This window comes from Geodermatophilus sp. SYSU D01176 (genome assembly GCF_054050015.1).
Genome location: NZ_JBJGYN010000002.1, coordinates 1 through 115,343, shown reverse-complemented (window position 1 = coordinate 115,343; position 115,343 = coordinate 1). Strand labels below are relative to the sequence as shown.

General features: G+C 75.3%; 97 protein-coding genes, 1 pseudogene and 2 riboswitches (1 of these 100 running past the window's edge). Of the genes and pseudogenes, 42 read left to right on the top strand and 56 right to left on the bottom strand.

Going from position 1 to position 115,343, the window contains the following annotated elements; genetic code table 11:
• Positions 1-1,488: the 3' end of an isoleucine--tRNA ligase gene (gene ileS, locus ACI78Z_RS02085; protein WP_457034860.1), read on the top strand. The gene continues 1,656 nt to the left of window position 1, outside the view; 1,488 of the gene's 3,144 nt are visible here — the last part of the coding sequence; its start codon lies beyond the left edge, outside the window; the stop codon is at positions 1,486-1,488.
• A gap of 247 nt (positions 1,489-1,735) precedes the next feature.
• On the opposite strand, the gene ACI78Z_RS02080 is transcribed toward ileS, so the two are convergent.
• The 19 genes from ACI78Z_RS02080 to mraZ form a co-directional block, all read right to left on the bottom strand.
• A complete protein-coding gene (locus tag ACI78Z_RS02080) occupies positions 1,736-2,530 on the bottom strand; it encodes a hypothetical protein (protein WP_457034859.1) in 795 nt (264 codons plus the stop codon).
• A gap of 149 nt (positions 2,531-2,679) precedes the next feature.
• Complete coding sequence (wag31, locus tag ACI78Z_RS02075; RefSeq protein ID WP_457034858.1) at positions 2,680-3,408, bottom strand: DivIVA-like cell division protein Wag31; 729 nt, start codon at positions 3,406-3,408, stop codon at positions 2,680-2,682.
• A 103-nt stretch (positions 3,409-3,511) separates the two neighbouring features.
• On the bottom strand, positions 3,512-3,811 hold the full coding sequence (locus ACI78Z_RS02070; protein ID WP_457034857.1) for a YggT family protein: 300 nt from the start codon (positions 3,809-3,811) through the stop codon (positions 3,512-3,514).
• Between the two features lie 58 nt (positions 3,812-3,869).
• A complete protein-coding gene (locus tag ACI78Z_RS02065) occupies positions 3,870-4,661 on the bottom strand; it encodes a cell division protein SepF (RefSeq protein ID WP_457034856.1) in 792 nt (263 codons plus the stop codon).
• A 29-nt stretch (positions 4,662-4,690) separates the two neighbouring features.
• The gene (locus ACI78Z_RS02060; protein WP_457034855.1) at positions 4,691-5,431 is read right to left on the bottom strand and encodes a YggS family pyridoxal phosphate-dependent enzyme; all 741 of its coding nucleotides are present in this window, start codon (positions 5,429-5,431) and stop codon (positions 4,691-4,693) included.
• 87 nt (positions 5,432-5,518) lie between these two features.
• Positions 5,519-6,220: a peptidoglycan editing factor PgeF gene (gene pgeF, locus ACI78Z_RS02055; RefSeq protein WP_457034854.1), complete on the bottom strand. Its 702-nt coding sequence runs from the start codon at positions 6,218-6,220 to the stop codon at positions 5,519-5,521.
• Positions 6,221-6,313: 93 nt separating this feature from the next.
• Positions 6,314-7,603, bottom strand: coding sequence for a cell division protein FtsZ (ftsZ, locus tag ACI78Z_RS02050; protein WP_457034853.1), 1,290 nt, complete (start codon positions 7,601-7,603; stop codon positions 6,314-6,316).
• Between the two features lie 359 nt (positions 7,604-7,962).
• Positions 7,963-8,547 carry a peroxidase-related enzyme gene (locus ACI78Z_RS02045; RefSeq protein ID WP_457034852.1) on the bottom strand — a complete coding sequence of 195 codons (585 nt, stop codon included), beginning with the start codon at positions 8,545-8,547 and terminating at the stop codon, positions 7,963-7,965.
• 43 nt (positions 8,548-8,590) lie between these two features.
• Complete coding sequence (locus tag ACI78Z_RS02040; RefSeq protein ID WP_457034851.1) at positions 8,591-9,400, bottom strand: cell division protein FtsQ/DivIB; 810 nt, start codon at positions 9,398-9,400, stop codon at positions 8,591-8,593.
• Positions 9,397-10,857: a UDP-N-acetylmuramate--L-alanine ligase gene (gene murC, locus ACI78Z_RS02035; protein ID WP_457034850.1), complete on the bottom strand. Its 1,461-nt coding sequence runs from the start codon at positions 10,855-10,857 to the stop codon at positions 9,397-9,399. The genes ACI78Z_RS02040 and murC overlap by 4 nt, the downstream gene beginning before the upstream one ends.
• 76 nt (positions 10,858-10,933) lie before the next feature.
• Positions 10,934-12,040, bottom strand: coding sequence for an undecaprenyldiphospho-muramoylpentapeptide beta-N-acetylglucosaminyltransferase (gene murG / locus ACI78Z_RS02030; RefSeq protein WP_457034849.1), 1,107 nt, complete (start codon positions 12,038-12,040; stop codon positions 10,934-10,936).
• Positions 12,041-12,176: 136 nt separating this feature from the next.
• Positions 12,177-13,709, bottom strand: coding sequence for a putative lipid II flippase FtsW (ftsW, locus tag ACI78Z_RS02025; protein ID WP_457034848.1), 1,533 nt, complete (start codon positions 13,707-13,709; stop codon positions 12,177-12,179).
• A 71-nt stretch (positions 13,710-13,780) separates the two neighbouring features.
• Positions 13,781-14,860, bottom strand: coding sequence for a phospho-N-acetylmuramoyl-pentapeptide-transferase (gene mraY, locus ACI78Z_RS02020; protein ID WP_457034847.1), 1,080 nt, complete (start codon positions 14,858-14,860; stop codon positions 13,781-13,783).
• Positions 14,857-16,248: a UDP-N-acetylmuramoyl-tripeptide--D-alanyl-D-alanine ligase gene (locus tag ACI78Z_RS02015; protein WP_457034846.1), complete on the bottom strand. Its 1,392-nt coding sequence runs from the start codon at positions 16,246-16,248 to the stop codon at positions 14,857-14,859. Before ACI78Z_RS02015 ends, mraY begins: the two co-directional genes overlap by 4 nt.
• Positions 16,249-16,321: 73 nt before the next feature.
• The gene (locus tag ACI78Z_RS02010; RefSeq protein ID WP_457034845.1) at positions 16,322-17,893 is read right to left on the bottom strand and encodes a UDP-N-acetylmuramoyl-L-alanyl-D-glutamate--2,6-diaminopimelate ligase; all 1,572 of its coding nucleotides are present in this window, start codon (positions 17,891-17,893) and stop codon (positions 16,322-16,324) included.
• A 172-nt stretch (positions 17,894-18,065) separates the two neighbouring features.
• Positions 18,066-19,898: a peptidoglycan D,D-transpeptidase FtsI family protein gene (locus tag ACI78Z_RS02005; protein ID WP_457034844.1), complete on the bottom strand. Its 1,833-nt coding sequence runs from the start codon at positions 19,896-19,898 to the stop codon at positions 18,066-18,068.
• Positions 19,899-19,901: 3 nt separating this feature from the next.
• Positions 19,902-20,588 (bottom strand): hypothetical protein, encoded by a 687-nt coding sequence (locus tag ACI78Z_RS02000; protein WP_457034843.1) that lies wholly within the window; start codon positions 20,586-20,588, stop codon positions 19,902-19,904.
• 79 nt (positions 20,589-20,667) lie between these two features.
• Positions 20,668-21,660 (bottom strand): 16S rRNA (cytosine(1402)-N(4))-methyltransferase RsmH, encoded by a 993-nt coding sequence (rsmH, locus tag ACI78Z_RS01995; protein WP_457034842.1) that lies wholly within the window; start codon positions 21,658-21,660, stop codon positions 20,668-20,670.
• A gap of 481 nt (positions 21,661-22,141) precedes the next feature.
• Entirely contained in the window at positions 22,142-22,576 is a 435-nt protein-coding gene (gene mraZ, locus ACI78Z_RS01990) for a division/cell wall cluster transcriptional repressor MraZ (RefSeq protein ID WP_457034841.1), read from the bottom strand.
• Between the two features lie 435 nt (positions 22,577-23,011).
• Here mraZ and ACI78Z_RS01985 point away from each other — a divergent pair, with 435 nt between their 5' ends.
• Genes ACI78Z_RS01985 through ACI78Z_RS01975 form a run of 3 tightly spaced genes read left to right on the top strand, consistent with a single transcriptional unit; the run spans position 23,012 to position 27,727 of the window.
• Positions 23,012-23,998: an AAA family ATPase gene (locus ACI78Z_RS01985; protein ID WP_457034840.1), complete on the top strand. Its 987-nt coding sequence runs from the start codon at positions 23,012-23,014 to the stop codon at positions 23,996-23,998.
• A gap of 1 nt (position 23,999) precedes the next feature.
• Complete coding sequence (locus tag ACI78Z_RS01980) at positions 24,000-25,361, top strand: DUF58 domain-containing protein (protein ID WP_457034839.1); 1,362 nt, start codon at positions 24,000-24,002, stop codon at positions 25,359-25,361.
• Positions 25,358-27,727 (top strand): transglutaminaseTgpA domain-containing protein, encoded by a 2,370-nt coding sequence (locus tag ACI78Z_RS01975; protein ID WP_457034838.1) that lies wholly within the window; start codon positions 25,358-25,360, stop codon positions 27,725-27,727. Before ACI78Z_RS01980 ends, ACI78Z_RS01975 begins: the two co-directional genes overlap by 4 nt.
• Before the next feature lie 20 nt (positions 27,728-27,747).
• Here ACI78Z_RS01975 and ACI78Z_RS01970 read toward each other — a convergent pair whose 3' ends face one another.
• The 3 genes from ACI78Z_RS01970 to dinB all read right to left on the bottom strand — a co-directional run bounded on the left by ACI78Z_RS01970 (position 27,748) and on the right by dinB (position 30,033).
• Entirely contained in the window at positions 27,748-28,101 is a 354-nt protein-coding gene (locus tag ACI78Z_RS01970; RefSeq protein ID WP_457034837.1) for a hypothetical protein, read from the bottom strand.
• A gap of 92 nt (positions 28,102-28,193) precedes the next feature.
• Positions 28,194-28,601, bottom strand: a complete 408-nt coding sequence (locus ACI78Z_RS01965) for a DUF3040 domain-containing protein (RefSeq protein ID WP_457034836.1) — start codon at positions 28,599-28,601, stop codon at positions 28,194-28,196.
• A 232-nt stretch (positions 28,602-28,833) separates the two neighbouring features.
• Positions 28,834-30,033 carry a DNA polymerase IV gene (dinB, locus tag ACI78Z_RS01960; RefSeq protein ID WP_457034835.1) on the bottom strand — a complete coding sequence of 400 codons (1,200 nt, stop codon included), beginning with the start codon at positions 30,031-30,033 and terminating at the stop codon, positions 28,834-28,836.
• A gap of 212 nt (positions 30,034-30,245) precedes the next feature.
• Between dinB and ACI78Z_RS01955 the strand changes: the two genes are divergently transcribed.
• The 3 genes from ACI78Z_RS01955 (at position 30,246) to ACI78Z_RS01945 (ending at position 32,822) form a co-directional block, all read left to right on the top strand.
• Entirely contained in the window at positions 30,246-30,533 is a 288-nt protein-coding gene (locus tag ACI78Z_RS01955) for a BatC protein (protein WP_457034834.1), read from the top strand.
• A 305-nt stretch (positions 30,534-30,838) separates the two neighbouring features.
• Positions 30,839-31,837 (top strand): cupin domain-containing protein, encoded by a 999-nt coding sequence (locus ACI78Z_RS01950; protein ID WP_457034833.1) that lies wholly within the window; start codon positions 30,839-30,841, stop codon positions 31,835-31,837.
• Between the two features lie 43 nt (positions 31,838-31,880).
• Entirely contained in the window at positions 31,881-32,822 is a 942-nt protein-coding gene (locus ACI78Z_RS01945; protein ID WP_457034832.1) for a sucrase ferredoxin, read from the top strand.
• 34 nt (positions 32,823-32,856) lie between these two features.
• Here the strand turns inward: ACI78Z_RS01945 and ACI78Z_RS01940 are convergent, their stop codons facing one another.
• The 7 genes from ACI78Z_RS01940 to ACI78Z_RS01910 form a co-directional block, all read right to left on the bottom strand.
• Positions 32,857-34,095, bottom strand: coding sequence for a serine hydrolase domain-containing protein (locus tag ACI78Z_RS01940; RefSeq protein ID WP_457034831.1), 1,239 nt, complete (start codon positions 34,093-34,095; stop codon positions 32,857-32,859).
• Positions 34,096-34,184: 89 nt separating this feature from the next.
• A complete protein-coding gene (locus tag ACI78Z_RS01935) occupies positions 34,185-35,354 on the bottom strand; it encodes an alkaline phosphatase family protein (RefSeq protein ID WP_457034830.1) in 1,170 nt (389 codons plus the stop codon).
• Positions 35,351-36,103 (bottom strand): methyltransferase domain-containing protein, encoded by a 753-nt coding sequence (locus ACI78Z_RS01930; protein WP_457034829.1) that lies wholly within the window; start codon positions 36,101-36,103, stop codon positions 35,351-35,353. The genes ACI78Z_RS01935 and ACI78Z_RS01930 overlap by 4 nt, the downstream gene beginning before the upstream one ends.
• A gap of 176 nt (positions 36,104-36,279) precedes the next feature.
• Entirely contained in the window at positions 36,280-36,759 is a 480-nt protein-coding gene (locus ACI78Z_RS01925; protein ID WP_457034828.1) for a VOC family protein, read from the bottom strand.
• Positions 36,760-37,081: 322 nt separating this feature from the next.
• Complete coding sequence (locus ACI78Z_RS01920; protein WP_457034827.1) at positions 37,082-40,873, bottom strand: DNA polymerase III subunit alpha; 3,792 nt, start codon at positions 40,871-40,873, stop codon at positions 37,082-37,084.
• The gene (locus tag ACI78Z_RS01915; protein WP_457034826.1) at positions 40,870-41,355 is read right to left on the bottom strand and encodes an SAV_6107 family HEPN domain-containing protein; all 486 of its coding nucleotides are present in this window, start codon (positions 41,353-41,355) and stop codon (positions 40,870-40,872) included. The genes ACI78Z_RS01920 and ACI78Z_RS01915 overlap by 4 nt, the downstream gene beginning before the upstream one ends.
• Positions 41,355-41,681, bottom strand: a complete 327-nt coding sequence (locus tag ACI78Z_RS01910) for a DUF6504 family protein (RefSeq protein WP_457034825.1) — start codon at positions 41,679-41,681, stop codon at positions 41,355-41,357. Before ACI78Z_RS01910 ends, ACI78Z_RS01915 begins: the two co-directional genes overlap by 1 nt.
• A gap of 221 nt (positions 41,682-41,902) precedes the next feature.
• Here ACI78Z_RS01910 and ACI78Z_RS01905 point away from each other — a divergent pair, with 221 nt between their 5' ends.
• Genes ACI78Z_RS01905 through ACI78Z_RS01880 form a run of 6 tightly spaced genes read left to right on the top strand, consistent with a single transcriptional unit; the run spans position 41,903 to position 47,225 of the window.
• Positions 41,903-42,433: a YbaK/EbsC family protein gene (locus ACI78Z_RS01905; RefSeq protein ID WP_457034824.1), complete on the top strand. Its 531-nt coding sequence runs from the start codon at positions 41,903-41,905 to the stop codon at positions 42,431-42,433.
• Positions 42,430-43,017: a GNAT family N-acetyltransferase gene (locus ACI78Z_RS01900; RefSeq protein ID WP_457034823.1), complete on the top strand. Its 588-nt coding sequence runs from the start codon at positions 42,430-42,432 to the stop codon at positions 43,015-43,017. Before ACI78Z_RS01905 ends, ACI78Z_RS01900 begins: the two co-directional genes overlap by 4 nt.
• Positions 43,014-44,651, top strand: a complete 1,638-nt coding sequence (locus ACI78Z_RS01895) for a phytoene desaturase family protein (protein ID WP_457034822.1) — start codon at positions 43,014-43,016, stop codon at positions 44,649-44,651. The genes ACI78Z_RS01900 and ACI78Z_RS01895 overlap by 4 nt, the downstream gene beginning before the upstream one ends.
• Positions 44,648-45,442, top strand: coding sequence for a carotenoid biosynthesis protein (locus tag ACI78Z_RS01890; RefSeq protein WP_457034821.1), 795 nt, complete (start codon positions 44,648-44,650; stop codon positions 45,440-45,442). The genes ACI78Z_RS01895 and ACI78Z_RS01890 overlap by 4 nt, the downstream gene beginning before the upstream one ends.
• Complete coding sequence (locus ACI78Z_RS01885) at positions 45,439-46,578, top strand: glycosyltransferase (RefSeq protein ID WP_457034820.1); 1,140 nt, start codon at positions 45,439-45,441, stop codon at positions 46,576-46,578. Before ACI78Z_RS01890 ends, ACI78Z_RS01885 begins: the two co-directional genes overlap by 4 nt.
• Positions 46,575-47,225, top strand: a complete 651-nt coding sequence (locus tag ACI78Z_RS01880) for a flavin reductase family protein (protein ID WP_457034819.1) — start codon at positions 46,575-46,577, stop codon at positions 47,223-47,225. The genes ACI78Z_RS01885 and ACI78Z_RS01880 overlap by 4 nt, the downstream gene beginning before the upstream one ends.
• A gap of 144 nt (positions 47,226-47,369) precedes the next feature.
• Here ACI78Z_RS01880 and ACI78Z_RS01875 read toward each other — a convergent pair whose 3' ends face one another.
• Positions 47,370-48,344, bottom strand: coding sequence for a carbohydrate kinase family protein (locus tag ACI78Z_RS01875; protein WP_457034818.1), 975 nt, complete (start codon positions 48,342-48,344; stop codon positions 47,370-47,372).
• A 157-nt stretch (positions 48,345-48,501) separates the two neighbouring features.
• The gene (locus tag ACI78Z_RS01870; protein WP_457034817.1) at positions 48,502-49,158 is read right to left on the bottom strand and encodes a CDP-alcohol phosphatidyltransferase family protein; all 657 of its coding nucleotides are present in this window, start codon (positions 49,156-49,158) and stop codon (positions 48,502-48,504) included.
• Positions 49,159-49,215: 57 nt separating this feature from the next.
• Between ACI78Z_RS01870 and ACI78Z_RS01865 the strand changes: the two genes are divergently transcribed.
• Genes ACI78Z_RS01865 through ACI78Z_RS01855 form a run of 3 tightly spaced genes read left to right on the top strand, consistent with a single transcriptional unit; the run spans position 49,216 to position 51,507 of the window.
• Positions 49,216-50,025 carry a lipase family alpha/beta hydrolase gene (locus ACI78Z_RS01865; protein ID WP_457034816.1) on the top strand — a complete coding sequence of 270 codons (810 nt, stop codon included), beginning with the start codon at positions 49,216-49,218 and terminating at the stop codon, positions 50,023-50,025.
• Between the two features lie 37 nt (positions 50,026-50,062).
• On the top strand, positions 50,063-50,920 hold the full coding sequence (locus tag ACI78Z_RS01860) for an ArsR/SmtB family transcription factor (protein ID WP_457034815.1): 858 nt from the start codon (positions 50,063-50,065) through the stop codon (positions 50,918-50,920).
• Entirely contained in the window at positions 50,917-51,507 is a 591-nt protein-coding gene (locus ACI78Z_RS01855) for a TIGR03086 family metal-binding protein (protein ID WP_457034814.1), read from the top strand. The genes ACI78Z_RS01860 and ACI78Z_RS01855 overlap by 4 nt, the downstream gene beginning before the upstream one ends.
• Before the next feature lie 41 nt (positions 51,508-51,548).
• Here ACI78Z_RS01855 and ACI78Z_RS01850 read toward each other — a convergent pair whose 3' ends face one another.
• From ACI78Z_RS01850 to ACI78Z_RS01835, 4 genes are all read right to left on the bottom strand, one after another.
• On the bottom strand, positions 51,549-52,367 hold the full coding sequence (locus tag ACI78Z_RS01850; protein ID WP_457034813.1) for an ABC transporter permease subunit: 819 nt from the start codon (positions 52,365-52,367) through the stop codon (positions 51,549-51,551).
• Positions 52,364-53,281 carry an ATP-binding cassette domain-containing protein gene (locus ACI78Z_RS01845; protein WP_457034812.1) on the bottom strand — a complete coding sequence of 306 codons (918 nt, stop codon included), beginning with the start codon at positions 53,279-53,281 and terminating at the stop codon, positions 52,364-52,366. Before ACI78Z_RS01845 ends, ACI78Z_RS01850 begins: the two co-directional genes overlap by 4 nt.
• Complete coding sequence (locus ACI78Z_RS01840; protein WP_457034811.1) at positions 53,278-54,384, bottom strand: sigma-E factor regulatory protein RseB domain-containing protein; 1,107 nt, start codon at positions 54,382-54,384, stop codon at positions 53,278-53,280. Before ACI78Z_RS01840 ends, ACI78Z_RS01845 begins: the two co-directional genes overlap by 4 nt.
• Before the next feature lie 88 nt (positions 54,385-54,472).
• Positions 54,473-55,417 (bottom strand): DUF808 domain-containing protein, encoded by a 945-nt coding sequence (locus tag ACI78Z_RS01835; protein ID WP_457034810.1) that lies wholly within the window; start codon positions 55,415-55,417, stop codon positions 54,473-54,475.
• 213 nt (positions 55,418-55,630) lie between these two features.
• On the opposite strand from ACI78Z_RS01835, the gene ACI78Z_RS01830 reads away from it, so the two are divergent.
• Positions 55,631-56,374, top strand: coding sequence for a hypothetical protein (locus ACI78Z_RS01830; protein ID WP_457034809.1), 744 nt, complete (start codon positions 55,631-55,633; stop codon positions 56,372-56,374).
• 450 nt (positions 56,375-56,824) lie between these two features.
• On the top strand, positions 56,825-57,472 hold the full coding sequence (locus ACI78Z_RS01825) for a hypothetical protein (protein ID WP_457034808.1): 648 nt from the start codon (positions 56,825-56,827) through the stop codon (positions 57,470-57,472).
• Here the strand turns inward: ACI78Z_RS01825 and metF are convergent.
• Positions 57,466-58,368, bottom strand: a complete 903-nt coding sequence (gene metF / locus ACI78Z_RS01820; RefSeq protein WP_457034807.1) for a methylenetetrahydrofolate reductase [NAD(P)H] — start codon at positions 58,366-58,368, stop codon at positions 57,466-57,468. The two genes, ACI78Z_RS01825 and metF, sit on opposite strands and share 7 nt — an antisense overlap.
• Positions 58,369-58,546: 178 nt before the next feature.
• On the opposite strand from metF, the gene ACI78Z_RS01815 reads away from it, so the two are divergent.
• Genes ACI78Z_RS01815 through ACI78Z_RS01805 form a run of 3 tightly spaced genes read left to right on the top strand, consistent with a single transcriptional unit; the run spans position 58,547 to position 62,174 of the window.
• Complete coding sequence (locus ACI78Z_RS01815; RefSeq protein WP_457034806.1) at positions 58,547-59,686, top strand: polyprenyl synthetase family protein; 1,140 nt, start codon at positions 58,547-58,549, stop codon at positions 59,684-59,686.
• Positions 59,686-61,224: a phytoene desaturase family protein gene (crtI, locus tag ACI78Z_RS01810; RefSeq protein ID WP_457034805.1), complete on the top strand. Its 1,539-nt coding sequence runs from the start codon at positions 59,686-59,688 to the stop codon at positions 61,222-61,224. Before ACI78Z_RS01815 ends, crtI begins: the two co-directional genes overlap by 1 nt.
• On the top strand, positions 61,221-62,174 hold the full coding sequence (locus tag ACI78Z_RS01805) for a phytoene/squalene synthase family protein (RefSeq protein WP_457034804.1): 954 nt from the start codon (positions 61,221-61,223) through the stop codon (positions 62,172-62,174). Before crtI ends, ACI78Z_RS01805 begins: the two co-directional genes overlap by 4 nt.
• Here the strand turns inward: ACI78Z_RS01805 and ACI78Z_RS01800 are convergent.
• The 3 genes and pseudogenes from ACI78Z_RS01800 to ACI78Z_RS01790 all read right to left on the bottom strand — a co-directional run.
• Positions 62,171-62,335: pseudogene (locus tag ACI78Z_RS01800) on the bottom strand (lycopene cyclase domain-containing protein); the annotation flags it as partial. The gene ACI78Z_RS01805 and the pseudogene ACI78Z_RS01800 sit on opposite strands and share 4 nt — an antisense overlap.
• 148 nt (positions 62,336-62,483) lie before the next feature.
• Complete coding sequence (locus ACI78Z_RS01795; RefSeq protein WP_457034803.1) at positions 62,484-62,828, bottom strand: lycopene cyclase domain-containing protein; 345 nt, start codon at positions 62,826-62,828, stop codon at positions 62,484-62,486.
• 7 nt (positions 62,829-62,835) lie between these two features.
• Complete coding sequence (locus ACI78Z_RS01790; RefSeq protein WP_457034802.1) at positions 62,836-63,159, bottom strand: Rv2175c family DNA-binding protein; 324 nt, start codon at positions 63,157-63,159, stop codon at positions 62,836-62,838.
• 87 nt (positions 63,160-63,246) lie between these two features.
• A riboswitch (ZMP/ZTP riboswitch) is annotated at positions 63,247-63,331 on the top strand.
• 27 nt (positions 63,332-63,358) lie between these two features.
• Here ACI78Z_RS01790 and ACI78Z_RS01785 point away from each other — a divergent pair.
• The 10 genes from ACI78Z_RS01785 (at position 63,359) to ACI78Z_RS01740 (ending at position 84,389) form a co-directional block, all read left to right on the top strand.
• Positions 63,359-64,816: a glycine hydroxymethyltransferase gene (locus ACI78Z_RS01785; RefSeq protein WP_457034801.1), complete on the top strand. Its 1,458-nt coding sequence runs from the start codon at positions 63,359-63,361 to the stop codon at positions 64,814-64,816.
• A 186-nt stretch (positions 64,817-65,002) separates the two neighbouring features.
• Positions 65,003-67,000, top strand: coding sequence for a Stk1 family PASTA domain-containing Ser/Thr kinase (gene pknB / locus ACI78Z_RS01780; RefSeq protein ID WP_457034800.1), 1,998 nt, complete (start codon positions 65,003-65,005; stop codon positions 66,998-67,000).
• Between the two features lie 23 nt (positions 67,001-67,023).
• A complete protein-coding gene (locus ACI78Z_RS01775; RefSeq protein WP_457034799.1) occupies positions 67,024-67,914 on the top strand; it encodes a deoxyribonuclease IV in 891 nt (296 codons plus the stop codon).
• 147 nt (positions 67,915-68,061) lie between these two features.
• Positions 68,062-68,898, top strand: coding sequence for an ABC transporter ATP-binding protein (locus ACI78Z_RS01770; RefSeq protein WP_457034798.1), 837 nt, complete (start codon positions 68,062-68,064; stop codon positions 68,896-68,898).
• A complete protein-coding gene (locus ACI78Z_RS01765) occupies positions 68,898-71,297 on the top strand; it encodes an FtsX-like permease family protein (RefSeq protein WP_457034797.1) in 2,400 nt (799 codons plus the stop codon). Before ACI78Z_RS01770 ends, ACI78Z_RS01765 begins: the two co-directional genes overlap by 1 nt.
• A gap of 708 nt (positions 71,298-72,005) precedes the next feature.
• Positions 72,006-79,802: an SDR family NAD(P)-dependent oxidoreductase gene (locus tag ACI78Z_RS01760; RefSeq protein WP_457034796.1), complete on the top strand. Its 7,797-nt coding sequence runs from the start codon at positions 72,006-72,008 to the stop codon at positions 79,800-79,802.
• Positions 79,799-81,247 (top strand): thioester reductase domain-containing protein, encoded by a 1,449-nt coding sequence (locus ACI78Z_RS01755; RefSeq protein ID WP_457034795.1) that lies wholly within the window; start codon positions 79,799-79,801, stop codon positions 81,245-81,247. Before ACI78Z_RS01760 ends, ACI78Z_RS01755 begins: the two co-directional genes overlap by 4 nt.
• 23 nt (positions 81,248-81,270) lie before the next feature.
• Positions 81,271-82,479: a glycosyltransferase gene (locus ACI78Z_RS01750; protein ID WP_457034794.1), complete on the top strand. Its 1,209-nt coding sequence runs from the start codon at positions 81,271-81,273 to the stop codon at positions 82,477-82,479.
• Positions 82,466-83,221 (top strand): 4'-phosphopantetheinyl transferase family protein, encoded by a 756-nt coding sequence (locus ACI78Z_RS01745; RefSeq protein ID WP_457034793.1) that lies wholly within the window; start codon positions 82,466-82,468, stop codon positions 83,219-83,221. Before ACI78Z_RS01750 ends, ACI78Z_RS01745 begins: the two co-directional genes overlap by 14 nt.
• Positions 83,222-83,246: 25 nt before the next feature.
• Positions 83,247-84,389: a sulfotransferase family protein gene (locus ACI78Z_RS01740; protein WP_457034792.1), complete on the top strand. Its 1,143-nt coding sequence runs from the start codon at positions 83,247-83,249 to the stop codon at positions 84,387-84,389.
• A 473-nt stretch (positions 84,390-84,862) separates the two neighbouring features.
• Here the strand turns inward: ACI78Z_RS01740 and ACI78Z_RS01735 are convergent, their stop codons facing one another.
• The 3 genes from ACI78Z_RS01735 to ACI78Z_RS01725 all read right to left on the bottom strand — a co-directional run bounded on the left by ACI78Z_RS01735 (position 84,863) and on the right by ACI78Z_RS01725 (position 88,376).
• Positions 84,863-85,882, bottom strand: coding sequence for a threonine aldolase family protein (locus tag ACI78Z_RS01735; protein WP_457034791.1), 1,020 nt, complete (start codon positions 85,880-85,882; stop codon positions 84,863-84,865).
• Positions 85,879-87,216, bottom strand: coding sequence for a class II 3-deoxy-7-phosphoheptulonate synthase (locus ACI78Z_RS01730; RefSeq protein WP_457034790.1), 1,338 nt, complete (start codon positions 87,214-87,216; stop codon positions 85,879-85,881). The genes ACI78Z_RS01735 and ACI78Z_RS01730 overlap by 4 nt, the downstream gene beginning before the upstream one ends.
• A gap of 137 nt (positions 87,217-87,353) precedes the next feature.
• Positions 87,354-88,376 (bottom strand): ATP-dependent 6-phosphofructokinase, encoded by a 1,023-nt coding sequence (locus tag ACI78Z_RS01725; RefSeq protein WP_457034789.1) that lies wholly within the window; start codon positions 88,374-88,376, stop codon positions 87,354-87,356.
• An 80-nt stretch (positions 88,377-88,456) separates the two neighbouring features.
• Between ACI78Z_RS01725 and ACI78Z_RS01720 the strand changes: the two genes are divergently transcribed.
• Both ACI78Z_RS01720 and ACI78Z_RS01715 read left to right on the top strand, forming a co-directional pair.
• The gene (locus ACI78Z_RS01720; protein WP_457034788.1) at positions 88,457-89,344 is read left to right on the top strand and encodes an NmrA family NAD(P)-binding protein; all 888 of its coding nucleotides are present in this window, start codon (positions 88,457-88,459) and stop codon (positions 89,342-89,344) included.
• A 215-nt stretch (positions 89,345-89,559) separates the two neighbouring features.
• The gene (locus tag ACI78Z_RS01715) at positions 89,560-91,593 is read left to right on the top strand and encodes a methyl-accepting chemotaxis protein (RefSeq protein ID WP_457034787.1); all 2,034 of its coding nucleotides are present in this window, start codon (positions 89,560-89,562) and stop codon (positions 91,591-91,593) included.
• A gap of 57 nt (positions 91,594-91,650) precedes the next feature.
• Here the strand turns inward: ACI78Z_RS01715 and ACI78Z_RS01710 are convergent, their stop codons facing one another.
• Positions 91,651-92,136 (bottom strand): polyadenylate-specific 3'-exoribonuclease AS, encoded by a 486-nt coding sequence (locus ACI78Z_RS01710; protein WP_457034786.1) that lies wholly within the window; start codon positions 92,134-92,136, stop codon positions 91,651-91,653.
• A 76-nt stretch (positions 92,137-92,212) separates the two neighbouring features.
• Here ACI78Z_RS01710 and ACI78Z_RS01705 point away from each other — a divergent pair, with 76 nt between their 5' ends.
• Positions 92,213-92,515 (top strand): DUF6221 family protein, encoded by a 303-nt coding sequence (locus ACI78Z_RS01705; protein ID WP_457034785.1) that lies wholly within the window; start codon positions 92,213-92,215, stop codon positions 92,513-92,515.
• A gap of 1 nt (position 92,516) precedes the next feature.
• On the opposite strand, the gene ACI78Z_RS01700 is transcribed toward ACI78Z_RS01705, so the two are convergent.
• Positions 92,517-93,404: a short-chain dehydrogenase/reductase gene (locus ACI78Z_RS01700; protein WP_457034784.1), complete on the bottom strand. Its 888-nt coding sequence runs from the start codon at positions 93,402-93,404 to the stop codon at positions 92,517-92,519.
• A gap of 232 nt (positions 93,405-93,636) precedes the next feature.
• Positions 93,637-94,401 (bottom strand): lysophospholipid acyltransferase family protein, encoded by a 765-nt coding sequence (locus ACI78Z_RS01695; RefSeq protein ID WP_457034783.1) that lies wholly within the window; start codon positions 94,399-94,401, stop codon positions 93,637-93,639.
• A gap of 169 nt (positions 94,402-94,570) precedes the next feature.
• On the opposite strand from ACI78Z_RS01695, the gene ACI78Z_RS01690 reads away from it, so the two are divergent.
• The gene (locus tag ACI78Z_RS01690) at positions 94,571-95,251 is read left to right on the top strand and encodes a hypothetical protein (RefSeq protein WP_457034782.1); all 681 of its coding nucleotides are present in this window, start codon (positions 94,571-94,573) and stop codon (positions 95,249-95,251) included.
• A 118-nt stretch (positions 95,252-95,369) separates the two neighbouring features.
• On the opposite strand, the gene ACI78Z_RS01685 is transcribed toward ACI78Z_RS01690, so the two are convergent.
• From ACI78Z_RS01685 to ACI78Z_RS01670, 4 genes are read right to left on the bottom strand one after another with little or no spacing between them, the layout of a single operon-like run.
• The gene (locus ACI78Z_RS01685; protein WP_457034781.1) at positions 95,370-96,377 is read right to left on the bottom strand and encodes an ROK family glucokinase; all 1,008 of its coding nucleotides are present in this window, start codon (positions 96,375-96,377) and stop codon (positions 95,370-95,372) included.
• A 7-nt stretch (positions 96,378-96,384) separates the two neighbouring features.
• Positions 96,385-96,696 carry a hypothetical protein gene (locus ACI78Z_RS01680; RefSeq protein ID WP_457034780.1) on the bottom strand — a complete coding sequence of 104 codons (312 nt, stop codon included), beginning with the start codon at positions 96,694-96,696 and terminating at the stop codon, positions 96,385-96,387.
• Positions 96,693-97,850, bottom strand: coding sequence for an ArsA-related P-loop ATPase (locus ACI78Z_RS01675; RefSeq protein WP_457034779.1), 1,158 nt, complete (start codon positions 97,848-97,850; stop codon positions 96,693-96,695). The genes ACI78Z_RS01680 and ACI78Z_RS01675 overlap by 4 nt, the downstream gene beginning before the upstream one ends.
• 7 nt (positions 97,851-97,857) lie before the next feature.
• Positions 97,858-98,292: an SRPBCC family protein gene (locus tag ACI78Z_RS01670; protein ID WP_457034778.1), complete on the bottom strand. Its 435-nt coding sequence runs from the start codon at positions 98,290-98,292 to the stop codon at positions 97,858-97,860.
• Between the two features lie 157 nt (positions 98,293-98,449).
• On the opposite strand from ACI78Z_RS01670, the gene ACI78Z_RS01665 reads away from it, so the two are divergent.
• Positions 98,450-100,243 carry an AMP-dependent synthetase/ligase gene (locus tag ACI78Z_RS01665; protein WP_457034777.1) on the top strand — a complete coding sequence of 598 codons (1,794 nt, stop codon included), beginning with the start codon at positions 98,450-98,452 and terminating at the stop codon, positions 100,241-100,243.
• Positions 100,244-100,286: 43 nt separating this feature from the next.
• On the opposite strand, the gene ACI78Z_RS01660 is transcribed toward ACI78Z_RS01665, so the two are convergent.
• The 5 genes from ACI78Z_RS01660 to ACI78Z_RS01640 all read right to left on the bottom strand — a co-directional run bounded on the left by ACI78Z_RS01660 (position 100,287) and on the right by ACI78Z_RS01640 (position 106,661).
• Complete coding sequence (locus tag ACI78Z_RS01660; RefSeq protein ID WP_457034776.1) at positions 100,287-101,417, bottom strand: glycosyltransferase family 4 protein; 1,131 nt, start codon at positions 101,415-101,417, stop codon at positions 100,287-100,289.
• On the bottom strand, positions 101,414-102,700 hold the full coding sequence (locus ACI78Z_RS01655) for a M48 family metallopeptidase (RefSeq protein ID WP_457034775.1): 1,287 nt from the start codon (positions 102,698-102,700) through the stop codon (positions 101,414-101,416). Before ACI78Z_RS01655 ends, ACI78Z_RS01660 begins: the two co-directional genes overlap by 4 nt.
• Before the next feature lie 393 nt (positions 102,701-103,093).
• Positions 103,094-104,152: a C40 family peptidase gene (locus ACI78Z_RS01650; protein ID WP_457034774.1), complete on the bottom strand. Its 1,059-nt coding sequence runs from the start codon at positions 104,150-104,152 to the stop codon at positions 103,094-103,096.
• 16 nt (positions 104,153-104,168) lie between these two features.
• Positions 104,169-104,317: riboswitch (cyclic di-AMP (ydaO/yuaA leader) on the bottom strand.
• 197 nt (positions 104,318-104,514) lie between these two features.
• Positions 104,515-104,859 (bottom strand): hypothetical protein, encoded by a 345-nt coding sequence (locus ACI78Z_RS01645; RefSeq protein ID WP_457034773.1) that lies wholly within the window; start codon positions 104,857-104,859, stop codon positions 104,515-104,517.
• 98 nt (positions 104,860-104,957) lie between these two features.
• Positions 104,958-106,661 carry a D-alanyl-D-alanine carboxypeptidase family protein gene (locus ACI78Z_RS01640; RefSeq protein ID WP_457034772.1) on the bottom strand — a complete coding sequence of 568 codons (1,704 nt, stop codon included), beginning with the start codon at positions 106,659-106,661 and terminating at the stop codon, positions 104,958-104,960.
• Positions 106,662-106,868: 207 nt separating this feature from the next.
• On the opposite strand from ACI78Z_RS01640, the gene ACI78Z_RS01635 reads away from it, so the two are divergent.
• Together ACI78Z_RS01635 and ACI78Z_RS01630 are read left to right on the top strand one after the other, a co-directional pair.
• On the top strand, positions 106,869-108,722 hold the full coding sequence (locus ACI78Z_RS01635; RefSeq protein WP_457034771.1) for a DEDD exonuclease domain-containing protein: 1,854 nt from the start codon (positions 106,869-106,871) through the stop codon (positions 108,720-108,722).
• Between the two features lie 129 nt (positions 108,723-108,851).
• On the top strand, positions 108,852-109,139 hold the full coding sequence (locus ACI78Z_RS01630; protein WP_457034770.1) for an Lrp/AsnC family transcriptional regulator: 288 nt from the start codon (positions 108,852-108,854) through the stop codon (positions 109,137-109,139).
• 60 nt (positions 109,140-109,199) lie between these two features.
• Here ACI78Z_RS01630 and trpD read toward each other — a convergent pair whose 3' ends face one another.
• Together trpD and ACI78Z_RS01620 are read right to left on the bottom strand one after the other, a co-directional pair.
• Positions 109,200-110,243: an anthranilate phosphoribosyltransferase gene (gene trpD, locus ACI78Z_RS01625; protein WP_457034769.1), complete on the bottom strand. Its 1,044-nt coding sequence runs from the start codon at positions 110,241-110,243 to the stop codon at positions 109,200-109,202.
• Complete coding sequence (locus tag ACI78Z_RS01620) at positions 110,240-110,656, bottom strand: hypothetical protein (protein WP_457034768.1); 417 nt, start codon at positions 110,654-110,656, stop codon at positions 110,240-110,242. The genes trpD and ACI78Z_RS01620 overlap by 4 nt, the downstream gene beginning before the upstream one ends.
• Positions 110,657-110,787: 131 nt before the next feature.
• Here ACI78Z_RS01620 and ctaE point away from each other — a divergent pair, with 131 nt between their 5' ends.
• The 4 genes from ctaE to qcrB all read left to right on the top strand — a co-directional run bounded on the left by ctaE (position 110,788) and on the right by qcrB (position 115,138).
• Positions 110,788-111,399, top strand: coding sequence for an aa3-type cytochrome oxidase subunit III (ctaE, locus tag ACI78Z_RS01615; RefSeq protein WP_457034767.1), 612 nt, complete (start codon positions 110,788-110,790; stop codon positions 111,397-111,399).
• Positions 111,400-111,406: 7 nt separating this feature from the next.
• Entirely contained in the window at positions 111,407-112,294 is an 888-nt protein-coding gene (gene qcrC / locus ACI78Z_RS01610; RefSeq protein WP_457034766.1) for a cytochrome bc1 complex diheme cytochrome c subunit, read from the top strand.
• Positions 112,295-112,361: 67 nt separating this feature from the next.
• Positions 112,362-113,474 carry a cytochrome bc1 complex Rieske iron-sulfur subunit gene (gene qcrA, locus ACI78Z_RS01605; RefSeq protein ID WP_457034765.1) on the top strand — a complete coding sequence of 371 codons (1,113 nt, stop codon included), beginning with the start codon at positions 112,362-112,364 and terminating at the stop codon, positions 113,472-113,474.
• Positions 113,474-115,138, top strand: coding sequence for a cytochrome bc1 complex cytochrome b subunit (gene qcrB / locus ACI78Z_RS01600; protein WP_457034764.1), 1,665 nt, complete (start codon positions 113,474-113,476; stop codon positions 115,136-115,138). Before qcrA ends, qcrB begins: the two co-directional genes overlap by 1 nt.
• Positions 115,139-115,343: the final 205 nt, after the last annotated feature.

The window sequence follows — 115,343 nt, the reverse complement described above, 5'->3', positions numbered from 1 at the left end:
TACCCGGCGCAGTTCATCTGCGAGGCGATCGACCAGACCCGCGGCTGGTTCTACTCGCTGATGGCGGTCGGCACGCTGGTGTTCGAGCGGAGCTCGTACGAGAACGTGCTGTGCCTGGGCCACATCCTGGCCGAGGACGGCCGGAAGATGAGCAAGCACCTGGGCAACATCCTCGAGCCGATCCCGCTGATGGACCGGCACGGCGCCGACGCCGTCCGCTGGTTCATGCTGGCCGGCGGCTCGCCCTGGTCGGCCCGCCGGGTCGGGCACGAGACGTTGTCCGAGGTGGTCCGCAAGGTGCTGCTCACCTACTGGAACACCGCGAGCTTCTTCACCCTCTACGCCGAGACCAACGGGTGGGACCCGGCGTCCTCGCCCGCCCCGGCGCCGGCCGAGCGGCCGCTGCTGGACCGCTGGGCGCTGGCCACCCTCGCGCAGGTCACCGAGGGCGTCACCGCGGCGATGGAGGACTTCGACACCCAGGGCGCCGGCCGGCTGATCGCGCAGTTCGTCGACGACCTGTCCAACTGGTACGTGCGCCGGTCGCGCCGGCGGTTCTGGGACGGCGACCCGGCGGCGCTGGCCACGCTGCACGAGGTGCTCGACGTGCTGACCCGGCTGATGGCGCCGTTCACCCCGTTCGTCACCGAGGAGGTGTGGGCCCGCGCCGTGTCCCCGGGGCTGGCCGACGCGGTCGACAGCGTGCACCTGGCCTCCTGGCCGGCCGTCGACGAGGACGCCCGCGACCCGCGGCTGGTCGAGCAGGTGGCGCTGGTGCGCCGGCTGGTCGAGCTGGGCCGCTCGGCGCGAACGTCGGCCAAGGTGCGCACCCGCCAGCCGCTGGCCCGCGCGGTCGTGGCGGCGCCGGGGTGGGCGGAGCTGCCGCGCGACCTGGTCGCCGAGGTGGCCGACGAGCTGAACGTGCAGGAGCTCGCCGACCTGTCCACCGTCGGCGGCGACCTGGTCGACGTCAGCGTGAAGGTCGACTTCCGCGCGGTCGGGCGCCGGCTGGGCAAGCAGGTGCAGGCGGTGGCCAGGGCGGTCGCCGCGGCCGACGCCCCGGCCCTGGTGGCCGCCTACCGCGCCGGGACGGCGTCGGTGGAGGTCGACGGCGCGACCGTGCCCCTGGAGGACGGCGACCTGGTCGTCACCGAGACGCCCCGCGAGGGCTGGACGGTGGCCAGCGGTGGCGGGCTGACCGTCGCGCTGGACCTGGAGCTGACCCCGGAGCTCGAGCGGGCCGGCCTGGTCCGCGAGGCGGTGCGGCTGCTGCAGGAGGCCCGCAAGAACAGCGGGCTGGCCGTCAGCGACCGCATCCAGCTGTGGTGGACCGCCGACGACGCGATGGCGCAGGCGCTCACCGAGCACGGCGCGCAGGTGGCCGACGAGGTGCTCGCCGTCCGGGTGCACGCCGACACCGCCGGGGACGGCGAGGGGATCGAGGGCCCGGCCGGCTCGCGGTTCTGGGTGGCCCGCGCCGAGGCCTGACAGCGGTGTGCTGATCGGTTGACGGTCGTGCCGTCGCGGCGCGGCGAGATCGGCGGTCTCGCCCGCTTCGAGGCCTGTGAGTGTGCGAGATCGCCGATCTCGCACGCTGACCCACCCCGCACCAACGCGAGAACCGCTGTGAGCCGGCTCCGTCCCGGGCGCCGCCGGCCCCCTGCAGGTCCCGCCGCGGGGGTGCGAGGGGCGTGGAGCAGGGCGTCCTCCCACGGAGGGAGGGCGGGGTCCTCCTTCAGTTGCCGCGGGCGGCCCGCCGCCGGGAGCGCTCGGTGTCGGCGAGGTGCCGCACGGGGCGGCAGGTGACGCAGGGCGTGAACCCGTCGGTGCGTGCCTCGACCATGGGCAGCGGGATCCCCTCGCGGCCGTCGAGGGAAGGGCAGCCGGCCAGGTGGTAGCGCGGGTGCTCGTCGACGACCAGCACCTCGTCGTCCAGGTCGACCACCAGCAGCAGGTCGGTGACCTCGACGTCCTCCTCGCCGGGCTCCCCCGTCGTCGCGTCCGTCGGGCTCTCGCGCGGCTCGTGGGCGCCGCGACGCGCCGGCGCCTCGGGGTGCCCGTTGGCGGCGGGCGCGCTCGGCGGGACGACGGCCGACGGCTCCTCGGTGGGCGGCGCAGGCCAAGGCTCCGGCTCCGGCATCCGGACGGCGGTCGCCCCGGCCGGCCGGGGCGCGGCCTCGGGTTCGGGGACGGCGAGCGGCTCCCGGGTGGCGGGCGGGTCCGCGGCCGGGGCCGGCTCGGCGGACACCACCGGCTGCGGTGCGGTCCCGGGTCCCGCCGGCGCCTCGGGCGGCCGCGTGCCGGTGGGCGGCGTCGCCGCCCTCGTCCCGGCGCGCGAGGGCGCCTCCGACGCGCGCCGGTCGAACCCGCGGGCCTCGCGGGCCATGCGCAGCCGCGCCACGACCAGCACGACGGCGGCGAGTCCACACGCCGCCACGCAGGCCCAGTACAGGGTCGTGGTGCCGGTGACGACGCCGCCGATGAACAGCCCCAGGCCCAGCAGGACCAGCAGACCCGCAGCCAAGATCACGCGCCGACTGTAGCCGGGACCACAGCCGCGGGCCGCGCCGTCGCCCGGGAACGCGACTGGGCCCCCGGACGGTGTCCGGGGGCCCAGTCGCGTTCCCGTCCAGAGGCCCGCCGCGCGCCGGCGGGCGGCGGGGAGGGCGGGGTCCTCTGTCAGGCGCTGGCGTGCTGGTTCTGCCGGCTGTTCGAGGCCGGCTCCGCGGAGCCGCGGCTGTCGAGGTCGCGCAGGTGCGACTCCAGGTAGGAGCGCAGCCGGGTGCGGTACTCGCGCTCGAAGGTGCGCAGCTCCTCGATCTTGCGCTCGAGGCTGCTGCGCTTCTCCTCCAGCGAGCCCATGACCTCGGCGTGCCGGCGCTCGGCGTCCTGCTCGAGCGCGGCGGCCTTGGCGCGCGACTCGCGCTCCATCGTGTCGGCGCGGGTGCGCGCGTCACCGACCATCGAGTCGGCGCGCATCTTGGCCTCGCTGACCATCTGCTCGCTCTTCGCCCGCGCCTCGCTGACCATGCGCTCGCTGTTGGTCTTGGCCGAGGCGACCATCTGGTCGGCCTGCGCCTTGGCCTCGTTGACGTACTTGTCGGCCGTCTCGGTGGCCAGGGCCAGCATCCGCGAGGCGCGGGCGCTGTCGTCCTCGCGCACGGGCGCCGGCGGGGGCGGCGGAGCGACGGCGGGCGTGGGCGCCGGGGGCTCGGGGGCCTCGACGGCGCGCGGGGTGCGGCCGGTCGCGGAGCCCGAGCGCAGCTCGTTGTTCTCCTCGATCAGCCGGGCCAGCTCGGCCTCCACCACGTCGAGGAACGCGTCGACCTCGTCCTCGTCGTAGCCCCGCTTGCCGATCGGCGGCTTCTTGAAGACGACGTTGTGCACGTCGGCAGGCGTGAGTGGCATCGACTTCACCTCGGGTCGGACAACGGGGACAGGGACGACGTCGGACGAGCGGCGGACGGCCCCGAGCGGCCGCCGGGACCGCCGCCCCGGGCTGGGGCAGCGGTCACCCGGCGGAGAACGCGAGGCTGTCCACGATGCCACGCAGGATGTACACGGCGATCAGGAGCACCATAAACGCGAGATCCAGCCGGATCGACCCCAGGTTCAGCGGCGGGATCACCTTCCGGATGGCCTTGAGCGGCGGGTCGGTCGTCGCGTAGACGACCTCCAGACCCGCCGCCACCAGGCCGGAGGGGCGCCAGCTGCGCGCCAGCACCATCACCCAGTCGACGACGAACCGTGCGAAGAGCAGCACGAGGAAGACGAGCAGGACCGACGAGAGGATGTTCCAGAAGAGAGCCACGGTCCTCGCTCGTCCAGGGGCACCTGCCCGGGGTGCCGGTCCGTCCTGCTGTCGGGCCTCAGGACTCGGCGGGGAACCCACCCTCGCGGATGCGCGCCTTGTCCTCGGCCGTCACGTCGACGTCCTGCGGGCTGAGCAGGAACACCTTGTTCGTGACGCGCTCGATGCTACCGCGAAGCCCGAACGACAGACCCGCAGCGAAGTCGACGAGCCGCTTCGCGTCGGCGTCGTCCATCTCGGTGAGGTTCATGATCACCGGCTTGCCGTCACGGAAGCTCTCGCCGATCTGGCGGGCCTCGTTGTAGGTGCGCGGGTGCAGCGTGGTGATCCGGTAGGGCTGCGGGGCCGGGGCGGGCGCCGGCGCCGGAGCCGGCTCGGGCGCGGCGGCCACCGGCTCGCGGACGGCGAGGCCGGCCGCGCCGACGGGGCCGGACACGGCGGTCGCCGGGCCGGGCACCGACCCGGCCGGCCCGCCGAGGCGGGCGGCGGCGGAGCCGCCCGGGGACGGCGCCAGACCGAGGTTGCGGTTGGCCGCGGAACGGCGGGGCAGCGTCAGCGGCTCGGGGTCCGGCGCGGGCGGCAGGTCGGCGTCGAGGTCCGCGAAGTGGTCGCCGGCCCGGTAGTCGCCGTCGCGGTAGCCCTCGCCCCGGTACTCGGGGTCGTAGCGGTCACCGACGTCGTAGCGGTCGTCGTAGCCGTCCTCGGAGGCGTACCGGGAGTACCGGCGCTCCTCGAGGCGGTCGTAGCGGTCGGCGTCCCCCTGGCGGGCCTCGTACCGGCCGTAGGCCCGGGCGTCGTCGTCCTCCACGAGCCCGAGGTAGATGCCCATCTTGCGCATGGCTCCGGCCATCAGCCCGCCCCTCTGTGTGCCGTGCGTGGTCACCCGGGCCGCTGGGACCCGTGTGACAGGTGTGACTCGTCCTCCGGGGAGGGTAGGTCCCGCTCCCCGAACAGCGCGGTTCCGACACGCACGAGCGTGCTGCCCGCTGCGATCGCCTCCTCCAGGTCGGCGGTCATCCCGGCGGAGAGGTCGCGCGCCCCGGGGTGGTCGCGCCGCACCCGCTCGGCCAGCGCCGCGAGCCGCTCGAAGGCGGGTCGGGGTCCCTCCCCCCGCGGCGCGACCGCCATGAGGCCGCGCAGGACGAGGCCCTCGGTGGCAGCGACCGTGTCGGCGAGCGCCGTGACCTCCGCCGGGTCCGCTCCGCCGCGCGCCGCCAGCTCCCCCTCGGGCCCGCCGAGGTCGACCTGGAGGAACACCTCGACCGGCCGCCCGGTCTCCACGCCGACCCGGCCGAGGACGTGGGCCAGGGGGAGCCGGTCGACGGAGTGGACGACGGCGCCGAGCCGGGCGACCGCGGCGGCCTTGTTGCGCTGCAGCTGGCCCACCATGTGCCAGCGCAGCGGCAGGTCGGCCAGCTCGGCGGCCTTGGCGCCGAGCTCCTGGGCGCGGTTCTCCCCGAAGTCGGCCTGACCGAGCGCGGCGAGCTCGCGGACGGCGTCGGCGGGCCGGGTCTTGCTCACCGCCACCAGCTGCACCTCGGCGGGCTCGCGGCCGGCGGCCCGCGCCGCGGCGGCGATGCGGTCTCGGACGGCCTGCAGGCGGTCAGCCGGGGTGGTCACGGACCGATCATCCCTGGTGAGGCGCTGGAGCGGCCTGCCTGCAGGGTCCCGCCGCGAGCTCGCGAGTGGTGGGGGCAGGCAGGCCCTTCACCCGAGCCAGACGACGCCGGCCTGGCGGCCGGTCACGCCGTCCCGGCGGTGGGAGAAGAGGAAGCGGTCCTCGACGGTGCACCGGGGGTCGTGCACCACCTGTCCGACACCGCCGCCGCGCAGGACCTCGGCCAGCCCGGCCCGCAGGTCGAGCCCCGGCGTCCCCGTGCGGGTGCGGACCGCCGCGGCCGGGGCCACGCGGGCCACCTCGGCCTGCATCGCCCGGGGCACCTCGTAGCAGGCGCCGCAGACCGCCGGGCCCAGGAGCGCTGCGACGTCGGCGGGGCGGCTGCCCAGCCGCGCCATGGCGGCCAGGGCGGCGGGGACGACGCCGGTGCGGACGCCCTCCCGACCGGCGTGCACCGCGGCCACCACGCCGGCGACGGGGTCGGCGAGCAGCACCGGCACGCAGTCGGCGACCAGCACGCACAGCACGAGGCCCGGCGTACGCGTCACGACGGCGTCGGTCCCGGCCAGCGGGCCGTCGACCGGGCCGTCGACGACGGTGACGCGCCGGCCGTGGACCTGGTCCATCCACACCAGCCGGTCGGCGCCGACGCCGAGCTCGCGGGCGAGCCGCTCGCGGTTGGCGGCCACGGCGACCGGGTCGTCACCGACGTGGACGCCGAGGTTGAACGAGTCGTAGGGGGCAACGGAGCGGCCGCCCCGCCGGTCGGTGACGACCCGTCGGGGTCGCACCGCCTGCGGGGCGGCCGGTACCGAGCTCACAGTGCGGCCCCCGTGCAGGGGCCCGCCACGAGCTCGCGAGTGGTGGGGGGCACGGGGGTCCTTCTACTGGCGCAGGAACTCCGGGATGTCGAGCTCCTCCTCGAAGTCCTCGCTGGACAACGGGCGCCGGCCCGCGGCGGCCGCGTTGGCACCGGGCACCGGCGGCAGCGGCGGCACGGTGATCCCGCCACCGGCGGCCGGACGGCCGGGCAGCTGCGAGGGGGACGGCGGGTTCGGCTGCGCCTGGGCCTGCGGGGCGTGGGGCCGCCCCGAGGCGACCAGCCGCTCCCCCGTCGGGACGCCGGCCACCGGCTGCGGGTGCAGCGGCATCCGCGGCGCGGTCGGCGGGGCCACCGGGCCGGCGGCCGGCACCGAGGCGATGCCGGCCTCCTTGCGACCCTGCGGCTTGCCGCCGTCGAAGCCGGCGGCGATCACGGTCACCCGCACCTCGTCACCGAGGGCGTCGTCGATGACGGCACCGAAGATGATGTTGGCGTCGGCGTGCGCGGCGTCGGAGACCAGCGAGGCGGCCTCGTTGATCTCGAACAGGCCGAGGTCCGAGCCCCCGGAGATCGACAGCAGCACGCCGTGGGCGCCCTCCATCGAGGCCTCCAGCAGCGGGCTGGCGATCGCCTGCTCGGCGGCCAGCAGCGCCCGGTTGTCACCGCGCGCGCTGCCGATGCCCATGAGCGCGGACCCGGCGCCGGACATGACCGACTTGACGTCAGCGAAGTCCAGGTTGATCAGGCCCGGCGTGGTGATCAGGTCGGTGATGCCCTGGACACCGGAGAGCAGCACCTGGTCGGCGGTGCGGAAGGCGTCCATGACGCTGACGTTGCGGTCGCCGAGCTGGAGCAGCCGGTCGTTGGGGATGACGATGAGCGTGTCGCACTCGTTGCGCAGCTCCTCGATGCCCGACTCGGCCTGGACGGCCCGCCGCTTGCCCTCGAAGGAGAACGGGCGGGTGACGACGCCGATGGTCAGCGCACCGAGCTTGCGGGCGATCGAGGCGACGACGGGCGCGCCGCCGGTGCCGGTACCGCCGCCCTCCCCCGCGGTCACGAAGACCATGTCGGCGCCCTTGAGCACCTCCTCGATCTCCTCGCGGTGGTCCTCGGCGGCCTGCCGCCCGACGTCGGGCTGCGCGCCGGCACCCAGGCCGCGGGTCAGCTCGCGGCCGACGTCGAGCTTGACGTCGGCGTCGCTCATCAGCAGCGCCTGCGCGTCGGTGTTGATGGCGATGAACTCGACCCCTTTGAGGCCGACCTCGATCATCCGGTTGACCGCGTTCACACCGCCGCCGCCGATGCCGACGACCTTGATGACCGCGAGGTAGTTGTGCGGAGGTGTCATGTGGGGCTCCCGACCTCGACCCTCATCCTCAAGTAAAGCCTTATAGTTATGTCAACTGGGTCGACGCGCACGAAGTTAGGTGGGGCGTCACGGGCCCTACAAGCACCCTCCGGGGACCGGCGTGTCGCGAACGCGTGTCCACACCGACCTCGCAGGACCCAGTGGTCACATCTGCACCACCGTGCGTGACGACCCGCGCACCGGATCTCTCATGTGCAGGTCGAGGGCGGTGACATGCCCGGCATCCGGAACTCGCCGAAGTGATCTGCGGCGTCGGGCGTGTCGCGGCTCCGCGCGTGTCGTCCCGGCCGGGGCCGCACACGCGGTGGGGTCGACCGGCGACCGAGCGCAGTCCCGGGCTACTGCCGGGGCACGCGCCCCATGAGGAAGAACTCCTCGTTCGGCGGGATGGCCGCCCAGTGGGCCAGCCGGTTGGACAGCGCGAACAACGACACGATCGCGCCGACGTCCCACACGTCGTCCTCGGTGAGGCCGTGGCCGCGCAGCCGGTCGAGATCGGTGGCGGTCACCGCCGCCGGGTCCACCGCGAGCCGGACGGCGACCTCAAGCACGGCGTGCAGCCGCTCGGACACCGGCGCCTTGCGCCAGTCGACGGCGACCTGGTCGGCGAGGTACGGGTCGCGGGCGCGGATCCGGGCGATCGCCCCGTGCGCGACCACGCAGTAGAGGCAGTCGTTGGCCGCGCTGGTGGCGACCACGATCAGCTCGCGGTCGGCCGTGGACAGCCCGGGGGTGTCCTTGTCCATGAGCGCGTCGTGCAGCGCGAAGAACGCCGCCGCCTCGTCGGGGCGCCAGGCCAGCGCGGCGAAGACGTTGGGCAGGAAGCCCGCGCGCTCCTCGACGTCGGCGTAGCGGTCGCGCAGCTGCTGCGGCAGCTCGTCGCGCGGGGGGACGGGGAAGCGGCTGACCGGCCCGGTGCTCACCGGGTCACCCTCCCGTGCCGGGCGGGCCGGGGCCACCCGGTGTTCAGCGGAGGACGACGGCCGCGGGGGCGCTGACGTCGATGGTCCCGGCCGGCTCGAGGGTCCCGGCCTCCAGCTGGCGCAGCAGCGCGACGAGCGCGTCGGCCTTGTCCCCGGCGTGCTCCGCGCTCCCCCACAGCACCGTGGTGCCGTCCTCGAGGGTCAGCGTGACGTCCTCGGCGCTGGTCGCGCGGGCCTCGGCCAGGTCGACGCGGACGTCCTCCGGCAGCGCGACGAGGGCGGCCAGCACCGCGCGGGTGGCGCGGTCCTCGGGGCCGGGGTCGGCGACGTCGAGCGGGACCACGCCGACCGGCGGGTAGCCGGTGACCGTGTCGAAGAGCACGCCGTCGGGGTCGACCAGCGAGCGCGTCCCTGCCTGCTCCACCACCGCGACCGGCACCCGCTCGACCACGGTGACGACGACGCTGCGCGGCCAGCCGCGGGTCACCTCGACGTCGGCCACCTGCGGCAGCCGCGCGACGCGGGCCTCGGCCCCGTCGATGTCGACCCGCAGCAGCGGCGTCCCCTCGGCGATGCCGGCGACGTCGACGACCTCGGCGGCGGTCAGCGTGCCGGCGCCGTCCACCCGCACCGCGGAGACGGCGAGCACGGGGCTCCCCCACAGCAGCCAGCCGAGCAGGCCCAGCACGGCGGCGGCCACGCCCGCCCGGGCCAGCAGCCGTCGCCGGCGGTCGGCCGGGGTGTCGCGCCGCGGGCGGACGGCCGGACGGCGGCGGGGCCGCGCCTCGGCGCCGGCCCGGGAGGACCCCCCACCGCGCGCGCGGTCGCTGGTGGTCGTCCCCGAGCGGCTCACCGCGCAGGACCCCCCGGGTCGCCGGCGTGGGGGGAACCGGAGCGGGCCCGCAGCGCCTCGAGCACCTCCGGCCCGACCATGGAGACGTTGCCGGCGCCCATGGTGATCACCAGGTCGCCGGGGCTGGCCCGCTCGGCCAGCGCGGGGGCGGTGGCCGACCAGGACGGCTCGAAGTGCACCCGCCCGGCCGGCAGCGCGACCGCGTCGGCGACCATGGCGCCGGTGACGCCGGGGACCGGGTCCTCGCGGGCGCCGTAGACGTCCATGACCACGACCTCGTCGGCCAGGCCGAGGGCCGCGCCGAACGCGCCGGCGAACTCCCGGGTGCGGCTGTACAGGTGCGGCTGGAAGGCCACGACGACGCGGCCGGGGCCGGCGACCGCCCGCGCGGCGCGCAGCTGCGCCTCGACCTCGGTCGGGTGGTGGGCGTAGTCGTCGTACACGCGCACCCCGCCGACGGTCCCCTTGAGCTCGAAGCGGCGGTGCACCCCGCCGAACCGCCCCAGCCCTGCGATCAGCCCCTCGGCGGGCAGCCCGAGCTCGAGCCCGGCCAGCAGCGCGGCGGCGCTGTTGCGGGCCATGTGCTCCCCGGGCACCCGGATCGACACCCGGCCGAGCACCACGCCGTCGAGGACCGCGGTCCAGGCGGTGGCCTCGGCTCCGACCTCGACGTCGACCAGCCGCAGGTCGGCGTCCTCCGCGGTGCCGTAGGTGCGCACCCGCGCCGGGGTGGGCACGGTGCGCAGCCGGGCCGAACCGGGGTCGTCGGCGCAGAGGACGACGAACCCGGCGGGGTCGACGGTGCCGAGGAACCGGTCGAACGCGGCCTCGACCGCGGCCAGGTCGCCGTAGTTGTCCAGGTGGTCGGCCTCGACGTTGGTGACGATCGCGCCGTGCGGGGCCAGCAGCAGGAAGGAGCGGTCGCTCTCGTCGGCCTCGGCGACGAAGACGTCCCCCTTCCCGGCGTGCGCGTTGCTGCCCGACTCGTTGAGGTCGCCGCCGATGGCGAAGGAGGGGTCCACGCCGCAGGCCTGCACCGCGACGGTGAGCATCGAGGTGGTCGACGTCTTCCCGTGCGTGCCGGCCACCGCGACGCTGCGCTTGCCCGCCATCACCGCGGCCAGCGCCACCGCCCGGGGCAGCACCCGCAGGCCCCGATCGCGGGCGGCGGCGAGCTCCGGGTTGTCGTCGCGGATGGCGGTGGAGACGACGACGGTGTCGGCGTCCCCGAGGTGGGCGGGGTCGTGGCCCAGCTCCACCCGGGCGCCGAGCGCGCGCAGCGCCAGCAGCGTCGGGGTGTCCCGGCGGTCGCTGCCGGACACCGGGACGCCCCGGGCCAGCAGGATGCGGGCGATGCCGCTCATCCCGGCCCCGCCGATGCCGACGAAGTGGACCGCGCCCAGCTCCTCCGGGCTCGGCACCGGATCCGTCCACGCCGCCACGGCTGCGGCACTCACTCGTCCTCCTCGCTGGCGCGCGTCGGCCGCGTTCGCGCCGGCACTGCTCCATCTCCGGGTGAGCTCGCCAGCTCGCTCACTTCCCCGCCACCTCCAGCACGATGTCGGCCAGCCGGTCGTCGGCGTCCCGGGCTCCGGCGGCCGCGGCGCGCGCGGCGTACCGGGCCAGCGCGGCCGGGTCGGTGACCAACGGGATCACGTGCTCCTCGATCCAGGACGGCGACAGGTCGGCGTCGTCCACCAGCAGTCCGCCCCCGGCCTCGACGACGGGCAGGGCGTTGCGCCGCTGTTCGCCGTTGCCGATGGGCAGCGGCACGAACACCGCCGGCAACCCGACCGCGGACAGCTCGGCCACGGTGACCGCGCCGGACCGGCACAGGGCCAGGTCGGCGGCGGCGTAGGCGAGGTCCATGCGCTCGAGGTAGTCGACGACGACGTACGGCGCCCGCCCCGGCGCTCGTGGCGGCACGGTCACGTCGGTGTTCTTCGGACCGCGGGCGTGCAGCACCTGCACCCCGGCCGCGGTGAGCGCGTCGGCGACGCCGACGGCGGCCCGGTTGAGGGAGGCCGCGCCCTGCGACCCGCCGACGACCAGCAGCGTGGGCCGGTCGGGGTCCAGTCCGAAGGTGGCGCGGGCCTCGGCGCGGCGGGCCGGCCGGTCCAGCGTGCTGATCGCCGTCCGCAGGGGCATGCCGACGTGCTCGGCACCGTGCAGCGGCGTGCCGGGCGCGGTGACGGCGACCCGCTCGGCCAGCCGCGCGCCGATCCGGTTGGCCAGGCCCGGCAGCGCGTTCTGCTCGTGCACGACGACCGGCACCCGCTCCCTGCGGGCGGCCAGGTACGCCGGCAGCGCGACGTACCCGCCGAAGCCGACGACGACGTCGGCGGACAGCTCGCACAAGAGCGCCCGGGTCTCCGACACCGAGCGGAGCACCCGGCCGGGCACCCGCAGCAGGTCCGGCGTGGGCCTGCGGGGCAGCGGCACCGGCGGGATCAGCCGCAGGTCGTAGCCGCGGGCGGGGACCAGCCGGGTCTCCATGCCGCGGGCGGTGCCCAGGCAGGTGATCCGCAGACCGCCCTCCACCGCGCCGCGGCGCAGCAGCGCGTCGGCCAGGGCGAGCATCGGCTCGATGTGCCCGCCGGTGCCGCCCCCGGCGAGGACGACGCTCCTGCGTGCACGCACCGTCTCGCCTCGTCCGTTCCTCGCCGCCGTCACAGGTCGCCTCCGCGGTCGCTCCGCTCCCCGCTCGCAGGGCTCGCTGCGGTGCGCACTCCCCGCCGGCTCCGTTCCCCGGTGACGGGCTTCCGCCCCTGTCCGCTCACCGCGGCCGCCGCGGCTGCTCGGGCGCGGTGGCGCGGGCCCGGGGCGGCGGCTGCCGGCGGGACTCGGGGATCCGGGCACGGCCGTCCGTCGTCCGCCGCTCGCGCGCCGGGACCCGCTCGCGCGGCGCGCGCTCCCCCGGCGGGACCGGGGCCACCCGGGCGACGGTGCGCCCCCCGGTGGCGGCGGAACGGCGCGAGGGCCGCTCGGGCGCGCGGCCCTCACCCGGCCGTTCGGGACGGCGGGCGCGACGCGGGCGCACCGGCTCCACGGGCTGCTCGGGCACCGGCAGCAGCCAGCGGGACAGCCGGGTGCGCTCCAGCCGACGCAGGTGCTCGACGGCCTCGGGCTCGGAGCGGGCGAAGCGGATGAGCAGCCCCACGATGAACAGGGTGAGCACCAGGGAGGTGCCGCCGGCGGAGACCAGCGGCAGCGTCAGGCCGGTGACCGGCAGCAGACCCACCACGTAGCCCATGTTCAGCGCCGCCTGGCCGACCAGCCACACGGTGATCGCCACGCAGGCCAGCTGCACGAAGCGGTCGGCCGAGCGGCGGGCGATCCGGAACCCGGCGTGGGCCAGGACGCCGTAGAGGGCGACCACGACCAGGCAGCCGAGGAAGCCGAGCTCCTCGCCGATGATCGCGAAGATGTAGTCCGACTCGGCCTCTGGCAGCAGGTTCCACTTCATCGCGCTGTTGCCCAGCCCCACGCCCCACAGGCCGCCGGTCGCCAGCGCGTAGAAACCCCGGATGGCCTGGAAGCCGGTGTCGGAGGGGTCGGCGAACGGGTCGAGGAACGCGGTGATCCGCTCCATGCGGTAGGGCGCGACGGCGACCATGAGCGCCACGGCCGCGACGCCGGCGGCGACGAAGGCGGCGAACCAGCGGCGCGGCAGTCCGCCGGCCCACAGCAGGCCCACCAGCACCAGCCCGAGGCTGACGACGCCGCCGAAGTCCGGCTCCAGGATCAGCAGGACCGACAGGACGGCGAACACCGGCAGCAGCGGGACGAGCAGCGTCTGCACGGTGAGGAAGCGGTCCCGCATCGCCAGGACGTGGGCGCCCCACAGGGCGAAGACCAGCTTGGCCAGCTCGGAGGGCTGGAAGTTGGTGAAGCCCAGGTCGATCCAGGCCCGCGAGCCGTTGAGCTTCATGCCGATGCCCGGCACGAGCACCGCGACGAGCAGCACCGCGGCGACGACCAGGCCGATCGGCGCCCAGCGACGCAGCAGGCCGACCGGCAGCCGGACCGCCACGAGCAGCGCGACCAGGCCGATGACGGCGAAGACCAGCTGGTCCACGCCGGGCCGCCACGCGGGCTGGTCGTTGAGAGCGGCGTCGATCGCCGAGGCGGAGAACACCATGACCAGGCCGATGGCCAGGAGCATGCCGGCCGCGCCGACGACCAGCTGGGAACTGGTCAGGGGACCGTCGAGCCAGGCGGGGGCCGCGAACCGGCGGACCGGCGTCCTGCGCCCAGTCGGCCCGGTCCTGCGCCGCCCGGGGGCGGTCGGGACGCCGGTGGACTCCATCCGGCCATGGTGGCCGTCGGAGCGGATCTCCCGGCGCACCGTCGGGGCGTGTCGCAGCAGCCTCTCCTGACTCACAGGCCGGTGACGGTCAGCCAGTCGGCGTAGAACAGGCCCAGCCCGAAGGCGACCGACATCCCGGTCACCAGCCAGAAGCGGACGATCACCGTGTTCTCGGTCCAGCCGGCCAGCTCGAAGTGGTGGTGCAGCGGGGCCATCCGGAACACCCGGCGGCGGGTGGCCCGGAAGAAGGCCACCTGGATGACCACCGACAGCGTGACCGCGACGAACAGCCCGCCGAGCACGATGAGCAGCAGCTCGGTGCGGGTGACGACGGCGAGGCCGGCCAGCAGCCCGCCCAGGGCCAGCGACCCGGTGTCGCCCATGAAGATGCGCGCCGGGCTGGTGTTCCACCACAGGAAGCCGAGGCACGCGCCGAGCCCGGCCGCGGCGACCAGGGTGACGTCGAGCGGGTCGCGCACGGTGTAGCAGCCCTCGATCAGCTCGGAGGTGCAGTCGTGGGTGAACTGCCAGAACGAGATGATCGTGTACGCGCCGCACACCATCGCCGAGCAGCCCGCGGCCAGCCCGTCCAGCCCGTCGGTCAGGTTCACCGCGTTGGAGAAGCCGGCGATGAACAGGTAGGCCAGGACGACGAAGCCGATCGTCCCGAGGAACAGCGGCTCGATGTCGCGGACGTAGGAGACGAACTCCGAGGCGGGCGTGATGCCGGCCTCGTCCGGGAAGTTCAGCGCCAGGACGGCGAAGGCGACCCCGATGACGAGCTGGCCGACCAGCTTGGCCGTCTTGTTCAGCCCGAGGCTGCGCCGGAACCGGATCTTCAGGTAGTCGTCGAGGAACCCGACGGTGCCCAGGCCCACCATGAGGAAGAGCACCAGCAGGCCGCTGGCGGTCACCCCGCGCCCGGGCTGGTTGAGCAGGAACAGGTGGGCGATGAGGTAGCCGCCGACGGTCGCCCCGACGATGACGGTGCCGCCCATGGTGGGCGTGCCCTTCTTCGACAGGTGGCTCTCCGGGCCGTCGTCCCGGATCTCCTGGCCGAAGCCCTTGCGGCGGAACAGGTGGACGGCGACCGGCGTGGCCAGGATCGAGATGATCAGCCCGAACGCGGCCGCGATCAGGATGGACCTCACGCGCCTGCCCCGGCGTCGAGCAGGTCGGCGGCGAGCACCTCGAGCCCGTAGGACCGGCTGGCCTTCACCAGCACGACGTCACCGGGCACCAGCACCTCCGTCAGCAGTTGCCGGGCAGCCGCCCGGTCGGGCACGCGCACCGCGCCCTCGTCCTCGCGAGCCCCTGCGGCGGTCGCCCCGTCGGCTATCCCTACCGCACCCGGCCCGACGGCCAGGACCAGGTCCACCCCGGCGGCCACGGCGTCCCGGCCGAGCCGCTCGTGCTCGGCGGCGGCGCCGGGGCCGAGCTCGGCCATCCCGCCGAGGACGGCGATCCGCCGCCGCGCGGGCAGCCCGGCCAGCGCGGCCAAGGCGGCCCGCATCGACTCGGGGTTGGCGTTGTAGGCGTCGTTGACCACGGTCACGCCGTCGTCCCGGCGGGTGACCTCCATCCGCCAGCGGCTGCGCGGTCCGGCGGCCGACAGCGCGGCGGCGACCTCCTCCGGGGCCATGCCCGCGGCCAGCGCGGCGCCGGCGGCGGACAGCGCGTTGGCCACCTGGTGGGCGCCGACGACCTGCAGCCGCACCGCCGTGCGGGCACCCCCGGTGACCAGCGTGAAGGCCGCGCGGCCGGACTCGTCGAGGGTGACGTCCTCGGCGCGCACGTCGGCGTCCGCCGACCGGCCGGTGGTCACGACGCGGGCCCGCGTGCGCGGCGCCATGCCGATCACCCGGGGGTCGTCGGCGTTGAGGACGGCGGTGCCCTCGGCCGGCAGCGCCTCGACCAGCTCGCCCTTGGCGACGGCGATCCCGTCGGCCGAGCCGAACTCGCCCAGGTGCGCCGAGCCGACGTTGAGCACCACGCCGACGTCGGGCCGGGCCACCCGGCAGAGCCGGGCGATGTGCCCCGGACCGCGCGACCCCATCTCCAGCACCAGGAAGCGGGTGTCCTCGTCGGCGTCCAGCACGGTCAGCGGCAGCCCGATGTCGTTGTTGTACGAGCCGGGCGGGCTCACCGTGGCGCCCGCGGTGGCCAGCACCTGGCCGAGCAGGTCCTTGGTGCTGGTCTTTCCCGAGGAGCCGGTGATGCCGATCGTCACCAGGTCGCCGACCGCCAGCCGGCCGTGCACCGCGGCGGCCAGCCGGCCGAGCGCGGCGACCGGCTCGTCGACGACCACGCAGGGCAGTGCGGGGTCGGGACGGGTGGTCAGCGCGGCCACCGCGCCGGCGCCGGCGGCCGCGGCGAGGAAGTCGTGGCCGTCGACCCGCTCGCCGGGCACCGCGACGAACAGGTCGCCGGGTGCCACGGTGCGGGAGTCGACGGTGACCTTCCCCGTCACGCGGCCGTCGCCGGCGGTCAGCTCCCCGCCCACCGCCTCGGCCACCTCGGACAGGGTCAGGGGGATCACGGGGCCTCCTCGCTGGCGCTCGTCATCCCCGTGCTCCGGGATGCTGTGTCCACGCACGGCCCCGCGAGCTCGGTCATGAGGACGGCTCCACTCCGGCCGGCGCCCGCCGCGCCAGGGCCTCGCGCAGCACGGCGCGGTCGTCGAACGGGTGCAGGGTGCCGGCCACGTCCTGGCCGGTCTCGTGGCCCTTGCCGGCCACCAGGACCGCGTCGCCGGGCCGGGCGCGGTCGACGGCGGCGGCGATCGCGGCGCGGCGGTCGCCGACCTCCAGCACGTCGTCGCGCCGGCCCGCGGGGACGCCGGCCAGCATCGCCGCGCGGATGGCGGCGGGGTCCTCCGAGCGCGGGTTGTCGTCGGTGACGACCAGCAGGTCGCTGCCGCGCGCCGCGGCCTCCCCCATCGCCGCCCGCTTCCCGGGGTCGCGGTCGCCGCCGCAGCCGAGGACGGTGATCACCCGGCCGGGGGTGGCGGCGCGCAGCGCGGCCAGCGCCGTGGCGACCGCGTCGGGGGTGTGCGCGTAGTCGACGACGGCGACGAACGGCTGGCCGGCGTCCACCGGCTCCATCCGCCCGGGCACCACCGTCTCGGCCAGGCCGGTCAGCGCCGTCTCCACCGGCACGCCGACCGCGTCGAGCAGCGCCACGGCGAGGACGGCGTTGGCGACGTTGAACCGCCCGGGCAGCCGCACCCGCGCCGGCCAGGTGCGCCCGCCGGGGCCGGTGAGGGTGAACGCCGTCCCGCCGCCGGGTGCGGAGGTTGCGTCGGTCGCCGTCCAGTCGGCGTCCGCGCCCTGGCTCGACACGGTGACCGCGCGGCGGTCGCCGAGCATGCCGGCCAGCCGCCGCCCGTACGGGTCGTCGACGTCGATCACCTCGACGGCGGCGCGGCCGTCGAACAGCCGGGCCTTGGCGAGGAAGTAGTCCTCGAGGTCGGTGTGGAAGTCCAGGTGGTCGCGGCCGAGGTTGGTGAAGCCGGCCGCGGCGAACGAGATGCCGCCCACCCGGCCCAGCACGAGGGCGTGGCTGGACACCTCCATGACCACCGTCTGCACACCGGAGTCGGCCATCCGGGCGAGCAGCGCGTGCAGGGCCGGCGCCTCGGGCGTGGTCCGGACGCTCGGCAGGGTGGTCACCGTCGGCGTCCCGTCGGCGGCGCGGCCGCGGGTGCGGGTCTCGACGGTGCCGACCAGGCCGGTGCCCCGGCCGGCGGCGGCCAGGCCGGCCTCCACCAGGTAGCTGGTCGTCGTCTTGCCGTTGGTGCCGGTGATCCCGATGACCTGCAGCCGCCGGGCCGGCTCCCCGTAGACCCGCGCGGCGACCGCGCCGAGCAGCGCCCGCGGGTCGTCGACGACGCACACCGGGAGGCCGGTGGCGGCGGCCTGCTCGCGACCGGTGGGGTCGGTGAGGACGGCGGCCGCGCCGCGGGCCGCCGCGTCGGCGGCGTACCGGGCGCCGTGCGTGCGGGCGCCGGGCAGGGCGGCGTAGAGGTCGCCGGGGCCGACCTCGGCGGAGGCCAGCGTCACGCCGGTGACCGCGGTGCCGGCGTTCCCCTGGACGGGCGCGCCGAGCAGGTCGGCGAGATCGGCGAGGGTCAGAGCGCGGGTCCCCGCCACCGGGGACGCCGTCCCCCTCCCGCTCTCGCTCACGGGACTCCAATCTACCGGCGCGCCCGGCGCGGCCCGCCGCCCACACGCGGGGAACCGGTCGCCGCCGCCCGACGCCGGCCCCGTCCCGGACCCGGCCCTCCTGTGTGGACGTGCTGGAACGGCCACCCTCCAGGGCCCCGGGCCGAGCCTGCGAGGCGGGGGCAGGGGGCCCTTACGCCTCCGGGCCGGTCAACACGAAGTCCGGCCGCGGCGTCCCGGACGGCACGATGCCGTCGGCGGTCAGCGCCTGGCGCAGGATGTCGGCGAACACGGGGGCGGCGACCTGGCCGCCCTCGGCGTCGCTGGTCGGCCGCTCGAGGTCCACCGCGACGACGTACTGCGGGTCGTCGGCCGGGGCGAACCCGACGAAGGTCGTCACGTAGCCGCCGCCGGCGTAGCAGTTGCACTCGGGGTTGGCGCGCTGCGCGGTGCCGGTCTTGCCGGCCACCCGGAAGCCCTCGACCTGCGCCAGCGGGGCGGTGCCGCCCGGCCCGACAACGGCCTCGAGCATGTACGCGACGTCCTCGGCGGTGGACGGGCTGAGCACCCGGGTGCTCTCCGGTGCGGGGGCCGGCTCGCCGCCGACGGAGGAGACGATCCGCGGCTCGATGCGCACCCCGTCGTTGGCGATCGCCTGGTAGATCGACGCCATCTGCAGCGTGGTCACCGAGACGCCCTGCCCGATCGGCACGTTGGCCGCCCGGCTCCGGGTCCACTCCGCGGACTCCTGGAGGATGCCGGCGCTCTCCCCCGGCAGCTCGATGCCGGTGGTGCGGCCCAGACCGAAGGCCCGCAGGTACTCCTCCAGCTTCGCGTCCCCGACCTCGCGGGCCAGCATGATCGTGCCGACGTTGCTGGACTTGGCGAGGATGCCGGTGACGGTCCAGTCGATCGGCGCGTGGTCGTGGGCGTCGCGCACGACGGCGTCCCCGGCCTGGATGTGCCCGTTGACGCTGAGCACGGTGTCCTTGGTGGCCCGGCCCTCCTCGAGGGCCGCGGCGAGGGTCACCGCCTTGAGCACCGAGCCGGGCTCGAAGACGCTGGAGACGATCGGGTTGCCCAGCAGCTCGGGGTCGGTCTCGGAGTAGTTGCCGGGGTCGTAGCCCGGGCAGGACCCCATCGCGACGACCCGACCGGTCGTCACGTCCAGGACGACCGCCGAGGCGCGGGTGGTGGCGCCGTCCTGGCAGGCCTCCTGGAGCCGCTGCTCGGTGACGAACTGCAGGTCGGAGTCGATCGTGAGCTCGACGGTCCGGCCGTCGACGGCCGGGGTGGACTCGTCGATGCCGGACGGGATCGGGTGCCCGCCGCTGCCCACCTCGACCCGCCGCTCCCCCGGCGTCCCGGCCAGCGGCTCCTCGAAGGTCTGCTCGATGCCGGCCAGCCCGTGGCCCTCCCGGCCGGTGAAGCCGACGACCTGCCCGGCGACCGACCCGGCGGGGTACAGCCGCACCGGGTCGTCCTCGGAGAAGACGCCGGGCAGCCCCAGCTCCTCGACCTGGTCGACCACCTCCGGCGCCACCTGCGAGGCCAGGACGACGTAGCGCCCGTCCTCCGACAGCAGGTCGGTGAGCTCGGAGGTCGGGACGTCGAGCAGCGTGGTGAGCGCGAGGGCCGTGCGGGCGGGGTCGTCGATCAGCGTCGGGTCGGCGGTGATCCGGGAGGCCGCGACGGTGTAGGCCAGCGGGTTGCCGTCGCGGTCGACGACCGAGCCGCGCAGCGGGGCGATGTCCGAGACGCGGATGCGGTCCTGCGTGGCGGCGAGGGCGTACTCCCCGCTGTCCACGCCCTGCAGCAGCCAGAGCTTGCCGGTGATCACCAGCAGCGGGACGACGACGAGGGCGAAGCCGATGCGGAAGCGGCGGTGGTCCGTCCGCAGCGCGCCGGGCACGCGGCGGCTGCCGGGTGCCCGGCGGGACGTGAAGGCGCCGCTGCCGCCGTCGCGCAGCGGAGCGCGGTCGGCCGGACGGCGGCGGGGTGCGGGGGGACGGGGTGTCGAGGGCACGGGTCAGTCCCCGCCACCGGCGACGGGCGGCGCGGGGAGCTCCGGCGCCTCGGCCGGCTCCGGCCCCTCGGCCGGGACGGCCTCGCCGCGCAGGCTGACGGTGCCGTCCTCCCCGACGACGAGGTAGGCCGCCGCGCCGGCGGGGACCAGGCCGGCCGCGCGCGCCTCGCGCGCCAGCTCGGCGGGCGTGCCGCCGGCGATGACCTGCTGCTCCAGGCGCTGCACCTCCTGGGCGCGGTCCTCGTTGGCGGCCGCCAGCTGGGTGGCCTTGAGCGAGTTGACCGCGATGGCGGTGTTGAGGAAGAGCAGCCCCAGCGTGGTCGCCACGAGCAGGGTCACGACGAGCAGGACGAGGGGTGCGCGGTGGGCGCCCACGGCGGTGCGGAGGCGCGAGGCGGGCGCGCCGGCCGCCGTCCGCGGCACCGGTCCGGTCGGCTGCGCGGACCGGGGGGCCGGGCGCCGCGGCGCAGCGGCGCGCACCGGTGCGGTGTGCGCGCGGGCCGGGCGGGCGGGCGCCGGGGTGGCCGGTCGGGCGGTGCGGGCCGTCGCATCCGCCTGCGGCCCGCTCCGGGGGCTCGCCGCGAGCGGGCGAGCGGGGAGGGGGACGGGGTCCTCCTGGAGCGGGGTCGGGGTCCGGCGGCCGGGGCGGCCCTCGGCCGGGGTCCCCGCCGCGCGTGCGGTGGCGCTCATGCGGCCTCCTTCCCGTCGCTGGTCGGCCGCGGTCGCGGCCCGTGTGTCGTCGTGCGCGGCGCCGTCGTCCCCGGGGTGCTCACGCGGCCCGCCGGATGCGCTCGGCGGCCCGGACCCGCGCCGAGGCGGCCCGCGGGTTGGCCGCGGTCTCGGCCTCCGACGGCGGCTCGCCGCCGCGGGTCAGCAACCGCAGCGTGGGGCCCAGCTCGGGCAGCGGCACCGGCAGCCCGGGCGGCGTGCGGTCCACCGCGCCGGCCGCGAGGGTCTGCTTGACGATGCGGTCCTCGAGGGAGTGGAAGGTGATGACGGCGATCCGGCCGCCGACGGCCAGCGCGTCGAGCGCCGCCGGGAGCGCCCGCTCCAGCACGCCGAGCTCGTCGTTCACCTCGATGCGCAGCGCCTGGAAGGTCCGCTTGGCCGGGTGGCCGCCGGTGCGGCGGGTGGCGGCGGGGATCGAGTCGCGCACCAGGTGCGCCAGCCGCTCGGTGCGCGTGAACGGCTCCCGCGCCCGCTCCCGGGCGATCGCCTGGGCGATGCGGGTGGCGAAGCGCTCCTCGCCGTAGACGCGCAGCACCCGGGCCAGCCGGTCGACGGGATAGCCGTTGACGACGTCGGCGGCGGTGCGCGGCGCCGACGGGTCCATCCGCATGTCCAGCGGGGCGTCCGCGGCGTAGCTGAAACCGCGGTCGGGCCGGTCGAGCTGCAGCGAGGAGACGCCGAGGTCGAACAGCACGGCCTGCACCTCGGCGAGGCCCAGCCGGTCGAGCACGTCGGGCAGCTCGTCGAAGACGGCGGGGACGACGGTGGCCCGGTCGGCGACGCCGGCGTCGGCGAGCCGGCGGGTCGCCTCGGCGCGGGCGTCGGGATCACGGTCGAGGCCGACCAGGCGGAGGCCCGGGTGCGCGCGCAGCAGCGCCAGGGAGTGCCCGGCCAGGCCCAGGGTGGCGTCGACGAGGACGGCGCCGTCGGCGGAGCACCCCGGACCGAGGAGCTCGGTGACCCGGTCGAGCAGGACGGGCACGTGCACCGTGGACGGCGCCCGCCCTCCCGGCGCCGGCTCGGTGCTGCTCATCGTCGGCGGCTCCTGAACGGGTCGGGGCGCCCTCGGGGCGCGGGGGCCCGTCCATGGTGGGGCTGGGTGGCGGTCGGCGGGCGGAGCGGGGCGGCGTTTCGCCGGAGTCCGGGAACGCCGGTGGTACGCCCGGTGCGGAGGGGCGGGACGTGGCGGGTGGGAGACGAGGCGGGGTGGTGGGGTGGTGGGGCGGGGTGGGGGACGTGGGGCGCGGTGGGGTCCTGGCCCGGCGGGGTCGCCCGGGCCGCCCCCCGCGGGGTCCGCCTGGCGCCGGGGAAGTACGTCAGGTGGAGCCCCGCGGGGACGGGCGGGCGCGGCAGCCGGTGGGGACCGGCGGCGCGCCCGGTGGGCGGTGCGTCTCCTCCGGTGCCGTGGGACCGAGCCGCGGGGAAGGTGGCTCGGGCCGATCCGGTCGAGCCGCGGGGAAGTCGGCTCGGTCGGGTGGGGGGCACGGAGGGGGTCGGAGGGGCGGACGTCGGGATCAGGAGAGGGTGGGCATCCCCTCGCTCTCCATGTCGGCGTAGGTCGCCTCCTGCTCGGCCACGTAGGCGTCCCAGGTGGCGGCGTCCCAGATCTCGAAGCGGGTGTCGACGCCGACGACGACCACGTCGCGGTCGAGGCCGGCGTACTCGCGCAGGTTCGCCGGGATGGTGATGCGGCCGGTCTTGTCCGGCTCGACCTCGACCATCGACCCGAAGCTCATGCGCGCGCGCATGCGGGCGGCGGCGGTGTCCGACGGCGCCATCGCGGCGGCCGCCGCGCTCTGCTCGGCGACCCGGGCCATGGTGAGGCCGTAGACGCAGCGCTCCTGGCCCTTCTTGATCACCATGCCGCCGGCCACCTGCTCGCGGAAGCGGACGGGGAGTGCGAGCCGGCCCTTCTCGTCGAGGCGCAACGGGTAGCTGCCGACGAACACCGGATCACCTCCCCCATGGGTCCTCCTCGCACTCCGGGGTGACCCCGGGACGGGCCTTACCTCCCCACCGGGCCACACAGTAACCCACTACGCCCCACCGGACACCACTCGACACCATGTCGTGACCGGTGCTCCCCACCCCCGCTCCCGCAGGTCAGCGGCCCGGCGGCGCGTCGTCGCCGTGGGGTGGGGCGTGGTGGGGTGCCGTCCCACCCCGCCCCACCTCGGAGGCGGGGACGGGGCGCCCGTCGGCGGGCCCGGAGGGGCGTCGGTGGGGACCCGTGCGGAGCGCCGTGGGGGTCCCCGCCCGTGATCGACGACACGCCCGGGGAGCGCCCGGGCACGTACGGTTGAGGACGTGACCGAGCTCGCGAGGTCACCCATCAGCAGAGCACCGTCGGGCACGCGGCCGACGAGCGCCGGCGAGGAGGCTGCGTGACCGAGGTGACGCCGACCAGTGCGGGAGCCGAGGCTCCGGTCGACGTCGACGTCGCGGCGGAGGGCGCCCGCATCGCGGCCAACATGGCCCGCGTCGTCCACGGCAAGCCCGACGTCGTCCACCTGGCGCTGGTCGTGCTGCTCGCCGAGGGGCACCTGCTGGTCGAGGACGTGCCCGGCGTGGGCAAGACCACGCTGGCCAAGGCGCTGGCGGCCTCGGTCGACGCGAGCGTGCGCCGCATCCAGTTCACGCCCGACCTGCTGCCCAGCGACGTCACCGGGGTGTCGGTCTACGACCAGGAGAGCCGCGAGTTCGAGTTCAAGCCGGGCGCGGTGTTCGCCAACATCGTGGTGGCCGACGAGATCAACCGGGCCTCCCCCAAGACGCAGTCGGCGCTGCTGGAGTGCATGGCCGAGCGGCAGGTCACCGTGGACGGCGTCAGCTACGAGCTGGCCCGGCCGTTCCTGGTGATGGCCACCCAGAACCCGATCGAGATGGAGGGCACCTATCCCCTCCCCGAGGCGCAGCGCGACCGGTTCACCGCGCGGGTGTCCATGGGCTACCCCGACCGCGAGGCCGAGCTGGCCATGCTCGACGACCTGGTGACCACCGACCCGCTGAGCACGCTGACGCCGGCCACCGACGCGGCCGGGGTACGGGCCCTGGTCGCCGCCGTCGGCCGGCTGCACGTCTCCGAGGCGGTGCGCCGCTACGTGGTGGCGCTGGTCGAGGCCACCCGCCGGTCGGCCGACCTGCGGCTGGGCGCCTCGCCGCGCGCTGGCCTGCAGCTGCTGCGCACCGCGCGCGCCGGCGCGGCCCTGGCCGGGCGCGACCACGTGCTGCCCGACGACGTGCAGGCCGTCGCCGTCCCGGTGCTCGCCCACCGCCTGCTGCTCACCCCGGACGCCGCGGCGTCGCGCCGCACCGCCGAGCAGGTGGTCGGCGACCTGCTGCGGACCGTCCCCGTCCCCCGCGGCCGCTGAGGTGGCCGGCCCGGTCGCCACCGCGCTGGCCAGCCTGACGCTGCGCGGGCGCTGCCTGGTCGCCGCCGGCCTCACCCTGCTGCTGCTGGGCGTGCTGCTGGGCGAGACGCCGCTGGTCCAGGTGGCGGTCTTCGTGCTCGCGCTGCCGCTGCTGTCGGCGCTCGCCGTGGCCCGGCACCGCTTCCGGGTCGCCTCCCGCCGCACCGTCACCCCCGTCCGCCTGCCGCGCGGGCGGGATGCCGAGGTGCGGCTGGAGCTGAGCAACGCCGGCCGCGGCACCGGCGGGCTGTGGCTGCTGGCCGAGACGGTGCCGCCCGACCTGGGGCCGGCTCCGGAGTTCGTCGTCGACCGGCTGCCCGGTGGCCGCTCGGCGACGCTGCACTACCGCGTGCACGGCGGACGCCGCGGCCGCTACCGCCTCGGCCCGCTGCGGCTGCGGCTGGTCGACCCCTTCGGCCTGGTGCTGCGCAGCGTCGTCGGCGCCGACACCGCGCCGCTGGTCGTGGTGCCGCGCGTGGTGCCCCTGGGCCCCGGCGGCCCGGGCGGCGGGCACGGCGACGGCGGATCGGGCGCGCACCGCTCGATCGCCGTCCACGGGGAGGACGACGTCAGCACCCGGCCGTACCGGCACGGCGACGACCTGCGCAAGGTGCACTGGCGGGCGACCGCGCGCACCGGCGAGCTGATGGTGCGGCTGGAGGAACGGCCGTGGAAGGCGCAGGTCACCCTCCTGCTCGACACCCGGTCCCGGGCGCACCTCATCGCCCGTCCCACCCCCGCGGGCCGCCGGGCCGTGACCGCCACCGGCCCGGACACGCCTCCCCCGGACAGCCTCGAGTGGCTGGTCGAGGCGGCGGCCAGCATCGGCAGCGAGCTGATCGCGCGCGGCGCCACGGTGCGGGTGGTGACCGAGGGGGCCGAGCTCACCGCCGTCGACTCCGGCGCGGGCCTGGGCGCCGAGGAGCTGCTGGACCGGCTGGCCGGGGTGGCGCCGTCCCGGCTCGCGGGCCTGGCCCCCGGCCTGACGCTGCTGTCCCGCGCGGCCGGCGAGGGACCGGTCGTCGCGCTGCTGGGGGCGGTGGGCCCCGACGAGGCGGCCGAGCTGGTGCGGGTCCGCTCCGGCCCGGCCGCCGACCTCGCCGTCCTGGCCGACATCGGCAGCTGGGCCGAGGCCGACGCCGCCCGCCGGCGGCGGCCGGTGGGCGCGGCCGCCCGCGCGGAGCTCACCCGGCAGCAGGAGGCCGCCGCGGACCTGCTGAGCGCCGGCGGCTGGCAGGTCGCGATCGCCGGCGCCGGTGACTCGGTGGCCGACGTCTGGGCCCAGCTGGTCCGGCCCGGCGGCCTGCGGGTGGGCGCCCGGTGACCGGCGACACCGCGCGCGGCCTGCTGCGCGACGCCGGGACGACGCTGGCCGCCGCGGTCGCCACGGCACTGGGCACCCTCGCCCTGGTGCCGGTCTTCACCGCGCGGGAGTGGCTGCCCCCGGTGCTCGCCGCGGTCGTCGCCGTCGCGGCCGGCGGGCTGCTGCTCCGGGTGGGCGGCGCCGCGCTCGCCGGGGACCGCCCGGCGCCCGGCTGGTGGACCGCGCTGGTCGCCGTCGTCGTCCCCCTCGGCCAGCTCGTCGTGCTGGCCTGCACGCTGACGGCCCTGTTCGCCCCGGACGGGGCCTGGGGTGGCTGGCTGCCCACGGCCGAGAGCACCGGCGACCTCGGGGCGGTGTTCGCCGACGGGACCGTGGAGCTGGTCGAGCAGTCCACGCCGGCGCTCCCCCTGACCGGGCTGGTCGCGCTGACCACGCTGCTGGCCGGCCTCGTCGCCGTCGCCGTCGACCTGGTGGCCGTCGGCGCGCGGCAACCGGCGCTGGCCGGGCTGGCCCTGCTGGTCCTCTTCTGCGTGCCGGTGAGCACCGTGACCGGCACCATCGGCGTGCTGCCGGTGGCCGCGCCGGCGGCCGGGCTCGCGCTGCTGCTCTTCGCCGACCAGCACCGGCGCCTCGGCGGGGGCCCGCGGGAGGGTCGGCGCCCGCTGCTGGGGGCGGGCACGCTCACCGCCGTCCGCACCGGTGCGGTGGCCGTGGTGCTCGGGCTGGTGGTCGGGGCCGTCGTCCCCACGCTGACCGAGGGCGCGTTCTCCGGCTTCGGCCGCGGCGGGGGCGGCTCCACCGGGACCGCCCTCGACCCGGCCGCGGCGCTGCAGGGCCAGCTGACCCTCGACGAGCCGGTCGAGCTGCTGCGGGTGAACGCCTCGGTGCCCGACCCCGGGTACCTGCGCGTCGTGGCGCTGGAGGTCTACGACGCCGCCGAGGGGTGGACGATCGGCAACCTCGACGGCGAGACCGCGGTCGCCGGCCGACCCGAGCTGGCCCCCCTCCCCGGCCGGCGCGCCGGCCGGCCGGTCGACGCGCTGGTCACCGCCCTCGGCCACGAGGACCGCTTCCTGCCGGTCCTGTACGCGCCGCAGTCGGTGGAGGTGGCCGAGCCCGAGCGGTGGCGCTTCGACCCGGGCACCGGCACGGTGTTCGGCCGGGACGTGTCCACCGCCGGGCTGACCTGGTCGGTGGCCGCGGTGGAGCCGCGCCCCACGGCCGAGGAGCTGGCCGCCGCCGGCCCGCTGCCGCCGGAGCTGTCCCTGGTGCAGCGCTACACCGCGCTCCCTGACCTCGACCCGAGCGTCGACGAGCTGGTCGCCGGCCTGACCGCGGGGGCCGAGACGCCCCACGAGCGGGTGCAGGCGGTCTACGGGCACTTCACCGACCCGGCCAACGGCTACGAGTACTCCCTGTCCACCGCCCCGGGGACCGGCAGTGACGACCTGGCCGACTTCCTGCGGCTGCGGCAGGGCTACTGCGAGCAGTACGCCGGCGCGATGGCGGCGCTGGTCCGGGCGGCCGGCGTCCCGGCGCGGGTGGTGCTCGGCTACACCCCCGGCACGGCGCAGCCCGACGGCAGCCGCCTGGTCACCAGCGACGACGCGCACGCCTGGGTCGAGGTCTACTTCGACGACCTGGGCTGGGTGCCCTACGACCCGACGCCGATCGACACCGACCGCGCGGTGGACCTGCCGTGGGCGCCCCGGCCGCAGGACCTGGAGGTCGACCCGCGCACCGACCCGACGACCGCGCCGCTCCCGGCGCCGGCCCCCCGGGTGCCGCAGCAGCAGCCGGCCCCGCAGGACGTCCCGCTGCCGCAGACCGCCCCGCAGGCGGCGGACTCGCTGCTGCCGGTGCTGCGCGCCGCGGGCGTGGTGCTCGGCGTGCTCGCCCTCGCCGCCGTCCCCGCCGGGCTGCGGGTGCTGCAGCGCCGGCGCCGGGTGGCCACCGGCAGCCCGGCGGCGCTGTGGGACGAGCTCGCCGCCACCGCGCTCGACGTCGGCCGGACGGCCGACCCGGCCCGGACGCCGCGGCAGGTGGCCGAGGAGCTCGCCGACGCCGCCACCGGCGGCGGTGCGCACCGGCAGCACCGGCGGCCGGACCCGGCGGCCGGCGTGGCCGCGGCGGTGGCCCGGCTGGCCCGGGCCGAGGAGGCCGCCAGCTACGCCCGTCCCGGCAGCGTCCCCGCCGTCGGCCCGGAGCTGCGGGCCGACCTGGCCACCGCCCGCCGCGGGTTGCTCGCCGCGGCGTCCCGCGGGGTGCGGCTGCGCGCGCTGCTGTGGCCGCCGTCGCTGCTGGCGGGGCTGCGGGGCGGTCTGCCGCGGCCGCGGTGGGGCCGCCGGACGGCGCTGCGCGGCTGAGAGAAGGACGGGGTCCTTCCTCAGGCCGGCCGGTCGACCTGGAGGCGCAGCAGCCGCTCGGTCAGCTCGGCGAGCGGCACGGTCAGCAGGAACCGCCCGCCCTCCGACTGCAGACCGGCCTCGCCGACCCCGGCGGCCATCCACTCGGGGATGGCGTCGAGCAGCGCCTCGACGTCGAGGAAGACCGGCCCCTCGCCGGGTTCGGCGTCGGGCAGCGACTCCACCTCGGCCCGGTCCGCGCCGGTCCACAGCGGGACGACGTCGTGCCCGGGACCGTCGGTCCACGGGGCCACCCCGTCCTCGTCGCCCCAGGCCCACAGCCCGCCGGAGGCGGCGAGCTCGTCCCAGACGGCGGACGGATCGGGATCGGTCACAGTGCCTCCTGCGTCGTGCGGGCCCCGGGACGACGACAGCCGCCGTCCGGGAGGGACGGCGGCTGCTGTCGTGCGGAGCCGGGGATGGCGGGCTACTGGTCGTAGCGCCGGCGGAAGCGCTCCTCGAGCCGGTTCTTCAGCGGCTGCCGGCGGGCCCCGCCGCGGCCGCGCCCACCACGGGAGGCCGTCGAGCCACCGGCGGGGGCGCCGGGACCGGCCTCGACCACACCGGTGGCCGAGCGGTAGTTCAGGACGGTGAGGGCCAGCCCGCCGAACGCCACGAGGAAGCCCAGGGCCCCCAGCGGCACCGACGGGATCACCGCGCCGCCGATGAGCGCGGCCATGCCGACGACGAACAGCAGGACGCCCACCTGCAGCTTGCGACGCGCCTTGCCGCGGCGGTCGCCGGTGCGGACCGACGAGGCGAACTTGGGATCGTCATCGACGAGGGCGCGCTCGATCTGCTCCAGCAGTCGCTGCTCGTGCTCGGAGAGCGGCACGTCGACCTCCACGTGGGCCAAAGCCAAGAACCCGACGGCGGTGCCCGCCGTCGGTGACACCGAGGATACGAGCCCTCAGCGGGGTGCGAAAGGCGAGCCGCGCCGGGCTCGCCGTGATCACCCCGGCGGGTGGCCCACGGCCTCGGCGGGGAGACGAACGGGGCCCGGCCGGAGTTCCCGCACCCGGTCGGAGGCCACCTCGCCGGGCGCGGCTCCCCCGCGGCGCCGCGGGTCACCGGGCGCGCTGCCCGTCCCGGTGCAGCAGCGTCGCCGGGCGGACCGCGCCGGCGCCGAACCGGCGGGCGGCCCGGTCGGCGGCCAGCTCGGCCTCCCGGCGACCGCGCTCCCGGGCGCCCAGCTCGAGCTGCCGCGGCGTCTCCCCGGCCCGCACCAGGCGCTCGGCGCGCACGCCGACCAGCCGGATGCGGGCGCGGTCCAGGCCGAGGGCGTCGAACAGGGCGCGGGCGGTGTCGTAGAGCTCCTGCCCGACGTCGGTGGGCACGTCGAGGGTGCGGCTGCGCGTGATCGTGGCGAAGTCGGCGAAGCGGACCTTGACCGTGACCGTGCGCGCCAGCCAGCCGCCCGAGCGCAGCCGGCCCGCCGTCCGCTCGGCGAGCCGCAGCAGCTCCCGGTGGATGACCGCCGGGTCGTCCACGTCGGTGCCGAAGGTCTCCTCGTGGCCGGTGGACTTCTCCGGCTCGTCGGGCACCACCCGGCGCGGGTCGCGGCCCCAGGACAGCTCGTGCAGGTGCGCGCCGGCCGCCGGGCCCACCGCCCGCTGCAGCGTGCGGACCGGGACGTGCGCCAGGTCGCCGACGGTCCGCAGCCCCAGCCGCAGCAGCACCTCCTCGGTCCTGGCGCCCACCCCCCACAGCGCGCCGACCGGCAGCGGGTGCAGGAACCCCATGACCTCGGCCGGCCGGACGACCAGCAGCCCGTCGGGCTTGGCGGCGGTGGAGGCGAGCTTGGCCACGAACTTGGTGCCGGCCACGCCGACCGAGCAGGTGATGCCCTGCTCGTCGAAGACGCGGGCGCGCAGGTACTCGCCGATCTCCGCCGCGTCGCCCAGCCGCCGCCCGGCACCCGAGACGTCGAGGAAGGCCTCGTCGAGGCTCAGCGGCTCGACCAGCGGCGTGATCGAGCGGAACAGCGCCATGACCGAGCGGGACACCTCGCCGTAGAGCGCCATGTCCCCCGGCAGCACCGTCGCCGTCGGGCACAGCCGCAGCGCGCGGGACGTCGGCATGGCCGCGTGCACCCCGTAGCGGCGCGCCTCGTAGGTGGCCGAGGTGACCACCCCGCGGTTGCCGGCGCCGCCGACGACGACCGGCGTCCCGGCCAGCTCGGGGCGGCGGCGCACCTCGACGCTGGCGAAGAACGCGTCCATGTCGACGTGCAGCACGGTGCAGCCCGCGGCACGGGACGACGACACCCCGACCTCCTCTCGAACGCCTGTTCGGCCTGGCGGGAGGACGCTAACGCCCGCGGCGGGACCGCGGCACCTCGACGCGGCGACGTGATCGAGCTGTTGCCGACCGGGCCGTCAGCGCTGGTCGGCGTGGGGGTGTGAGAGCAGGATGGGCGAGGTACAGCACCCCGCAGGGTCGCCGGCCGGTGACCCGGACCCGACGTGATGGGAGACCCATGGCCCTCGACGACGACGACATGACCACCACGGGAGGTCCCGCGGACGGCGGTGCCGACGGCGGCGCAGACAGCGGCGCTGATGGCGGCGCCGACAGCGGCGCGGGGCACGGCCCGGCCGACGGCGGTGCCGCCGGCGGCGGCTCGGACGGCGGTGCCGATGGTGGCGCGGACGGCGGTGCCGACGGCGGCGCGGGCCACGGCCCGGCGGACGGGGGTGCCGCCGGCGGCGGCTCGGACGGCGGCGCCGACGGTGGGGCCGACGGCGGCGCGGACGGTTCCGCCTGACCGAGGACCACACCACGCAGGACCGGCCGGACGCCTGGCCGGCCCTGCGCCGGTGCACCGCGCTCGACCCGCGGGTCTTCGCCGAGGAGTACTGGGCCCGCCGGCCGCTGCTGACCCGCGCCGAGACCGGCGGCTCCTTCGCCGACCTGCTGGACCTCGCCGCCGTCGACGAGCTGCTGTCCCGCCGCGGGCTGCGCACCCCGTTCCTGCGGATCGCCAAGGACGGCGCCGTCGTCGACCCCACGCGCTTCACCACCTCGGGCGGTGCCGGCGCGGAGGTCGCCGACCAGGTCTCCTCCGACGCGGTGCTGCGGCTGTTCGCCGACGGCAGCACCGTCGTCCTGCAGGGGCTGCACCGGCTCTGGCCGCCGCTGATCGAGTTCGCCGACCAGCTGGCCGCCGACCTCGGCCACCCGACGCAGGTCAACGCGTACATCACCCCGCCGTCCTCGCGCGGGTTCTCCCCGCACTACGACGTCCACGACGTGTTCGTGCTGCAGGTCGCCGGCGAGAAGCACTGGCGGATCCACGAGCCGGTGCTGACCGACCCGCTGCGCACCCAGCCGTGGAACGACCGGGCCGCCGCGGTGGCCGCCGCCGCCGAGCGCGAGCCGGTGGTCGACGCGGTGCTGCGCCCCGGGGACGCCCTCTACCTGCCGCGCGGCTACCTGCACTCGGCGACCGCGCTGGGCGCCATCAGCGCCCACCTGACCGTCGGCATCCACTCCGTGACCCGGTGGGCGGCCGCGGAGTCCGCCCTGGACCTGGTCCGCGTGCTCGCCGCCGAGGACCCGGAGCTGCGCCGCTCGCTGCCGCTGGGCGTCGACCTCGCCGACCCGGCCGCGGTGGCCGACGACGTCGCGGCGGTGCTGTCGGCGCTCCGGAGCTGGCTGGACCGGGTCGACCCGGCCGAGGTGGCCGACCGGCTGCGGGCCCGCACCTGGTCGCAGGTCCGCCCGGAGCCGGTGGCCCCGCTGGCCCAGGCGACCGCGGCCGCGGCCCTCTCCCCCGACACCGTGCTGCGGCTGCGCCGCCGGCTGCGCTGCCGGCTGCGCGAGGCCGCCGGGGACCGGGTGACCCTCGTCGCCGGACGGCGCTCCCTGGAGCTGCCCGCGGAGACCCGCCCGGCGCTGGCCGCGCTGCTCGCCGCGGGCGAGCTCAAGGTCGCCGACCTGCCCGGGCTCGACGCCGCGGACCAGCTCACCCTGGCCCGCCGGCTGGTGACCGACGCGATCGCCACCGTGCCCGGTGCGACCGCGGAGGACGATGGGGGGCGTGAGCGCGCGCCCGGGAACGGATCGTGAGCCGGCCGGGTCCCCGGGCGCGGGTGCGCCGGCGTCCTCCCGCGTGAGCGCTCCGGCCGACTTCTGCCGGGTCGCGGCGGCACCGGGCCTGCCCGCCGGCCGGCTCGACGAGGGCCGCTGCTCGGTGCAGGCGCTGGTCCGCGGGGACTCCGCCGTCGCCACCGCCTCGCCGGCTCAGCGCTGGCTGCTCATCGAGCAGCCGGGCCCGTGGGGCGCCGACGCGCTCACCCAGTCCCGCTTCGACCCGGCCGCGGCGCCGCGGCTGGCGCACCGGGCACGGATCGAGGAGGTGCGGGTGCTGCTGGTCCGCCGTCCCGGCGACCGGCTGGCCGACTCGCAGCGGCGCTGGGCCTACGTCGACGGCCGCCCCGGCGCCGAGGGCGTGTGGTGGTCGGTGCGCGACAGCGACGCCGAGCTGGTCGACGTCCCGTGGGACGGGTCGGTCGGGGAACGGGCCGAGCGCCCGCTCTACCTGGTGTGCGCGCACGGCGGGCACGACGCGTGCTGCGCGCTGCGCGGGCGGCCGCTGGCCCGGACGATGCCCGCCGACGACGTCTGGGAGTGCAGCCACCTGGGCGGCTGCCGGTTCGCGAGCAACGTGCTCGTGCTGCCGCACGGCTTCTACTACGGGCAGGTGCCCGGCGACGGCGCCGAGGTGGTCGCCGCGCACGCCGCCGGCCACGTCGCGCTGCCCTGGCTGCGCGGCCGCTCCGGGGTGCCCGCGCCGGTGCAGGCGGCGCAGCACACCGCCCGCGCGGAACTCGAACTGCTCGGGGTCGGCGACCTGCTGCCGCGTGGCGTGCGCCGGCTGACCCCCGCGGGGGCGGAGGTCGAGCGGTGGGTGGTCGTCCTCGCCGGGCCGCACGGCGACGTGGTGACCGAGGTCGAGAGCCGCCCGTCGGAGGGGTCGGCGCCGCTGACCTGCCGGGCGGTGCACGCCGCGCACAGCCGCACCTGGCACGTGCGGCTCCTCTCCGGCGTCTGAAGAAGGACTCCTCTGCAGGGTCCCGTGCCGGGCGTCAGGCCCCGGTGCCGGCCGCTCTCGGCTCGGCGAGGCCGTGCGCGACCAGCGTCTCGTACACCGTCGTCATCAGGGCACCGATCTGGTCCTCGTCGGGTCGGCTGTTCAGAGCGATGGCGACGACCAGCCCGGACTCCGGGGAGTACGCGTGCAGGAGGCGGAAGCCGAGGGTCTCGCCCTCGTAGAACCAGAGGGTGCCCAGGGCGTCGGTCATCTGGGCGACCCCCAGGCCGAAGCCCCTCGGGTCGTCGGGGCTGGTCGCCTCGATGGGCTCCCCCGTCGCCGTCGACACCTGGCTCATCAGCTCGGCCTGCTGCTGCGGCGGCAGCAGCCACCCCTCGTACAGGGCGCGCTCCCAGCGGGTCATGTCGGCCGTCGTGCTCAGGACGGCGCCGGCGCCGCGCGCCCAGGACAGCGAGGTCCGGCTGACGTCCTGTCCCCGCAGCGGGGACAGCTCGGGCTCGTCGGTCCGGGTGTAGTAGCCGGCCGGCATGCGGTCGGCGATCCCCGGGGGGTAGAGGTGCGAGCGGTAGTACGTGTCCCGCAGGCCCAGCGGTACGAGCAGCCGGGCGGAGAGCTGGTTCGCGTAGCCGGTCCCGGTCACCCGCTCGATGACCATCTCGGCGAGGACGTAGTTGGTGTTCGAGTAGCTGTAGCCCGAGGTGGCCGGGACCCCGGCCACGTAGCCGACCAGCTCCTCCGGGGTGAACTCCCGGAGCGGGTCGGCGGCCTGGTCGGTGAGGAAGGCCGGCTGGTCGTCGTAGGTGGGGATGCCGCTGGTCATGTCCAGCAGCTGCCGGATGGGGACGTCGCGCCACTGCGGGTACTGCGGCAGCCACCGGCCGACGGGGTCGTCGATCGAGAGACGGCCCTCCGCCTCGAGCTGCAGCAGCAGCACCGCGGTGAACGCCTTGGTGTTGCTGCCGATCTGCCAGAGGGCGTCCGGCTGCACGGGCACCGATCCGCCGGACTCCGTCGTCCCGGCGCTGACGTCGACCGTCTCCAGCTGGTCCGGGAGGCTGACGCTCACCCCGGCGGCCGAGACGTGCTCCGCCGTCCCGCGCGCCTGCAGGTACCCCTCGAGGTCGCCGCGCAGGTCGTCCGCCAGGGCCGGGTCGGCGACGACGCCCGCCACCGCCGGCGCAGGGGCCGCCGCGGCACCGGGGGCGAGCAGGACGGTGGTCAGGACCGACGCCGCGACGAGGGTGGGGAGGCGGCGTGCTCGTCTGGCGGTCATCACAGCCTCCGCCCTGGCGGGGTGGGACCGCGGGCTCCGGTCGCCGGGCGACTGTCGTCCCGCGGCCGCGGGGCGTCAACACCGCGCGGTCAGGTGAGGGCGCGCCCCCGCGCCGCGAGCAGTGGGATGGCCAGCTCCGTCGCGGTGAGTGACCCGTGGTAGCCGACCAGCCGGCTGGGACCGGGTTCCCGCTCGGTCGCGGTGAGCGCCCAGGTGCCGCGGGCGAGCGCCACGACGTCGCCGATCCGCCCGGCCAGGTCGTCGTCGACCGGGCCGAAGACGCCGCTGGCGATCGCCTCGTCGCGGCCGGCGACCCAGGCCCGCTCGCCGAGCACCTCCCGCCAGCGCGCCAGCAGGTCGGCCTCCGCACCGGGCACGGCGTGCAGGTAGCGGGCCCGCGGTTCGCCGGCCAGCAGGCGGACGTCCTCGGCGAGCTCGGGGGTCGCGTCGAGGTCGAGCCGGGTGCCGGCCGGGACGTCGAGCATCCCGTGGTCGGCGGTGACCAGCAGCGCGGCGTCGTCCGGCAGGCCGTCGACGACCTGCTCGACGAGCCGGTCCACCAGCGCCAGCTGGGCGCGCCAGCTCGCCGAGTCGACCCCGCGCACGTGGCCGGTGAGGTCGAGCTCGGCGGTGTAGCCGTAGACGAGGGTGCGCGGTGCGGCGGCCAGGGACTCCAGCAGGACGGCGGCCAGGTCGCCGGCGCCGACGGTGCCGGTGTAGCGCGCACCGCGGTAGGCGACGTTCGACAGCCCCGACCCGCGGAACGCGTAGGGCGCGACGGCGGCGACCTCGACGCCCGCCTCGGCGGCCTGCTCGAAGACGCTGCGCCGCGTCATCCACGCGGCCGGGTCGGGGTCGTCGGACCACTGGACGTGGTTGAGCGTGCGGTCCTCGCCCGGGACGGCGGTGACGAAGCCGAGCACACCGTGGCTGCCCGGCGGCAGGCCGGTGCCCAGGGTGGTGAGGCTGACCGGGGTGGTGCTGGGGCAGGGGGCGGAGAGGTCGCCGACGGGGGTGGCGAGCCCTGCCAGGGTGGGGGCGACGTCGGCGTGGGCGCGGACCAGGTCGGCGCCGAGCCCGTCGACCAGCAGGACGGCGACCCGGCGGGCGCCGCCGAGCGCGGCGGTGAGGCCGAGCGGGTCCGGCGGCAGGTCGCCGCGCCGCACCGGGACGCCGAGCGCGCTGGCGGCGCCGGGGAGGACGTCGGCGAGGGTGGCCGTGCCGTAGTCGGGCCGCGCCAGATCGGCCGGGAGCGTCACGGCCGGGTCGCGAGCAGGTGCAGCCCGGCGGCGACGTCGCGGTACGGCGAGCTGCCGGCCAGCGCCAGCTCCAGCCGGCGGACCGCCTCGGGGTCCGCGCCGGAGGTGACGTCGAGCAGGTCGGCGACGACGGAGACACCGCGCCAGGTGCCCGGCTGCAGGCCCGCCGCCTCGACCAGGGCGATCAGGTCCTCGGGGGTGAACCGGCGGCGGGCCGGGCGGCGGGCGCGCCCGGGGGCGGGATCGCGGTCCTCGAGCAGGGCCAGCGCCTCGACCGGGTGGCCGGCGACGGCCCGGGCCAGCACCGCGCCGGCCCGGTTGGCCGTGGCCAGGCTGGCGGTGCCGCCGGGCCGCAGGGCGCGGGCGAGCTCGCGCAGGGTGGCGGCGGGGTCGTCGACGACCTCGAGCACCGAGTGGCACAGGGCGAGGTCGTAGCCGCCGTCGGCGTCAGCCGGCACGACCTGGTGCAGCTGGTCACCGTCGCCCTGGATGCCGTGCACCCGTGCCCCGACGCCGGAGTTCTGGGCGCGCCGGTCGAGCGTGGCGAGGGCGTCGGCGCTGGGGTCGACCACGGTGACGTCGTGCCCCATCCGGGCCAGGCGCACGGCGGAGTTGCCGCTGCCGCCGCCGACGTCGAGGACCCGCAGCGGGCGGCCGGCCGCGACGAGGGGGTCGAGAGCGGCCCAGACGGCGGCCGCACGCGGGGGCAGCTGGTCCGCGGCGGACGGGGCGGGGGCAGACGGCGGCACCCGTCGGAGCCTAGCGGCGGTCGGCACCGGCCACCGGTCCGCGCTGGAGCTGCGTCCGACGGTGGCACCGCGGCGTCGCCTGGCCCACCCCGAACCTGCGACGGTGGGGAGGACGGTGGCCCCTCTGCAGGGTCCCGCCGCGAGCCTGCGGGTGGCGGGGGCAGAGGGGCCCTCCGTCAGGCGGTGACCCCGTCGGCCGCCCGCTTGATCTCCTCGATGTCGATGCGGCGCATCTGCAGCATCGCCTCGGTGGCGCGCCGGGCGCGGCCGGGGTCGGGGTCGTTGAGCAGGGTGGTCAGCTCGGTGGGCACGACCTGCCAGGAGACGCCGAAGCGGTCCTTGAGCCAGCCGCACATGCTCTCCTCGCCGCCCTCGGTCAGCCGGGTCCAGTAGTGGTCGGCCTCCTCCTGGTCGGCGCACATGATCTGGAAGGAGATGGCCTCGGTGAACGGGAACTGCGGTCCGCCGTTGAGGCCGACGTACTCCTGGCCGTCGAGGCTGAACGAGACGGTCATCGCGGTGCCCTCGGGCAGGGGCATGTCGGGGCCGTAGCGGGTGACCTCGCCGATCGAGGAGTTCGGGAAGATCGAGGTGTAGTGGGCGGCGGCGTCCTCGGCCTGGCCGTCGAACCACAGGCACGGGATCTGCTTGGGCATCGGGTGTCCTCTCTGGAGGGCGGGGAGGCGACTGCGGCGTCGAGGAGTAGACCGCCGTCCGGCCCGCACGTCATCGGTCGCCGCCGCGCGGGTTGGGCCGGGCCCGGAGCGGACCGCTGTACGCCCGTGGCCCGCGCCCGGGCCGGGAACGGCCACCGGGGTACAGCGCTGCCGGCCCGAGCAGGGGCCCACCCGAGCCGGCGACCGGGGAGGAGGACGGCGGCCCTCCTGCAGGGCCCCGCAGGCCCCGTCCGGAGGCTGACCCCGGGCCTGCGAGGGACGAGGTCCTCCGACGAGTGGCGGGGGGCAGGAGGGTCCTCGTTCAGTGGCCGGAGCTGCCCGGGCTGGAGTGCCACAGCTTGCGCGGCGCCGAGGACGTCCCCCGGCGGGTGGCGTCGCGCCGGGCCACCGTCATCGCGTCCTCCCCCGCGGGCTTGATGTCGGCGTAGGGCGACATCCGGAAGCCCGTGGGGTGCACCAGCACCGGCTTGACCACCACCGGCCGCGATCCGCGCGAGGCCGCCGCCCCGGCGATGGACTCCTCGGTGTACCCGCCCGGGGCGGCCATCTGCTCGGCCACCGCCTCCAGCCCGCCGGCCTCCCAGGCCTCGTGCAGCGCCGGCAGCTCCCACGCGCCGGTGGCCCGCAGCGAGACCCCGCGCGGGCCGGTGCGCCGCAGCACCCCGCGGATCACCAGCAGCCACGAGTGGAAGACCGTCGAGGCGTAGGGCCCCTGGACGTCCTCGAAGAAGGTGGAGTCGGTGCACCCGGTGCCGTCGTCGAGGGTCACGAAGACCACCCGGCGGCCGGAGCGGATCGGCGGCGTCTGGGTGGCCACCTTGACCCCGGCGACCAGCACCTCGGCCCCGCTGCGGCTGCCGAGCAGCTCGCCGGCCGGCACCGCGCCGATCGCGGCGAGGAACGGCCGGTAGAAGTCGACGACGTGCCGGCTGGCGTCCAGCCCGAGCACCTCCAGCTCGGCGCGCACCAGCTCGGCGTCGGTGAACTCCGGCAGCCCGCTGCCCGCGGCCCAGTCCAGGCCGGGCTCCTCCGCCTCGTCCTCACCCGGCAGCTCCAGACCCATGAGGTCGAGGCTGAGCTGCCCGGTCGTGGCGGCCCGGGCGCCGCTGCGGCTCCACCGGTCCAGCTCGCCGATCTGCAGCAGCAGGTCGCGGCGGGTGACCTGCCGGCGGCCGCGGGTGGGCCGGCCGACCTCCCGGTCGCGGACCCCGAAACCGTAGAGGGAGTCGAAGCCGCCGGCGAGCACCAGCCGCTCCACCACCGGCCGGGACACCGACGCCCGGTGCCAGAAGTCGGTGAGCGAGCGGTAGGGCTGCCCGGCGACGATCCGGTCCACCTCGTCGGCGGAGATGCCCTTCACGTCGGCCAGGGACAGCCGGATGCCGTACCGGGACGGGTCGGCCATCGCCGCCGGCATCCACTCGGGCCGGGTCCAGCCCCCACCCTCGACGTCAGGTCCACCCTCAGGGTCGGTGCCGAGGCGCTCGACCCGGTAGGTGCCGGCCGAGGCGTTGACGTCCAGGCCCAGCACCCGGACGCCGAAGTTGCGGGCGTCGTCGAGGATCAGCCGCTTCGGGTACATGCCCGGGTCGTGGGTGAGCACCCCGGCCAGGAAGGCCGCCGGGTGGTGGGTCTTCAGCCACGCCGACTGGTAGGTGGGCAGCGCGAACGCCGCGGCGTGCGCCTTGCAGAAGCCGAAGGAGCCGAAGGCGACCAGCACCTCCCACACCTGCTCGACCACCTCCACCGGGTAGCGCTGCAGCGCCTCGGGCACGAACCAGGCCCGCACCTCCGGGTGCAGCTCCCGGTCGCCCAGCGCGCGGCGCGCCTCGTCGGCCTGGGCCAGGTCGCAGCCGGTCATCTGGGCGACGATCTGCAGCACCTGCTCGTGGAAGACGACCACCCCGGCGGTCTGCTCCAGGTACGGCGCGAGGTCGGGGTGCGGGTAGACCGGGTCCCGCCAGCCGTTCCGGGCCAGCAGGAACGGGGTGACCATGTCGCTCTTCACCGGCCCGGGCCGGAACAGCGAGATGTCGATGACGATGTCCTCGAACGTCTCCGGCCCGAACTTGCCGACCAGCTCCCGCTGCCCGGGGGACTCGATCTGGAACATGCCGAGGGTCCGGGTGCTGCGGATCAGCTCGAACGTCGTCGGGTCGTCGCGCGGGACGGCGTCGATGTCCACGACCTCGCCGTCGACCCGGGCCACCTCGTCGAGGGCGTGCGCGATCGCCGACTGCATCCGGATGCCGAGCAGGTCGAGCTTGAGCAGCCCGAGCTCCTCGACGTCGTCCTTGTCGAACTGGCTCATCGGATAGCCCAGGTAGCTGTTCTCCACCGGGGTGCGGTCGAGCAGCGTGGCGTCGGAGATCAGCACGCCGCACGGGTGCAGCGCGATGTGCCGGGGCAGCCCGTCGAGCCGGGCCACCAGGTCGAAGAGCAGGTCGAGGTCCCCGGTGCCGCCGCCGCGCCGCGAGCCCAGCCGGCTGGCCCGCAGCTCGGGGAGGTCCTTGAGCGCGGCGTGCACCTGGTTGGCCCGGATGTGCGGGAAGGCCTTGGCGACCGCGTCGATCTCGGCCGGCGGCAGCCCGAGCGCGGCGCCGACGTCGCGGATGGCGTGCCGCACCCGGTAGGTGTCCATCATCGAGATGCAGCTGACCCGGTGGGCGCCGAAGCGGTCGAGGACCGCGTCGTACACCTCCATCCGCCGGGCGGACTCCACGTCGATGTCGACGTCGGGCAGCTGGTGGCGCAGCGGGGAGAGGAAGCGCTCCATCAGCAGCCCGTAGCGGATCGGGTCGACGTCGGAGATGCCCAGCAGGTAGGTGACCAGGCTGCCCGCGCCCGAGCCGCGCGCCGCCGCCCGGACCCTCAGGCTCTTGATGAGGTCGACCACGTCGGCGACGGTGAGGAAGTAGGACGGGTAGCCGAGGGAGTCGATGACCGCCAGCTCGTCGTCCAGCCGCCGGGCCACCTCCGCCGTGCGGGCCATCCCCCGCCGGCCCAGCCCGGCCTCGCAGCGGGCGCGCAGCACCGCCGAGGGGCCCATGCCCTGCTCGGCCGGGGTGGTGACCACGTCCAGCTCCGGGTAGCGCACGGTGCCGATGCCCAGGTCGGCCCGGACGTCGACCGCGCACTGCTCGGCCAGCCGGGCGGTGCGCTCCAGCAGCCGCAGCGCCGCGTCGCGGTCGGCGCCGACGAGGTCCGCGGCGACCTCGGCCATCTCCTTGCCCGACTTCAGGTAGCCCTCGGCGGTGCGCCGGTCGACGTGCCGGGTGTCCAGCGGGACCAGCCGTCGGGCCGCGTCCAGGACGTCGGCGGTGGGCGCGTCCAGGGCGTCGACGTAGCGGACCGCGTTGGTCAGCACCACCGGCACCCCCTCCGCCGCGGCGAAGCGCAGCAGCGCCTGGGCCCGGGAGCGGTCCCCCCGGCCGCGGTGGTGCACGACCTCGAGCACCAGCGAGCCGGGGCCGAACACCGCCCGCCAGGCCGACAGCCGGGCGGAGGCCACGTCGGCCCGGCCGGCGGCCAGCGCCCGGCCCACCGGGGAGTCCGGGCCCAGCAGGGCCACCAGCCCGGGCGCGTGCTCGGCGGCCAGCGCCAGCGAGCTCACCGGCTCCCCGCGCGTGCCGCGCAGGTGGGTGGCGCTGGTCAACCGGCACAGCGACCGCCATCCGGCGCCGTCCCGGGCGAGGAAGGTGACCCGCGGCAGCCGCGGGTCGACGCCGGCCCCGCCACGGGCCGGTGACCGGCGTCCGGTCCGGCCGGGGGCGTCGTCCGGTGCGCCCGGACGGCGCGCCCGCGCCCGGTCCGCCGAGTGCGCACCCCCGACCACCGGGGCGAGGGCCGGGGGGACGGTCGTGTCCACCGTGGGCGTCACCGCCAGGTCCACCCCGAACAGCGGGCGCACGTCGGCCGCCCGGCAGGCCAGCGCGAACTTCACCGCGCCGTAGAGCCCGTCGCGATCGGTGAGCGCCAGGGCGCGCATGCCGTGCTCGGCCGCCCGCTCGACCAGGTCGGCCGGGTGGTTGGCCCCGTACTGCATGGAGTAGCCCGAGGCGACGTGGAGGTGGACGAAGGGGTCGGCCGTCACCGCCCGTTCCGGTGCGCGGACCCGCCGACCACCCGGGGGCGTGCGCGCCGGGGCGACTCCGGCGGCGGCGTGTCGCCCAGGCTGTTCTCCACGACGGCGAGGAAGGCGCCCACGTCGCGGACCAGGTCGTCGGCCTCGCGGTCGGTGACCGCGTGGGACAGCCCGGCCTCGGCGGCGGCCCGCTTGGCCGCGCCGGCGGCGAAGAAGGTGGCCCACTCCCCCAGCTCGGGTGCGACCTGGCCGAGCAGCACCCAGGCGCTGCGCGGGCGGCGCCGCCCGGACTCCGGCCGGGTGCGGGCGGCGAGCACGGCGGCGGCGGCGCGCAGCGCGCCGAGGTGGGCGGTGGCGTAGCGCTGCCGGGCGTCGGTGCTGGCCGCCGCCTCGGCGAGCGCCCGCGTGGCCTGGTCGAGGAGCTGGCGGGCGGCCGGCGGCAGCGGCGGGGGCAGGGGCAGCTGGTCGGCCATGACGCGGACGGCTCCCATCAGTCGTGCACCCGCACGAGCGACCAGCGGTTGTCCGCCGGCTCCCAGCTGAGGTCGTAGACGCCGGCGAAGCTCATCCGCGACCGGCCGGCCCGGACCGCCTCGACCCGCCACACCTCACGGCCGGCGACCAGCTCGGCGGAGGCGCCACCGGTCGCCGCGGCACCGCGCTGCCACCACGGGGCGGTCTCCACCCAGGAGTCGAGCAGCTCGCCGACGACGTACCGCGACTGCCCGCGCCAGAACTGCGCCGGCCCGAGTGGCCCGCGCTCGACCTGCACCTCCTCGCCGACCCGCTCGCCGACCCCGCTCAGCACCCGGCTCATGACAGACTCCCCACCGCTCCGCGCCGCCCCACCGGCCCCGGCCCGCCGCACCGGGTGGGGAAGGACCCAGGTGCGGCGGGAGGCGACCTCGTTCGAACGCGTGTTCGAACGAGGTCGAGTACACCCGACGACACCGACATCGTCAAGCCGACGTACGACAGGACCGGGACACCGCCGCCCGGCCCGGAGCGGACCGCCCCGGCCGATGGCAGGATCGACGCATGAGCCGACCCGAGCACCCGCGGGTGGCCGCCATCTCCTCCCTCCTGGCCGCGGCCGGCGCGACCGGTCGGGTGCACGAGCTCCCCGGCAGCGCCCGCACCGCTGCCGAGGCCGCCGGAGAGCTCGGCGTCCCGATCGGGGCCATCGCCAACAGCCTGGTGTTCGACGTCGACGGTGCGCCCCTGCTGGTGCTCACCAGCGGCGCCCACCGGGTCGACGTGGCGAAGGTGTCCGCGCTGCTCGGCGTCCACGGGGTGCGTCCGGCGTCGGCGGACTTCGTGCGCCGGCACACCGGCCAGCCGATCGGCGGCGTGGCGCCGATCGGCCACCCCGAGCCGATCGGCACGCTGGTCGACATCGAGCTGGCCCGGTACGACCGGGTCTGGGCCGCCGCCGGGCACCCGTACGCGGTCTTCCCGACCAGCTACGAGGAGCTGCTGCGGCTCACCGGCGGCACCGCCGCCGAGGTCGGCTCCGGCCCCGACCCCACCGCCCCCGAGGCTCTGACCGGGACGGCGGCGGCCCGGTGACCGGGACGACGCCCGCCGCGCGGGTCACCGAGCTGCCCACCGGGTGGCTGCGCGACCACATGCACGAGGCCCTGGCCATCTACGGCGAGGCGATGGGCTACAGCCCCTCGGTCGTGGCCGGCCGGTACGGCTACGCCATCCAGCACACCGAGCGCCCGGGCTTCCGCGCGGTCGGCGCCTTCGTGCCGACCCGCGACGGCGAAGTGCTGGTCGGGTTCGGCTACGGCTACCTGATCGCCCCCGGCCAGTGGTGGCACGACCAGGTGCGCGCCGCGCTCGACCGGCGGACGGCGAAGCGCTGGCTGCCCGGCGCCTTCGAGGTCTGCGAGCTGCACGTGCACCCCGACCACCAGAGCCGCGGGCTGGGCCGCCAGCTCCTGCACGCCCTGCTGGCCGGCCTGCCGTACCCGGCGGCGCTGCTGTCGACCCCGGACAACGACACCAAGGCCTTCCGGCTGTACCACGCCGACGGCTTCGTCGACCTCGCCCGCAACCACCGTTTTCCCGGTGACTCGCGCCCCTTCGCCATCCTCGGCGCCCGCCTGCCGCTGACTCCCCCGGCCCCGCGGTCCGACGGTCCGTGACGACGGACGCCACCCCCGTCGACGCCGTCGTCGTCGGCGCCGGGCACAACGGGCTGGTCGCCGCCTGCTACCTGGCCCGCGCCGGGCTGCGGGTGGAGGTCCTCGAGCGCGACGAGGTGCTCGGGGGCGCGGTCTCCACCGTGGAGCGCTGGCCGGGCGTGCGGGTCGACCGCGGCTCCAGCGCGCACGTGATCGTCCGGCAGAGCGGCATCGTCGAGGAGCTCGACCTCGCCGCCCACGGCCTGCGCTACGTCGACTGCGACCCGTGGGGCTTCGCGCCCGCCCCCTCCCCCGGCGACCCCGGCCCGGACGGCCGGCCGCTCGTCCTCTCCGTCGACCTGGACGCCACCTGCGCCTCGATCGCGGCCGCCTGCGGTCCGGGGGACGCCGCCGCCTACCGCCGCTTCGTGCAGGTGTGGGCGTCGCGCAGCCGGGCGGTCGTGGACTCGTTCGGGCGGCGGCCGACCGTGGGCGGGCTGGCCCGCTCCTTCTGGCCGCTCGGCGCTCCCGCCGACGGCCGGCCGCGCACCCCCGGCGGCGACCTCGCCGTCGACTTCCTCGGCTCCGGCGACGCGCTGCTGGACCGCTGGTTCACCAGCGAGCGGCTCAAGGCGGCGCTGGCCTGGTTCGGCGCGCAGTCCGGTCCGCCGATGTCCGAGCCCGGTACCGCGGCGATGGTCGCCTGGGTGACGCTGCTGCACGACGTCCCGCCCGGCCACCCGGTCGGCGGCTCCGGCGGCCTCACGCGGGCGCTGCGCCGCCGGCTGGAGGCCGACGGCGGGCACGTCGCCCTGGGGGATGCCGCGACCCGGCTGCTGGTCGAGGACGGCCGGGTCACCGGCGTCGAGACGGCGTCGGGACGGCGGGTGGCGGCCCCGGTCGTCGTCGCCGCGTGCCACGTGCTGGCGACCCGCGACCTGGCCGGCGAGCACGCCCCGCCGGCGCTGGCCGACGCCGCCCCGCCGGTGGGCAACGGCTTCGGCCTGGTGGTGCGGGCGCTGACCGACGCGCCGCCGTCCTACCCCGGCGCCGATCCGGCGGCGGCGCTGGGCGGGCTGCAGCTGCTGTGCACCGACCGGGCGCAGCTGGCCGCCGCCCACGGCGACTGGCTGGCCGGCCGGCTGCCGCGCGAGCCGGTGCCGCTGGCGATGTGCTTCTCCGCCACCGACGCCACCCTCGCCCCGCCCGGGCAGCACGTGGTCACCGTGTGGGGCCAGTGGTACCCCTACGCGCTGGCCGACGGCGCCGACTGGGACGCGATCGCCGACGCCGAGGCGGTGCGGCTGATCGCCGCCGTCGACCGCTTCGCCCCCGGCTTCGCCGCCTCGGTGCAGCGCACCTACGTGCAGACCCCGCTGCTGCTGGAGCGGGAGCTGTCGCTGCTGCGTGGCAACGTCATGCACGTGGAGATGGGGCTGGCCAGCATGTTCGCCTTCCGGCCGACGCCGGCGCTGGCGGGCTACCGGGTGCCCGGCCTGGCCGGCCTCTACCTCGCCGGCGCCTCGACCCACCCCGGTGGCGGGGTGTCGGGCAACTCCGGGCGGACGGCGGCCCGCGTCGTCCTCGGCGACCGCGGCGTGCCGACCCGTGCCCGCGAGGCGCTGCGCCGCGGCCTCGCCCGGGTGCGCCGGTGAGCGGTCTGGTCGCCGCGCGGCCGGGCAGCCGGCCGGCCGCGGTCCCGTGGGTGCCCGCGGTGCTGCTCGTGCTCACCGCGATCGCCTATCCGCTGACCGAGGCCGGCGGTTCCGTCCGCGACGCGGTCAGCTGGACCATCGTGCTGCTGGGCTCGACGGTGTCGGTCGTGCACGCGGCGGTCAGCCGGGGTGCGCGCACCGGCGCCGGTGTCCTGCTGGTCACCGCGGCCACCGCCGTCGTCTTCGAGTCCGTCGGCCTGGCCACCGGGTTCCCCTACGGCGAGTACACCTACAGCGACGACCTCGGCCCGACGCTGCTCGGCGTCCCGTTCCTCGTGCCGCTGGCCTGGCTGATGATGGCCTGGCCGAGCTGGCTGCTGGCCCGCCGGCTGACCCAGGGCAGGCGGCGTGCGACCCGCGTGGGCGTGGCCGCCGCGGTGTTCGCCGGGTGGGACGTCGTCCTCGACCCGCAGATGGTGCAGGCCGGCTACTGGACGTGGGCGCACCCGCGGCCCTCCCTGCCGGGCATCGACACGGTGCCGCTCACCAACCTGGCCGGCTGGCTGGTCGCCGGGCTGGTGCTCATGGCGCTGCTCGACCTGCTGGTGGCCCGCACCGCGGCCGAGCCGCCGCGCACCGGCGACGGCGCCCCGCTGCTGGTGCTCGGGTGGATGACCCTCGGCGGCGCGCTCGCGCACGCCGGCTGGCTCGGGCTGCCCGGGTCGGCGGCATGGGGCGTGCTGCTCGCCGTCCCGGTGCTGGTCGCCCTGGCGCTCCAGGCCCGGCGGTGACCGGCCGGCTGCTGCGGGTGCTCTCCGGCACGGCGGTCGCCGGGGCGCTGCACGCGGCGGTCAACGTGGCGCTGCTGCGCCGTCCCCCGACCCGGCCGCCGCCGGTGCGCCGGCCGGTCACCGTCGTCCTGCCGGTGCGCGACGAGGCGGCGCAGGTCGGCGGCTGCCTCGCCGCGGTGCTGGCCCAGCGGGGGGTGCCGGACCTGCGCGTGGTCGTGGTGGACGACGGCTCGACCGACGGCACCGCCGACGTGGTGCGCTCGGTCACCGACCCGCGGGTGCGGCTGGTCGCCGCCGCCGAGCCGCCGCCGGGCTGGCTGGGCAAGCCGCACGCCTGCGCCACCGGGGCGGGCCTCGACCCGGGGGACGACGCCGGCGTGCTGGTCTTCCTCGACGCCGACGTCCGGCTCTTCCCCGACGCGGTGGCCGGCGCGGTCGCCGTCCTGGAGGAGCACGGTCTGGACCTGGTCTCGCCGTGGCCGCGGCCGGTCACCGCCACCGCGGCCGAGCGCCTCGTGCAGCCGCTGGGCCCGTGGCTGTGGATCACCACGCTGCCGGTGCGGCTGGCCGAGCGCTCCCGGCGGCCGTCGCTGACCGCGGCCAACGGCCAGTTCCTCGTCGTCCGGCGGTCGGCGTACACGCGGGCTGGAGGGCACGGCGCCGTGCGCGGGGAGGTCATCGAGGACGTCGCCCTGGCACGGTCGGTGAAGCGGAGCGGCGGCCGCGCGGTGCCGGTCGACGGGTCGCGGCTGGCCGCCTGCCGGATGTACGACGGCTGGCCGGCGCTGCGGGCGGGCTACGCCAAGTCGCTGTGGGCCTCGGTCGGCGGGTCGCCGGGGGCGAGCGTCGCGGTCGCGGCCGGGCTGACCGCCGTCTGGGTGCTGCCCGCCGTGGCGGCGCTGCGCGGGTCGCGGGCCGGGCTGGTCGGGTACGCGGCGGGCGTGGCCGGGCGGGCGGTGTCGGCCGCGGCGACCGGCAGCCGGGTGTGGCCGGACTCGCTGGCGCACCCGCTGTCGATGCTGCTGTTCGACGTCCTGCTGGCCGGGTCGGTGGCCGGGCGGCGGCGGGGCACGCTGTCCTGGCGGGGCCGCCCGGTCGGCGGGGTCCCGGTGGCGCGGGAGACGATGGCCGGGTGACCAGCCCGAACGCGCGCGTGCACTTCGATCCGGCAGCCATGGACGGCGGGGCCTTCTACCGGGTGCTCAACTCGGTGGTGGTGCCCCGCCCGATCGCCTGGGTCGCGACCCGCTCGGCGGGGGGCGTGGTGAACCTGGCGCCGCACTCCTTCTACACCGTGGCGTGCGTGTCCCCGCCGGTCGTGCAGTTCACCTCGGTCGGGCGCAAGGACACCCTGGACAACGTCGAGGCGACCGGCGAGTTCACCGTCAGCCTCACCCCGGAGTGGCTGTTCGAGCAGGTCAACGCCACGGGCACCGACTTCCCGCACGGGGTCAGCGAGGCCGAGGAGGTCGGCGTCGCGCTGGAGCCGAGCGAGCGGGTCGGCGTCCCCCGGGTCGCGGAGTCGCCGGTCGCGGTGGAGTGCACGCTGCACTCCACGGTCCGGCTCGGCGACAGCACGGTGGTGTTCGGTCGGGTGGAGCTGGTCAGCGTGTGGGAGAGCGCGGTCGAGGAGGGCCGGCCGCGCATCGAGCGGCTCAGGCCGCTGGCCCGGCTGGGCGGCAACGAGTGGACGGCGCTCGGCGAGGTGCGGCAGATCAAGCGGATCCCCTACCGCCGCTGGTCCGAGGACCCGTCGATCGGCGAGAACCTGCGCCAGCCGTAGCCGACCCCGCTGGCGGAGTGGGACGCCCCGCGCGGCGGCGTGAGGGGTGGGGGGCGGAGGCTCCCCGACGGGGTGCGCAGAACACGCTCAGCCCACCAGGGGGGACGGCACCTGGCCGCGGTGTCGGCCGGTAGGCCGACGATGTCATGGCAGGTGCGCGGCGATCTCGTCGGCGGCGTCGCTGCCGAAGGCGGCGGCGAAGCGCTCGAGGAACGGCTCGCGGCGCAGCTCGTACTCCTGCGTGCCGACGACCTCGACCGCCTCGGTGGCGACCGCGGAGCCCAGCTGGGTGGCCCGCTCCAGGCCCAGCCCCCACATCCGGCCGGCGATGAACCCGGCGCGCAGGGCGTCGCCGCCGCCGGTGGGCTCGACCGGCTTGGTCTCCGGGACGGCGATGACCTCGATCGGCTCGGCCCCGGCCTGCCGCACGAGGACGCCGTCGGCCGCCCGCGTGGTGATCCAGGTGCCGACCCGGTCGAGCACCTCCGCGTCGCTCCACCCGGTCTTCTGCCGCAGCAGGGCCGACTCGTACTCGTTGGTGAAGAGCAGGTCGGCGCCGTCGACCAGGTCGCGGATCATCTCGCCGTCGGCCCAGGCCAGCTGCTGGCTGGGGTCGGCGACGAAGGCGTAGCCGCGGTCCCGGCACTCCTGGGTGTGCCGCACCATCGCGGTCGGGTCGTTGGGGCCGACGACGACGAGGTCCAGCCCGCCCACGCGCGCGGCGACCGGGGCCAGTTCGATGGACGCCGCCTCCGACATCGCGCCCGAGTAGAACGACGCGATCTGGTTGTTCGCCACGTCGGTGGTGCAGACGAAGCGGGCGGTGTGCTTGAGCTCCGACCAGTGCACGCTGGCGGTGTCCACCCCGTGCCGGGTCAGCCAGGCGTCGTAGTCGGCGAAGTCGCTGCCCACGGCGCCCACGAGCACCGGGGACAGCCCGAGCAGCCCCAGTCCGTAGGCCATGTTGGCGCCGGCGCCGCCGCGGTGCTGCACCAGGTCGTCGACCAGGAACGACAGGGACACGTTCTCCATCTGGCCCTCGACGAACTGCTCGGTGAACGTGCCCGGGAAGGTCATCAGGTGGTCGGTGGCGATGGAGCCGGTGACGGCGACGGGCACGGGGGACGCTCCCTCGGGGTGGCGTTCGGCGGGACGCCCGGTGGACGTCGAGAGACGGCCCCAACACCCTAGGAGCCGCCGGGTCGTCCCGCCCCACGGCCGCCCTCCAGGGGCCCACGCCGAGCCTGCCAGGCGTGGGGGGAAGGGCGGTCCTTCTTCAATCGGTGAGCGCCCGCCGCAGCCCCGTCCCCAGCTGGCCGACACCGACCGCGCCCAGCAGGCAACCGACCGCCGTCCCGCCGGTGACCACCGCGGCCGACCAGCCGAGGCCGGCCACCACCCCGGCCCCGCCGAGGGTGAAGCCGGTCATGACCACCCGGGTGGGGCGCTCCCAGACCGACAGCGCCCCGGTCTCGGTGACGCCGGCCTGCCCGGCCCGGGCGCGCAGGTAGTCCGGCAGCCAGCACAGCGCGCCGAACGCCGCGGCCAGCCAGCCGGGGGCGCCGGCCACCCACAGCGCGGCGGCGAAGGCGGCCTCGCTGAGCCGGTCGACGGTCGAGTCCAGCACGAAGCCCCGGCGCGAGGCGCGGCCGGTGGCGATCGCGAGCGCCCCGTCGAGCCCGTCGAGGACGGCGGAGAGCCCGACCAGCACGCCGGCGAGCACCAGCCAGGCACCGCCCAGCGCGGCCGGGGCGACGGCGACCGCGGCCACGAGCAGACCCGCGACGGTCACCGCGACCGGCGGCAGGCTGGGGACCCGGCGGGCCAGCGCGTAGGCGCCGGACAGCCAGCCGTGCACCAGCCGGCTCCCCGCGGGGTCGGCTCCGCCGTGCCAGGTCGACCAGGCGGCGAGGTACTCCTCGCGGCTCAGCACGGCGCCCGCTCCACCAGCGCAGTCCACCAGGCACGGCGGGGCGTGGACAGTGGTGGGGTGCTCGCCGGTCTCTCCCCCGCCCGCCGCCGTCTCGTGCTCGGCGTCCTGGCCCTCGCCGTCGTCGCCGTCCTGGTCACTGGCGCGACGCTGCTGCTGGGCCGGCCGTCGGACGCCGCGGGCCGGGAGCCGGTGGCGCAGGACGAGCCCGGACCGGTGCTGCTGGTGCCCGGCTACGGCGGGTCCACCGCGGCGCTGCAGCCGCTGGCCGACCGGCTGGCCGCGGAAGGGCGCGACGCCACGGTGGTCGCCGTCCCCGGGAACGGCACCGGCGACCTCGCGGCCGCAGCCGGCGTCCTCGGCGAGGCGGCCCGGGCGGCCCTGGAGCGCACCGGCGCGGGCAGCGTGGACGTGGTCGGCTACTCCGCCGGCGGGGTGGTCGCCCGGCTGTGGGCCGCGGACGGCGGCGCGGTCGTCGCCCGCCGGATCGTCACGCTCGGCTCCCCGCACCACGGCACCTCGCTGGCCGACCTGGCCGGCTCGGCCGCCCCGGACCAGTGCCCGGAGGCCTGCCGGCAGATGACCACCGACAGCCCGCTGCTGGCCCGGCTCAACGCCGGCGACGAGACGCCCGAGGGCCCGGCCTGGGTGTCGATCTGGACGGAGCAGGACCAGACGGTGACCCCGCCGGAGTCCGCCCGGCTGGAGGGCGCGCTCGAGCTGCCGGTGCAGGCGGTCTGCACCGGCGCCCGCGTCTCCCACGGCGACCTGCCGCGCGACCCGCTGGTCCAGGCGATGGTGCTCGAGCAGCTGGGGGTCGCCGCGCCGGCCCCGCTGGGTCCCGGCGACTGCGCCCGCCTGGGCGGCTGATCCGCCCCTCGCCGAGCGCCCGGGACACCGTTGACACATGCAGGCGGATGCCTGCATGATGCTGGTCGTGGCCGCGGAGACCAGGGACGTGGACCAGGTCTTCAAGGCCCTGGCCGACCCCACCCGGCGGCTGTTCCTCGACCGGCTGCGCGAGCAGGACGGTCAGACGCTGGGCGAGCTCTGCGCCCGGCTCGGGATGGCCCGCCAGTCGGCCACCCAGCACCTCGACGTCCTCGTCCGCGCCGGCCTGGTCACCGTCGTCCGCCGCGGCCGGGAGCGGCTGCACTTCCTGAACCCCGCCGCCATCTCCGAGATCGGCGAGCGCTGGATCTCGGCCTTCGACCGGCCCCGGCTGGAGGCCCTGCAGGCCATCCGTCAGCGAGCAGAGGAGCACGCCATGACCGAACGAGCGGCATCCGTACCGACCTACGTCTACGTCACCTACGTCCGGGCCCGCGCGGAGCAGGTCTGGCAGGCCCTCACCGACGCCGACCTGACCGCGCGCTACTGGGGCCACGCCAACGTCTCGGACTGGCAGCCGGGTTCGCGCTGGGAGCACCGGCGCACCGACGGGTCGGGCGTCCCCGACGCGGCCGGCCGGGTGCTCGAGACGGATCCGCCACGTCGCCTGGTCATCACGTTCGGAGCTCCCGACGGCCCCGAGCCGCCCGGTGGGGACTCCGTGGTGACCTTCCTCCTCGAGGAGCACGGCGGGGTCGTGCGGCTGACCGTGACCCACGAGAACCTCGCCGATGAGACCGCACTCGGCGAGATCTCGCACGGCTGGCCGGCAGTGCTGGCCAACCTCAAGTCGCTGCTGGAGACGGGCGAGGTGCTGCCCGAGGCGCCGTGGGAGATGGCGCCGACGGCCGCGGCGCCCGGGCGGACCTCGTGACCGCGACCGCTGCGCCTCCGCTGACGGCGGACGTCGCGCTCTTCGCCCGCGCCGCCGGCTACGCGCTCGAGGGCCTGGCCGAGGTCACCGTCGCCGATCTCGACCGGCCGACCCCGTGCGCCGGCTGGCCCGTGCGGACCCTGCTGCTGCACCTGGCCGACGCGGCCGACGGCCTCACCGGTCTGGCGCGCACCGGCGACCTCGACCTGCCCTCCCCGCCGCGCACGGGGGACGCCGATCCCTCCGCCGTGGCGCGGGACCGCCTGCTGCACCTGCTCGACGTCCTGACGTCGGCCGCGGCGCGCGACGGGCAGGGCAGCGCAGAGGGCGCCGCACGGACGCAGGCGGCCGCCCGTGGCGGCGCGGTCGAACTGGCCGTCCACGGCTGGGACGTCGCCACGGCCTGCGGCTCGGGACGCGGAGTGCCGCCCGACCTGGCTGCCGCCCTCCTCCGGACGGCGACGTCCCTGGTGGACGACGGAGCCCGCCCGGGCCGCTTCTCCGCGCCCGTGGACCTGCCGCCGGACGCGCACCCCGGGGACCGGCTGGTGGCCTTCCTGGGCCGACGGCCGACCGCACGGCCCTGACGGCCCCGTCCGGAGTCCCGCTGGGTGGGGGACGGGGTCCGTCAACTCGTGACGTCCTTGGTGGTGAAGTTGGCCCACGCGGCGGCCAGCAGCACGCCGACGTAGACGCCCTGCAGCGCCAGCCCGCGGACGACGTCCCGCCACAGGACGGGATCGCGGAACAGGTCGACGAACGCCAGCCAGTACCGCGTCGGCAGGTAGGGCGCGATCGGCGAGGCGGCGTCCAGGGTGAACAGCAGCGACGAGGTCACCAGCACCGCGAGCGCACCGAGGGCGGCGGCCAGCGGCGAGTCGGTCAGCGTGGAGAAGAACAGGCCGAAGGCGGCGACGCCGAGCATGGAGACCGTCACGTAGCCGATGGCCATCAGGCTGCGGCCGGCCAGCTCCTGCTCGGTCAGCGAGGTGCCCGACACCGAGGTGGTCGCGCCGGCGGCGACGGGCTGGGCCTCGAACAGCGTCGTCCCGACGACGTAGCCGACGCCCGCCACGACCAGCACGGTGACCAGGACGAACGCGACGACCGCGACCAGCTTGGCGACCAGCAGCCGGGTCCGCCCGGCCGGCCGGGCCAGCAGGTACCGCAGCGTGCCGGCCTGCGCCTCGCCGGCGACCGCGTCCCCGGCGACGACGGCGACCGCGATGGGCAGGAACAGCGGCAGCACGATGGCCAGCGCCGCCAGCGGAAACAGCGCGCCGTTGGTGAGGACGGCGGAGAGGAACGGCGGGCCCTCCCCCGGCCGGGGCGCGAGGTCGGTCAGCTGCACGAGGACGGCGACCAGCACCGGCAGCGCGTTGAGGACGGCGATCGTCACCCAGGTGCGCGGACGGCGGAACAGCTTGCGCAGCTCGACGCCGATCACCGGGCCGCCACCCGGTCGGCGCTGCTGCCCGCCGCGGCCAGCACGACCTGCTCGAGCGAGGGCCGCTGCAGGGCCAGCCCGGTGACCGGCACCCCGGCGCCCACGAGCAGCGCGTTGACCTCGGCCGGGTCGTCGCCGCGCACGACCACGTGGGAGCCGTCGACCGCGAGCACCCGCCCGTCGAGGACCGCACGCACCCGGTCGGCGTCCGGCGTGGACACGACGGTGGCCCCGGTCGGCGCGGTCAGCCGGGCCAGTTCGTCCTGCAGCACCAGCCGGCCGCGGTCCAGCACGCCGATGCGGGTGCACAGCTGCTCGACCTCGGCCAGCAGGTGGCTGGAGAGGAAGACCGTCGTCCCGCCGCGGTGCAGCTCGAGCAGCAGGTCCCGGATCTCGTGGATGCCCTGCGGGTCCAGCCCGTTGGTCGGTTCGTCGAGCACCAGCAGCTCGGGCCGGCGCAGCAGCGCGGCGGCCAGCCCGAGCCGCTGCCGCATGCCCAGGGAGTAGGCGCGCACCGGCCGGCGGTCGATGCCGCCCAGGCCCACCTGCTCGAGCACCTGCCCGATCCGCGCGCGGCGGGTGCGCCGCGACCCGCCCGGCCCGGCCGCGTCGATCAGCGCGAGGTTGGCCCGCCCGGACAGGTGCCCGTGGTGCGCCGGGCCCTCGACCAGCGACCCGACCCGCGGCAGCACCCGCCGGCCGGCGCGGGGCATCCGCTCGCCGAGCAGCTCCACCTCGCCGGCCGTGGGCAGCACCAGGCCGAGCAGCATCCGCACCGTCGTCGTCTTGCCCGAGCCGTTGGCGCCGAGGAAGCCGTAGACGTCGCCGGCGCGGACGTCGAGGTCGATGCCGTCGACCGCGCGCAGCCGGCCGTAGCGCTTGACCAGCCCCCGCGTGCGGATCACCGCGTTCACGACACTGCTCCGGGCAGCCGGCGAGCAGCGTCGGCGAGCGCGTCGAGGGAGACCGTGCCGGTGAGCACGTAGGCCGGGCCGCCGCCCCGGTCGACCAGCATGAGGCCGAGCGGGCCGGCCGCGACCCGCGTGCCGAGCTCGTCGCGGACGGCGTCGGGGCTCGCGGTCAGCGCCGCGCGCAGCCCGCCGGCCAGCCGGCCCGGCACCGGCGCGACCGCCAGCAGCGTCACGCCGCGGCCGTACACGCCGACCGCGTCGGGCACCCCCGCGAAGCCGCGCCGCGGCAGGCCGGCCAGCTCCCCGGGCAGCCGCACGTCCGGCGCCCTCTCCTCGGCCTGCGCGATGAGCTCCTCGGTGTCGGGCGCGGTGAGCAGGGTGGCCTCCGGCGGCGGGGTGAAGGCGACGACGCCGGCCGGCGGGACGGCGAGGTCGAGGTCGAGGAACCGGGTGTCCAGCGCCGGCAGGTCGGCGTCCTCGGCGAAGACCTCCACCTGCAGGGGCAGCCCACTGGCCGGGTCGACCCACACGTCGACCCGGCCGACCGACGAGGCGGCGTCGGCCGGCACCACCCGCAGCCCCAGCGCGTCGCGGCCGGCCACCCGCCGGGCGCCGACCCGGGACAGCTCGTCGTCGGCGGCCTCGGACAGCAGCCGGCGGCCCAGCGGGGCGGGCAGCAGGTCCGGCGGGGTCGGCAGCGCGAGGGACGCGGGGGCGCCGCGGGTGGCGGTGCCGGCCTCGAAGTCCCAGGTCCAGGTACCGCCGGGGTCGCGGTGCACCCCGGTCTCCCCCGCTCCGCTCACCACGTCGACCCGGTGCTCCTCCGGGCCGCGCCACCACACCCGCACGAGCGTGCGGTCGCTGAAGAGATCCGCGACGTCGGTGAGCCGGTCGGACACCGGCAGGGCCAGCCCGCCCGCCGACACCGCGTAGCCGGAGAAGCCGACGTCCGCACTGGCCAGCACGGCGGCCCGGAGCTCGGCCGCGGGGACGTCCGCGTCGTCCGCGGGCAGCGCGGCCACGAGCGAGGGCAGCGCTCCCAGCGCCGCGACGAGCAGGCCGACCGCGGCCCACCGGGCGAGCGCGCCCCGCCCCCGTGCCGCCATGCGCCCCACGGTACGAGCGGGCAGCGCGGCCTCGCCCCTACCGGGTCCCGCCGCGAGCCTGCACGTCGCGGGGGCAGGGGTCCTCCCGTCAGTGGGCGGCGGCGGAGGACTTGCGCCGGTGCACCGTCAGGTTCATGACCAGCACGATCAGCGCGCCGACGACGAGCCCGACGAGCGCGCTGGCCAGGGTGTTGACCAGCCACCCCACGACCCCGCCGAGGGCCCCGGTGGCCTCGTGCGCGATTTCTTCCAGGTGGTGCACGGCGCCGTACACGGCGTGCAGGCCAAGCTCGTCCGAGCCGACCAGCAGGATGTGACCGCCGACCCACAGCATCGCGGCGGTCCCGACCACGGTCAGGGCGGTGAGCAGCCGCGGCATCGCCTTCACCAGTCCGTGGCCGAACCGGGAGATCCCCTTCCCGGGGCGCTGGGACAGGGACAGCCCGACGTCGTCCATCTTCACGATGAGGCCGACGACGCCGTAGACGAGGACCGTGATGCCGACCGCGACGACCGCGAGGATCACCGCGCGGGACCAGAAGCCCTCGTCGGCCACCTCGTTCAGCGAGATCACCATGATCTCCGCCGAGAGGATGAAGTCGGTGCGCACGGCCCCGGTCACGATCGTCTTCTCGTCCGGGAGCGCCTGCTCCACCGATGCGTGGGCCTCGTGGTGGCCGCTGAGCTTGTGCCAGACCTTCTCCGCGCCCTCGTAGCACAGGTAGGCCCCTCCGATCATCAGGATCGGGGTGAGAAGGAACGGCAGGAACTGGCTGAGCAGCAGGATGGCGGGCAGGATGATCAACAGCTTGTTGCGCAGCGAACCGGTGGCGATCCGCCGGATGATCGGGATCTCCCGCTCGGCGGCCAGGCCGTGCACGTACTGCGGTGTGACGGCGGTGTCGTCGACGACGACACCGGCGGCCTTGACGCTGGCTCGTCCTGCAGCCGCCCCGATGTCGTCGATGGAGGCGGCGGCGGCGCGCGCCAGCACCGCCACGTCGTCGAGCAGTGCTACGAGTCCACCGGCCACGTGACGTCCTCCCAGTTGGTCAGCACTCGTGTGCAGTCTCGGTGATCGTGGTCCGTCCGGCCGCACCGGGCGACTCCGCGTTCGGCGTCCCGGGCAGGACTACCCGGCTGGGGACACGCCGAACGCCCGGTCCGGAAGGTCCGTCGTCCGGCTGCCGGGACCGGCACCCTGGAGCGACGGGCTGCTCACCGGGTGCAGCAGGAGGGCAGGACCATGGGGACGGCGGACGACGGCGCGGCGCTCTGGCCGGACCGGTACCTGACCGACGGCCGGCTGGTCGTCGTCCGATCGCCCCGGCGCGAGCCGTCGTCGCGCCGGGCACGCCTGCGCGCGGCCGTCGTCCGGCTGGACCGGGCCGCCCGCGCCCGGCTGGGGCCGGCGTCCCCTGCGCCCGAGGTGCCGCTCCCGGCACCCGAGGCGGCGCTGGCCGCGTGGGACACCACCGAGGCCCGGGTCGCCGCCGCGGCGTCGCGCGCCTGGGCGGAGACGCTGCGCGAGCCGGCCTGGTCCTCGCCGTTCCTCGCGGCGAACCGGGCGGCCTTCGACGGGCAGGCCGAGGTCGACCGCATCGTCGACCTGGCGGTGCGCATCCGGGACGCCCGCGCCATCCTCGGCCTGCGCCCGGCCGGGCCCGCCGGGGAGTACTGGGACGCCCAGTCCGCCGCGCTGGAAGCGGCGGCGCTGCGGCTGGGCGACCGGGCCGATGCGCTGATCCGGCACCGCGACCAGGCCGCGCTGCTGTCGGCCGAGCTGCGCTCGCTGGCCGACCTGGAGCGGCTGGAGCGCAGCGCCGCCGAGATCGACGGGATCACCGTGGAGACGGCGTACCCGCCGGGCCCGGCAGACCGCGGCCCGGGGGCCGTGGCCGAGGAGATCGCGGCGGTGCGGACGGCGGTCGCCGAGCTGGTCGACCTGATGACCCGCACCCGCGCCCCGCTGGCCGCGCCGCCGGACTGAGGGACGAGCGCCGTACCCCGGCGGCCACTCCCCGCCCGGAACGTGCCGCGGGGTCCGACTGTCCCCTGCGTCCGTCGTCAGCCGGCTGGTGGCGGAGCCGGCGTCACGTCCGTGTGGCCGGAGTCGTTGCCCGTGAAGAGCAGCGGCTCCCTGTTCTCGACAGCGAGGGCGTAGGCGAAGCAGTCCCCGACGTGCAGCCTCGCGGGATGCCCATCTCCAGACGCATGACCTGCACCAGCTCGTCGAAGCGTCGCCGGGCGACCGGGGCCTGCGTCGCATCGACGACGACGGCCGCCTCGACGTTGTTGGCGGCTGACATCTTCGGAGCCGGGTCGGCCGCGAGGGCATCGAGGAACGCCTCGGCACCTGGGTGAGAGGTGGGACGCGTGGACGTTCCCGCGGGATCGGGTCCGTGCATGGGCCGGCCGCGACCGCGGGTAGAGCGACTGCATGGCCCCACCCATCAGTGACGCGGTCGTCGTCGACGTCCTCCGCCGGGTCGACCGGCTGACGGCCCCGCTGGTCCGCCGGCTCGGCCGTCCACCGGAGCTGCCGCAGGCCGAGCGCGAGGAGTGGTGGGCCGACCGGGTGAGCCGCGTCGCCGCCGGCGTCAGCGCCGTCCCCCGCTTCGCCGGCAAGCTCGCCGACCTGCTGCCGCTGCAGAACACGGTCGGCTCGGCGGTCCAGGCGCTGGTGGTGGGCGGGGTGGCCGCCGAGCACGGCGTCGAGGACGAGGCCGAGCGGGTGTCGCTGCTGGCCCAGGTGCTGCTCGACCGCGACCTGCCCGCCGAGCGGGTGCGCCCGCTGCTGACCCGCGCCCCCGGCGCCTACGCCGACGAGGTGCTCGGGGACGGGGACGACCGGGGCGCCGTCCGCACCGTGTGGCGGGTCGCCCGGCTGCTCGGCCGGATCGACGACACCCTCGACGCCCGGCCCAAGGGCAGGCTTCTGCACCGGGCGCTGTCCAACCTGCCGGTGGTCGGCACGATCGGCGGCTACGCGGCCGAGCGGGAGGGCCTGCGCCGGGCCGCCGCCGAGACGGCGGCCCGGCTGGCCGGCCGCGCCGCCGCGACCCCCGCGGCGGACCCGGCTCAGTGAGGAGTCGGGACCGCCGCCAGGTTGGCGTGGACCTCACGGGTCGCCGTCGACCGGTTCATGGTGATGAAGTGGATGCCCGGGACGCCCTCGGCGAGCAGCGTCCGGCACAGCTCGGTGGCCACCTCGACGCCGTAGGCCCGCACCGCCGCCTTGGCCTCCGGGGTGTCGCCGTCCAGCTCGGCGAAGCGGGCGGCCAGGTGCTCGGGGAACGCCTGCCCGGACAGCTGCACGATGCGGGTGATCTGCCGGGCGTTGGTCACCGGCATGACCCCGGCGATGATCGGCACCTCGCAGCCGCTGGCGGCCACCCGGTCGCGCATCCGCAGGTAGTCCTCGGGGCGGAAGAACATCTGGGTGATCGCGAAGTCGGCGCCGGCCCGGCACTTGCGCACGAACATCGCCACGTCGGTCTCGAAGTCCGGCGAGCGCGGGTGCCGCTCGGGGAACGCCGCCACGCCGACGGAGAAGTCGCCCATCGAGCGGATCAGCTCGACCAGCTCGCCCGCGTAGTGCAGCCCCTCGGGGTGGGCCACCCACTCGGCCTGCGGGTCGGCACCCGGCGGGTCGCCGCGCAGCGCCAGCAGGTTGCGCACGCCCGCGGCGGCCAGGCGGCTGACCACGTGCCGCAGCTCGGCGACGCTGTGGTCGACGGCGGTCAGGTGGGCCAGCGGGGTCATCGTCGTCTCGGTGGCGATGCGCTCGGTGACCGACACGGTGCCCTCGCGGGTCGACCCGCCGGCGCCATAGGTGACCGACACGAACGACGGCTGCAGCCGCTCCAGCTCGCGCAGCGCCGTCCACAGCTGGGCGGCGCCCTCGGGGGTCTTGGGTGGGAAGAACTCGAAGGACCACGTCGGCCTGCCCTCGGCGAGCAGCTCGCGCACGGTCCGGGTCATGGACGTCGAGGATACGGACCCGCCGTCCCCCGGGTCCCGCTGCATCCGGACGGCGCGGCCGCGGGGAAGTCCTCCGGCACCACCGCACCCCCGGCCCCAGGAGGCTGACCCGTTGGCCCTGACCGACTCCGCCCCCATCCCGGCCGCGCCCGATCAGGTCGGGCGCGATACTCGTTCCGTGACCGCCGGGGCGCAGCAGCGCGAGAGACCCGTCCTCCCCCCGGCCCCGCCGCCGGCCGCCGCCGAGATCGACCGCGTCCGCGCGGCCGTCGCGACCGCCCTGTCGGACTTCCTCGACGTCCAGCGGCGGACCCTGGCGGCGATGGACGAGTCGCTGCTGCCCGTGGTCGACGAGGTGTGCGCCCTCGCCGACGGCGGCAAGCGACTGCGCCCGCTGTTCGCCTACTGGGGCTGGCGCGGCGTCCGCGACCAGTCCCCCGACCACGGCCCGGGCGAGTCCGACGCCGCCGTGCTGCGGGCGGTGGCCGCGCTGGAGTTCGTGCACGCCAGCGCCCTGGTCCACGACGACGTCATGGACGGCGCGCTGACCCGCCGCGGCCGACCGGCCACCCACGTCGGCTTCGCCGCCCGGCACGGGGACGGCGAGCTGGCCGGGGACGGCGACACCTTCGGCGTCGGGGCGGCGATCCTCGTCGGCGACCTCGCGCTGGTCTGGTCCGACGAGCTGCTGCGCTGCTCGGGCATCTCCCCCGCCGCGCTCTCCCGCGCCCGCACGGTCTGGGACACCATGCGCACCGAGGTGACCGCCGGGCAGTACCTGGACCTGCTGCGCGCCGCCGGCGGCCTGCCCGGCGCACAGGGCGCGCTCACCGTGGCCCGCTACAAGAGCGCCGGCTACACGGTGCAGCGGCCGCTGCAGCTGGGCGCGGCCATCGCCGGTGCCGGCGAGCGCGCCGCGGAGGTCTACACCGCCATCGGCCTGCCGCTGGGCGAGGCGTTCCAGCTGCGCGACGACGTCCTCGGGGTGTTCGGGGACCCGTCGGTCACCGGCAAGTCCGCCGACGACGACCTGCGCGAGGGCAAGCAGACGCTGCTCGTCGCGCTGGCCGAGGAGGCCGCGGACGGCGCGGGGCGGCGGCTGCTGGCCGACACCCTGGGCGACCCCGCCGCCGGGCCCGAGGAGTTCGACGCGCTGCGGGCCCTGATCGAGTCCACCGGCGCCCGGGCGCAGGTCGAGCGGCGGATCGCCGAGCGCACCGCGCTGGCCCGCACCGCGATCGCCGAGGCCCCCCTGGCCGACGACGCCCGGGCCGCGCTGGACGCGCTGGCCGTCGCCGCGACCACCCGCACCGCCTGATGGTCCGCACCGTCCCCGGGCGCACCGACCGCGTCGTCGTCGTCGGCGCTGGCCTCGCCGGGCTGTCCGCGGCGCTGCGGCTGCGCGGCGCCGGCCGCGACGTCACCGTCGTCGAGCGCGGGTCCGGCCCGGGCGGGCGGGCCGGGCGGATCGAGGAGCGCGGGTACGCCCTCGACACCGGCCCGTCGGTCTTCACCGCCCCCGAGCTGGTCGCCGACACCCTCGCCGCGGTCGGCGAGAAGCTGGAGGACCGGCTCCAGCTGGTCCCGCTGGAGACGACGTACCGCGCGCAGTTCGCCGACGGCTCGCACCTGGACGTGCACGCCGACGTCGACGCGTTCGCCGCCGAGGTCGAGGCGCTGTGCGGGCCGGGCGAGGCCGCGGCGCTGCGCCGCTACCTGGCCGACCTGGCCGAGCTGTACCGGCTGCAGCTGGACACCTTCATCGACCGCAACCTCGACACCCCGATGGACCTGCTCGGCCCCGAGCTCGTCCAGCTGGCCCGGCGCGGCGGCTTCGGCCGGCTGTCACGGCACGTCGAGCGGCACTTCACCGACGACCGGCTGCGCCGCCTGTTCAGCTTCCAGGCCCTCTACGCCGGGGTCAGCCCGTACCGGGCGATCGCCGCCTACGCCGTCATCGCCCAGCTCGACATCGGCGCCGGCGTCTGGCACCCGGTGGGCGGGATGGCCGCCGTCCCCCGGGCGCTGGCGGCCGCGGCCGCGGATGCCGGGGTGGTGTTCCGCTACGACACCGGGGTGCGCGAGCTGGAGGTGACCGGCTCGCGGGTCACCGGCGTGCTGCTGGACGACGGCGAGCGGCTGCCCGCCGACGCCGTCGTCGTCACCGTCGACCGGCCGGAGGCGCTGGTGCCCGGGTTCCGGCGGCTGCGGCGGCCGGTGTACTCGCCGTCCTGCGTGGCAGTGCACGTCGGCGTCCGCAGCGAACTGGCCGGCCAGGCGCACCACACGATCAGCTTCGGCGCCGCCTGGCGCGAGGTGTTCGCCGAGCTCACCCGGGACGGGCGCCCGATGACCGACCCCAGCCTGCTGGTCAGCATGCCGTCGCGCACCGACCGCGGCCTCGCCCCCGAGGGCGGCCAGGTGCTCAGCATCGTCGCCCCCACCCCGAACCTCGACCCGCACAGCGGCGGCAACCCCGACCTGGACTGGACGACGCTGGGCCCCCGCTACCGCGACGAGGTCCTCGCCGTGCTGGAGGACCGCGGCTGGACCGGCCTGACCGGCGCGATCGAGGTCGAGCACGTCGACACCCCGCTGACCTGGGCGGCACAGGGCATGGCCGCCGGGACGCCGTTCGCGCTGGCGCACACCTTCGGCCAGACCGGCCCGTTCCGGACGCCGACGCTCCCCCGGCGCGGACCGGAGAACGTCGTCCTGGCCGGCTCGTCGGTGCAGCCGGGCGTCGGCGTGCCGATGGTCGTCATCAGCGGCCGGCTGGCCGCCGAGCGGATCACCGGCCCCGACCGGCGGTTTCCGCGGAAATCGCCGCACCACCGCGGGACGGGGACCCGGTGACCCTCGTCAACCCGCCCCGCAGCCAGGCCGAGCGGCAGGCGCTGCTCGACGCCGCCTACCGGGAGTGCGCCGCGATCGCCGCCCGGCACGGCAAGAGCTACCACCTGGCCACCCGGCTGCTCACGCCGGACCGCCGTCCGTCGATCCACGCGCTGTACGCCGCCGCCCGCACCGCCGACGACCTCGTCGACCACCCCGGCGCCGACCCGGCCGGCGACCTCGCCGAGTGGTCCCGCGCGGCGCTCGCCGAGCTGGAGGCCGGCTGGTCCGACGACCCGGTGCGGCTGGCCCTGGTGCACACCTACCGCCGGTACGGCATCGCCGTCGAGCACCTGGTCGACTTCCTCGCCGCGATGACCAGCGACCTCGAGGTCACCGGCTACGCCGACATGCACGCCCTCGACCGCTACATGTGGGGTTCGGCGGCGGTCATCGGGCTGCAGGTGCTCCCCGTCCTCGGCACCGCGCCCGGCGTGGCCCGCGAGGAGGCCGCCCCGCACGCGATAGCCCTGGGCGAGGCGTTCCAGCTGACCAACTTCCTGCGCGACGTCGCCGAGGACGCCGACCGGGGCCGGGTCTACCTGCCCGCCGACCTCATGGCCGCGCACGGCGTTCCCCGCGAGCAGCTCATCGAGAAGCGCTTCGACGACCGGTTCCGCGAGCTGATGCGGGAGATGGTGGCGATCGTCCGCCGCCGCTACGACGACGCCGCCCCTGGGACGCCGATGCTCGCACCGGAGTCCCGCGACTGCGTGCGCGCCGCCACCGACCTCTACGGCGGCATCCTCACCGAGATCGAGCGGGCCGACTACCGGGTGCTCGACCGCCGGGTGCGGGTGTCCAGGCCGCGGCGCCTGGCGGTGTTCGCCCGCCGGTTGACCGCCGCCCAGCTGGCCAGGGTCAGGGTGACCATGGCGAAGCCGAACAGCAGGTCCTCGACCGGGGCGTAGGCGATCCGCGGGCCCCAGATGGTGTCCGGGTCGTAGGTGACGACCGCCAGGCCGGTGAGCACGCCGTTCATGAGCAGCTGGAACGTGACGATGATCGCGTAGGCCACCCAGAACACCGGCCGGGTGACCATCCGGGTGCGGTAGACGGCCAGGTCCAGCACCAGGACGGCGACCACCGCGGTGACCGCCAGCGCGCTGTAGCTCACGACCGCTCCCCCGCCGGCGCGCTCTGCTGGCCGATCCCCCGCTCTGCCGGCGCGATCCGGCCCGCAGTGCGGAGAGGACGCCGGCACAGCAGGCGGGAGGTTCTCATGCGTCGGCCTCCTCGGCGGGGTAGCCGGCGTCCCAGCCGGTGACCTTCCGCACCGCCTCCAGCGCCAGCACCGAGCACAGCGGGACGACGAGGAAGAACAGCACCTCCTCCACCGGGATCCCCCCGGGCAGCCGGACGCCGAGGGTCAGCCGGTCGGAGTAGTCCCAGTGGCCCTGCGCGATCGCGTACAGCACCCAGACCACGAAGACGGCGAACTCCGGCGCGACCGCCACCAGCAGCCGCCGCCAGCGGGCGTACACCCGCACCCGCAGCAGGAGCTCGAGCGGCGCGGTGACGACCAGGCAGCCGGCCAGCAGCACCAGGTACGTCAGGGAGCCCACGGGCGGGTCAGAAGGCCAGGGCCTGGGCGCGCCGGGTGACCTCGGCGTGCCGGTCGCCGCGCAGCGCCTCGACGGGAGTGCCGGGCAGCGTCTCGTCGGGGCGGAACAGCCACTCGAACACCTCCTCGTCGCTGAACCCGCCGTCCTTGAGCACGGTGATCAGCCCGGGCAGGTGCTTGAGGACGGCGCCGTCCCGGAGGAAGTCGGCCGGGATCCGGCTGTTGCCGCTGCCCGGCACGGCCAGGAGCTTGTTCTCGCGCAGCAGCTGACGGACCCGGTTCGGCGAGACCCCCAGTACGCCGGCGACCTCCGCGGGGGTGAGCGTCTCCATGACATGCGAGCCTATGACCCGACCCGACCCGCGCCGTCCGCCGTCCCCCGGGACGCCGGACCCCCGCCGGGCTGCCCGGATACCATGGCGCGGGGCCGTGACTGGCGCTGCTGAGGTGGACCACCACCGGGGAGCGGCCCGCACCACCCCGCCGGGCGCCTGGGCACCCACCCGTCGTCCCCTCGCGCTGGAGCCCTCCATGACCGACACCACCGCCACCTCCGTCGCCGAGACCGCCTCGGCCGCCTACCGCAGCGCGCTGCAGGTCATAGGGGCCGTGGAGCCCCGGGTGGCCGACGCGATCGGCGCGGAGCTGGCCGACCAGCGGGCCTCGCTCAAGCTGATCGCCAGCGAGAACTACGCCAGCCCCGCGGTGCTGCTCACCATGGGCAACTGGCTGTCGGACAAGTACGCCGAGGGCACGGTCGGCCACCGCTTCTACGCCGGCTGCCAGAACGTCGACACCGTCGAGGCGCTGGCCGCCGAGCACGCCCGCGAGCTGTTCGGCGCGCCGCACGCCTACGTCCAGCCGCACTCCGGCATCGACGCCAACCTGGTCGCCTTCTGGGCGGTGCTGGCCTCCCGCGTGGAGTCCCCGGCGCTGGAGAAGGCCGGCGTCCGGCACGTCAACGAGCTGACCGACGCCGACTGGTCCACGCTGCGCCACCAGCTCGGTGACCAGCGGATGCTCGGCATGTCCCTGGACGCCGGCGGCCACCTCACCCACGGCTTCCGCCCGAACATCAGCGGCAAGATGTTCGAGCAGTCCTCCTACGGCACCGACCCGGGGACCGGGCTGCTCGACTACGACGCCGTCCGCGCGCGGGCCCGGGAGTTCCGCCCGCTGATCCTCATGGCCGGCTACTCGGCCTACCCGCGCCGCGTCGACTTCGCCCGGATGCGCGAGATCGCCGACGAGGTGGGCGCCACGCTCGTCGTCGACATGGCCCACTTCGCCGGCCTGGTCGCCGGGAAGGTCTTCACCGGCGACTTCGACCCGGTGCCGCACGCGCACGTCGTCACCACCACGACGCACAAGTCGCTGCGCGGCCCGCGCGGCGGCATGGTGCTGGCCCAGCCCGAGTACGCCGACGCCGTCGACCGCGGCTGCCCGATGGTGCTCGGCGGACCGCTCCCCCATGTCATGGCCGCCAAGGCGGTCGCCTTCGCCGAGGCCCGGCAGCCCGCCTTCGCCGGGTACGCCCAGCGCATCGTCGACAACGCCGTCTCCCTCGCCGACGGCCTGACCCGCCGCGGCGCGCGGCTGGTCACCGGCGGCACCGACAACCACCTGGTGCTCGTCGACGTCTCCGGCTTCGGCCTCACCGGCCGGCAGGCGGAGTCCGCGCTGCTGGACGCCGGCGTCGTCACCAACCGCAACGCGATCCCGGCCGACCCGAACGGCGCCTGGTACACCTCCGGCATCCGGCTGGGCACCCCGGCGCTGACCACCCGCGGGTTCGGGGCGGACGAGTTCGACCGCACCGCCGAGCTCATCGTCGACGTCCTGTCGAACACGACGCCGACCGCCACCCGCGACGGCTCGCCGTCCAAGGCGAAGTACGCCACCACCGACGGCCTGGCCGGCCGGACCCGCGCCGCGGCCGCCGAGCTGCTGGACCGTCACCCCCTCTATCCCGGCCTCGACCTGGCCTGAGCCGGCCCGAGACCTCGAGTCGAGATCGCGCCATCTCGCACGCCCGCGGCGCTGCAACGGTGCGAGATCGCGTGATCTCGGCAGGGTGAGTGCACCGAGACCGGTGTGACGAGTGAGCCCGTCACACCTGACGGCGCTCCGCGTGTACGGCCGGCGCGAGCGGGACGCGCTCCTAGACTCGGCCGGGTGGACACCGCCGTGACCGACCCCGTGGTCGGCCTCGTCCTCGAGGGGCGATACCTGCTCGAGGAGCGCCTCGCCCGGGGCGGGATGTCCACCGTCTACGCCGCCACCGACCTGCGGCTGCACCGCACCGTCGCGGTCAAGGTCATGGCCGAGCACCTCGCCCACGACCCGACGTTCGTCGACCGGTTCACCCGCGAGGCGCGGGCCGCGGCGATGCTCAGCCACCCCAACGTCGTCTCGGTGAGCGACCAGGGCAGCGACCAGGGCCTGGTCTTCCTCGTCATGGAGCTGGTCCGCGGCCGCACGCTGCGCGACCTGCTGCAGGCGCGCGGCCGGCTCACCGTCGCCGAGGCCTTCGCCGTCCTGGAGCCGGTGCTCTCCGGGCTGACCGCCGCCCACCGCGCCGGCATCGTGCACCGCGACATCAAGCCCGAGAACGTGCTCATCGGCGCCGACGGTGTGGTGAAGGTCGCCGACTTCGGCCTGGCCCGCGCGCTGACCGGCACCGGGCAGACCAGCCACACCGGCGGCGTGCTCATCGGCACGGTCGCCTACCTCTCCCCCGAGCAGCTCGAGCGCGGCAAGGCCGACGCCCGCAGCGACGTGTACGCCGCCGGGGTCGTGCTCTACGAGATGCTCACCGGCCACCCGCCCTACGGCGGGGACACCCCGCTGGCGGTGGCCTACCAGCACGTGCACCACGACATGCCGACGCCGTCGGACGAGGTGCCGGGCCTGCCGTGGGAGGTCGACGAGCTGGTCGCGCGCACCACCCGCCGCGACCCCGCCGTCCGCCCGCTGGACGCCGGCGCGTTCCTCGCCGACCTCGAGGACGTGCGCAACGACCTCCGCATCGAGCGGGTGCCCGTGCCCACCGGCCGCAGCACCGCCGGCCCCGAGACGCTCCGGCCGACCAACCGGCCCAGCCGCCCGACGCGGCAGACCGGCGAGCCGGGTGCCCCGCGCACCGAGGTGCTCGGCCCCGGCGGCACCCGGCCCGGCCGCGGCAGCAGCCGCACCTCGATGCTGGCCGGCCCCGTGCCCGGCGGCACCGACCCGGGGACACGGCGGCCCGCGCCCGAGCGGACCCGCCCCGGCGTGCCGGCGCACATCCGCCGCCGCCGCGCCCGGCTCGCCGTCGCCCTCGTCCTGCTCACCGCGGTCACCATCGGCGCGGTCGGTTGGTGGCTGGGGTCCGGCCGGTGGACGACGGTGCCGCAGCTGGCCGGCACGGAGCAGGCGGCCGCGATCGACCTGCTGCAGGAGGCCGGGCTCACCCCCGACTGCTGCGAGGAGCGGTTCAGCGAGGACGTCGCCGAGGGCGTGGTCATCTCCGCCGAACCCGACGGCGGTGAGGCCATCCGCGGCACCGACGTCCGGCTGGTGGTCTCCAAGGGCCCCGAGCGGTTCGAGGCAGACCCGGGGTGGGTCGGCCTCCCGGTGGAGGAGGTCCGCGCCGCGCTGGAGGACGTCCCCGTGGTCCCCCGCGAGGTGCAGGACTACGACAACGACATCCCGGTCGGCCACGTGACCGGCTTCGAGCCCGAGGCCGGCACCGAGCTCAAGCGCGACCAGGAGCTGGTGGTCTACGTCAGCCGCGGGCACGAGCCGGTGACCGTGCCTGCCGTCGTCGGGCTCTCGCCGGAGGAGGCGACGGCGAACCTGTCGACGCTGGGCTTCACCGTGGAGCGCACCGAGGGCCGCAGCGCCGACGTCGACCCCGGCGAGGTCATGGCGGTCAGCCCGGCCGCCGGCCAGCAGGCGCCCTACGAGAGCACCGTCACCCTCCAGGTCTCGGCAGGGCTGCCGCAGGTGCAGGTGCCCGACGTGGTCGGCCGCAGCCAGCAGGAGGCGGCCGCGCTGCTCCAGCAGGCAGGCCTGAAGGTGCAGGTGAGCCAGTTCTTCGGCGACCGGGTGTTCCGGCAGAGCCCGGCCGCCGGCCAGACGGTCGAGATCGGCACCTCGGTGACGATCCTGGTGACGTTCGGACAGGACTGAGGACGCTGCGTACTGCTGCAGGTGTGCCGCCGATCGGGGCGCACATCCAGATCAAGGGCGGGCTGGCCAGGGGCGGCCTGGCCTACACCGACGCCGTGGCCGCGCGGGCCGTGCAGGTGTTCGTCGGCAACCCGCGCGGCTGGAAGCTGACCGCGGGCGACCCGGCGCAGGACGCGCTCTTCACCGCCGGCTGCGCCGAGCGCGGGGTGCCGTCGTTCATCCACACCCCCTTCCTGGTCAACGTGGGCTCCCCCACCGAGGCGACCGTCGAGCAGTCGATCGCCTCCATCGCGCACAACCTGGCCCAGGGCGCGCAGCTCGGCTGCCAGGGGGTCGTCGTGCACGCCGGGTCGGCGGTCGGTGAGGACCGCTACGAGGACGCGCTGCGCCAGCTGCACGAGCGGCTCCTGCCGGTGCTCGACGCCGCGCCGGACGACGGCCCGCGGCTGCTGGTCGAGCCGACCGCCGGCGGCGGGAAGTCGCTCGCGGCCACGGTGGAGGACCTCGGCCCGTACTTCGCCGCGCTCGAGCACCACCCGCTGCTCGGCGTCTGCTTCGACACCTGCCACGCGTGGGCGGCCGGCCACGAGCTGACCGTCCCCGGCGGGATGGCCGCGGCCCTCGACGCCCTGGAGGCCACCGTCGGCCCCGGCCGGCTGGGCCTGGTGCACGCCAACGACTCGCTCGACGCGTGCGGCTCCAAGCGGGACCGGCACACCACCATCGGTGAGGGCTCGATCGGGGTCGCGCCGTTCGCCGAGCTGCTGGCCCACCGGTCGATGGCCGGCGTCCCCGTCGTGGTGGAGACGCCCAGCGAGCGGGACGGCGTGGCGTCGGCCGGGCACGCGGCCGACATCGCGCTGCTGTGCGCACTGCGCGACGGCACCGTGGCCGGCGAGGCCTCCGCCGCCTGAGCCCGATGGCCCGGAGATCGGTCCGCGACCTCCACTGGCCCACGGGCCCGGCCTCCGGCGGCGCCCTCCCTCACCCACCGTGTACGACCGACACCGTTGATGAAATCAACCCTGCTAGTGTATTGATGCTCCCGCAGAACCATTCACGTGATCCTGACCGCGGATGTCCCGCTCGATGACGTCGGTTCATCCAATCCGCAGCATGTTGTGAGCAGATCGTGCTGGGTGGCAGACATGGGCATGCCGGAGGGGCGTCACCGGACCCCCGAATTTGCGCGTCTGATCGACGTCCGGCAGGCCGTGAAACGCTACGAGAGTGCCGCCGGGGTGTTCACCGCACTCGACGGCGTGAGCCTCCGGATCGATCCCGGCGAGTTCGTGGCCGTGATCGGGAAATCCGGCAGCGGTAAATCGACACTCCTCAACATCATCGCCGGTATCGACCGCCCGACGTCAGGAGCGGTGTTCGTCGACGGCACGGCCGTGCACTCCCTCCGCGAGCGGCGGATCGCCCCCTGGCGTGGGCGGACGCTCGGTGTCATCTTCCAGTTCTTCCAGCTGCTGCCCACGCTCACCGTGATCGAGAACGTCATGCTGCCGATGGACTTCTGCCACACGTTCCCCCCGCGGGAGCGGCGGGAACGGGCGATGGACCTGCTGGTCCAGGTCGAGTTGGCCAACCATGCCGACAAGCTCCCCACGGCACTGTCCGGCGGCCAACAGCAGCGCGTGGCGATCGCCCGAGCGCTGGCGAACGACCCACCGATCCTCCTGGCCGACGAACCGACCGGGAACCTCGACTCGCAGACCGCCGGCGCGGTCTTCCGCCTGTTCGAGGACCTGGTGGAGGCGGGCAAGACCATCCTGATGGTGACGCACGACGCCGATCTGGCGCGGCAGGTCACCCGGGCCGTCGTCCTCCGCGACGGGCAGGTGGTCGACGAGGTCACGAACCAGCGTCCGTCCCTCGTCGGAAGGACCTGATGACCCGCCCCCGCTGGCGCAAGGTGCTACGCGACCTCCGGGGCAACAAGACGCGCACGTTGCTGGTCGCGCTGTCGATCGCCGTCGGCGTCTTCGCCGTCGGCACCACGGCCGGCACCTGGGTCGTGATGTCGCGCGATCTGTCGGCCGACTACGCCGCGATCGACCCCAGCAGCGCGATCCTCTTCACGGCACCCTTCGACGAGGAGCTGATCCGCTCCGTACAGGACATGCCGGACGTGCGTGAGGCAGAAGGCCGCGCCAGCGTCGTCGTGCGCCTGCAGATCCGACCGGACGAGTGGCGCAACCTGCGGCTCGAGGCGATCGACGACTTCGACGACATCCGGCTCAACAAGGTCAGGCCGGAACGCGGAGCGTGGCCGCCGCCGGAGGAGCAGGTGCTCATCGAGCGCGCCGCGCTCGGACTGACCGATGCGGACGTCGGCGACTCCCTGGTGATCCGGCCGTCCGACGGCACCGAGCGCGAGCTGCGCATCGCCGGCCTCGCCCACGACCTGAACAAGGTCCCGGCCTCGTTCTCCGGAACGCCGTACGGGTACATCACCTTCGACACGCTCGAACGGCTCGGCTACCCCCGCGCCTCCAACACGCTGCACCTCCTCGTCGACGGCAACACCGCCGACGAGCGACACGTCCAGGCGGTGATCGACGACGTCAGGGACGAGGTCGAGCAGAGCGGGCGGACCGTCGACTGGATGTGGATCCCCGAGCCGGGCACGTTCGCCGCCGACGACGTCCTGCAACCGATGGTCGTGGTCCTCGGTGCGATCGCCCTGCTCTCGCTGCTGCTCAGCGGCTTCCTGGTCGTCAACACGATCTCGGCGCTGCTGATGCAACAGGTGCGCCAGATCGGCATGATGAAGTCGATCGGGGCGCGCAACGGCCAGCTCGTGCGGCTGTACCTCGGCCTGGTGCTCATCCTCGGTCTGATCGCCCTGTGCATCGCGATCCCTCTGGCCTCGGTGGCGGCGTACGGGATCTCCCGGTACCTCGCGGGCCTGATCAACTTCGATTCCACCGGCTTCCGCATCCCCGTGCAGGTGCTCGGCCTGGAGATCGCCGTCGGTCTGTTGGTGCCCCTGGCGGCAGCGCTGTACCCGGTCGTCTCCGGCGTCCGCATCACCGTCCGGGAGGCCCTCGGCTTCCACGGCGTCGGGGGCGGCCAGTTCGGGCGGAGCCGCGTCGATCGGGTGATCCAGCGGATACGCGGGCTGTCCCGTCCACTGCTGCTCTCGCTGCGCAACACACTCCGGCGCAAGACACGACTGGTCCTCACGATCGCGACGCTCACTCTCGGGGGAGCCATCTTCATCGCCGTCTTCAGTATCCGCGCATCCCTGCTCACCACGCTCGACGAGTCGATGTCCTACCTGAACTACGACATCAGCGTGGACTTCGACGCGGCCTACGACGGCGGGACGATCGAGCACACGGCGATGCAGGTACCGGGCGTCGCGGCAGCGGAGAGCTGGGGCAGCAGCACCGCGCGCCAGGTACGTCCGGGCGGGAGCGAGGGCTCCAGCTTCGAGCTCGATGCGCTGCCGGCCGACACCGATCTGCTCCGTCCGGTCATCCTGGAGGGACGTTGGCTGCGCCCGGAGGACGACCGCGCGATCGTGCTGGACACCGACGTGCTGGCGAACGCACCGGACATCGGCGTGGGCGACGAGATCACGCTCAGGATCGAGCGGCGGGAAACGACCTGGGAGGTCGTCGGCATCGCCCAGACGACGCTGTCCGCGACGTTCATCCGGATCGGCACGGGCTACGTCGACCTCGACGACCTCTCGGGTGTCGTCCCGCCCGCGGAGCTCGACAGCAGCCTGCGCGTCGGGACGACACAGCACGACGCCGCGTTCCAGACGTCCGTCGCCACCGCACTGCAGGACCGGTACGACGACAGCGGCACGGGGACGACGTCGATCAGGACGACAGCAGCGAACAACGAAGCGATCCGGTCCCAGTTCGACGTGCTGACCGTCTTCCTGTCGATCCTGGCGACGCTACTGGCCGTCGTCGGTGCGCTGAGCCTGATGGGCACCATGAGCATGAACGTCCACGAGCGCGCGCGGGAGATCGGCGTCATGCGCGCCATCGGCGCATCGGACGGCGGAGTGCTGAAAATCTTCGTGGTCGAGGGCATCCTCATCGGCTTGCTCAGCGCTCCCGTCGGCGCTGCCCTCGCGGTGCCGATCAGCACGGCGCTGAGCGACGTCGTCGGAGAGGAGTTCACCCGCGCGCCGCTGAGCTACACCTTCTCGCTGGGTGGCGCCGTGTTCTGGGTCGCGCTCGTCGGCATCCTCGCCGCGCTGGCCAGCCTCCTCCCCGCGTGGCACGCCGCACACCTGAGCGTGCGCCAGGTGCTCGGCTACGAGTGACCGCGACGCGGCCCGGAGGTGGCAGCCGTCGCTCGCGGCCGTGACCCGGCGACGAGCCCCCGTCGCCACCGGCCGGCTCGCACGCGTTCGAGCCGGCCAGCCGCAGCTACGCACGGTCCGACAGCGGGAGCCGGTGCGCCGCCACGACCGCCGACGCGCCGACACGGTGGCTTTCCGATTCCATTCCGGCGCGGTTCTCCATTGACAGCAGCGCGCCACGACGGGACGGTATGCGGACTTCGGCGGACCTCCCTTGATGGGATGAGGACGATGAAACGGACCTGACGACGTCGATCCAGCCAACCGCTGCCAGGTGCTTCCGCCGGGGTGCATGGCCTCCCTGTCCCGCTCGATCGAACCACTTCCGCAGCGCGATCCCGGCGTAGCTGCGGGTACCGCGGCGACCCACTGCCACAGCATGGGCCCATTCCGCATGCACTTTCTCGGGAATTCTCCGAGATGCCGGTCCTCGCCGTCGATTCCACACATCTCCACCCCGCGTGACCACGGCACAGCCGAGAAGACGCCGGCCGTCGGTCACGTCCCCTGACGACCCGACCTGCCCGGCCCCGCGACGGCGTGGATAGGCCCGGGATCCCCACCCAGCAGCGCAGCAGCTGGGTCGTCAGCGCGCCCGTAGATCGCCCAGCCGAACGACCCGTTCCCGTCGGCGGTGCAACACGCCGGCTCGCATCGAGGGAATGACGGATGAGCCAGCCTGAGAACGACACGACGCTCCGCCCCGGTCACGAGGTCCGCCCCGGTCACCGGACAGAACCGATCGCGATCATCGGGATGGGGTGTCGTCTCCCGGGCGGAGCCGACGATCCGGCACGGTTCTGGCGCCTGTTGACCGACGGCGTCGACGCCATCACCGAGGTACCCGAGGACCGCTGGCACGTCCGCGCCTTCTACGACCCCGATCCGGCCACTCCGGGCAAGACATATGCCGCCAGGGGCGGGTTTATCCGCGGTGTCGACGAGTTCGACGCCTCGTTCTTCGGCATGTCCCCACGTGAGGCGACGCGAGCGGATCCGCAGCAGCGCCTGCTCATGGAGGTCGCATACGAGGCGATCGAGGACGCCGGGATGGCACCGGAGCGACTTGCCGGGACGAACACCGGCGTGTTCATCGGCATCGCGACCCTCGATTACGGCGGCATCCAGACCAGCACGATCGAGCGCCGTTCGATCAACGCCTACACGAACCTGGGACTGGCGCTCTGCATCGCCGCCAACCGCCTCTCCTACCTCTTCGACCTGCACGGGCCGAGCCTGGCAATCGACACCGCCTGCTCCTCGTCGCTCGTCGCCACGCACATGGCCTGCCAGAGCATCTGGAACGGCGAGTGCGACGTGGCGCTGACCGGTGGCGTGAACCTGATCCTCAGGCCGGAAGGGACCATCGGGTTCAGCAAGGCGGCCATGCTGGCCCCCGACGGCCGGTGCAAGAGCTTCGATGCGAGCGCCAACGGATACGTCCGCTCGGAAGGCGCCGGTGTGCTCGTCCTGAAGCCGGTGTCCCGAGCCCTGGCCGACGGTGATCCGATCCACGCCGTCATCCAGGGCACCGCCGTCAACCAGGACGGCCGCACCGCCGGCATCTCACTGCCCAACGGCGCCGCTCAGGAGGCGATGCTCCGCGACGCCTACCGCCAGGCCGGGATCACGCCGGAGCGAGTCCAGTACGTCGAAGCCCACGGCACCGGCACACCGGTGGGCGACCCGATCGAGCTGAAGGCGATCGGCGCCGTCCTCGGCCGTGACCGCGCCGCGCAGGACACGTGCGTCGTCGGCTCGGTGAAGACCAACGTCGGTCACCTCGAGGCGGCATCGGGTGTCGCCGGGCTCATCAAGACGGTGCTGAGCCTCGAGCACGGACAGATCCCGCCGAATCTGCACTTCACGACACCGAACCCCGACATCCCCTTCGACGCCCTGCACCTGCGCGTGCCCCGGACCGTCGAGCAGTGGCCGGACACCGGCGCGGGACCACGGCTGGCCGGTGTGAACTCGTTCGGGTTCGGCGGCACCAACGCCCACGTCATCCTGGGCGCGGCTCCCCGTCGCCCCGACGAGCGCCTCGACGACGGGCCGGACGACGGCAGGCGCGGTGCCCGCGCGCTGCTCGTGCCGTTGTCCGCTCGCAGCCCCGAGGCGTTGGCGGCCCGCGCCCGGTCCCTCGTGTCGTTCCTGACGGACCCGGCCTCGGGTGGCGAGGTGTCGCTCTCCGACATCGGCTACACCACCAGCCTGCGACGAGGGCACCACGACCACCGCCTGGCGGTCGTGGCCCGGTCCACGGAGGAACTGGTCGAGCGGCTGGACGCCTTTGCGGCGGGACAGGCACGACCGCACATGTCGTCCGGCCGTGGTGTGCCGGGGCGGGCGCAGCAGCCGGTCTTCGTGTTCTCCGGCATGGGCCCGCAGTGGTGGGCCATGGGACGGCAACTGCTCGACGACGAACCCGTCTTCCGCCAGGTGATCGAGCAGTGTGACGCCCTGCTGCGACAGCATGCCGAGTGGTCGCTGTGGGACGAGCTGACCGCTGAGGAGACGCGCTCGCGCATGAACGAGCCCGCCGTCGCACAACCCGCCACGTTCGCCCTCCAGGTCGCACTGGCGACGCTCTGGCGATCCTGGGGCATCGAGCCGGCGGCCATCGTCGGGCACAGCGTCGGCGAGGTCGCCGCCGCACACGTCGCCGGTGTGCTGGACCTGGCGGACGCCGTCCGGCTGGTCTTCCACCGCAGCCGCCTGCAGCAGCAGGCCACCGGGCAGGGGAAGATGCTGGCCGTCGGGCTGCCGGTCGAGGAGGCCGAACGCCTGCTGGCCGGCCGTGAGGACCATGTCTCGATCGCGGCGGTCAACAGTCCCGCTGACGTCACGCTGTCCGGGAACGCCGCCGTCCTCGAGGACATCGCGGCGTCCCTGCAGCCGGCGATGACCTTCTGCAGCTTCCTCCAGGTGGACGTGCCGTACCACAGCCCGCGCATGGACCCGCTCAGGTCCGAGCTGCACGCCTCGTTGCACGACCTGCGTCCCCGGCCCGCCACGATCCCGTTGTTCTCCACCGTCACGGGCCGATCGGTCGAGGGTCCCGAACTCGGCGCCGCCTACTGGTGGGACAACGTGCGCGAGCCGGTGCGGTTCGCGGCGGCGATCGACGCGCTCCTGGACGCGGACCACGACCTCTTCCTGGAGATCAGCGCACACCCGGTGCTGGTCACGTCGATCGCGAAGTGCACCGCAGCGGCGAGGCGGGAGGCGACCGTGCTGCCGTCGCTCCGGCGCGAGGAACCGGAACGGGCGCAGTTGCTGGGCACCCTCGGCAAGCTCTACACCTCCGGCTACCCGGTCGACTGGCAGCGGCAGTACCCCGAGGGGGGCCGGCTGGTACGGCTGCCGTCCTACCCCTGGCAGCGGGAGCGCTGCTGGCACGAGTCGGACCGGGGCCGGCGCGAGCGGCTCGGCGCGAAACGGCACCCCCTGCTGGGCAACCAGGTGGAGGCGGCGTACCCCGTCTGGCACGCCGAACTCGACACCGAGACGCTCCCCTACCTGGCGGACCACCGCATCCAGGACACCGTGGTCTACCCCGCGGCGGGTTACGTGGAGATGGCCCTCGCGGCCGCGCGGGAAAGCTCCGGCCAGCGGCCGTACGTCGCGGAGGACATCGCGCTCCAGCGGGCCATGTTCCTGTCCGGCGGGCACCCGCTCGCGGTGCAACTGGTCCGCAGTCCGGGCCAGGCGTCCTTCGACGTCTACAGCCGCGCCGACGGAGCGGACCAGGAGTGGGTGCGGCACGCGACCGGCAGGCTGGGCCGGGCGGACGACGGCGAGGCTCCGGCGAGCACGCCCCTGGAGCTCATCCGCGGCCGCTGCGGTCGCGAGATCGCCAAGGACCACGTCTACCGGCTCTTCGCCGCGGCGGGCATGCAGTACGGCCCCCGCTTCCAGGGCATCGAGCGACTCTGGATCGCCGAGGACGAGGCGCTGGGACAGGTCGAGCTCCAAGCCGCACCCGAGGACGACTTCGACGACTACGAGGTGCACCCGACGATCCTGGACGCCGCGTTCCAGGTGCTGCTGGGCGCGGTCGCGTCGAGGAGGACGGCCCGGGCCGACGCGGCAGGTGCCTACCTGCCTGTGCAGATCGACCAGGTCCGGCTGTTCGACCGCCCCGGTCGCCGCGTCCACGTCCACGCCCGGCTGGTCGACCACGGCCCGTCGCGGATCACGGGCGACATCCGACTGCTGGACGAGACCGGGACCGTCCGGGCGGAGGTCCGGGGATTCGTGTGCCGGCCGGTCGGACGCGGTACCGAGCGGTGGGACAACTACCTGTACGAGTACCAGTGGAAGTTGAAGCCGCGCTCCGGTTCCGGGGACGTTCGCCGCCCGCCCGACTACCTCCCCTCCCCCTCGGAGATCGTGGATCGGCTGCGGCCGGTGGCGGCCGGTCTGGCGGAGCGGCTCGAGCGCAGGCAGTACTACGAGGAGCTGGAGCCGCAGGACAGCGTCCTGGCTCGGGCCTACATCCTCCGGGCACTCCGGCGACTCGGCTGGCGACCGGACGTCGACCGCCGCTCCACGTCGGACGCGCTCGCCGACCGGCTCGGCGTCGTGCCGCAGCACCGGCGGCTGTTCGAACGGTTGCTCGGCATCCTGGCGGAGGACGGGCTGCTCGAGCACACCGGCGGCCACTGGCACGTCGTCGGCACCCCCAACGCAGCCGATCCGGGCTTGATCTGGCGGGAGCTGTGGACGCGGTTCCCCGCCTACCAGGCGGAACTCACGCTCATCCGTCAGTGCGGCGACAAGCTGGCGGAGGTGCTCCACGGTGACGTCGACCCGCTCCAGCTCATCTTCCCCCAGGGGTCGCTGACGACGTCCGAACACCTGTACCAGGACGCACCGACGTACAGGATCTACAACTTGCTGTCGCAGGAGGCGGTCGCGCAGGCGCTGGCACGCCTGCCGGAAGGCCGCACCGTGCGCATCCTGGAGGTCGGCGGGGGCACCGGCGGGATGACCTCCTACGTCCTGCGCAAGCTGCCGGCCGACCGGACGACGTACGTCTTCACCGACATGACGCAGTTCCTGCTGGCGCACGCCGAGCAGAAGTTCCACGCGCACCCCTTCGTCCAGTACCAGGTCCTCGACATCGAGGCGGATCCGGTCGCGCAGGGGTTCGAGCCGCACTCCTTCGACCTGGTCGTCGCATCGGACGTGCTGCACGCCACCCGCGATCTGCGCCGCACGTTGACGAACGTCACGGCCCTGCTGGCCTCCGAGGGACTGCTGCTGCTCCTGGAGGGGACCAGGACCCCCCGCTCGGCCACCCTGATGTTCGGCCTGCTCGAGGGCTGGTGGCGCTTCGAGGACGTCGGTCTCCGCGGATCGGACCCCTGGATCCCGCAGACGGTGTGGCAGCAGGTACTCTCCGACGTCGGCTTCACCGACGTCGCCTGGGTGACCGACACCGAACCCGTCGACCGCGCCGTGCACTCGGTCCTGCTGGCGCGCGGCCCCGTCGTCCAGCCGGCGCCCCAGGACGGCGAGTCAGCCGCTCCCCCCGCCGGGGAGCCGGGTCGCTGGTTGGTCCTCGCCGACAGCACCGGCGTCGGACGTCAGGTGGCCGATCGACTCCGGAGCTCCGGCGCGACGCCGATCCTGGCATCCGCCGGCGACACGTACCGGCATCTCTCCGCCGACCGCTTCGAGGTCCGGCCGGCACGGATCGACGACATGCGGCAGCTGGTCGAGGACGCCTGCGCCGAGGGGCAACCGTGCCAGGGCGTGATCCACCTGTGGAGCCTCGACACGCCACCACCGGAGCAGACCACGACAGCCGCACTCGAGGCGGCGCAGGGACTGGGCACCACCAGCGCGCTCCACTTGGCGCAGGTCCTCGCCGGAGCGGACGGGACGGAGAGTCCACGGCTCTGGCTGGTCACCCGAGGTGCGCAGGTCGCGGGCGCGTCGGCCGGAATGGTCTCGGTCGCCCAGGCCCCCCTGTGGGGCCTGGGCAGGGTCATCGTCAACGAGCACCCGCAGCTCCACTGCACCCTGGTCGACCTCGGCCCGGACGCCTCCTCCGAGGAGATTGGGTCGTTCGTCGAGGAACTGCGGACACCCGACGGGGAGGACGAGGTCGCGCTGCGCGGCGAGGCCCGTTACGTCCACAGGCTGCGGAACGTCCCGCTCGCAGCGGTGGCCGGCCGGCACCAGGACGTCGTCCCGCACGGAGCGCGACCGTCCTTCCAGGTCGAGATCCCCCGACCAGGCGTCCTCGACAACCTGGCGTTCGTGGCGGCCCCGCGCACCGAGCCCGGCCCCGGCGAGGTCGAGATCGAGGTGCACGCGGTCGGCCTCAACTTCAAGGACGTCATGATCACCCTGGGGTTGCTGCCGGACGACGCCCTGGAGGGCGGGTACACCGGCAAGGCGCTCGGGATGGAGTGTTCCGGGACGATCAGCGCAGTGGGCGCGGGCGTGGACGGGCTCGCGGTGGGCGACGCGGTGCTCACGTCCGCCCCCGGGGCGTTGCGGACCCACCTGACCATCGACGCGCGGTTCGTGGTCCCCAGGCCGGCGCACACCGGCTTCGAGGACGCTGCCACGATCCCGATCACCTTCCTCACCGCGTACTACTCCCTGCACCACCTGGGCCGCATGCAGGCCGGCGACCGGGTGCTCGTCCACGCCGCGGCCGGCGGGGTGGGCCTGGCGGCGATCCAACTGGCCCAGCGGGCCGGGGCCGAGGTCTTCGCCACCGCCGGCACCCCGGGCAAGCGCGACCTGCTCCGGGCGATGGGGGTGGAGCACGTGATGGACTCCCGGTCCCTGGCCTTCGCCGACGAGGTCATGCGGTCCACCGGCGGCCGAGGCGTTGACATCGTCCTGAACTCGCTGGCCGGTGAGGCGATCCCCAAGAGCCTGTCGATCCTGGGCGCCTACGGGCGGTTCATCGAGATCGGCAAGCGCGACATCTACGAGGACAGCAAGCTCGGGCTGCGCCCGTTCCGGAACAACCTGTCACTGTTCGCCGTCGACCTGGACAAGCTGTGCGCCCAGCAGCCCGACCTCGTCCGATCGTTCCTGCACGACATCATGCAGGGCTTCGCCGACGGCTCCCTCCACCCGCTGCCGCACCGCGTCTTCCCCGTCCCGGACACCGTGAGCGCCTTCCGCTACATGGCGCAGGCCAGGCATACCGGCAAGGTCGTGGTGTCCATGCACGAGGACGTCCCGGTCACGCCCCGACCGAGGGCCCCGCTGGCGCTGCGGGACGACGGCACGTACCTGGTCACCGGCGGCCTGGGCGGATTCGGTCTGGCCGTCGCACGGTGGCTCGCGGACCACGGGGCGCGCCACCTCGTGCTCGTGGGCCGCAGCGGTCTCTCGTCGGCCGCGGCCGAGGCGGCCGTGACGGCTCTGCGCGAGTCCGGGGTCGAGGTGATCGTCGCCGCGGCGGACGTGACGGCGGAGTCCCAGGTCGCCGCGCTACTGGGCGAGATCCGCCGGACGATGCCACCGTTGCGTGGTCTCGTCCACGCAGCCATGGTGCTGGACGACGCGCTGCTGCCGCAGCTCGACGCAGAGCGCATGCGAGCGGTGATGGCACCCAAGGTGCTCGGCGCCTGGAACCTCCACACGCAGACCCTCACCGATCCCCTCGACTTCTTCGTCTCCTTCTCCTCTTTGACGTCGATGATCGGCAATCCCGGACAGGGCAACTACGTGGCGGCCAACGCGTTCCTGGACGCTCTCGCGCACCACCGAAGGCTCCAGGGGCTGCCGGCGCTGACCGTGAACTGGGGGGCGGTCTCCGAGGTCGGGTACGTCGCGCAGAACCCGGAGATCGGCGAGAAGCTCGACCACGTGGGCGTGAAGTCCCTGCCCGCGCACCTGTTGCTGAGGATCCTGGGCGAGCTCCTCCGGCACGACGCGGTGCAGATCGGTGTGGGGCACATCGACTGGCCGCGGCTGGCGAAGGTGCACCTGATCCGATCGACGCCGCGCTTCGCCCACCTGATCGAGGCCACGCCGGGGGACGACGGGGACGGAGCCGCTGCATCGCTGGTCGACGCGCTCCTGGCCGTTGACCCGTCGGAGCGTCGAGCGTTCCTGTCGACCCAGATCCGGGACCAGCTGGCCCGCGTGCTCGGGATGTCACCGGAGAAGCTCGACGTCGAGCAGCCGTTGCTCAACCTGGGACTCGACTCCCTCATCGCCGTGGAGATCGGCAACCAGATCGAGGCCATGGTCGGCGTCGAGGTGCCGACCATGAAGTTCATGGAGGGCCTGAGCATCGCAGGCCTGTCGGCGTACGTGTTCGAGCAGCTGGGCGGAGAGGTGGCGCCCCCGGCCACGGCACCGTCGGAGCAGCCGACGGCGGAGCAGGTTCTCGAACAGGTCGCGCAGCTCTCCGACGAGGAAGTGTCGGCGATGCTGCAGGGGATGGTGGCCGGCGAGGTCAGCGAGGAGGCCAAACCGTGAGCCAGCCTCCTCCCGACCTGTCTGCGCTGTCCCCGGCGGAGAAGCGGGCGCTGCTGGCGCGACTGCTCGAGCAGAGGGCACGGGGCGTTCCGACGGCCGCGCCCGCGCCACCGCCGCCCAGGCGCGCACGCGACCGGTTCGCGGCTCGTGTCTCCGACCTGGCCGACGAGGTGGAGCTGGATCCGGCCATCCGACCGGACGATCCGCCCGGCGGACGGCCGGCCGAGCGAGCACACGTGCTCCTGACCGGCGCCACGGGCTTCCTGGGGGCCTTCCTGCTGCACGAACTGCTCGAGCAGACCGGAGCAGTCGTCTCCTGCCTGGTGCGCGCAGCCGACGTGGAGGAGGCGCGACGGCGGATCCAGCGGAACCTCGCGTACTACGTGCCGGATCGGGAGGATCGCCGACCACGCGTCGTCCCCGTCGTGGGCGACCTGTCGAGACCGCTGCTCGGCCTGACCCACGAGCAGTTCGACGACCTCGCGGCGCGCATCGACGCCGTCTACCACAACGGCGCCGCCGTCAACTGGATCTCCTCCTACAGCCGTCTGAGGCCCGCGAACGTGGCGGGTACGCAGGAGGTGCTCCGTCTGGCCAGTCGGGGACGGGCCAAGCCGGTGTACGTCGTCTCCTCGCTCTCGGTCTTCCCCCTGGCCGGTGGGCCCGGGGACGCGGTCGTCCGGGAGCAGGACAGCCTCGACCACGGCGGCACCCTCTTCGGCGGGTACACGCAGAGCAAGTGGGTCGCCGAGAAGGTGGTGACCGTCGCACGGTCCCGGGGCCTGCCCGTGGCCGTCTATCGACCCGGCATCATCACCGGGCACAGCGGAACCGGCGCGTGGAACACCGACGACTTCGTCTCCCAGCTCGTGAAGAGCTGGGTCGAGCAGGGCATCGCTCCTGACCTGGACGGCGCCATTGACATGACGCCGGTCGACTACGTCAGCAGGGCGATGGTCCACCTGTCGCTGTCCGACCAGGCGCTCGGGAGCGTCTTCCACCTCGTCAACCCCCGGCCGGTCCACCTGCGCGAGCTGGTCGACTGGATCCGCTCGTCGGGCTATCCGCTGGAGCTCCTCCCGTACGACGATTGGAGGGCCGAGCTGCTCCGCCGTGCCGGGCGTGCCGACGGACGGGCGGTGTCCCCGCTGACGCCGCTCTTCTCGGCGGCCCCGACGGCCCCCCCACCGGAACAGGACCGGCCGGCGTCGGCGGCTCAGGACACGGTGGACCGGATCGGCAGCCTCATGGCCACCCAGTACGCGGCACGGTCGGTCCGGTTCGACGACCAGCAGGCACGGGACGGACTCGCCGGCACCTCGATCACGTGCCCGCGGATGGACGAGGACGTGTTCGCACGCTACGTGTCGCACTTCGTCCGGACCGGCTTCCTCCGCCCACCGGTGCTCGCCGATCGACGGGTGCTCGTCGGTCCCCCGGACTGACCCTCGTCCCGTGGGAGGTCGTCGTGTGGGGCTCCGTCCTCGATGTGCTCCAGGCAACGCTGCTCGTCCTCATCGCGAGCAACGTGCTGTGGACCGCCTTCATGCACCTGTGCACCTGGACCTACTTCGCCGGCCATGGTGAACCGCAGCCGTCGAGGACCTACGAGCCGGACGTGTCGGTCGTCAAGCCCACCAAGGGAGTCGACCAGTCGGCCCTCGAGAACTTCGGCAGCTTCTGCTCCCAGGACTACGGCGGCCGGTACGAGCTCCTGTTCTGCGTCGAGGAGCCATCCGATCCGGCCGTCCCGGTCATCCGTCGGGTCATGGCGGAGCACCCCGACACCCCCATCAGGCTGCTCTTCAGCGAGTCGGCAGACTCACGGTCCTTCGGCAAGCTGAAGAACATGGCTGCCGGTGTCGCGGCGAGCTCCCACGACGTCATCATCTTCAGCGACTCCGACGCCCGCGTCCCACCGACGTTCCTCCGGGACACCGTCGCCTGCACCCTTGACCCCTCCCTCGGGATCGCCTTCGGCGCTCCGGCGTACACGGGTTCCGAGGACTGGCCGGCCGCCCTGACCAGCATCTCCGTCAACGAACTCGCGCTCCGGATCGCCACGCTGCACCTCTTCGGGCTCTTCGACGGCGCGATCGGGACCACGATGGTGGTCCGCAGGGAGGTTCTCCGCGAGGTCGGCGGGATCGAGCAACTGGGCTGGCACATCGCCGACGACATCCAGCTCGCCAGGATCATCCGGCAGCGCGGATACCGGATCCACCTGCTGAGGCAGCCCGCCCGAGTCGTCCATCACCACGACAGCCTCACGGGCTGGTGGTCCCACCGACACCGCTGGCTGGTCATCATCCGTCACTACTGGCCAGTCAACTACGCGCTGATGAACCTGGTGGATCCCGCGCTGTGCTGGAGTGTCGTTTACCTGGGGATCGCACTGTCCCGGGGCAGCGAGGTCACCATCGCCCTGGCTCCGCTCCTTGTGGCCCTGACGACGGCCGTGGTCTCGACCGCGGCCGTCAACACGGTCCTGGCCCGCAACGGGGAGCTCTGGCGGTTCCTGTGGGTCGTCCTGGTCCAGGAACTGTTGCGCCTGCCGCTGGTCCTGCACAGCCTCCTCACCGACGAGATCGTGTGGCGGGGCAGGAAGTTCCGGGTCCACCGGGACGGAACGGCCAGCATCGCCGAGCCACGAGCGGTCGGTCATGGCACCGCCTGAGGAGGCGTGGGACTTCCCGGCCCCGCCTCTCCGGACCCCCCGGGGCGAGGTCCACGTCTGGCGCGCGTCGCTGGATCCTCCCGCGCGCCATCTCGAGGACCTGCTGCGCGTCCTGTCGGATGCCGAACGCAGCCGAGCGGCGCAGTTCTGCTTCGACCGAGATCGCCGATGGTTCATCGCCGGACGCGGCGTCGTCCGCAGGATCCTGGGGTCGTACCTGACGATCCTCCCCGACCGGCTGCAGTTCCACGCCGGCGGCACGGGAAGACCGACGCTGTCCGCGTCCCAGGGTGGCGGCATGGAGTTCAGCGTGTCGCACTCCGGCGGGCTGGTCCTCTGTGCCGTGACGTGCGACCGGCGGATCGGCGTCGACGTCGAACGGACCCGCATCCTCTCGAGCACGGCTGACATGGCCGGGCGGGTCCTCTCGCCCCGCGAGCACGCGGTCTTCCAGGCCCTCGCTCGCGAGCAGCGGCAGGCAGCCCTCTTCCGCGGCTGGACCCGCAAGGAGGCCTACCTCAAGGCCTGCGGGGAGGGCCTGTCGCGGTCGCCGGACCGCGTCGACGTCTCGCTGCCACCGTTCGAACCGGCGCGCCGGCTGAGCGTCGACGGCGAGCCAGGGGCTTCCTCCCGGTGGTGGCTCCGGGACCTGGCGCCAGCCCCGGGCTACGTGGCTGCGCTCGCCCACGAGGGGGACCAGGTGCTCCCGATGATCTGCCTGCAGTGGCCGGAGTGGTTCTAGCCCACCGACGATGCGGAGAGCTCACGTGACGGTGACTTCTGGGAGCAGCCGGTCGGGTCCGACCGAGACACTCCGGGTCTTCCTGGCCAGCTGGTTCTTCACCAGCCTGTACGGCCTGACGCTCGGTGAGTACGTGCGCCTGCTGCGGAGACACCACTTCGCGGTCGCTCCGACGTACTGGCCACGGGCGGCGTTCATGGCCGGCGCGGGGGTGCTGAACTCCGTCGTCGGTGGCCACGAGACGAGGGTCTACGGGCCCGAGCTGGCTGACGTCCAGATCGGGCCCCCGCTCTTCATCCTCGGGCACTGGCGCAGCGGGACGACGCACCTGCACAACCTGCTGGCCACCGATCCGCAGTTCGCCTATCCGAACGTCTACCAGGTGCTCAATCCCCACACGTTCCTCACCACCGAACGGTTCTCCAAGGTCCTCTTCGCGTCTCCGCGGACGCGCATCATGGATGACGTACCCCTCAACGCCGACGTGCCCTTCGAGGACGAGTTCGCGACCTGCGGCACTCTGCGCTCGCCGTTCCTGACCTGGGTGTTCCCGCGAGATGCCGAGCAGTACCACAGGTACCTGACATTTCGAGAGGTGCCGGAGCGGGACGTCGCCGAGTGGACGGCGGCACTGACGCTCTTCTACCGGAAACTGACGTGGAAGTACGGTCGCCCGCTCCTGCTCAAGTCGCCGCCTCACACCGGCCGCATCAAGTTGCTCCTCGACACGTTTCCCGACGCACGCTTCGTGCACATCCACCGCAATCCCTACGTGATCTTCCAGTCCACGCAGCGACAGAACCAGGTGAGCCTCCGCACGATGGGTCTTCAGAACTTCGACGTCCGGCGCATCGCCGACGTCGTCATCGAGCGTTTCAGGATCATGTACGACGCCTTCTTCGAGGAGCGTTCGCTGATCCCCGAGGGTCGTTTTCACGAGGTGTGCTTCGAGGACCTCGAGAAGGACCCGGTAGGACAGGTGGAGCAGATCTACGACAACCTCGACATGCCCGGTTTCGGCGCCATGCAGTCGCCCTTGCGGCGTTACGTCGACTCCATCGTCAACTATCGGAAGAACACGTACCCGGAGCTGCCGTCGTCACTGCGCCGCGATGTCGGGCGCGCCTGGCGGCGGAACTTCGAGGAGTGGGGATACGCCCTTGACTGACGCGGTGGGCAGGACGACGGAGCAGGACCCGGGCCCGCACGTGAGCACCCGCCGTCATCGGCCGGCACGGCGGAGCCGGCCTGGCCGAGGCAGGGGGTCGACGGCTCACTGACCTGGTTCCCAGCGACGGCGAGCACCGGACGGGTACTCGGCGACCGAGCGGGTGGACCTGCCGCCCGGCCTGGCGGCGGCCGAGCACCTGGCGGAGCGACGCCTCCGACGCCGCGGAGTCCAGGCAGCTCAGCAGCCGCCGCGCAGTGCTCGCGTGGCGCGGCGGCCCGCGCAACGCACGGCCTGGTCAGCGACCGCGGCCGCGTCGGCGATCCCCGCGCGCGCCCGGCCGGCCTGCGGCAGCACGCGGGGGTCCGGCCGAGTGACCGGCCTGCTGTACCGACGGTGGGCGCCGGTGCGCCGCTCGGTGGCTAGGAGCCGCGCGTCACCGCACGGCGTCGGCTCCGGCCAGCGGCGGCGGATCAGCGGTCGAGGAGCTCCGCGAGGACGTCGGCGGCGCGGTCGGTGCCGGCGCGGTCCACGCCGAGGTTGGTCACCAGCCGCAGGCGGCGCGCGTCGGTCTGGCTGACCAGCACGCCCTGCGCCTTGGCGGCCTCGGCCACGGCCGGCGCCGGGACGTCGTCCAGCCGGACCAGGTTGGTCTCGACCGTCGACGGGTCCAGCCCCAGCCGCTTGGCCAGCAGCTGCGCGTGCTCGTGGTCCTCGGCCAGCCGGTCGAGGTGGTGGTCGAGGGCGTACAGCCCGGCCGCGGCCAGGACCCCGGCCTGCCGCATCCCGCCGCCGAGGCGCTTGCGCCACAGCCGGGCCGCGGCGACCCGCTCCGCCGAGGCGACGAGCACCGAGCCGACCGGCGCGCCCAGTCCCTTGGACAGGCACACCGACGCGGTGTCGGCCAGCCCGCCGTAGGTGGCGAGGTCGACGCCCGAGGCGACGTGCGCGTTCCAGATCCGGGCGCCGTCGAGGTGCACGTTCACGCCGGCCTGCCGCGACCAGTCCCACAGCGCCTGCAGCTGGCCCAGCGGCTGCACCAGCCCGCCGCCGCGGTTGTGCGTGTTCTCCACGCCCACGGCGGCGGTCGCGGTGAGGTGCCAGTTGCCGTGCGGGCGCACCTGGTCGATCAGCTGGGCGGCGTCGAGCCGGCCGCCGTCGGACACGACCGTGCGCGTCGAGATGCCGAACAGCACCGCCGCCGCGCCCATCTCGTAGGTGACGATGTGCGCCTCGGAGTCGCAGAGCACCTCCTGGCCGGGCTCGCAGACCAGGCGCAGGCCGATCTGGTTGCCCATCGTCCCGGACGGCACGAACAGCCCCGCCTCGTGGCCGAACATGCCCGCCACCCGCTCCTCGAGCGCGCGGATGGTCGGGTCCTCGCCGTAGACGTCGTCCCCGACCTCGGCCTCGGCCATCGCCCGGCGCATGCCTGGCGTGGGCTTGGTGACGGTGTCGGAGCGCAGGTCGACCAGATCAGCGGCAGACATCATCCGCGCAGCATCTCCGCAACGAGGAAGGCCAGCTCCAGCGACTGGCCGGTGTTCAGCCGCGGGTCGCAGGCGGTCTCGTAGCGGCTGTTGAGGTCCTCGTCGCTGATCTCCATGGCCCCGCCGAGGCACTCGGTGACGTCCTCACCGGTGAGCTCGACGTGGATGCCGCCGGGCCAGGTGCCCAGCGCCCGGTGCACGTCGAAGAAGCCGAGCACCTCGTCGACGACCCGGTCGAAGTGCCGCGTCTTGTAGCCGGTGGAGGACTCGTGGGTGTTGCCGTGCATCGGGTCGCACTGCCACACGACCTGGTGGCCGCTGGCGGTGACCTTCTCCACGATGGGCGGCAGGACGTCGCGGATCTTGCCGTTGCCCATCCGGCTGATCAGGGTGAGCCGGCCGGGGATGCCGTCGGGGTCGAGCCGCTGGACGAGCTCGACGGCCTGCTCGGGCGTGGTGGAGGGCCCGATCTTGACGCCGATCGGGTTGGCGATGCGCGACATGAACGCCACGTGCGCGCCGTCGAGCTGGCGGGTGCGTTCGCCGATCCACACGAAGTGCGCCGACGCGGCGTAGGCCCGGCCCTCGTGCACCCGCAGCAGGGCCCGCTCGTAGTCGAGGATCAGCGCCTCGTGGCTGTTGTAGAGCTCCACGCCGCGCAGCGCGGTGTCGTCGACGCCGCAGGCCTTCATGAACGCCAGCGCCCGGTCGATCTCGCGGGCGATCACCTCGTAGCGCACGCCCGCCGGGGAGCTCGCCACGAAGTCCTTGTTCCAGTCGTGCACGGCGTGCAGGTCGGCCAGCCCGCCGCGGGCGTAGGCGCGGATCATGTTCATCGCGGCCGCCGAGTTGGCGTAGGCCCGCAGCAGCCGGCCCGGGTCGGGGATGCGCTTCTCCAGCACCGGCTCGAGGTCGTTGACCATGTCGCCGCGGTAGGAGGGCAGGCCCAGCGCGTCGGTGTTCGACGAGCGCGGCTTCGCGTACTGCCCGGCCACCCGGCCCACCTTGACCACGGGCACGCTCGCGCCGTAGGTCAGGACGACGGCCATCTGCAGCAGCGTGCGCGTGGTGCTCTGCAGGTGCGCGTCGGTGTTGAGGTCGAACGTCTCCGCGCAGTCGCCGCCCTGGAGCAGGAACGCCCGGCCCTGCGCCACCTCGGCCAGCCGGGTGCGCAGCTCGTCGACCTCCGTGGGCGCCACGATCGGCGGCACCGAGGAGAGGGTGGACAGGACGGTGTCCAGCGCGGCGCGGTCGGGCCACTCCGGCTGCTGGGCGGCGGGCAGCTCGCGCCACCGGTCCAGGTCGGGCAGGAGGGCAGCCGGGTCGGGGAGGGTCACGCCTCCAGAGGGTACCGGCGGCCCCGCCGCAGCCCTCCGGAACGGTGGGAGGACCTCGCCCCTCCCGTCCCTCGCCAGCTCGGGCTGGGCCTCCGGGCGAGGCCGGCGTGCGGGGGGCGGGCGGCAGGGGGCCTCGTTCAGCCGAAGAAGACCTCGACCTCCGCGTAGCGCTCCACGGGCACCAGCTTCAGCTGCGCCGTGGCCTCGGCCAGCGGCACCAGCACGATGTCGGTGCCGCGCAGCGCGACCATGACGCCGCTGTGGCCCTGGTGCACCGCGTCGAGGGCGGCCAGCCCGAAGCGGGTCGCCAGCACCCGGTCGAACGGCGACGGGGTGCCGCCGCGCTGGATGTGCCCGAGGACGACGGCGCGGGCCTCCCGGCCGGTGCGCTTCTCGATCAGCGAGGCCAGCGCGGTGCCGATGCCGCCGAGGCGGACGTGGCCGAACGCGTCCCGCTCCCCCGCCGCCAGCACCAGGTCGCCGTCCAGCGGCTTGGCGCCCTCGGAGACCACCACGATCGGCGAGTAGCCCGAGTCGAAGCGGTGCTGGCAGTGCGCCACGACGGCGTCGACGTCGAACGGCTGCTCGGGGATGAGCACGACGGTGGCGCCGCCGGCCATCCCGGCGTGCAGCGCGATCCACCCGGCGTGCCGGCCCATCACCTCGACGACCAGGGTGCGGTGGTGGCTGTCCCCCGTGGTGTGCAGCCGGTCGATGGCCTCGGTGGCCACGCCGAGCGCGGTGTCGAAGCCGAACGTGTAGTCGGTGGCGTCCAGGTCGTTGTCGATGGTCTTGGGGACGCCGACCACCCGCACCCCGGACTCGGCGAGCTTGGTGGCGACGCCGAGGGTGTCCTCGCCGCCGATCGGGACCAGCGCCTCGATGTCGAGCCGCTCGAGGGTGGCCAGCACCCGGTCCGCGCCGCCCTCGAGGGCGTACGGGTTGGTCCGGGAGGTGCCCAGGACCGTCCCCCCGCGGGGCAGGATCCCGCGGACGGCGGTCAGGTCCATCGGCACGGTGTCGCCCTCGAGCACCCCGCGCCAGCCGTCGCGGAACCCGATCACCTCGTCGCCGGACTGGACGCCCTTGCGCACGATGGCGCGGATGACCGCGTTGAGGCCCGGGCAGTCGCCGCCGCCGGTCAGGATGCCGATGCGCATGGGTGTCGTCCTCCGGGAAGAGCCGGGCGCTGCCGCTCGTTGGCCGGTGTCATGGTGCTGCAGGTCAGGGGCCGGATCGTATGCCCCGCTTGATCGCTGTCACAGGGGCGACCGGCGCGCTGGGCCGGCGTGTCGCCGACCGGCTGGCGGGCCGGGACGGGGTGCGGCTGCGGCTGGTCGCGCGCGACGCCACCCGCGCGCCACGGGTGCCCGGCGCCGAGGTGGCCGCCGTCCCGGGCGGCTACGCCGACGGTCCGGGCCTGACCGCCGCCCTCACCGGGGTGCACACGCTCTACCTGGTGTCGGCCGCCGAGGCCGAGGACCGGCTGCAGCAGCACCTCACCGCCGTCGCCGCGGCGGCCGAGGCGGGTGTGCGGCGGGTCGTCTACACCTCGTTCCTGGGCGCCGCGCCGGAAGCCGTCTTCACCCTGGCCCGCACGCACGCCGCCACCGAGGAGGCGCTCGCCGCGACCGGCCTGCGCACCACGGTGCTGCGGCACTCCATGTACGCCGACTTCGTCCCGTTCTTCGCCGTCCCCGAGGACGGCGCCGCGGTGATCGCGGCCCCGGCCGACGACGGGCGGGCGTCCTTCGTCTCCCGGGACGACCTGGCCGACGTCGCGGCCGCGGCCCTGCTCGACGACTCCTCCGCCCTCGACGGCGCCGTGCTCGACGCGACCGGGCCGGAGGCGCTGTCGCTGGACGACGCCGCCGCCGTGCTGGCCGAGGTCACCGGCCGCCCCGCCGCCTACCGCCGGCAGACCGTCGAGGAGGCGTGGGCCACCCGGCGGCCGTCCGGGCACCCCGACTGGGAGGTCGAGGGCTGGGTCACCAGCTACCGGGCGATCGCCGCGGGCGCGATGGCCGCCGTCACCGACGTCGTCCCCCGGCTGACCGGGCACCCGGCGCGGACGCTCGCCGAGCACCTGCGCGCGCACCCGGAGGACTGGGCCCACCTGCGCTCGTGAGCGCCTGACCTGCGGGAACGGGAACCGTGGGGTCCGGGATGCGCCGTTGCGCCGTTCCGGTTCACAACCGGCCGCTGGCTGCCGATGTGCGACCCGACGGCCGAGACGGGGCCGGCAGGACGAACGGGAGCGGACCCTTGCGCTGGGACATCAGGACGAAGGTGGTGGCACTGGCCACCGCGTGCGTGGCAGCCACCGGCGTCACGGTCGGTGGGGTGAGCGCCTGGCAGAGCAACGCCTTCGCCGACGATGCCCGGACCGACGTCGAGGACCTCGTCGCCGCGGACCTCACCCGGACCGCCTCCGGCGTCCACGACGTGGTCGCCACGCAGGGCGCCTCCACCGCGGCCAAGGTCGACTCCGACCTCGCCGTCGCCCAGCACGTGCTGGCCCAGGCCGGTGGCTTCCGGCTCGACCGCGGCACCGTGACCTGGGAGGCGAAGAACCAGCTCAGCGGCGAGGTGACGCCGGTCGTCCTGCCGCGCGCGACGGTGGGCAGCACGTGGCTCGGCCAGAACACCGACCCCGCGCAGCCCACGCCGGTGGTCGACCAGGTGCAGGCGCTGGTCGGCGGCGGCACCGCGACGGTCTTCCAGCGCACCGGACCGGCCGGCGACATGCTCCGCGTGGCCACCAACGTCGTGGGGACGACGGGCAAGCGCGCGATCGGCACCTACATCCCGGCGACCAACCCCGACGGGGCGCCCAACCCGGTGCTGTCCGCCGTCCTCGCCGGCCAGACCTACCGCGGCAACGCCTTCGTCGTGGACTCCTGGTACGTCTCGGCCTACGCGCCGCTGTTCGACGGCGCCGGCCAGGTGACCGGCATGGTCTACGTCGGCCAGAAGCAGCAGAACCTGCCGGCGCTGCGGGAGAGCCTCGAGCAGACCACCGTCGGCGACAACGGCCGGGTCGAGGTCTTCGGGGGCACCGGCGACCTGCGCGGCCAGGTGCTGGTCAGCCAGGGCGGCGTCCGCGACGGGGAGTCGCTGCTCGACGCGACCGACGCCGAGGGCACCCGCTGGGTCGAGCAGGTCGTCGACGCCGCGGTCGAGCTGCAGCCGGGTGAGCAGGCCACCGTCCGCTACGTCGACGCCGAGACCGGCCCGCACACCGTCCGCGCCACCTACTACGAGCCGTGGAACTGGGTGATCGCCACGATCTCCCGGGACAGCGACTTCGCCGGCCCGATCGAGAGCCTCGACGCCGGCCGCTCCTCGATGCTCACCGGCGTCGTCGTCTCCGTCCTGCTGATCGCCGCGGCCGGTGGCGCGCTGGCCTGGGTGGTCGGCCGCCGGCTGACCGCCCCGCTCGAGCGGCTGCGGGCGCGGATGGCCGAGATCGCCGACGGCGAGGGCGACCTGACCCAGCGGATGGACGAGTCCGGCCGGGACGAGGTCGGCGACCTGTCGCGGGCGTTCAACCGCTTCGTCGGGAAGGTCGCCGGGACCATCCGGGACATCGGCGAGTGCGCCCGCACGCTGGCCGCCTCGGCCGGCACCGTGGCCACGGTCGCCGAGGGGCTCGGCGACCGGGCCGCCCGCAGCCGCGACCAGGCGCGGCACGCCCAGGAGGCCGCCGGCGACATCAGCGCGGGCGTCAGCTCGGCGGCCGCCGGCGCCGAGCAGATGGGCGCCTCCATCGCCGAGATCGCCCGCAGCGCCAGCGAGGCCGCGCGGGTCGGCCGCAGCGCCGCCGACCTCGCCCGGCAGCCCGAGTCGACGGTGGCCACGCTGGGCGCCAGCTCCGCGGAGATCGGCGACGTCGTCAAGGTGATCGCCGCGGTGGCCGAGCAGACCGACCTGCTGGCCCTCAACGCGACCATCGAGGCGGCGCGGGCCGGCGAGGCCGGCAAGGGCTTCGCCGTCGTCGCCAACGAGGTCAAGGAGCTGGCCCAGGAGGCCTCCCGCGCCAGCGAGGAGATCGCCCAGCGGGTGCAGGGCATCCAGGCCGACACGACGGCCGCGGTGGGCTCGATCGGCCGGATCGCCGAGGTCGTCCGCGACATGAACGACCACCAGACCACGATCGCCAGCGCGGTCGAGGAGCAGACGGCGGTCACCAACGAGCTGACCCGCAGCGTGGGCGCCGCGGCCGACGGCGCGAACGCCTTCACCAGCACGCTGACCGCGGTCAGCGAGGACGCCGAGCGCAGCGCCGAGGACGTCGACGACGCCCGGACCACGGCCCGCGAGCTCGACCGGCTCTCCGCCGAGCTGACCCGCCTGGTGGGGGCCTTCACGGTCTGAGATCCCCTGCAGAGGTCGCCGACGGCCCACGCCCGTGGGCGGGGGCCGTCGGCGTCGTCAGCGGCGGGCGCCCTCCATCGCCTGCCAGCGGGCCAGGTTGTAGCGGGCGTCGACCAGCGCGTCGTGGGTGCCGGTGGGCCGCGGCGGCAGCACGGGCCGTCCCAGGTCGTCCCAGCGCTGGCGCAGCTCGCGGGTGAACCGCGGGATCGGCCGGGGCAGCGCCGGCATCGCCCCCCACAGCTGGCACAGCGCCACGTGGTCGTAGGCGGCGTACCAGGCCCACAGCTCGATCTCCTCCCCCGGGCCGGTCAGGAAGGCCAGCAGGTCGTCGCGGATGCGCTGGCGGCCGCGCCACGCCCGGTCGGCCGGCGGGGGCAGCTGGTCGAGCACGTTGCGCCGCACCCACGGGATCGCCCGGCGCTCGTCGAACTCGGTGCTCACGGCGTAGAACTCCCGGCCGGCCTCGTCGACGACGCCGATCGAGACGAGGTCGATGGTGGTGCCGTCCTCGATGAACTCGGTGTCGTAGAAGAAGCGCCGCACGCCCTCACGGTAGGTGGCGCGGCGCCCCCGCCCCCGCAGCGCTGCCCGTCGGGGGACGGCGGGCTAGCGTGCCCCGGTGAGCCCGCCGCACCCGGACCTGCCGACCAGCATCCGCAACGAGGACCTGGTCGACTTCCTGCTCACCCGGTTCGACGAGGACGAGGAGGCCGCGCAGTTCGCCGCCCTCAGCGCGTCGCGGTCCAAGGCGTCGCTGGTCGCCCACGTGCTGCGCGACGTCCGGGCCAAGCGCGACCTGGTCCGCTACTTCCGCGACCTGGAGCAGCAGGGTCCGCGCGGGGCCACCATGGAGCACGCGCTGCGGCTGATCGGGCAGGCCTACGCCGACCACCCGCACTACCGCGAGGACTGGCGGCCCTGACCTACCGCGAGCCCTGGGAGGTGCGGCCGAACTCCTGACCCTGCAGGGCCGCGATGTCGCGCTCGAGCTGCGGCACCCGGGACGCCGAGACCCGCGCCACCACCCGCTCGGCCAGCGCGCCGGTGACCACCTGGCGCAGCGCCGCGACCACGCCGACCGCGCGGGGCACGAACACCCGGCGACCGCGGGTCTCCAGGTTGTCCACCAGGGCCTCGGCGCAGGCCTCCACCGAGGTGTACGCGCCCAGCGGGCCGGGCAGCTGCCGCCGGGTCGCGGCGAAGGTCGGCAGCGCGGCCTCGATGTCGCGGACGAGGTCGGTGTCGATCCACGTCGGGTGCGCGCTGGCCACGGTCACGCCCCGGTGGGCCACCTCCAGCCGCAGCACGTCGCCGAAGCGCTCCAGCCCCGCCTTGGCCGCGCAGTAGGCGCTCATGCCGGGCATCACGGTGAACGCCGCGGCGGAGCTGACCAGCAGCACGTGGCCGCGCCGCTCGGCGAGCGCCGGCAGGGCGGCGTGGGCGGTGAGCACCGCGCCGGTCAGGTCCACCTCGATGGTGCGGGCCAGTGCGTGCGCCGAGCTCGTCATCACGGTGCCCAGTGGCGCGATGCCCGCGTTGGCGACGACGACGTCCAGCCCGCCGAAGGTCTCCACGGTCCGGCGGACGGCGGTCTGCAGCGCCGCGGGATCGGTGACGTCGCACTCGACCCACAGGTGTTCGGGCCCCAGCCCGTCGACCACCTGCGCGAGCAGCCCGGGTTCGAGGCCGGCCAGCGCCACCCGGGCGCCCCGGGCGGCGGCGCGGCGGGCCAGCTCGGCGCCGATGCCCCGGGCCGCGCCGGTGACGAGCACGGATCGTCCGGCGAGGGCGGTGCGGGTGCGGCGGGCCATGGCGTCTCCTCGCGGTCGTGTGAGCGTTGCTCGACGAGGCTGCGTGAGCCGGCGACGTGCCGCTGGACCTGCTCACCGACGTCCGCGACCGCCTGCCGGCCCGCGGCGAGGACCCTCCTGCCCCACCGGCCCCGTCCCGGGTCCCGCAGGCGCCTGCAGGTCCCACCGCGAGCTCGCGGGTGACGGGGGCAGGGAGTCCTTCTACGGCGGGTGGGGAGGACGGGGTCCTCGGTCATCCGGCCAGGGACTCGGGCGCGCGGTCGGCGGCCTCGTCGACGGGCGGCTGCAGCCGGCTGACGACGTCGGAGGCGCTCGCCCCGGTGGCGTCCATCGACGTCTTCACCTTGGCGCCGTAGACGTCGACGTACTCCTGGCCCGACATCGTCATGATCTCGTACATGATCTCGTCGGTGACCGAGCGCTCGACGAAGCGGTCGCCGGCCAGGCCCTCGTAGCGGGAGAAGTCCAGCGGCTCCCCGAACTGGACGGTCACCGCCGGGAGGTTCCAGCCGACCAACGGCAGGCGGCGCGGCCGGTAGGTCACCGCGACGGGCACGACCGGCACCCCCGTCTCCAGCGTCATCCGGGCCACGCCGGTCTTGCCGCGGTAGAGCCGGCCGTCCGGGGAGCGGGTGCCCTCCGGGTAGATGCCGAGCAGCCGGCCCTGCCGCAGGAGGCGCAGCCCGGTCTGGATGGCGGCCTCGGCGGCCGAGGCGCTCGACCGGTCGATCGGCACCTGACCGGCGCCGGTGAAGAACGCCCGCTGCAGGAAGCCCTTCACGCCGTGGCCGGTGAAGTACTCGCGCTTGGCGAGGAAGGTCACCCGCCGGCGCACCGACATCGGCATGAAGACCCAGTCGGCCGCGGACAGGTGGTTGCTCGCGAGGATCGCCGCCCCGCGGGGCGGGACGTGCTCCACGCCCTCCGCCCGCGGCCGGAACACCAGCTTCACGACCGGGCCGAGCGCAACGAACTTGAGGAACCAGTAGAACAACACGCCTCCCTCGGGGGCTGCCAGACTAGGGAGCGCGGGGGTGGGAGGACAATGCCACCCCCTGCAGTCCCGTTCCACCCGGCTCCCCCGCCGGTCGCCGAGGAGGACCCGTGCCCGAGCCCGACCCGACGACCGGCGTCGTGCCGTCCCTCCTGCCCCGCCGGAGGCGCACATGAACGCCCGTGGTCGCGGCCGCCGGGACAACGGCCTGGACGCCGCCCTGTGGACCCCCCTGCGCGACGTCGACCCGCGGGTCGGCGAGCACCTGCTCGACGTCCTCCGCGACGCCGGGGTGGCCGCCTACCTGGAGCCCTCGGCGGACGTCGAGCCCTACACCCGCAGCGTCTCCCTGCCCAGCCCGCCGAGCGACCGGCTCTTCGTCGACCGCGCCCGCGCCGGTGAGGCCCGCGCGCTGGTCGACGAGCACGCCGACGACCACGTGCAGAAGCGCACCCGCGCCCGGCGGTCCGTGCGGCGCGACGTCGACGAGGACGCCGAGTGGGCGCGCATCGTGGCCGCCTTCGAGGCCGAGCACGGGCGCACGGTCGTCGACGAGGGCCCGGTGGACGCGCCCCCGCCCGCCCCGGCCGAGCCGTCGGTGCTCGACCGGCCGGAGGAGCACTACGAACCGCCGCCGCCCCCGCCGGTGCCCGCCCCGGCGCCGGCCTCGCTCTACGCGGTGCTGCTGATCGCCGCGGGCGCGGTCCTGGTCGTGGCCCCGCGGGTGATCGGCCTGTCCGCCGACCTCGGGCTGGTGCTCGGCGTGGCCGCGGTCGCCGGTGGTGTGGGGGTGCTGCTGTCGCGGATGCGCGAGCGCACCACCGACGACGGCGACGACGGCGCGGTCGTCTAGGACCACCCCTGTCGTGACGAGGGGGGCAGAGGCCTCCCCCGACGAACGGCGCAGCGGCTCGCCGCAGCAGGGGGACGGCACCTGGCAGTCGGCCGGTCAGGCCGACGGTGTCACCTGGCTACGCCGTGCCTTCCGCGACCGCCCGGCGGACCAGGTCCGCGGCACCGACGATGCCGGCCTGCGCGCCGAGCCGGGCGGCCACCACCCGCGGGCCGGGGCGGAACCCGCGGCCGGGCAGCGCCCGCTCCAGGCGCTCGCGCGCCGGCCCGAGCACCATCTCGCCGAGCACGCTCACCCCGCCGCCGATGACGACGACCTCGGGGTCCAGGACGGCGGAGAGGTCGGCGATCCCCTGCCCCAGCCACGAGCCGACCTCGGCGAGGAGCTCCAGCGCCAGCGGGTCGCCCTCGGCAGCGGCGGTCGCGACGTGCTCGCCGGTCAGCTGGTCGGGGTCGCCGTCCACCCGCTCGAGCAGCAGCGCCGCGGCGGCCGGGGAGTTGCGGGCCACCTCGCGCGCGGTCTGACCGAGCGCCGTGCCGCTGGCGTACTGCTCCCAGCAGCCACGGTTGCCGCACGCGCACAGCCGGCCGTCGGGGACGACGCGCATGTGCCCCCACTCCCCCGCGACGCCGTGCGAGCCGCGGTGCAGCCGGCCGTCCATCACGATCCCGCCGCCGATGCCGGTGCCCAGCGTGATCATGAGCGCGAGGTCGGCCCCGCGGGCGGCGCCGTAGCGGTACTCGGCCCAGGCCGCGGCGTCGGCGTCGTTGCCCACCCACATCGGCCGGTGCAGCCGCGTCGCGAGGTCCTTGCGCAGCGCCGAGTGCCGCCAGGCCAGGTGCGGGCTGAACAGCACGGTGTCGCCGGTGCGGTCGAACCAGCCGGCGGCCCCCACACCGACGCCGACCAGCGGCCCGTCGTGCCCGCGGGCGAGCACCTCGACCACGGCGGCGATGGCGTCCTCGGTCTCGACCACCGACGAGCCGGGGGTGGCCCGGCGCGCGGTCGCGAGCACGGTGCCGTCGGGGGCGACGACACCGCCGGCCACCTTCGTGCCGCCGATGTCGATGCCCAGGGCGGGCAGGTCGGCGGCACCGGTCGCGGCGGGCTGCGTGGGGGGCGGCACGGCCGACTCAGGCGATCTCGATGCGCTGGACCGGCGGCGGGGGCTCCTCCGCCGCCGCGGGCTCCGGGTCCGCGGCGGCGGGCCGCTCGGAGACGCTGCGCAGCGCTGCCGCGGCGGCGGTGAGGACGTCGGCCAGCGCGTCGGTCACCTCGGGGCGCTCGCCGCGCACCACGGCCGCGACCTGGCAGACCGGGCACCAGCGGCAGTCGGCCGGGTGCTCACCGGCGGTGTCCCCCTCCCGCAGGGCCGTGCCCAGGGTCTGGCCCAGTCCGGTCACCAGCCGGTGGACCTGCTCGACCCAGTCGGTTCCGTCGCTCATCGTGTGCTCCCCTCGGCGGCCAGCAGGTCGGCCGGCCACAGCTGCGGATCGGGCGTGAAGGTGACCTCGAGCCGGGCCTGCGCGGTGCCGGCCTCGGCGAGGGCGCCGCCGGTGACCACGCAGCGGCGCAGCAGCGAGTCCAGCCGGAGCGACCGGCGGGCCCCGGCCACGGTCACGACCAGGTCGTCCTGCCAGCGGGTCAGGTCCAGGCCCGCGCGCTCGGCGAAGGGCAGCGGCAGCACCAGGCGGCGGACGCCGTCCAGCCGCTCCACCGACGGCGTCGGCGCGGTCCCCGGCGCGGCCGCGTCGCCGGCCGGCACCAGCGCGGTCAGCGACGCGACGTCCGCCGGCTCCTGCGCGGACTCCGGCACCCGCCGCAGGGGGGCCAGCCCGGCCAGGGCGGCCAGGGCGTCGTCCTGCTCGGCGGCGCGGCGCGCCCACCACTCCCCCGGCCCGCCGTCGGGCAGCACCCGGGCGAGGACGGCGGCCGGCCGCTGGCCGTGCAGGGCCAGCGCGGTCACCGCGCGGCGCAGTGCCGGGACGGCGCCGGCGCGCGGCACGGCCACCAGCCGGACCTCGGTGGACGCCGGGTCGTCCAGCGGCAGCCGGCCGAGCGCGGTCTCCAGGGGCGGCACCGCGTCGAGGACGGCGTCGACCGGCCCCCGGGCGGCCGCACCGGAGCGCACGGCGGCGGTCCGGACGGCGCCGAGCATGCGCAGCCGGGTGGGCAGTGCCTGGTCCAGCCACCAGCGGAGCGCACCGGGCAGGCCGACCAGGGCGGTGCCGGACTCCAGCGGGCCGCCGTCGACGACCACCGTGTCGGCCTCGTCGTCGGCGGCCGCGCGGGCCAGCCGGGCGAGCAGCGCCAGCTCCGCGGCACCCGGCAGGGGCACCACCGAGGTGGGCGGGGGCGGCGACAGCCCGGGGACGGCGGCGAGCGCGGTCCCCGCCGAGGTCCACAGCGACTCGGTCGCGGCCAAGGGCGAGACCGTCGCGACGGCCAGGCCGGGGACGTCGTCCAGGCCGGCCGGCCGCCGTCCGGGGCGGAGCAGCAGCAGGGTGCGCGCGCCGTCGGAGGCGGAGCGGACGGCGCTGGCCGCCGCGAGGGTCGAGGTGCCGGCCCCGCCGGGGCCGGTGAGCAGGAGCGTGCGCACCTGCCTCCTAGCCCTCCACGCGCTTCTTGAGCTCCTTGAGCGCCGTGTCGAGGATGACCTTCTCCGCCTTGCGCTTGATCATCCCGAGCATCGGGATGGACAGGTCGATGGCGATCGCGTAGGTGACCTCGGTGCTGCCCGGCGTGGTCTCGCGGAGGGTGTAGGAGCCCTCCTGCCGCTTCTGCATCTGCCCCTGGACCAGCTGCCAGGACACCCGCCGGTCGCCGTCCCAGGTGTACTCGAGGACGTAGTCGTCCTTGACCGCACCGGCGTCGAGCACGAAGTGCACCCGGCGGGCCCGGCCGTCCGGCCCGGTCTCCAGGACGTCGACCTGCTTGGCCGCCGCCACCCACTGCGGGTAGGACGGGAAGTCGGCGATGACCGCCATGACGTCGGCCGGCGGCGCCGCGACCGTGATCGACTGGGTGGACTGGTCGGCCATGCGGAGCAGGCTAACCGCTCGGTCACCCGGGGGTGGTGACCGACGGCAACTGTCCTACTCACCGGTAGGGGCCAGCGACTAGATTTCCCGGGGACGCCCCGCGACCGGGGCTGCGGGCGACGGTGCCCGGGACCGGGCGGGCAGGAGAGGACGAGGCGTGCGCGAGTTCAGCGTTCCCGCGACCACCGAGGTGGGCCCTGACGAGGCACTGACCGACATGCTGGTCGAGAACGTCACCCAGCACGGCGACCAGACCGGGCTGCGCCGCCGCGTGGACGGCCGGTGGGTCGACGTGACCTGGCGGCAGTTCGGCGAGGAGGTCCGCGGCGTGGCCAAGGGCCTGATCGCGGCCGGCGTGGCCGCCGGCGACCGGGTCGCCCTGCAGGCCAAGACCCGCTACGAGTGGACGGTCTTCGACTTCGCCATCTGGACCGCAGGCGGCGTCGTCGTCCCCATCTACGAGACCTCCAGCCCCGACCAGGTCGCCTGGATCCTGTCCGACTCCGGCGCCACCGCCATCGTCGTGGAGCGCGACGAGCACGCCGCGGCCGTCGAGTCCGTCCGCGACCAGGCGCCGGACCTCGCGTCCGTCTTCGTCATCGACGACGACGCCGTCGGGACTCTCGCCGTCGCCGGCCAGGACGTGCCCGACAGCGAGCTCGACGCCCGCCGCGCGACCCTGACCGCCGACAGCCTGGCCACGCTGATCTACACCAGCGGCACCACCGGCCGGCCCAAGGGCTGCGAGCTCACCCACCGCAACTTCCTGTTCGAGGTCGGCAACGGGATGAGCCTGCTCACCCGATTCATGAACCCGCAGGGGTCGCTGCTGCTGTTCATCCCGCTGGCCCACGTGCTCGCCCGCGTCCTGCAGGTCGGCGCGGTCAAGACCCGCACCGTCATCGGTCACACCCCGGACGTGAAGAACCTGGTCGAGGACCTCGGCGAGTTCCGGCCGACCTTCGTGCTCGCCGTCCCCCGGGTGTTCGAGAAGGTCTACAACGGCGCCAAGGCCAAGGCGGAAGGCGACGGCAAGGGCAGGATCTTCGACAAGGCCGCCCAGGTGGCCATCGACTGGTCCCGGGCCCAGGACACCGGCGGCCCGGGCCTCGCACTGCGCGCCCAGCACGCCCTGTTCGACCGGCTCGTCTACGGCAAGCTGCGCGCCGCGCTCGGCGGCCGGTGCCAGGGCGCCATCTCCGGCGGCGCCCCGCTCGGCGAGCGGCTCGGCCACTTCTTCCGCGGCATCGGCGTCACCGTCTTCGAGGGCTACGGCCTCACCGAGACCACCGCCGCCGCGTCGGTCAACCACGACGCCGCGCTGCGCATCGGCACCGTCGGCCGCCCGCTGCCCGGCGTCGGCTTCGCGATCGCCGACGACGGAGAGATCCTCATCCGGGGCGGCATCGTGATGCGCGGCTACTGGAAGAACGAGACGGCCACCGCCGAGGCCATCGATGCCGAGGGCTGGTTCCACAGCGGCGACCTCGGCGAGATCGACGCCGACGGGTTCGTGAAGATCACCGGGCGCAAGAAGGAGATCCTGGTGACCGCGGGCGGCAAGAACGTGGCCCCCGCCGTCCTCGAGGACCGGCTGCGCGCCCACCGGCTGGTCAGCCAGTGCATCGTCGTCGGCGACCAGCGTCCCTTCATCGCCGCCCTGGTCACCCTCGACGAGGAGGCGCTGCCGCTGTGGCTGGAGTCCAAGGGCAAGGACACGAGCCTGACCGCGGCCCGGCTGGCCGAGGACCCCGACGTGCTCGCCGAGATCGAGGCCGCGGTGGCCGACGCGAACAAGGCGGTGTCCCAGGCCGAGGCGATCAAGAGGTACCGGGTGCTCGGCACCGACTTCACCGAGGACAACGGGATGCTGACGCCCAGCCTGAAGCTCAAGCGGTCCGTGGTGCTCAAGGAGTTCGACAACGAGGTCGAGGCGCTCTACGCGCGCTGAACCGACGGCACCGAGCCCCGTCCCGCTGCGTGCGGGGCGGGGCTCAGTGCTGTGCGGGCTGCAGCAGGGTCTCGAAGGTCTCGGCGATCGACGTCCAGGACCAGCGCTGCTCGACCCACGCCCGGCCGGCCGCGCCCATCCGTCGTGCCCGCTCCGGGTCGTCCAGCAGCCCGCTGACCACCGCGGCCACCTGCTCGGGCGACCGCGGGTCGGCGACCACGTGGCCGGTCACGCCCTCCTGCACCGTCTCGGGGGCCCCGCCGGAGGTGCCGGCCACCACCGGCCGCCCGCAGGCCGCCGCCTCCAGGTACACCATGCCCAGCCCCTCGACGTCCAGGCCCCCGCGGCGGGTGCGGCAGGGCATGGCGAAGACGTCGCCGGCCGCGTAGTGCTCGGGCAGGCCGGCCGGTGGCACCGGCCCCGTGAGGACGACGGAGTGCCCCAGCCCGCGCGCCGCGACCTCCCGCCGCAGGCGCTCCTCCAGCGGGCCGCCGCCGACCAGCAGCAGCCGCGCGCCGGGGTGCCCCGCCAGCACCCGCGGCCAGGCCGCCACCAGCACGTCCTGGCCCTTGCGGGGCACCAGCCGGGACACGCAGACGACGACCGGCGCCGTCCCCAGCCCGTAGCGGCGTCGCACGGCCGTCCCGTCGGCGTCCGGGGTGAAGCGGTCGACGTCCACCCCCGGCGACAGCTGCGCCATCCGGGTGACGCGGCCCAGCGCCGGTGCCAGCCGGTCGCGGGTGTAGTCGCTGATGTAGGTCAGCACGTCGAGACCGGCGGCGATCCGCCGCACGACCTGCCGCGCCCCCGGTAGCGCGACCCAGCCGGTCTCGTGGCCGTGGGTCGCGCCGACGAGGTGCCGGACCCCGGCCTCCCGCAGCGCCGGCGCGAGCAGCCCCAGCGGCGCGGCGGCTCCGAAGAAGGCGGTGTCGCAGCCGTGCCGGCGGGCGAGGCCGGCCGCCGCGCGTGCCGCGCCCGGGGTGGGCAGCAGCATGCCGGTGGGGTGGCGCACCACCTCGTAGGGCAGCGCGGCGTCGTGGGCCTCCCAGCCGGGGGAGCGGGAGGCGAGCACGACCAGCGACCCCGGCGGGCGGCGGGCCAGCAGCGCGGCCACGAACGTCTGGATGCCGCCCTGGCGCGGCGGGAAGTCGTTGGTGACGACCAGGGTCCTCACCCGGCGTCCTCCAGCCGCTGCCAGTCCTCCGCGAACGCGATGCGCTGCGCGGCGGTCGGGTGCGAGCCGAAGAACCACTGCCACGCGTCGGGCGGGTCCGGGTCGCTGAGGTTGGTCGCGGACAGCTCCCGCTGCATCGCGGTGAACGCCCCGGCGTCCCCGGTCAGCTCGAGCGCCCGCAGGTCGGCGCGCGCCTCCACGTGCCGCGACACCAGGTTCTGCACCGGGGTGCTCAGCAGCCCGCCCAGCGACAGCAGGAGCAGCACCAGGGGGACGACGGCCGGGTCGGCGGGCGACTGGACGCCCGCGCGGCGCAGCAGCGGTGTCCAGGACAGCAGCCACCCGCACAGCGCCACGGCGCCCGCGGCACCCAGCGCACCGACGAGCGTGCCGGTGAGGACGTCGCGGTGGACGACGTGGCCGAGCTCGTGCGCCACGATCGAGACGACGGCGTCCTCGGGGAGCTGCTCCAGGGTCGTGTCGTAGAGGACGACGCGGCGGGTCGAGCCGAACCCGGAGACGTAGGCGTTCAGCCCCGTCGTCCGCCGGGAGGCGTCGGACACCAGCACGTCCTGCACGGGGGTGCCGTTCTCCTCCGCCAGGTCGAGCAGCCGGGTGCGCAGCTCCCCGGCCGGCAGCGGCTCGAAGCGGTTGAACGCCGGCTCGATCACCACCGGGGAGAGGAACGAGCCCACGACGACGAAGCCCGCGGCCACGGCGGTCCCCCACGCCCACCAGGTGCGCGGCGCCCGGCGGACCAGCCACAGGAAGCTCATCAACGCCAGGGCCGTGAGCGCGGCACCGATGGCGGTCGAGACGGTGACGTCGCGCAGCCACAGCCCCCACCCGCGGGTGGACAGGCCGTACCGGTGCCGGACGACCTCCGCGTACGCCGAGACCGGGAGGGTGGCCAGCCGGCCCACCCCGACCACGACGGCCGTGCCGAGCAGCACCTGGGCGAGCCGGCCGCCGCCCAACGGTCTCGCGACGGCGCGCACCAGCCGCGCGCCGAGCGGCGTCAGCCCCAGCGCCGCGGAGACGGCCAGGCCCAGCACCAGCGAGGTCAGCGACGCCGGGCGCAGCGCCGCGGCGAAGGCCTCGGCGCGGGCCAGCCGGTCCGGCGGGAGGACCGAGGACGGGTCGACCGGGGTGCGCCCGCCCGCCGGCTCGGTCAGCACCGTCCACGGCGGGACCACGACGAGGACGACGGCGAGGGCGGCGCCCAGCACGACCGCGACCAGCAGCGCGGCCCGGCGGGAGCTCGTCCCGCCCGCCTCGCTCACCCGGCCGATCCTAGGTCGGGCACCGCAGCGGCCGAGGCCGGCACCCAGCGGCGCTGGACCGGTCGCGGAGCCCGCAGGCCCCCTCCAGGGCACCGCCCCGAGCGGGCGAGGGGTGGGGAGGAGGGGGTCCTTCCACCGACCGGGACACGGGCAGCGGCTCCACGGCGGCCGGGGACGGCGCCTGGCCACGGTGCGGTCCCCGATCGCAGCGGCACGGCGGGGTCGGCCGGTGGGCCGACGATGTCATCGCCTCACAGCGGTGTGCTGATCGGTTGACGGTTCGTGCCGTCGCGGCGGCGAGATCGGCGGTCTCGTACGGTCACCGGCCTCGACGCGTGAGAGATCGCCGATCTCACCAGTTGACCCACCCTCCGACCAACCCGCGAACCGCTGTCAGGCCATGCGGCGCATGGCGACGATGCCGCCCATCGAGTCCACGCTCACCACCTCCACCGGCCGCGCGAGGGTGGAGGCGTGCACCAGCTGGCCGTTGCCGATGTACATCGACACGTGGCCGACCGGGCTGTAGTAGAAGACCAGGTCGCCCGGCTGCAGGTCGGCCCGGGACACCGCGGTGCCCATCGTCGCCTGCATCCGCGACGAGTGCGGCAGGCTGATGCCGGCCGCGGCGTACGCGTACTGGGTCGGCCCGGAGCAGTCCAAGGCATCCGGCCCGCCGGCACCCCACACGTGGACGTCACCGACCTGGGCCAGCGCGGTGTCGACGGCGGCCTGCGCGACGCCGCTGGCCGCGGCCGCGGGCGCGGCGGTCACCGGCTGCCCGGCGTGCGCGGCCACGACCTCCTGCTGCTGCGGCGCCGACAGCGCATCGTACTGCGCCTGGTAGTCGGCGATGTCCGCCTCGAGCCGGGCCTGGCGGGCGGTGACGTCGTCCAGCGTGCGCCGGGCGGCGGCGGAGTCGGCCACCTCGTGGAGCACCTCGGTGGTGTGCCCGGCGATCGCGTCGAGGGTGGCCAGCCGGGAGACGAACTCCTCGGCCGACCCGCTGGTCATCAGCAGGTCCAGCTCGGCCATGCCGTCGCCGGAGGTGGAGGTGAAGGCCGCGCGGGCGACCTGGCGGATGTGGCCGTCGAGCGCGTCGAGCTGCGCCTGGGCCCCGGCGGCCGCATGGTCGGCGGCCTGCTGCTGCGCGAGGGTCTCGCGGGCCTCGTTCACCTGCTCGGTGACGACCTCGAGCTCGTGGGCGGCCCGGGCGGCCCGCTCAGCGGCCCGCGCGGCGCTGGTGGTCTCCTCCGGGTCCGCGGCGGCGGTCCCTGGGACCAGCGTCAGGGCGAGGGTGGCGGTGCTGCCCGTACGAGTCCGCGGACGATGCCGCGGGACGGGGTGGCGCGGGACGGGGTGTCGCGGGACGGGGTGGCGCGGCGGAACGCGGCCGAGGGGTGGGCTGGAACTGATCGACGGCATGCCCCAGGGCAGGGCGGGGGTCGCCACGGGCGGCGGCTCTCCGTTCTTCCCCAGCGACCGCCTACCGAGTTGGCTGACGGGTTGGGGCTGGGAAGAAGGCGCCCTATCCCCGCGCCCCGGCGGAGCGGCGCGCGGGAGAACTCACCCCAGTGCTGCGGTGGGTCCCTGGTTCCCCCTCGGCGCCGGTGCGGCGCGTCGGGCGATTCGGCGGTGACCGGCCGAGGTCACCGGATGGTGGTGACGACCACCCGGCCGGACCGCGTCACCGTACGGGGGCCGTGCGAGGAGTGGCGAACGGGGGCACGGTGAACCGTGAGGTCAGCGCCGCGTCGCCGGCTCGCCACGCGGCCGGTCACCCGTGCGGGCGACAGACGGAGCGGCGCCCTGGATCAGCCGGTGCGCCGCCCGGTGCCCTGTCCGCGGGTTCGCCTTTGAGGCGCGGCCCGCCGGACGGGGGCGGGCCGGGTGGGGTGCTCGTGGCGCAGCGGCGGCACCAGACCGGCGTCGGCCAGCACCCGGACGGCGCGGCGCTCGACCTCGTCGAACTCCACGACCACCCCCGGCGGCAGCACGACGACGTCCTCCGCGGTGCGCCCGTCGTCCCGCCGGCCGGTGATCGGCACCACGGTGGGGTCGGTCCCGCGCCGGCCCGGCGGCGCTCCCAGCAGCACGGTGACGACGCAGTCCCCGCAGCCGGTGCCGCGGGCGGTGCAGGTGTCGCAGTCGATGTGCACGGTCTCCTCCTCAGCCGGCCGACCCTGGTCGCGCAAGGCCGTCCGAGGCCCCGGTCGATCCGGGCAGGACGCTAGGAGCGGGCACCGACAGTTCCGGCTCAGCCGCCGGCGTACTCCCAGTGCCAGGGCTCCTCGCGGCCGTTGCCGGGATCGGCCCAGCGCGGGTGCAGGAAGCCGAAGCGGCCGGCGTTGGCCACCATCCAGGCGTACTCCACCGTCCCGAACCGCTCGACGCCACCGCACAGGTCGACGGCCAGGCCCCAGCCGTGGTCGCTGGTGCCCGGCACCGCCGCGAGCGCCGGCTTCTCGCCGTACAGCCGCACCTGGCCGGCGTAGCTCCGGTAGGAGTCGGTGAGGCACAGCGGTGTCCCGAAGGCACCGGCGAAGGCGCTGCTCATCCCCCGGTAGGCCGCCGCCGCGTCGCAGCGCAGCAGGTGGCCGGCGACCCCCAGCGGGCACATCGCGCTGGGCGGGATCAGCCCGTTCGGGAAACCGCCCCACGCCCGCCCTCCGGAGGTCTCGGGCGGGTACCGCACGTCGCCGCACTCGACGGGCAGCGCCCCGCCGGACGGTCCGGTCGCGGGGACGGCCGCGCGTGGCCCGAGGCCGGGCCGCCCGGCGCCCAGCACCCGGTCGGCCGCCGGACGGCCGACCACCACGGCACCGGCGCGGGCGTCGGCCGCCAGCACCGTCCGCCCGTCGAGGGCGATGCCCACGTTGCCCGGACCGGATCGCCCGGCACCGAGGAAGACCAGGTCCCCCGGGAGGACGTCGGCCGGGTCGACCGGCGTGGTCACCGCGTGGAGTCCCGCCTGGTCGTCCGGGAGGTCGATCCCCACCGAGGCGTAGACGGCGTGCACCAGCGATCCGCAGGACCACGCGTCCGGCCCCGCCGCGCCGGGGACGTAGGGCAGGTCCAGCGTGTCCACTGCGGCGCTGACCGCGGCGACCGCCTCGGCCGAGGGGACGACCAGGGGATCCGGTGCGCCGGGCAGCTGGGCCGCCCCGGCCTGCACGCCACCGCCGGCCGCCGGCACCGGCACCAGCCCGTCGGGCAGGCTCGCCGCCGGGTCGCGCAGCACCGCGGCCGGCGGCGGCGCGACGCCGGCCGCGGCCAGCTCGCCGAGGTACCCGTGCCAGTCGGCCGCCGCCTGCCGGCCGGCTGCCCGCTGCTCCTCCCGCTGCCGACCCAGCTGCCGGTCGACGGCGGCGACGGCGGCCTCCAGGTCCCGGCTCGCCGCGGCCGCGGCCGCCTCCAGCTCGGTGGTCTCGGTCGTGAGCTCCGCCGCTCGCGCACGGGCGGTCTCCCGCGTCCGCTCCGCCTCCGCCCGCCGCGCCGCCGCCTCCTGCCGTCGACGCTCCGCCGCGGCGACCACCGCGGCCGCGTGCCGCTCGGCAGCGTCGAGCAGGCCCCCCGCGGCGACGACGTCCCCGGGCCCCCCACCGGACAGCAGCACCGACAGCGGCGTGACCTCGCCGGCGTCCCGGTACACCGCCGAGGCGTGGCGGGCCACCTCGGCCCGGGCCCGAGCGAGGTCGGCGTCCGCCGCGACGATGTCGGCCTCCGCCTGAGCCGCGGTCGCCTCGGCAGCGGCGAGGGCCTCCCGGGCCGCGAGGACCCGGGACTGCCGCTCCTGCAGGTCGGCCTGCACACCGGCAGCGCGCCGCTGCAACTCGTCGAGCTCGGGGCTGTGCAGGAGGCTGGCGGTCGCGACGGCCGGGCCTGCGGGGTCGGCCGCCGCGGGCGTCGCCGACGTCAGCACGGCGGCGAGCACGACGATGCCGACGGACAGGGACGCCACCGCGCGACGGCCGGGGCGCCACCGGGAGAGCGAGTGCACGGACCACCTCTGCGAGTCGGGGACCGCAGCGGTCCTCGACGCGATGGTCCCCGGCGGCCCCGCGGGCGCACCAGAGGACGGTGCCCGGGTCCCCCGGAAGAGCGAGGAGGTCCTGGTCCCCGGCGCGCGTCCCCGGGACTGTCAGCGCCCCGACCTACCGTCCGCCCCGTGCGCCCTTCCCCCGCCCGGCCGGTGCCGCTCTCCCCCGCTCGCCTGGCCGGGACGGCGGCCCGCGCCGCGGCCGGGCTGCCCCGCTACGAACAGGCCACCATCGACGAGCTGGGCACCCCGCTGGCGGAGGTGACCTTCGTCGTGGTGGACCTGGAGACCACCGGCGGGTCGCCCAAGGACAGCGCGATCACCGAGATCGGCGCGGTCAAGGTGCGCGGCGGGGAGGTGCTCGGCGAGTTCCAGACCCTCGTCGACCCGGGCTGCGAGATCCCGCCCTACATCAGCGTGCTCACCGGGATCACCTCGACGATGGTGGCCGCGGCGCCGCGCATCGGCTCGGTGCTGCCGCTCTTCCTCGAGTTCGCCCGCGGAGCGGTGCTGGTCGCCCACAACGCCCCGTTCGACCTCGGGTTCCTCCGGGCCGCCTGCGCGGACAACGGCATCGCCTGGCCCGCCACGGCCTCGGTCGACACCGCCGTCCTCGCCCGCCGGCTGCTCACCCGCGACGAGGTGCCCAACTGCAAGCTGGCCACCCTCGCGCCGTACTTCCGCACCAGCACCGAGCCCTGCCACCGGGCGCTGGCCGACGCCCGCGCCACCGTCGACGTGCTGCACGGGCTGTTCGAGCGGCTGGGCCCGCTGGGCATCACCAGCCTGGAGGAGCTGACCGGCCTCACCCGCCAGGTCGACCCCGACCGGCTGCGCAAGCGGCACCTGGCCGACGACGTCCCGCACGGCCCCGGCGTCTACCTGTTCCGCGGTCCGCGCGACGAGCCCCTCTACGTGGGTACGTCGACCGACCTGCGCAGCCGGGTGCGCAGCTACTTCACCGCCGGCGAGCAGCGCAGCCGGATGACCGAGATGGTGGCGCTGGCCCAGCGGGTCGACGCGATCCCGTGCGCCCACGACCTCGAGGCCGCCGTCCGCGAGCTCCGGCTGATCGCCGAGCACAAGCCGCGCTACAACCGGCGCTCGCGGTTCCCCGAGCGGGCGCTGTGGGTCCGGCTGACCGAGGAGCCCTTCCCCCGGCTGTCGGTGGTCCGCCGGGTCCGCCCGGGCGCCGGGGTGTTCCTCGGGCCCTTCCCCGACCGGCGCGCGGCCGACGCGGCGGTGGCCGCCGTGCACGAGGCGCTGCCGCTGCGCCAGTGCACCGGCCGGTTGTCGGTGCGGGTGCTGGGTACCGCCTGCGCCCTGGCCGGCATGGGCCGCTGCGGTGCCCCGTGCACCGGCGCCCAGTCGGTGGAGGACTACGGGGCGCTCGCCGCCGTCCTGCGGACCGCCGTGGCCGCCGATCCGCACGCCCTGCTGTCGCCGCTGCTGGCCCGCGTCGAGCGGCTGGCCCGCGAGGAGCGCTACGAGGACGCCGCCGTCCTCCGCGACCGGGTCGCCACGCTGGTGCGCGCGGTACGCCGCCGCCAGCGGCTGGAGTCCCTCGCGGCGGTGCCCGAGCTGGTGCTGGCCCGCCCGGACGGCGAGGGCGGCTGGCAGCTGTCCGTCGTCCGCCGGGGCCGGCTGGTGGCCGCCGGCTGCGCGGCGCGGGGCAGCTCGGTGCGGGCGACCCTCGAGGGGCTGCTGGCCACGGCCGAGACGCCGCTGGGCCCCGACGGGGAGCTGGCCGCCTCGGTCGACGAGACCGAGCTGGTGCTGCGCTGGATGGAGAAGCCCGGCACCCGGCTGGTCCAGGTCGACGGCACGCTGGCCTGCCCGGTGCCCGGCACCGGCGGGTACAGCGACTTCCTCGAGCGGGTGGAGGCCGGCCGCGCCGGGCGCGACCCGTTCGCCGACGGCCGCGCCCTGGGCACCCGTGCCCGGCCCGAGCGGGTCCCCCGCGGCGCCGCCATGAGCCGGTGACCTGCTGGAACGGCCCTCCTGCAGGGGCCCGCGCCGAGCCGGTGACGTGCTTGGACGGCCCCGCTGCAGGGACCCGCCGCGAGCGGAGCGAGTGGTGGGGGGCAGTGGGGTCCTTCTAGCATCCCCGGCGTGATCACCGCCATCGTCATGATCGACGCGGCCACCGACGCGATCCCCGAGGTGGCCGAGGCCGTCGCCGGCCTCGACGGCGTCAGCGAGGTCTACTCCACCGCCGGCGAGGTCGACCTCATCGCGATCGTGCGGGTCCGCGAGTTCGACCAGGTCGCGGAGGTGATCGCCGGCCGCATCAACAAGGTGCCCGGCGTCCTGGAGACCGAGACGCACATCGCCTTCCGCGCCTACTCACGGCACGACCTCGAGGCGGCGTTCTCCATCGGCCTGGACACCGCCGACTGAGAAGGGACCCCCTCGCCTCCCACCGCTCGCCCGCTCGCGGCGGCCCCTGGGACGGGACCGTCAGCTCCGCAGCGCCCGGCTGGTCTCCACCCAGCGCGCCAGCCGGGCCTCCGCCCGCCCGTCGTCCACCGCGGCCGCCGCCTGCTCCAGGCCCGCGGCCAGGGCGTCGTGCAGCCGCGTCGGACGCTCGCCGAACGCCGCCAGCGCGGCGGCCGCGTTGAGCAGCACCGCGTCGCGCACCGGACCGGCCTCACCGGCCAGCACCCGCCGGAAGACCTCCGCGTTGAACGCCGGGTCGCCGCCCCGCAGCGCACCGGCCGGCGGCTCGGCGATGCCCAGCGCCGTCGGGTCGACCCGGTCGGGCTCCACCTCGCCGCCGCGGACGACCCACACCGAGGACGTCGTCGCGGTGGTGAGCTCGTCGAGGCCGTCGTCCCCCCGGAAGACCAGGGCCCGCGTGCCGCGCGCGGCGAGCACCTCGGCCAGCACCGGCGCCATCCGGAGGTCGGCGCAGCCGATGGCCGCCGCCGCCGGGCGTGCCGGGTTGGTGAGCGGGCCCAGCATGTTGAACACCGTCGCGATGCCCATCTCCCGCCGCGGCGCGGCGGCGTGCCGCATGCCCGGGTGGAAGACCGGTGCGAAGAAGAAGCCGATGCCGGCCTCCTCGACGCAGCGCGCGACGGCCGACGCCGGCAGGTCGATGACCACACCCAGCGCCTCCAGCACGTCGGCGGCGCCGGAGGACGACGAGGCGGCGCGTCCGCCGTGCTTGGCGACCGGCACCCCGGCGGCCGCGGTGACGACGGCGGCCATCGTGGAGATGTTGACGGTGTGCGCGCCGTCGCCCCCGGTGCCGACGATGTCCACCGAGGCCAGCGGCAGCTCGACCGGCGTCGCCTGGGCCAGCATCTCCGCCGACAGCCCGCCGAGCTCCTGCGGCGCCACGCCCTTGGCGCGCAGCGCGACGGCGAAGGCGGCGATCTGCGCCGGCGTGGCCTCGCCGGTTATGACCTCGCGCATCGCCCAGGCGGTGTCGTCGGCCGAGAGGTCCTCGCGCGCGAGCAGGCGGGTGAGCAGGGCCGGCCAGGTCGGTCGGGTGCTCACCGGACGACCGGGCGCCGTCCCACGCGGTCGCGCAGCAGGCCGGCGACCACGGCGGGGGCGGTCAGCGGGTCGACCGGGAGGGGCAGGGTGGCGTCGGCCCGCGACCAGTGGGCGAGCCACCGGTCGGGCTGTCGGGCGATCAGGACGCACAGCGCGGGGTGGTCGGCGACCTCCACGGTGAGCTGGCGGGCCAGCGCCAGGCCGCCGGTGGGCTGCGACTCGCCGTCGAGGATGCACAGGTCCACACCGCCGTCGTCGACGGTGTCGACGACGTCCTCGCCGGTGGCGCACTCGACCCAGGTCAGGGGACCCACGTCGGTGGCCGGGCGGCGGCCCACCGCGGTGCGGACGGCGGCCCGCACCTCGGGCCGGGAGCTGTAGACCAGGACGGTGGCCGGGGCGGCGTCACTCACGGCGCCGAGCGTAGTGGCAGGGGGCGCGCCGGCCAGGCAGCCCGGGATGTCGGTATCGACGAGGTCACGGCGCCGCTCCGACATCCCACCCGCGGTCGTGACCTTGCCGGGAGCGATGCCATGATGGCCCGGTGACAACGGCTCCCCTGGCGAGCAGCACCTTCGACACCTCCCGGGTGCACTCCCTGACCCGACCGAACCTTGTGAGCGTCGGCACGATCATCTGGCTCTCCAGCGAGCTGATGTTCTTCGCCGGCCTGTTCGCCATGTACTTCACGGCGCGCGCCCGGGCCCTCGAGGGATGGCCACCGGAACCGACCCATCTCAACCTGCCGTACGCGCTGACGTTCACGATCATCCTGGTGGCCTCCTCGGTCACCTGTCAGCTCGGCGTCTTCGCCGCCGAGCAGGGCAACGTCTACGGCCTGCGGCGCTGGTTCACGATCACCTTCGTGATGGGTCTGATCTTCGTGCTCGGCCAGGGCTTCGAGTACGTGCAGCTCGTCGAGGAGGGGACGTCGATCTCGTCGTCCACCTACGGGACGGTCTTCTACCTCACCACGGGCTTCCACGGACTCCACGTCATCGGTGGCCTCGTCGCCTTCATCTACATGCTCATCCGGTCCACCATGGGCCGCTTCACGCCGGCACAGGCGACCTCGGCCATCGTGGTCTCCTACTACTGGCACTTCGTCGACGTCGTGTGGATCGGGCTCTTCGCCACGATCTACCTGATCCGCTAGGGAAACGGTGTCCACCACGAACCCGCAGTCCGACGCCCCGTCCGACGAGGGGGCGCACCGCGGCCTCCGCCGCTGGTCCCGCCGTCCCGCCGACGGGTCCCCCGCCGCCGCGGCCCGCGCCCGGCGCCGCTCCAAGCAGCGCCGCCGTGTCGCCAACGTGGCCGGCCTGATGGCCGCCCTGGTGCTCACCGGCACCCTCTACTCGGTGCTCGCGCCCGCGCACGCGACCGAGGAGAGCACCGCCAGCGAGTCCTCCGCCGAGGCCGCCGGCCGCGAGCTGTACGAACGCAGCTGCATCACCTGCCACGGCGAGAACCTCGAGGGTGTGCCCACCCGCGGCCCCTCGCTGATCGGCGTCGGCGAGGCCGCCGTCTACTTCCAGGTGCACACCGGTCGCATGCCCCTGGTCCGCCAGGAGGCCCAGGCCCCCGACAAACCGGCGGTCTTCTCCGACGAGGAGATCGACCAGCTGATGGCCTACGTGCAGGCCAACGGCGGCGGGCCCACGCTGCCCTCCGGCGACCTGCGCGAAGGCGACCTGGCCGAGGGCGGCGAGCTGTTCCGGCTCAACTGCGCCTCCTGCCACAACTTCGTCGGCGAGGGCGGCGCACTCTCCTCCGGCAAGCGGGCCCCGAGCCTCGAGGACGCCAACGACCTCGAGATCTACACCGCGATGCTGAGCGGCCCCGAGAACATGCCGATCTTCGGGGACAACCAGCTCACGCCCGAGGAGAAGCGCTCCATCATCAACTACATCCAGACCGTCAAGGAGCAGGCCGACCCGGGTGGCTTCGGCGTCGGGCGCATCGGCCCGGTCGCCGAGGGCGTCGTCATCTGGGTCGTCGGTGTGGCCGCCCTGCTGTTCGGCATCTTCTGGATGGGCAGCAAGGCGTGAGGGCGCGCACCATCTCCACCACGGCACCACGAGCGCTGACCACGGGCGTCGGCGAGGAGGCAGCAGCGTGAGCACGCGCGAGAGCGCCCCCGGCTCCACCGGCGGCGCGGACGTCCCCGGCCCCCTGCACGGCGGCCCGGACGACGACTACAGCCCCCAGCAGCTCGCGACCATGTCGCGTGAGGAGCTCGACCTGCTGGGCGCCCGGTACGACTCCGTGCAGGTCCTGCACGTCGACCCGGGTCCCGAGCCGGGCTCCCCGGTGGAGCGGCAGGCCGTCCGCCAGGTCGCGCTGACCTTCGGCCTCGCCGGGCTGGCCGCCTTCGCGGCGTTCGTCATCTACGTCGGCTCCGGCTGGTTCCTCCCCGACTGGCAGTGGACCATCACCGAGGGGGGCTGGAGCGCCGTCTTCACCCCGATGATCGGGGCGCTCGGCGGGCTGGCCCTGATCCTGGTCGGCGTCGGTATGGTGCTCTACACCAAGAAGCTGCTCCCGCACGAGACCGCGGTGCAGGACAAGCACGACGGGTCGCACTTCGACCGGGTCACCACCGGCGCGACCCTCGTCGGCGGTCTGCACAACAGCGGCCTGGCCCGCCGCAAGCTCATCACCCGCTCGCTGGTGTTCATGGGCAGCGGTCTGGGCCTGATGCTGCTGATGCCTCTCGGTGGCCTGATCCGCAACCCCAACACCGGCAACCCGCTGGGCACCACCAGCTGGGCCGAAGGCGTCCGCCTCCTCCGCGACGACGGCAGCCCCATCCGCCCCGGCGACCAGGAGCCCGGTTCCCTGGAGACGGTCTTCCCGGCGGTCAGCGGCGGCAACCGGGAGTCCGACGCCGCGACGATGCTCATCCGGCTGCGCCCGGAGCAGATGTCGATCGACCGCCCCCGCACCGGCCAGGAGGACTTCGGCTACGGCGACTACGTCGCCTACTCGAAGATCTGCACCCACGCCGGCTGCCCGGTCTCGCTCTACGAGCAGGAGACCAGCCGCATCCTGTGCCCGTGCCACCAGTCGCAGTTCGACGTGACGCAGGGCGCCAAGCCGGTCTTCGGTCCGGCCACCCGCCCGCTGCCCCAGCTGCCGATCACTGTCGACGACGAGGGCTACTTCGTAGCGCGTAGTGACTACATTGAGGCTGTTGGCCCCACCTACTGGAACCGGGAGCGCATCTGATGGCCCGTACCGCCACAGCGCCGGGTGTCCCGACCACGCGACTGGGCAAGGCGGCGCTGGAGGTCGACGACCGCCTGATCGTCGCCGGCCCGCTCCGTCGCACCCTCAACAAGGTCTTCCCCGACCACTGGTCGTTCTTGCTCGGCGAGATCGCGCTCTACTCCTTCGTCGTCCTCCTGCTGTCCGGCACCTACCTGACCTTCTTCTTCGACGCCTCGATGCGCGAGGTCGTCTACGAGGGCACGTACGCGCCCCTGCGGGGCGCTGAGATGTCCGCTGCCTACGAGTCGACGCTGTACATCTCGTTCGACGTCCGCGGCGGCCTCTTCATGCGTCAGCTGCACCACTGGGCGGCGCTGCTGTTCGTCGCCTCGATCGTCATCCACCTGCTGCGCATCTTCTTCACCGGTGCCTTCCGGCGGCCGCGCGAGACGAACTGGCTGATCGGGATCGCCCTGCTGGTGCTCTCGTTCGCCATGGGCTTCACCGGCTACTCCATGCCGGACGACCTGCTCTCGGGCACGGGGCTGCGGATCGTCTCGGCGATCATCCTGTCCATCCCGGTCGTGGGCACCTGGGTGCACTGGGCGGTCTTCAACGGCGACTACGTCGGCGAGTTCATCGTCGGCCGGATGTACATCGTCCACGTGCTGATCGTCCCGGCGATCATCCTGGCGCTGATCGCGGTGCACCTGCTGATCCTGGTCAAGCAGAAGCACACCCAGTTCCCCGGCCCGGGGCGGACCGAGCACAACGTGGTCGGCAACCGGCTCTTCCCGGCCTTCGCCGGCAAGGCGGGTGGCCTGTTCTTCATCGTGTTCGGCGTCTGCGCCGCGCTCGGTGGTCTGGTGCAGATCAACCCGGTGTGGCTGTGGGGTCCGTACAACCCGGCGCAGGTCTCGGCCGCGTCACAGCCCGACTGGTACGTCATGTTCCTCGACGGCTCGACGCGTCTGTTCCCGGCGTGGGACATCAACCTGCCGGGCAACTACACGATCCCGGCGCTGTTCTGGCCGACCGTCGTGCTCCCCGGCATCCTCTTCACGCTCCTCGCGCTGTACCCCATGATCGAGCGCAAGCTGACCCGGGACACGGCCTCGCACCACCTGCTGCAGCGTCCCCGCGACGTGCCGGTGCGCACCTCGCTGGGCATGATGGCGCTCGCCTTCTACGTGGTCCTCATGATCTCGGGCGGGAACGACGTCATCGCGGAGAAGTTCGACATCAGCCTCAACGCGATGACCTGGGCCGGCCGGATCGGGCTGATCATCCTCCCGCCGATCGCCTACGTGACCACCTACCGGATCTGCCTGGGCCTGCAGAAGCACGACCGCGAGGTCCTCGAGCACGGCCTGGAGACCGGCGTCATCCGGCGGCTCCCGCACGGCGAGTTCATCGAGGTGCACCAGCCCCTCGGCCCGGTCGACGAGCACGGCCACGGCCAGCTGGCCTACGGCGGCGCTCCGGTGCCCAAGCGGATGAACCAGGTGGGCGGCGCCCGCCGGGCCATCCGCGGGTTCTTCAAGCCGATCGAGGAGCCGGCGCAGGTCGAGCTCGAGCAGCGGCGCGACGAGCACGGCCTCGCCGCCGCGGAGGCCGACCGGGAGCTCACCACCTCCGGTCGTCCCTCCGACGGTGGCCGGCCGCAGGAGCCGCGCGACTGATCACCCGCACCACCCAGCAGGGCCCCGACGGAGTCTCCGTCGGGGCCCTGCTGCTGTCCGGGGGGGGGGGGGGGGGGGGGGGGGGGGGGGGGGGGGGCGGGGGGGGGGGGGGGGGGGGGCGGGGGGGGGGGGGGGGGGGGGGGGGGGGGGGGGGGGGGGGGGGGGGGGGGGGGGGGGGGGGGGGGGGGGGGGGGGGGGGGGGGGG

Coding starts and splice junctions, on each gene's coding strand:
- wag31 (WP_457034858.1), bottom strand. CDS start 3,408: ATGCCACTCACGCCTGCCGACGTGCACAACGTCGTCTTCAAGAAGCCG.
- ACI78Z_RS02065 (WP_457034856.1), bottom strand. CDS start 4,661: ATGGCCGGAGCCATGCGCAAGATGGGCATCTACCTCGGGCTCGTGGAG.
- ftsZ (WP_457034853.1), bottom strand. CDS start 7,603: ATGACACCTCCGCACAACTACCTCGCGGTCATCAAGGTCGTCGGCATC.
- ftsW (WP_457034848.1), bottom strand. CDS start 13,709: ATGGAGTCCACCGGCGTCCCGACCGCCCCCGGGCGGCGCAGGACCGGG.
- ACI78Z_RS02000 (WP_457034843.1), bottom strand. CDS start 20,588: ATGAGCGCCACCGCACGCGCGGCGGGGACCCCGGCCGAGGGCCGCCCC.
- rsmH (WP_457034842.1), bottom strand. CDS start 21,660: ATGAGCAGCACCGAGCCGGCGCCGGGAGGGCGGGCGCCGTCCACGGTG.
- ACI78Z_RS01955 (WP_457034834.1), top strand. CDS start 30,246: ATGGCCCTCGACGACGACGACATGACCACCACGGGAGGTCCCGCGGAC.
- ACI78Z_RS01940 (WP_457034831.1), bottom strand. CDS start 34,095: ATGACCGCCAGACGAGCACGCCGCCTCCCCACCCTCGTCGCGGCGTCG.
- ACI78Z_RS01925 (WP_457034828.1), bottom strand. CDS start 36,759: ATGCCCAAGCAGATCCCGTGCCTGTGGTTCGACGGCCAGGCCGAGGAC.
- ACI78Z_RS01915 (WP_457034826.1), bottom strand. CDS start 41,355: ATGGGAGCCGTCCGCGTCATGGCCGACCAGCTGCCCCTGCCCCCGCCG.
- ACI78Z_RS01910 (WP_457034825.1), bottom strand. CDS start 41,681: ATGAGCCGGGTGCTGAGCGGGGTCGGCGAGCGGGTCGGCGAGGAGGTG.
- ACI78Z_RS01905 (WP_457034824.1), top strand. CDS start 41,903: ATGAGCCGACCCGAGCACCCGCGGGTGGCCGCCATCTCCTCCCTCCTG.
- ACI78Z_RS01860 (WP_457034815.1), top strand. CDS start 50,063: ATGCAGGCGGATGCCTGCATGATGCTGGTCGTGGCCGCGGAGACCAGG.
- ACI78Z_RS01840 (WP_457034811.1), bottom strand. CDS start 54,384: ATGGCGGCACGGGGGCGGGGCGCGCTCGCCCGGTGGGCCGCGGTCGGC.
- ACI78Z_RS01830 (WP_457034809.1), top strand. CDS start 55,631: ATGGGGACGGCGGACGACGGCGCGGCGCTCTGGCCGGACCGGTACCTG.
- ACI78Z_RS01825 (WP_457034808.1), top strand. CDS start 56,825: ATGGCCCCACCCATCAGTGACGCGGTCGTCGTCGACGTCCTCCGCCGG.
- metF (WP_457034807.1), bottom strand. CDS start 58,368: ATGACCCGGACCGTGCGCGAGCTGCTCGCCGAGGGCAGGCCGACGTGG.
- crtI (WP_457034805.1), top strand. CDS start 59,686: ATGGTCCGCACCGTCCCCGGGCGCACCGACCGCGTCGTCGTCGTCGGC.
- ACI78Z_RS01790 (WP_457034802.1), bottom strand. CDS start 63,159: ATGGAGACGCTCACCCCCGCGGAGGTCGCCGGCGTACTGGGGGTCTCG.
- ACI78Z_RS01785 (WP_457034801.1), top strand. CDS start 63,359: ATGACCGACACCACCGCCACCTCCGTCGCCGAGACCGCCTCGGCCGCC.
- ACI78Z_RS01765 (WP_457034797.1), top strand. CDS start 68,898: ATGACCCGCCCCCGCTGGCGCAAGGTGCTACGCGACCTCCGGGGCAAC.
- ACI78Z_RS01760 (WP_457034796.1), top strand. CDS start 72,006: ATGAGCCAGCCTGAGAACGACACGACGCTCCGCCCCGGTCACGAGGTC.
- ACI78Z_RS01745 (WP_457034793.1), top strand. CDS start 82,466: ATGGCACCGCCTGAGGAGGCGTGGGACTTCCCGGCCCCGCCTCTCCGG.
- ACI78Z_RS01735 (WP_457034791.1), bottom strand. CDS start 85,882: ATGATGTCTGCCGCTGATCTGGTCGACCTGCGCTCCGACACCGTCACC.
- ACI78Z_RS01725 (WP_457034789.1), bottom strand. CDS start 88,376: ATGCGCATCGGCATCCTGACCGGCGGCGGCGACTGCCCGGGCCTCAAC.
- ACI78Z_RS01720 (WP_457034788.1), top strand. CDS start 88,457: ATGCCCCGCTTGATCGCTGTCACAGGGGCGACCGGCGCGCTGGGCCGG.
- ACI78Z_RS01700 (WP_457034784.1), bottom strand. CDS start 93,404: ATGGCCCGCCGCACCCGCACCGCCCTCGCCGGACGATCCGTGCTCGTC.
- ACI78Z_RS01690 (WP_457034782.1), top strand. CDS start 94,571: ATGAACGCCCGTGGTCGCGGCCGCCGGGACAACGGCCTGGACGCCGCC.
- ACI78Z_RS01680 (WP_457034780.1), bottom strand. CDS start 96,696: ATGAGCGACGGAACCGACTGGGTCGAGCAGGTCCACCGGCTGGTGACC.
- ACI78Z_RS01670 (WP_457034778.1), bottom strand. CDS start 98,292: ATGGCCGACCAGTCCACCCAGTCGATCACGGTCGCGGCGCCGCCGGCC.
- qcrB (WP_457034764.1), top strand. CDS start 113,474: ATGGCCCGTACCGCCACAGCGCCGGGTGTCCCGACCACGCGACTGGGC.